Genomic DNA, 115,343 nt, shown 5'->3' with positions numbered 1-115,343 from the left:
GGTCAGCCATCTGTTGGAATAGGTGGTTTAAGCGTGTAGGAGTGTCCCTTAGGCAAATCCGGGGGAATTATCTGAGGCGTGATGACGAGGCACTACGGTGCCGAAGTGATTGATACCAAGCTTCCAGGAAAAGCCACTAAGCTTCAGTCTAGAGTCGACCGTACCGCAAACCGACACAGGTGGGCAGGATGAAAATTCTAAGGCGCTTGAGAGAACTCAGGAGAAGGAACTCGGCAAATTGACACCGTAACTTCGGGAGAAGGTGTGCCCCGGTAGGTTGTAGAGCCTCGCGCTCGAAGGCCGATGGGGTTGCAGTGAAATGGTGGCTGCGACTGTTTAATAAAAACACAGCACTCTGCAAACACGAAAGTGGACGTATAGGGTGTGACGCCTGCCCGGTGCTGGAAGATTAAATGATGGGGTGCAAGCTCTTGATTGAAGTCCCAGTAAACGGCGGCCGTAACTATAACGGTCCTAAGGTAGCGAAATTCCTTGTCGGGTAAGTTCCGACCTGCACGAATGGCGTAACGATGGCCACACTGTCTCCTCCTGAGACTCAGCGAAGTTGAAATGTTTGTGAAGATGCAATCTCCCCGCGGCAAGACGGAAAGACCCCATGAACCTTTACTGCAGCTTTGCATTGGACTTTGAACCGGTTTGTGTAGGATAGGTGGGAGACTGTGAAACCGGGACGCTAGTCTCGGTGGAGTCGTCCTTGAAATACCACCCTGATTTGTTTGAGGTTCTAACCTAGGCCAGTGAATCCTGGCCGGGGACCGTGCATGGTAGGCAGTTTGACTGGGGCGGTCTCCTCCCAAAAGGTAACGGAGGAGTACGAAGGTACGCTTAGGGCGGTCGGACATCGCCCATAAAGTGCAATGGCAAAAGCGTGCTTGACTGCGAGACCCACAAGTCGAGCAGGTGCGAAAGCAGGTCATAGTGATCCGGTGGTTCTGTATGGAAGGGCCATCGCTCAACGGATAAAAGGTACTCTGGGGATAACAGGCTGATACCGCCCAAGAGTTCATATCGACGGCGGTGTTTGGCACCTCGATGTCGGCTCATCTCATCCTGGGGCTGTAGCCGGTCCCAAGGGTATGGCTGTTCGCCATTTAAAGAGGTACGTGAGCTGGGTTTAAAACGTCGTGAGACAGTTTGGTCCCTATCTGCCGTGGGCGCTGGATATTTGAAGGGGGCTGCTCCTAGTACGAGAGGACCGGAGTGGACGAACCTCTGGTGTACCGGTTATGACGCCAGTCGTATCGCCGGGTAGCTATGTTCGGAAGAGATAAACGCTGAAAGCATCTAAGCGTGAAACTCGCCTTAAGATGAGATATCCCGGAGTCTTGAACTCCTTGAAGGGTCGTCGAAGACCACGACGTTGATAGGTCGGGTGTGGAAGCGCAGTAATGCGTTAAGCTAACCGATACTAATTGCCCGTACGGCTTGATCCTATAACCTTGGATCAGCACTACAACAACTCATACATACAATCACAACACCTTCTTCTAGTTTTGCGTTTGACGCGTACCGCGCGGCAAACGTTACAAGTTACGTCTGGCGTCAATAGCCTGCTGGTACCACCCCTTCCCATCCCGAACAGGACCGTGAAACAGCAACGCGCCAATGATAGTGAGCTTCCGCTCGCGAAAGTAGGTCAACGCCAGACTCCCCATTCAAACACCCCCTCCGGATTCCCGGCAGGGGGTGTTGTCGTTTAAAGTGATTATTTCTCAGTAATCAGAATCCTCAGTGATCAGAATGCCGCCTACGAAATCAGGATGCGCATTCCCTAAAGATTCAGGAAGTCTCCGACCTCTACCGAACGATTAAGCGTATCGGCATAACCCAAATCGATCAGCGCATTGGTGTAAGGTTTTTCAAATAGAAGGTAACTGGTAAGGGTTCCGTTGCGGCGATTCATACCGCCAATTCCTCCGAGCATCAATTTCATGGCCCATGGCAAGGCTTTGGCGTGTTCAGCGGCAATACGCTCAAGGCGCTCAGATGGGGAAATGATGAGCGAGCGGATGGGACGAAGTGGTAGGTCGCTGGTCGCAAGAATGTCAGATGGGATGATGCTCAGCGTGCGATTAATGCGCTGCATGCGCTCGATATCGACAGCTAGGCTATCCAGGAAGATAGTCGATAAGGCATGACCAGCAATTTGGGCAAGTGAGGGATGATCATCGACACGTCGGCGTTCCTGATGTTCGTTTTTCCTTCCGGCGCCAACGATGAGCACTCGTTCCGCCCCGAGATGGATAGCAGGTGACAGGGGGGCCAGTTGGCGCATGGATCCATCGCCAAAATACTCGCGATGGATTTTTGTGGCAGGGAAGATGAAAGGAATGGCGCTTGATGCCAGAAGGTGGTCTACGCTGATTTCAGCGCGAATACCGATACGTTGGACACGGTTCCAAGGTTGTGCGCTGGAGTGGCCCTGAAAAAAATTGATATTGTCACCGGACTCATAGCCGGATGCCGAGACACTGACGGCGTGCAGGGCGCCTTTGGCGATTGCCTTTTCAATGCCCTTCAAATCGAGATGCTGGCTTAGCAACTGTCGCAAGGGGGCGTTGTCGAGCAATGAACGGGGTGGGTGCTGAAACAGCCATCCAAGACTCAAGGCTGACAGCCAATGGATGGCTGAATAGCCCACTGACAGTGGGTCGGCGCGATAAATATGGTTTGCGTGCATGTTTCGCCAGAAATTGGCGAGCACCGATACCGCTTTGCTGAAATTGTCGGCGAGACAGGCGATGCTGGTTACGTTGATGGCGCCTGCTGATGTGCCGCAAAGTATCGGAAACGGATTCCGCTTCCGATTAGTCGATAACTTAGCGATAGCCAGCAACACCCCGACTTGATAAGCGGCACGAGCGCCGCCACCGGTTAAGACCAGCGCTGTTCTTGCGGGAGCTGCGGCTTTCGTGCTCATCATGAGCCGAGGGAATTATCCTGAATGCCGAGAAGCGGCGTTGTGATTTAACTTGGCACCGGTTACCTGCGTGTGCAGCGACGGGGATGTGATATGCCCCTAGTATAGGGGCTTTGGCGTGCCGAATTCAATCGCGAGAAGAACGCAACGCGTCTGCCCAGCAATTCGGAGTTTCGTACAGCCGAACTTGTTCTAATCGCAGGTGATTGCCGTAGTTGTCCCGATACACAGCGTTGAGGCGTTCGAATGCCAGTCGGGCCAGGTTCTCCGCGGTCGGAACACGGTCGAGGATGACTGTCTTGTGTTCGGGGAGGCTGCGCAGAAAGTCTACGATCGGTTGATCGCCGGCGTAGGCGAGGAAAGCGTGATCCCATTCATCGACCAGATGTTGCTTGGCGAGGTCCTTGACTTGGGAAAAGTCCATCACCATGCCGTTGGCGGCATCACCAGCCTTGTCAATGATGTTGCCTGATAGTGTGATTTCGATCGCATAGCGATGCCCGTGTAGATGACGGCACTGACTCTTGTGGTCGGGAATGCGGTGCCCGGCATCGAACTCGAGGCGGCGGGTTATCAACATGATCTATTGCTCGACAAGGCGGTCGCGGATTATACAATGCGGCATGCTGACAACAGATGATCATCGCCGCGACAGTGCCGGTTTACTCTATGTGTATCCCGTCATTTCCCGACGGGCGGGTGGGGTGTCGGTCGGAATCAATCTTAATCCGAACAACGCCTGCAATTGGGCGTGCGTGTATTGCCAGGTTGAAAATCTGACACGAGGTGGCCCGCCTCCGATTGACCTGCAGCGACTTGAGCAAGAATTGCATGGCTTTCTCGACCAGGTGCTGCATGGTGATTTCCTGGCCCGCCATGTACCGCTGGAGACACGGCAGCTGGTGGATATCGCGTTTTCCGGGAACGGTGAGCCGACAAGTGCTACCGAGTTTGCCGAGGCTGTCGCCTGTGTTGGCAAAGTCATTGAGCGATTCGACCTGAAAGGAAAAATACCGATTCGTCTCATAACAAACGGCAGTCTGTTTCACCGCAATGCAGTCCAGTTAGGGGTGAGGTACCTCGCTGAACTGGGAGGCGAAGTCTGGTTCAAAATTGACCGTGCGACTGATGCAGAAGTTGTCGAGGTGAACGGCGTACGGGGAAACCAAGATCGCGTATTAAAAAATTTACAAATTTCTGCAAAATTGGCGCCGACTTGGGTGCAAACTTGTTGGTTCAGAATAGATGGCGAGGCACCTACTGCTCAGTCACGGCAGGCCTACTGCACGTTGTTGCGCCAAGTAAACGACAAGCTGGCTGGCGTTCATCTTTACGGTCTGGCCCGTCCCTCGAAACAAGAGGCTGCCCCTCGCCTGAGTTCCGTGACGGAAGATGAATTGATGCTGTTTTCTTGCCAGATTGAAGAAGAAACGGGCATCCGGGTTGTTGTCTCCCCGTGATGCCCGCTGTAACGCGTGCTGCCCGTTAGTGTTGGATCAGGCGGCCTTCTTCGCGTGGCTGCGTGCCGATTTCTTTAACGACTTGAACAGTTCCGGTTCCTGGCTCTTCAGGTATTCGATCACTTCCCAGTCTTCACGCTTGATGTTCTTGATGTCGACTTGCTCGACGTGAACCAGGCGCAGTAGTTCGCGCACCGGCTTGGGCATGTTACGCCCACTTTCATAGCGGGAGCCGCCACTCTGCGTTACGCCCAGGGTGGACCAGAATTGCTGCTGGTTCATGCCCAATTTACGACGAATCTCGCGGGCGTCGATTTTCTCGATAGTCTTGACCGTGCTCATACTCATTCTCCATAGGCTGATGTATTAGAGTTACCCACGTCGCGTACCCATCTATGACTTAGGTAATATGGCGAAGTATATATATGCCTATGACGTTATGCAACTGGAAAATTGATTAAATTTATTAAATACGGTGATAGTGTTTTTGATGCTTCGCCCATTCGTGGGCTTGCACACCAAGCCTTCATTCTTTTCTGATCGACGGGGATGCACTAAGATCGCCAGCATCGGTTACTCATGAGCAGGGGAGAGCGCTATGCAGGTTAGAGAAATCCTTCGGGTCAAGGGCGGCGCATTATTTACTGTGACGCCACAAAAGCCCTTGTCGGTCGCTATCGATTCGATGGCCGATCTTGATGCCGGATCGCTGGTCGTCATGGATGAGGGAAAGATGGTTGGTATGCTGACCTTTCGCGAGGTTTTACAGGCGCTTCGGAAGCATGCGACGAGCCCGGCCGAACTGACGGTCGGTGATGTCATGGTCAGGAATCCGGTGACAGCCTATCCCGACATGGAGGTGAACGAGCTGCGCGGCCTGATGATCGAAAAACACTCGCGCTATCTGCCGATTCTCGACGGCGAGGTGTTGATGGGGGTTATCTCCTTCCTGGATGTGGCCAAGGCGGTCCTTGAAGAGCAAAGTTTCGAGAATAAGATGTTGAAGAGCTACATCAAGAACTGGCCGAGCGAAGCGCCGTCTGCTTGAAGCGTTTTGCTACGGGAGGGTGCGGCCACCTTTTTTCTATTGCGACTGGGAAAAATTGAAGCTTGCTGTGGCGTGCTAAACTCCCTCGTCCATTCCCTACTCGCGTTTTCCCATGTCCGGCAACACTTTTGGCACCCTGTTCACCGTTACCTCCTTTGGCGAGTCGCATGGTCCGGCGATCGGCTGTGTCATTGATGGCTGCCCTCCCGGGTTGATCCTGTGCGAAGCAGATATTCAGGCTGAACTGGATCGGCGGAAGCCCGGAACATCGCGCCATGTCACGCAGCGTCGGGAGCCGGATACCGTGGAAATTCTATCTGGTGTCTTTGACGGTAAAACGACGGGGACGCCGATTGCCTTGCTGATTCGCAACCAGGACCAGCGGAGTAAGGATTACGGCAATATTGCTGAAACCTTCCGTCCTGGGCATGCCGATTACACCTACACACAGAAATACGGTTTTCGTGACTATCGCGGCGGAGGTCGTTCGTCAGCGCGTGAAACAGCGGTTCGCGTAGCAGCCGGGGCGATTGCCAGGAAGTGGCTGCTGGAACGCCACGGGGTAAGGATTCGGGGCTGGATGAGTGCCCTGGGGCCGATCGAGATTCCCTTCGTGACGGCTGAAGATATCGACGGCAATGCCTTCTTCGCGCCGAACGCCGCCATTGTGCCGCAGCTCGAAACCTACATGGATGATCTGCGCAAGTCGCTAGATTCCGTCGGGGCGAGGATTACGGTGAGTGCAACGGGGGTGCCCCCAGGCTGGGGCGAGCCGGTGTATGACCGCCTGGATGCCGAGATCGCGTATGCGATGATGGGCATCAATGCCGTGAAGGGGGTCGAGATTGGCGCGGGTTTTGCCTCTGTGGCCCAGCGGGGGAGTGAGCATGGCGATGAAATGACGCCGCAAGGCTTCGTCAGTAACCATGCGGGCGGCATTCTTGGTGGGATTTCGACGGGCCAGGATATCCTGGTTAACATGGCGATCAAGCCTACCTCCTCCATCGCGCAGCCCAGGCGTTCGATCGATTGCCAGGGCAATGCGATTAGTGTCGCGACGCAGGGCAGGCACGATCCCTGTGTCGGCATTCGGGCAACCCCCATTGCTGAAGCCATGCTGGCTCTGGTTCTGATGGATCATGCGTTGCGGCATCGCGCGCAGTGCGGTGATGTGGTGTGTTCGACGCCGCGCATCCCCGGGGAAATTGCGTAGAATATTTCGTCGTTCTGCCATTTTGGCGGAATTTGCATCAGGGAGAGCATCATGCAGATCGAACATCACGACCTTCATCAAGAGTTTCCGGATTTCAAGGACGCCATCGACACACTGAAGGCCGGAAACGCCCTTTTTGCGAAGCTGTATGCGAGTTATAACCGCCTCACCGGGAAGGTCGAGGATCTGGAAGAGCATGACATGCCGGTGGCCGATTTCACCATCGAAGACATGAAGAAGCAGCGCGTCAAGCTGAAGGACGATCTGTATCACATGCTGCTGGCCTATCGGGCCGGGCAGCAGGCCGCCAGGTAAAGCCTGTCTGGCGTGGGAGGGCATCCGGTAAAATTACCGGATGCATCCTCTGCCCTATTGGCGCCTATCGGGCTACTACTTTTTCTATTTCGCCTTTATTGGCGCATTCTCGCCCTATTTTGGGCTCTATCTCCAGTCGCTCGCCTTCTCTGCCTGGGATATCGGTCTGTTGATGTCCCAGATGCAGTTGATGCGACTGGTTGGCCCCAACCTCTGGGGCTGGCTGACTGATCGATTCGGTTGGCGACTGGCTATCGTCCGGCTGGCCGGCGGCATCGGATTAGCCGGGTTTACGGCATTCTTCTGGCTCGATCGCCTGGCTGGCATGTTGCTGGCGATGGCGGTGCTCGCCTTTTTCTGGAGCGCGGCGCTGCCCCTGGTGGAAACGCTGACCTTCGACCATTTGCGTGAAGAGCGTGGCCGATACAGCCGAATCCGGCTCTGGGGGTCGATTGGTTTCATCGTCGCCGTGATGGCAACTGGGGCACTGATCGACGCCACATCGCCGCTCAGTGTTTTGTGGATGTGCTGGTCGATTTTGCTAGGCATTCTGCTCAACGCCATGGTTCTGACGGAGGCGACGCCGCTGGCACACGATCGTGCGGAAATGCCGATCGGCAACATCTTGCGACAGGGGAAAGTGAAGGCCCTGATGGCCGCTTGTTTTGCCATGTCGGCGGCGCACGGGGCTTTCTACGTTTTCTACTCGATTCATCTTGATGCACATGGCTATTCCAAGACCGAAATCGGCTTGCTATGGTCCCTGGGAGTCGTGGCCGAAATTGTCGTCTTCATGTTGATGGCCAGCTTGGCGCGGCGTTTTTCCTTGCGCGACATCTTGCTCGCCAGTTTTGTTGCGGCCGTCGTTCGCTTTGTATTGATGGGCTGGGGTGTCGAATCGGCGATGCTCATGATCTTCGTGCAACTGTTGCATGGCCTTACCTTTGGCGCTTACCACGCGTCGGCGATCGCCGCCGTCAATCAATGGTTTCCCGGCAAGACGCAGGGAAGGGGGCAGGCGCTTTATTCCAGCCTCTCCTTTGGTGCCGGTGGCCTGCTCGGTGCGCTGATCAGCGGCCGGACCTGGGATTGGCTGGGTTCCGGCTGGACGTTCACGCTCAGCGCAGCCTTTGCTCTGGTTGGTGTGCTGCTCATCTGGCATTGGGTTCCGTCTGAGGCCCCGGGCCCGGTTTCCGGAAGGCAAAAAGTTGGCGATCCTGTGCAATAATTCAACGTTTTACGGCTCACTTTAGGTTCCATGTCGAAGACCCTTTACGACAAGCTCTGGGAGAACCATGTCGTCCGTCAGGAAGCGGATGGCACGGCCCTTCTCTATATCGATCGTCATCTGGTGCATGAAGTGACCAGCCCGCAGGCTTTCGAGGGCCTGAAGCTGGCCGGACGCAAGCCGTGGCGAGTTTCTTCCATTGTGGCGACGCCGGATCACAATACGCCGACCGACCATTGGGAAGAGGGGATCAAGGATCCGATTTCCCGGCAGCAGGTCGAGACACTCGATGCCAATATCCGCGAAGTTGGGGCTCTGGCCTATTTTCCGTTCAAGGATCAGCGCATGGGTATTCTGCATGTCGTCGGTCCGGAAAATGGCGCCACCCTGCCGGGTATGACCGTCGTTTGCGGCGATTCGCATACCTCAACGCATGGTGCATTTGCCTGCATGGCGCATGGCATCGGCACTTCCGAGGTCGAGCATGTGCTGGCTACGCAGTGTCTGCTCCAGAAAAAATCGAAGACCATGTTGATTGCCGTTGAAGGCAAGCTGGGCAAGGGCGTGACCGCCAAGGATGTCGCCTTGGCCATTATTGGTGCCATTGGTACGGCGGGGGGCACGGGCTATGCCATCGAATACGGCGGTAGCGCCATTCGCAGCCTGAGCATGGAGGGGCGGATGACGCTGTGCAATATGGCGATCGAAGGTGGTGCCCGCCTTGGTTTTGTGGCGGTTGATGACACGACGATCAATTACCTGAAGGGCCGTCCCTTCTCGCCGACTGGCGAAAACTGGGACAAGGCGGTGGCTTATTGGCGCACGCTGCATTCCGATCCGGGGGCACAATTCGATCGCGTCGTCACGTTGAAGGCGGAGGATATCCGTCCACAGGTGACCTGGGGTACGTCGCCTGAAATGGTCGTGCCGGTGGATGCCGTAGTGCCCGATCCGGCCCGGGAAGCTGACCCGGTCAAGCGGGAAGGGATGGAGCGCGCCTTGCAGTACATGGGCCTCAATCCGAATACACCGATCAAGGATATCGCGATCGACAAGGTGTTCATTGGTTCTTGCACCAATTCGCGTATCGAGGATTTGCGCGAGGCGGCTGCCGTGTTGAAGGGGCGTCGTATTGCCGCCAACGTCAAGCTGGCCCTGGCTGTTCCGGGGTCCGGACTGGTCAAGCGCCAGGCCGAGGCCGAGGGGCTGGACAAGATCTTCGTCGCAGCCGGTTTCGAATGGCGCGAGCCGGGGTGCTCGATGTGCTTGGCGATGAATGCTGACCGCCTGGAACCGGGCGAGCGCTGTGCCTCGACCTCGAACCGCAATTTTGAAGGTCGCCAAGGCCCGGGCGGAAGGACACATCTGGTCAGTCCGGCAATGGCGGCTGCAGCGGCAGTGGCCGGGCATTTTGCGGACGTGCGCGAGGTTCTCTGAGCGGTGATGGGCGTGCGCAAGACCTTGCTCCTGATGTCGATTCTGGCGCTGGCTGCCTGCAATACGGCGCAGGGCGTCAAGAAGGATGTCACGATCGGTGCCGAGAAGGCTGGCGAAGCGCTGCACAAGGGTGGCGAAGCAGTCGGCGAGGCATTGAACAAGACTGGTGAAGTGGTCGGCGGTGCCATCAAGAAGGGTGGCGAAGCCGTACAGAAGGTGGTGGATTAATGGAAAAATTCGTTCGTCTGGAAGGTCTGGTCGCTCCGCTCGATCGCAGCAATGTCGATACCGATGCGATCATCCCGAAGCAATTCCTGAAGTCGATCAAGCGCTCTGGCTTCGGTCCGAATGCCTTCGATGAGTGGCGTTACATGGATGTCGGCCAGCCCGGGCAGGATTGCTCGCAGCGGCCGAAGAACCCGAATTTCGTGCTCAACCAGCCGCGTTACGAGGGGGCCGAGATCCTCCTCACTCGTGCCAATTTTGGTTGTGGCAGTTCGCGTGAGCATGCGCCTTGGGCGCTGCTCGATTTTGGATTCAAAGCGATCATCGCCGAATCCTTCGCTGATATCTTCTTCAACAATTGTTTCAAGAACGGCATCCTGCCCATCGTGCTGCCGGTCGACGAGGTTGAGGCCCTGTTTCAACAGGTCGAGGCGACGCCGGGTTACAAGCTGGTTGTCGATCTGCCGTCGCAGGCGGTCGTCCGGCCGGACGGTCACGGTATTCCATTCCAGATCGATGCCTTCCGCAAGGAATGCCTGCTCAACGGTTGGGACGACATCGGCCTGACCCTGCGCCATGCCGAGAAGATCAAGGAATTCGAGGCGCGACGCCGTATCGAGCAGCCCTGGCTGTTCGCCCAATAAGGAGACACCATGAAGATTTGCGTTTTGCCGGGTGACGGCATTGGTCCCGAAATCACTGCCGAAGCGGTGCGTGTCCTGAAAGCGCTCGACCTCAAGTTCGAGATGGAGGAAGCGCTGCTCGGCGGTTGTGCTGTCGATGCAACCGGCGAACCGTATCCGGAGGCAACCCGCAAGCTGGCTCGTGCGGCGGATGCTGTGCTGCTGGGCGCCGTCGGCGGTCCGCAGTGGGATGCTTTGCCGCGCGAACAGCGTCCGGAGCGTGGTCTGCTCGGCATCCGCAAGGACCTGAACCTGTTTGCCAACCTGCGTCCGGCCATTCTTTACCCCGAGTTGGCCAATGCATCGACGCTGAAGCCGGAGGTCGTGGCTGGTCTCGACATCCTGATAGTTCGAGAGCTGACGGGTGACATCTACTTTGGTCAACCTCGCGGCGTGCGCGAGGAAAACGGTGAGCGCGTTGGTTTCAATACCATGGTGTACAGCGAGTCAGAAATCCGCCGCATTGGCCATGTTGCCTTCCAGGCGGCGCAAAAGCGCAACAAGAAGCTGTGCTCGGTGGACAAGATGAACGTGCTGGAATGCACCCAACTCTGGCGTGATGTGATGATCGAGGTAGCGCACGATTACCCGGATGTTGAATTGAGCCACATGCTGGTCGACAACGCGGCCATGCAACTGGTCAAGGCCCCCAAGCAATTCGATGTGATGGTCACCGGCAACATGTTCGGCGACATCCTGTCCGACGAGGCCTCGATGCTGACCGGTTCAATCGGCATGCTGCCCTCGGCTTCGCTCGATGACAAGAACAAGGGCCTCTACGAGCCGTCGCACGGTTCGGCGCCGGACATCGCCGGCAAGGGCGTGGCGAATCCGCTGGCCACCATTCTCTCGGCGGCGATGATGCTGCGTTATACCTTCGGCCTCGAGGAGCAGGCACTGCGCATCGAAAATGCGGTCAAAAAAGTGTTGGCTCAGGGCTATCGCACGGGGGACATTTACGAGCGCGGGACCAACAAGGTTGGGACCCGGGAAATGGGCGATGCCGTGCTGGCGGCGCTGGCGTAAACCATTCGGCGCTGTGCCGCGTTAAACAAGTTTGTATTGGAGAGTGATGACATGAAGAAGGTTGGTCTGGTCGGTTGGCGTGGCATGGTCGGTTCCGTGCTGATGCAGCGCATGGTCGAGGAAGGTGATTTCGCCCATATTGATCCCGTCTATTTCTCGACTTCCGCTGCAGGCGGCAAGGCACCGGTATTCGGCGGGAAGGAGGCTTCCCTGCCGTTGCAGGACGCTTCCAGCATCGAGGCGCTGAAAGCCTGCGACATCGTCATCACCTGCCAGGGGGGCGACTATACCAAGGACGTCTTCCCCAAGCTGCGTGCCGCCGGCTGGAATGGTCACTGGATCGATGCTGCCTCGGCGTTGCGCATGGCCGATGACGCCGTGATCATCCTCGACCCGGTCAACATGAACGTGATCAAGGACTCGCTCGCCAAGGGCGGCAAGAACTGGATCGGTGGCAACTGCACCGTATCGCTGATGCTGATGGGTCTCGGCGGCCTGTTCCAGAACGATCTCGTCGAGTGGGCTACCTCGATGACCTACCAGGCTGCTTCCGGTGCCGGCGCGCAAAACATGCGTGAACTGATCTCGCAGATGGGTGTCATCCATGATTCCGTCAAGGATTTGTTGGCCGATCCGGCCTCGGCTATCCTCGACATTGACCGCAAGGTCGCTGAGACCATCCGTTCGGACGGCTTTCCGAAAAAGAACTTCCGCAATACCCCGCTCGCCGGCTCGCTGATCCCGTGGATCGATGTCCCGGTCGAGGGCGGCCAATCGAAGGAAGAGTGGAAGGGTGGCGCCGAGTGCAACAAGATTCTGGGGCGTCCGGCCTTCAAGACCGTCGGCTCGATTCCGATCGACGGCCTGTGCGTGCGCATCGGGGCCATGCGCTGTCACTCGCAGGCGCTGACCATCAAGCTGAAGAAAGATGTTCCGCTCGACGAAATCAGCGACATGCTGGCCAAGGCCAATCAATGGGCCAAGGTCGTGCCGAACGAGCGCGAGATCTCCGAGCGCGAACTGACCCCGGCTGCTGTCACCGGTACCCTGACCGTGCCTGTCGGCCGTCTGCACAAGATGGCCATGGGGCCGGAGTATCTGGCTGCTTTCACCTGCGGTGACCAGTTGCTGTGGGGGGCCGCCGAGCCGTTGCGCCGTATGCTGCGCATCCTGCTCGACGCCTGATTCGTCGGAGCGTCACCCAAACAAGCCGGGGCAAGTCCCCGGCTTTTTATTTGTTGGGAATATGCAAAAGGCCATAAATTAGAAGCGGGTTTAGCTTGCATTGCTAAGTCCATGATGTTAATTTGAAAGTCCCAAATTCCACACTCAGGGTTTCGCTGTGATCGAAACTAAACACACCAAGTTCAAGATGCGTGCGGCAGCACTGGCTGTCGCCTCCTGCATGTCGTTTGTGCCTCTCCTGGCCGAGGCTGCCGGTTTGGGCAAGCTGACCGTGCTGTCCGGCCTGGGGCAGCCGTTGCGCGCCGAACTCGATATTGGCGCAACGAAGGATGAACTGGCCGGGATGACGGCCCGTCTGGCGCCGCAGGATGTGTTTCGCCAGGCTGGTGTCGACTTCGCCAGCGTCCTGCTTGATTTGCGGTTTACGGTGGAAAAGCGACCCGGCGGGCTGGCGGTGGTCAAGGTTACGTCAGCCAAGCCGATCAACGAGCCTTTTCTGGATTTTCTCGTCGAATTGAACTGGCCCTCCGGGCGTCTGGTGCGAGAGTACACCTTCCTGCTCGATCCGCCGGAAATTGCCGCAAAGCAGGCTGCACAGCCGGTGGCCGAGGCGCGTGTGGTGGAAACAGTGCGTGGCGGTGGTGCCGTAGCCGAGCGCGCTCCTTCGGCTAGGGGGGCGGCGCGTGCTGCGAAAGTCCCCGCCGAACCGAGAGCGGCTGCTGAGCGTGGCAATTCCCGCGTCGTTCAGCCTGGTGACACGTTGCGCAAGATCGCCGGCGAGACGCAATACGATGGCGTATCGCTTGAGCAGATGCTGGTCGGCCTGTTCCGCAACAACCCGGATGCCTTCATTGGCCAGAATGTCAATCGCCTGAAGGCTGGTGCCATCCTGAACGTGCCTGAGAAATCGGCTGTGGAATCGATTTCCCCGGCCGAAGCCAGCAAGGTTTACGTCGCCCAGACCGGTGACTGGAACAACTATCGCCAGAAGCTCGCGGCGTCGACCGGCAAGATGCCGGCCAAGGCCGATGATGGCGCATCGCAGTCGAGCACAGGCAAGATCACTGCCAAGGTGGAAGAAAAGGCCGCACCTGCCGAACAAGGCAAGGATCAGGTCAAGGTGGCGCGCACCGATGCGACAGCGAAGGGGACCGCTGCCGCCGAGTTGGCCGAGCAGGTGGCACGCGAAAAGGCGCTCAAGGACGCCCAGGAGCGTATGGCGATTCTTGAAAAGAATGTCGCCGAGTTGCAGAAGTTGCTCGAAATGAAGAACCAGAAGCTGGCTGAATTGCAGCAGCCGGTGAAGAAGGAAGAGCCCCAGCCGATTGAGGCGGTTAAACCGGTTGAACCGCCAAAGCCGGCGGCTAAGTCGGAAGAGCCGCCAAAGGTGCCTGAGCCGGCCAAGCCGGCCGAGGCCGCCAAGGCACCGGTGGAAGAAAAATCGGCGGAAGCCCCGAAGATTGAGGCGGCCAAGCCGGTCGAACCGCCGAAGGCTGTTGTGCCGCCGGCGCCGATGCCGGTGGAAGAACCCAGTCTGGTCGATGGCCTGATAGAAGATCCCCTGCCGCTGCTGGGCGGGGGGGGTATTCTGGCTTTGCTGGCCGCCTACTTCATGCTCAAGCGTCGCCGCGGGCAACAAGGTACTTCGCTGGAAACCACGGCGGCGCCCATGCCCTCCAGTCTGGGGCCCAATTCGGTTTTCCGCATGACTGGCGGACAAAGTGTCGACACCGGCAATACCCCGCCGCAGACGGGTGATTTCAGCCAGACCGGGCCGGGAACCATCGATACCGATGAGGTCGATCCGGTGGCCGAGGCCGATGTCTACATGGCCTACGGGCGCGATACGCAGGCCGAGGAGATCCTCCTCGAAGCCTTGCAGAAAGATCCCCAACGGACAGCGATTCACGCCAAACTGCTTGAGATTTACGCCAATCGCCGCAGCCTGAAGCAATTCGAAACCCTGGCCAGCGAACTGTATGCCCAGACCGCGGGTATCGGCCCGGATTGGGAGAAGGCCGCTGCGTTGGGGGCGACACTCGACCCGGGTAATCCGTTGTACGGCAGTTCCGCAACCCAGGGGGGCGTCGCGGCAGCGGCTGCAGTCGCCGCGCTTGAGCTACCGGTTGAAGCCCCGGTATTTGCCGAGCCTGAGGCTGCTCCGCCGCTTGAAGAGCCGGCAACTCCGGCTTGGGAAGCCCCCCCGGTGTCGTCGGAAATCAGCCTCGCCGAGGCTGGCGAACGCGATACCGTGGTGTTGCCGAATGAGCCTGAAGAGGCCGTTTTGTCGGTCGAGCCGGAGCCGACCGATGTCGTCGCGGATGGGATGACCCTCGATTTCGACCTGGGTGAAGCGGTCGTTGCGCCGGAAGAAGTCCGGATGGAATCAGGCGAGACGAATGCGGAAATTGCCGAAACCGTTGTTCAGGACGATGTTGGCGCACTTGATTTCCACATCGCCGATGAAGCGGTGACGCCGGAACCCTTGCCGATCAGCGAGCCGCAACCGGCCGAAGAGGTTGGCATCATTGACTTCGATCTGAATGTCGCGGAAGAGCCCTTGCTGGAACAGGACAGTACCTCGGCTTCGGCACCGGATTTCTCCCCGGAGGGAACCCTGGTCATGCCATCCTCCGCCATGGGCGATGAAATGGATGTCGGACTCGGCACCTGGGTCGGTCCGGATGGCCAGGGGGCTTCTGTCGATACGGCGAGCGCCAATCCGGAACCGGCGGTCGATGTGTCGATGACGCAGACTGTCGTCAATCCGCTGGCTGGAACCGATACCTTCGTCGGCGATGCCGATTTGCTCGATTTCGGCGCCCCGCCGGAAGCGCCGGAGTTGACGAACACGGTGGTGAATACTGCCGTCACTGACACGGACTCCCTTGAATTCGACGTCAAGCTGACCGATTCAGTTTTCCTCGGGCAGCCGATGGCGACCCCCGAGTTCGACATCGGATCGATCAACCTCGATCTCTCGGCGGAACCGGTGCAGCCAGTCCCTGCACCGGCGCTGGAAACGGTGGAGAGTTCGACGGTCGAGCCTGTTCCGGCTCAGGACATCCCGGAAGCAGCCCGTGATGCGCAGTGGGAAGAGGTCAACACCAAACTCGATCTGGCCAAGGCCTACGAGGAAATGGGCGACCTGGAAGGCGCCCGCGAACTGTTGCAGGAAGTCATCGGCGAGGGGCCGGTTGATCTCGTCGAACAGGCCAGGACGATACTCGGTCGTATCGGCGGGTAGAATTCAGCCTTGCGATCGGCGAATGGCCCCGCGAGGGGCCTTTCGCATTTTGAGGGTCTGGTTTGCATCCTTCCTGTGCGTTGATTGTCTGGTTTGCCGCTGTGCTTGGTGCGCAATTTGTCGGCTATGCCGGGCTGGCCGTTCTCATGGTGTTGCCCCTGCTTGGCGCAATGAGCGCCTGGCGGCCCTGGCTGGCCTATGCGTGGCGGGCGCGCTGGCTGTTGCTGGCGCTGTGGTTGATCCTGGCTTACAACACGCCCGGCGAAGCCTGGCTGGATTGGGCGTGGGCGCCGACGCGGGAGGGGATTGATGAGGGAGTTCTGCAGGTTGTGCGGCTGTTGGTCCTGCTGCTCTGGCTGGCTTGGCTGTTCCAGGTTCAGGGACGGCAGGGCCTGGTCTGCGGCTTGTGGGGCCTGCTTCGGCCCTTTGAGCGCCTGGGGTTAGGTGTCGAGCGCCTGGTCGTGCGTTTGTCCCTGGTGCTCGACGCCCTGCAGACGCCACCGGACCCCGGCGCGTGGCGGCGCATGCTGCATGCCGAAGCTCGTGCAGCAACAGGGGTGGAAAATCTGAGTCTGGCCGTCTTGCCGTGGACGGTGCGTGACAGTGGCGTGGTGCTGGCCTGTGCGGCGGGTTTGCTGGGAGTCTGGATAGCATGAGAATTGCCCTGGGTGTGGAGTATTGCGGAACGGCCTTTCGCGGCTGGCAGAGCCAGGCCGGTGGCGGTACCGTGCAGGATGCGCTGGAAGCGGCGCTGGCCCGGATCGCCGGGGGGCGGACCGGGGTGCTGTGCGCCGGTCGCACCGATGCCGGGGTGCATGCCACGCAGCAGGTCGTGCATTTCGACACCGACGCGGAGCGGCCGCTCACGGCCTGGGTGCGCGGTGTCAATTCGCATTTGCCGGATGGCGTGGCGGTGCGCTGGGTGCAGCCGGTTGACGAGGCCTTTCATGCCCGGTTCAGTGCCCGCGGTCGACGCTACCGATACCTTCTGCTCAACCGGCCGCAGCGACCGGCGTTGTGGCAGGGCCGGGTCGGCTGGTTTCACGGTCCGCTGGATCTGGCGGCGATGCAGGCAGCGGCGGCCCGGTTGCTCGGTGAGCACGATTTCTCGGCTTTCCGGGCGGCGGAGTGTCAGGCCAAGTCGCCGATCAAGATCATGACCCAGGCGATGGTCCGGCAGTGCGGCAGCCTGTTCGTCTTTGATTTTGAGGCCAGCGCCTTCCTGCATCACATGGTGCGCAATCTGGTCGGGACGCTGGTGTATGTTGGCAAGGGGGCGCAGCCGGCAGGCTGGGTCGACGCATTGCTGCAGATGAAGGACCGCAAGCTGGCGGCGCCGACTTTCTCGCCGGACGGGCTCTATTTCCGCGGACCGGTTTACGAGCCGCACTGGGGGCTGCCTGAGGGGGGCGACGAATTTCTCGATGGAGTCCTGACATGAAAACCCGCATCAAGATTTGCGGCCTGACACGCGAGGCAGATGTCGAAGCGGCCGTCGAGGCCGGGGCAGACGCCATCGGCTTCGTGCTCTATCCGGCCAGTCCGCGGTACGTGACACCGCGGCGGGCGGCCGAGCTGGCGAAACGGATTCCGCCGTTTGTCGATATCGTCGGACTCTTCGTCAATGAGGCATCTGAGGTCGTGCGGGCAGCCTGCTCCGAATTGCCGATCAACCTGCTGCAGTTCCACGGCGACGAGGATGCGGCGTACTGCCGGCAGTTCGCCAGGCCCTGGCTGCGGGCGGCGCGGGTGAGGCCGGGGCTTGATCTGGTAGAATTCGCCCGCTCGTATCACGACGCTCGTGGATTGCTGCTGGATGCCTTCGTTGAAGGTTATGGTGGCGGCGGCCATGTCTTCGACTGGACGCTGATTCCGCCCGATTTGCCAGGTTATCTGGTGTTGTCTGGCGGTCTGCATGACGCGAATGTCGGCGATGCCATCCGGCGGGTACGGCCGGCGGCGGTCGATGTCTCGTCGGGAGTGGAAGTGAGCAAGGGCATCAAGGATCACGACAAGATGCGCGCTTTTGTTGCTGCCGTACGGGCAGCCGACGCGGCGGGCGGTGAAGGATAAGGATCATGCGGAAATCGGCGGGTGGCATTACCCGGACTTGTTGGCGGCGCCATCTGGCGAATCATCCCTGATTCGGGGCGTTGCCCGTCCATCCATCCTTCCCGTTTTTGCAGAGAGATTGCCATGTCCACTACGCCTTATACTTTTCCTGATGCCAAGGGCCATTTCGGCCCCTATGGCGGTGTTTTCGTCGCTGAGACGCTGTTTGGCGCACTCGACGAATTGAAGGCGGCCTATGCTGCCGCCCAGGCCGACCCGGCCTTCCATGCCGAGTACGAATACGAGCTGAAGCACTTCGTCGGTCGGCCGTCGCCGATCTATCACGCCAAACGCTGGTCCGATCTGCTCGGCGGCGCACAGATCTACCTGAAGCGTGAAGACCTGAACCATACCGGCGCTCACAAGGTGAACAACTGTATCGGCCAGGCCATGCTCGCCAAGCGCATGGGCAAGCCGCGGGTGATCGCCGAAACCGGCGCCGGCCAGCATGGTGTCGCGACGGCGACGGTTGCTGCCCGCTATGGCATGGAATGCGTCGTCTACATGGGCAGCGAGGACGTCAAGCGCCAGGCGGCCAACGTCTATCGCATGAAGCTGCTCGGTGCGAAGGTCGTGCCCGTTGAATCCGGTTCCAAGACGCTGAAGGACGCGCTGAACGAAGCGATGCGCGACTGGGTGACCAACATCCACAACACCTTCTACATCATCGGCACGGTCGCCGGGCCGCACCCCTACCCGATGCTGGTCCGCGACTTCCAGAAGATCATCGGCGAGGAATGCCTGACCCAGATGCCGGAAATGGCCGGCCGCCAGCCGGATGCAGTGATTGCCGCGGTGGGGGGCGGTTCGAACGCGATGGGCATCTTCTACCCCTACATCAACGTCGAAGGCGTTCGCCTGATCGGTGTCGAGGCGGCTGGTTCAGGCATCGAGACTGGCAAGCATGCTGCCTCGCTGACCGCTGGTGTACCGGGTGTCCTGCACGGCAACCGGACCTACCTGCTACAGGACAAGGATGGCCAGATCATCGAGACACATTCGGTTTCGGCCGGCCTCGATTACCCGGGCGTCGGCCCGGAACACGCCTGGCTGAAGGACATTGGCCGCGCCGAATATCAGCCGATCACTGACGCTGAGGCGCTCGAAGCCTTCCACAATCTGTGCCGCTTGGAAGGCATCATCCCGGCGCTGGAGTCCAGCCACGCGCTGGCCTATGCTGCGAAGCTGGCACCGACGCTGGGCAAGGACAAGATTCTGTTGGTCAACCTCTCCGGCCGGGGTGACAAGGACATGCATACCGTGGCCGAAAAGTCGGGGATCCAGTTCTGATGTCGCGCATTCAAAAAGCTTTCGAACGCCTGAACGGCGAGGGCCGCAAGGCGCTGATCCCCTTCATCACCGCCGGCGACCCGAGCGCCGACCTGACCGTGCCCCTGATGCACGCGCTGGTCGAGGCCGGTGCCGACGTGATCGAACTGGGGGTGCCGTTCTCCGATCCGATGGCCGATGGCCCGACCATCCAGCGCGCTTCCGAGCGCGCCCTGGCGCGCGGCATGACGTTGCGCAAGGTGTTGCAGCTGGTCACGACTTTCCGCACCGTCGATGACAAGACGCCGGTCGTCCTGATGGGCTACGCCAACCCGATCGAGGCCATGGGTCTGCAGCGTTTTGCCGAAAAGGCCGCGCAGTCGGGTGTGGACGGTGTGCTGGTGGTCGATTATCCGCCGGAGGAGGCCGAGAGTTTTGGAACAGCCATGAAGGCGCAGGGCATGGATCCGATTTTCTTGATCGCCCCGACCTCCAGTGCCGAGCGGATCGCCCAGGTGGCGCAGATCGCCAGCGGCTATGTCTATTACGTGTCGCTGGCCGGGGTAACCGGTTCCGGCGCACTGAACGTCAATGCTGTGGCCGAGCGCCTGCCGGCCATTCGGCAAAAAACCGGCCTGCCGGTCGGTGTCGGCTTTGGTATCCGCGATGCGGCAACGGCCAAGCGCATCGCTGTCTTTGCCGATGCCGTCGTTGTCGGTAGCCGGATCATCGAGGAAATTGAAAAATCGACCGCGGAAACCGCCTGTGCCAACGTCAAGGCGTTGGTGGCGGATATTCGCCGCGGTGTGGATGAGGTGAAAAAATGAGCTGGCTGACCAAACTGCTGCCCCCGAAAATCAAGCGCGAGCAGGGGCAACGCCGTTCCAACCTGCCGGAAGGCTTGTGGAGCAAGTGCCCTTCCTGCGAAGCGGTGCTCTATGCGACCGACCTGGAAAACAACATGCAGGTGTGCCCGAAGTGCGGCCATCACAACCGCCTGAACGCGCGACAGCGTCTCGACTTGTTACTTGACGCGGAAGGCCGCTTCGAGATCGGAGCTGAAGTCGTGCCGGTCGACAGCCTGAAGTTCAAGGACTCCAAGAAATACCCGGATCGCTTGATGGAGGCTAACGAGGCAACTGGCGAGAGCGATTCGCTGGTGGTCATGCAGGGTGCGATCAAAACCATGCCGGTCGTCGCTGCCGCCTTTGAATTCGACTTCATGGGCGGCTCGATGGGTTCCGTGCTTGGCGAGCGCTTCGTACGGGGTGTGCAGAATGCGGTCGAGCAGAAGATGCCGTTCATCTGCATTACCGCTTCCGGCGGTGCCCGCATGCAGGAAGGCCTGTTCTCGCTGATGCAGATGGCGAAGACGACGGCCGCCCTGACCAAGCTGTCGGAAGCCGGCCAGCCCTTCATATCGATCCTCACCGACCCGACCATGGGGGGCGTCTCCGCTTCCTTCGCCTTTGTCGGCGACGTGGTCATCGCTGAACCGAATGCACTGATCGGCTTTGCCGGTCCGCGCGTCATCGAGCAGACGGTGCGCGAAAAACTGCCGGAAGGCTTTCAGCGTTCCGAATTCCTGCTCGACAAGGGCGCTATCGACATGATCGTCGACCGTCGCGAGCTGCGCGACCAGGTCGCCCGCACCCTGGCGCTCCTGCTCAAACTGCCGGCGGCCGCCTGAGCAAGTTGTCAATTGTTAGTTGCCTGTTGTCAGCGAGCATCGAGCGACTAATCACCCACGACTGACAGCTGATGACTAAAGAAGACTGGCTGCAACATCTGGAAGGCCTGCACCCCAAGGGACAGGCCGGTATTGAGCTGGGGCTGGAGCGCATCCGCCGCGTCAAGGCGGCGCTCGGCCAGACACAGCATTGCCCGGTGATCACGGTCGGCGGCACCAACGGCAAAGGCTCGACCTGCGCTTACCTCGAAAACATCATTGATCGGGCCGGCTACAAGGTTGGCTGCTACACCTCGCCGCATTTGCTGGCCTATAACGAGCGGGTCCGCCTGAACGGGCGACCGGTCGATGACGAAGCCCTGTGCGCGGCATTTGCACGGGTCGAGGCGGCGCGCCGGCAGGCTGGCGATGTCGCGCTGACCTATTTCGAGTTCGGTACGCTGGCCGCCTGGGAGGTCTTCGCCGCCGCCGGCGTCGAGGCCGCGGTCCTTGAAGTCGGCCTGGGCGGGCGGCTCGATGCAGTCAATGCCTACGAGCCCGATGTTTCCATCGTGACTACCGTGGCGCTCGATCATACGGACTGGTTGGGGCCGGACCGCGAGTCGATCGGTTTTGAAAAGGCGGGCATCTATCGCTCGGGCAGGCCGGCTTTGTGCGCCGATCCGCGCCCGCCACAAAGCCTGCTCGACCACGCTGCAGCCATCGGCGCCGATTTGCGCCTGATTGGGCGCGATTTCGGCTTCGAGCGGCCGGCCGCCGAAACCGGCGAAAACCGTCTGCAATGGCGCTGGTGGTGCCGCTCCGGCGGGCAGATCCTGAAACGGGCGCTGGCCTATCCCGGCCTGCGCGGGGCGACGCAACTGGCCAATGCAGCCGTTGCGCTGGCTGCGCTGGAGGCGCTGGCGGACAAGTTGCCGGTCACCATGCAGGCGATTCGGCCCGGCCTGATCGAAACCGAACTGGCCGGGCGTTTCCAGGTGGTGCCCGGCAAGCCGGCCATCGTACTTGACGTCGGACATAACCCGCAGGCCATCAAGGTGCTGGCCGACAACCTGTCGGGCATGGGTTTCTTCAACCGCACGCTGGCTGTCGTCGGCATGCTGAGCGACAAGGATATCGCCGGCGCGCTGGCCCCGCTGCGCGACAAGGTCGATGTCTGGCATGTCGCGACACTGGGCGGTTTGCGCGGTACCCCAGCCGAAACGTTGGCCGGCATCATCAGCGAGAACCGCCTCGGCGGTGAGGTAGTGTGCCACGCTTCGCCACAGGAGGCGATGCGGGCGGCCAAAGGGCAAGCCTCTGAAAGTGATAGAATTCTCGCCTTTGGATCCTTCTACACGGTCGCCGGCGCACTCGAGGCGCTTGGGAAAAAAGCCTAGGCATGGAAGACAACGACGCTCAGTTGCACCTGAAGAAACGCGCCCGCCGCCGCCTGGTCGGAGCGGTCTTCTTCGCGTCCGTGGTGGCTGTGGTGTTGCCGATGGTGATGGATCACGAGCCGCGCCAGACGGTGCAGGACGTCGAGATCCGTATTCCCGGTCAGGATGAAAAGCCCTTTGCCCCGAAGTTTGCCGCCGCACCGGTCGACAAGGCGCTTGAAAAGCCTGCCGAACCACCGGTCGTGGTCGAGAGCAGGCCGCCGGTCGAGGCGCCGGTCAAGCCAACCGCACGCGTGCTGGAAGTGGCCCGGGACGGCAAGGCCGCCGACAAGGTTGCCGAGAAGCCGGCCGGCAAGGCCGACAAGGTACCGGAAAAGGCCGCGGACAAGCCTGCTGCCAAGCCGGTTGAGAAGGTTGTCGAAAAACCGGTCGACAAGCCGAAAACCGATGAGGCCAAGCGCGCTGCCGCCATCCTGGCCGGACAGCAGCCGGCCGAGGCCAAGGCAGGCGATAGCAAGCCGGCAGCGAAGAGCGGCGAGTATCTGGTGCTGATCGGCGCCTTCGCCAACGAGGCCAACGTCAAGATTTTGAAGAGCAAGCTGGCGGAGCAGGGCATCAAGACCTTCAGCGAGCCGCTCGACACGCCGCAGGGCAAGAAGACCCGGGTGCGGGCCGGCCCCTTCCCGAATCGCGAAGCCGCCGAGAAGGCGCTGGAGAAGATGCGGGGTATCGGTGTTTCCGGAGTGGTCGCCGCCAAGCCATGACAGGATTCGACTACGTTGCCCTCGGCATCGTCGGCGTCTCCCTGATTTTTGGTCTGTGGCGCGGCGTGGTGGGCGAGATCATCGCGCTGGTCGCCTGGGTGCTGGCCATTGTCGCCGCTGTCGAGTTCGGCGCGGGGGTGGGCAGTGCGCTGTTCGCCGGCATGTCTGATCCGGCCTTGCGGACGCTGGCGGGTTGTGTGGTGATCTTTGTCGGGGTGCTGGTGGTCATGGCGCTGTTCAGGATGCTGGTCAGGAGCATGGTCAAGGCCCTTGGCCTGTCGGTGTCGGATCGCATTCTCGGCATGCTGTTCGGGCTGGCGCGTGGTGTGCTGGTCTGCATGGTGCTGGTCGGCCTGGGGGGCATGACCTCGGCGCCGCAGCAGGCCTGGTGGCAGCAATCGACGCTGGCGGCACCTCTGGAAACGGCCGTCCTGGCAACCAAGCCCTGGTTGCCGGACGATTTGGCAAAACGAATTCGATTCAGCTAGGCAGGAAAAACTATGTGCGGGATTCTCGGTGTAATGGCGACAACGCCGGTCAACCAGTTGCTTTACGATGGCCTGATGGTGCTGCAGCATCGCGGCCAGGACGCAGCGGGCATCGCCACGGCGGAAGGCAACACCTTCCATCTGCACAAGGGGCCGGGGCTGGTGCGCGATGTTTTCCGTACCCGCAACATGCGAGCCCTGCCCGGGAACTGGGGCATCGGCCACGTGCGCTACCCGACGGCGGGCTCGGCCTACAATTTTGCCGAGGCCCAGCCTTTCTACGTCAATTCCCCCTTTGGCCTGGTGCTCGGCCACAACGGCAACCTGACCAACGCCGAGCAACTCAAGGAAGAGATGTTCCGCATGGATCGCCGGCACATCAACACCAATTCCGATTCGGAAGTACTGCTCAACGTCCTGGCGCACGAACTGCAGTCGGCGGCGCATGGCTATGAACTGGACGTGGAGAGCATTTTCCAGGCGGTGGCCGGCGTGCATCGTCGTTGCCGCGGCGCCTACGCGGTGGTCGTCCTGATTGCCGGCTATGGCCTGCTGGCCTTCCGCGACCCGCACGGTATCCGGCCACTGGTGTACGGCCAGAACGCGACCCCGGCCGGCATGGAATACCTGGTTTCTTCGGAATCGGTCGCCCTCGATACGCTCGGTTTCCAGATGGTGCGCGACATCGAGCCGGGCGAGGCGATCTTCATCGACCTCAACCATCAACTGCATGCCCGGCAGTGCGCGCAGCAGCCGATGTACGCGCCGTGCATTTTCGAATACGTCTATCTCGCCCGTCCGGATACCGTCATTGACGGCGTATCGGTCTACGAGGCCCGTCTGGCCATGGGCGAACTGCTGGCCGAGAAGGTCCAGGCGACCATCCCGGTCGACGAGATCGATGTCGTCATTCCGATTCCGGATTCCAGCCGGCCGTCTGCGATGCAACTGGCGCATGCCCTGGGTATCCCGTTCCGTGAAGGCTTCGTCAAGAACCGCTACGTCGGCCGCACCTTCATCATGCCGGGCCAGGCCATGCGCAAGAAATCGGTGCGCCAGAAGCTGAATACCGTCGGTCAGGAATTCAAGGGCAAGCGCGTGCTGCTGGTTGATGATTCCATCGTGCGTGGCACGACCAGCCGCGAGATCGTCGAAATGGCGCGGGCCGCCGGGGCGACCAAGGTCTATTTCGCATCCGCCGCGCCACCGGTGCGCTTCCCCAACGTGTACGGCATCGACATGCCGACCCGCGCCGAGCTGATCGCCACCGGCCGTACCGATGCGCAGATCGCCGCCGAAATCGGTGCCGATGCGCTGATCTATCAGGACATCGAGGCGCTCAAGCAGTCGATCACCAAGCTGCGTCCCGACCTGACCGTCTTCGATGCGTCCTGTTTCGACGGTTGTTACATCACCGGGGATATCGACGCCTATTATCTTGACGCCGTCGAGGGCAAGCGGGGCGGCAAGCCGGCCAAGGGCGGCGATGAAGATGGCGACAGCCGTTCATCGGAGCAGATGGTTCTCGGCCTGACTAACGGCGGGCAGGAATAATGGCCGAGACGCCGCAATACCGCCCGGAGACCCTGGCCGTTCGTGCCGGGCAGGAGCGCAGCCAGTTCGGCGAGCACGCCGAGGCGCTGTACCTGACTTCCAGCTTCGTCTTCCAGAGTGCGGCGCAGGCCGCCCGCCGCTTCTCCGGCGAGGAGCAAGGCAACGTCTACGCCCGCTTCTCCAACCCGACTGTGAGCATTTTCGAGGAGCGTCTCGCCGCGCTGGAAGGCGCCGAGGATTGCGTCGCCACGGCGAGCGGCATGTCGGCCATCATGGCCCTGTGTCTTGCCCACCTCAAGCAGGGTGACCATATCGTTGCCTCGAACAGCCTGTTCGGTGCCACCGTACAGCTGTTCAACAACATCCTGTCGCGGACCGGCATCACGACGACCTTCGTGTCGCATACCGATCCGTCCGCCTGGGAAGCGGCGATCCGTCCGGAAACGAAACTCTTTTTCCTGGAAACGCCGTCCAATCCGCTGACCGAGATTGCCGACATCCGCCAGTTGGCGGCAATCGCGCACGCCAAGGGCATCTTGGTGGCGGTGGATAACTGCTTCTGTACGCCCATCCTGCAAAAGCCACTGGAAATGGGCGCCGATCTGGTCGTCCATTCGGCGACCAAGTACATCGACGGCCAGGGTCGCGTGCTGGGCGGTGCGGTGTGTGGGCCGAAGAAACTGACCGAGGAGGTTTTCAAGTACCTGCGCACGGCTGGCCCGACGCTTTCGGCCTTCAATGCCTGGGTGTTGCTCAAGGGCCTCGAAACCCTCAAGCTGCGCGTCGATGCGCAGGCAGCCAACGCTGCCCGGCTGGCCGCGTGGCTGGAAGGGCATCCCAAGGTGGCGCGCGTGTTTTACCCCGGCCTGCCGTCGCATCCACAGCACGAACTGGCCAAGACACAGCAGAAGAACGGCGGCGGCATCGTCTCCTTCGAGGTCAAGGGTGGCCGCGAGCAGGCGTGGACGGTGGTCGACAACTGCCAGTTGCTTTCCATCACGGCCAACCTGGGCGACGTCAAGACCACCATCACCCACCCAGCCTCCACCACGCACGGCCGCATTTCCCCGGAAGCCCGGGCCGCCGCCGGCATTAACGAAGGCCTGCTGCGCATCGCAGTCGGCCTTGAAGCGGTGGAAGACCTGCAGGCCGATCTCGAACGCGGCCTCTCCCTCATCTGATATTTAAGCGGCGCCCGGCTTTGGCCGGGTTTTTCGCTTTGGAGTACTCCCCATGCATTTTTCCGACCTCGGCCTGAAGGCCGAAATCCAGCGTGCCGTGGCCGAACAGGGTTACGACACGCCGACGCCGATTCAGCAGCAGGCGATTCCCGCCGTGCTGGCTGGCCATGACCTGATGGCCACGGCGCAGACCGGTACCGGCAAGACGGCTGGTTTCACGCTGCCCATCCTGCATCGCCTGGCTTCCGGGCCGAACGACCGCCTGACCCGCGTGGCCCGCACGCCGCGCGTGCTGGTTCTGACGCCGACCCGCGAACTGGCCATCCAGGTCGAGGAAAGCGTGCGCACTTACGGCAAGCATCTGCCAATCAACTCGCTGGCCGTCTTCGGTGGTGTCGGCATCAATCCGCAGATCGCCAATCTGCGGCGCGGCGTCGATATCCTGGTTGCCACGCCGGGGCGCCTGCTCGACCACGTCCAGCAACGCACGGTTGATCTGTCGGCGATCGAAATCTTTGTGCTTGACGAGGCCGATCGCATGCTCGACATGGGCTTCATTCGCGACATCCGCAAGATCATCGCGCTGCTGCCGAAGGAACGGCAGAACCTGATGTTCTCGGCCACCTTCTCGCCGGAGATCCGCGAGCTGGCAGCCGGCCTGCTGCACAATCCGGTATCGGTCGATGTCGCACCGCGCAACACGGCGGCTGAGACGGTGACGCAGAAGGTCATCGAGACCGACCGCGAACGCAAGAAGGAACTGCTCTGCCACCTGTTCGCGACGCGCGGCTGGCACCAGGTACTCGTTTTCGCCCGCACCAAACACGGCGCCGACGCGCTGGCCCGGACGCTGGACAAGGCCGGCATCAAGTCGGCGGCGATCCATGGCGACAAGTCGCAAGGCGCCCGCACCCGTGCATTGAGCGAATTCAAGGACGGCAAGCTGGTGGCGCTGGTCGCCACCGACATCGCGGCCCGCGGTATCGACATCGATGCCCTGCCTTATGTCATCAACTACGAACTGCCCAACGTGCCGGAAGACTATGTGCATCGCATCGGCCGCACCGGCCGGGCTGGCATGGAAGGCGAGGCGATTTCGCTGGTCTGCCATGACGAGCGGGCCCAGTTGAAGGATATCGAGAAGCTGATCAAGCGCAGCCTGGAGCGGGTGGTGATCGAAGGGTTCGAGCAGTCGGCCGTCGCCAAGCCGCGTCCGGTGCAGCCGCCGCGGGGGGCGCGCAAGCCGCAGGGGCAAGGCAAGGCGCAGCCGAAAACGCAAACGCACAAGTCCGGCAAGAGCACCGGCCGGCCGCCGCACCACCACACCGGTAGCCGCCATCGCTGATTGGCCGGAAATTACGCCAAAGCGTTAAAAAGTCCGCTTGTCGGGGGCGGCAAAAACGTCTACTGTGAAAACTATTTCATTAACTTCATATTGTTAGTGAGTTTTCTTAAGGTGTTTTGGAGGTTGGGATGCCCCCCCCGCAGAAAATCCGGCTTGGCGACCTGCTGATTCAGCAGGGGTTGCTGACTGACGAACAGCTCAAAATCGCGCTCGACGAGCAAAAGCGCACCGGGCGCAAACTGGGCCGCGTTTTCGTCGAAAGCGGCTACGTCACCGAAGCCGGTATTTCACAGGCGCTGGCCCGTCAGCTGCGGATCCCCTTCGTCGAACTCAAAAGCTTCTCGCCCTCCCCGGAACTGATCAAGCTGCTGCCCGAGGCACCGGCTCGTCGTTTCCGTGCCCTGGTCCTGGCCCAGTTGCCGGATGGCCGCCTGCAGATCGGCATGTCCGATCCGACCGACCTCCAGGCCTACGACGAAATCACCCGCCTTGTGCGCCGCGAGATCGACCTCGCCGTGGTGACCGAGAGCGAACTGCTGGCCATGATCGACCGCGTTTACCATCGCGGCGAGCAGATTACCGGCCTGGCCAAGGAGCTGACCGCCGAACTGGGCGATGTGCCGATCGAATTCGGCGACCTGCTCGGCTTGAACCCGGGGGCGGAGGATGCACCGGTCGTCAAGCTGCTGCAGACGGTGTTCGAGGAAGCCATGCGCCTGCGTGCTTCCGACATTCATTTCGAACCGCAGGAAAAGGCGCTGCGCATCCGTTTCCGGATCGATGGCGTGCTGCATATCCAGACCGAGGCGGATGCCAAGATCTCGTCGGCCGTCGCGCTACGCCTGAAGCTGATGTCGGGCCTCGATATTTCCGAAAAGCGCTTGCCGCAGGATGGCCGCTTCAACATCAAGGTGCGCGGCAACCCGGTTGACGTGCGGATTTCCACCTTGCCGACGCAGTTCGGCGAATCGGTCGTGATGCGTCTGCTCAACCAGAACACCGGCCTGCTCGAACTGGACAGGATCGGCATGCCGACGCGCGTGCTGGAGCGCTTCCGGCACGCGCTGAAACGGCCGAGCGGCATGGTGCTGGTCACCGGTCCGACCGGTTCCGGCAAGACGACGACGCTCTATGCCGCACTGAACGAATTGAACAGTCCGGAAAAGAAGGTGATCACTGTCGAAGACCCGGTCGAATACCGGCTCGGTGGCCTCAACCAGGTGCAGGTGCACGAAAAGATCGACCTTTCCTTTTCGCGGGTGCTGCGCACCGTGCTGCGCCAGGATCCGGACATTGTCCTGATCGGCGAAATGCGCGACCAGGAAACCGCCGAAATCGGTATGCGCGCGGCGATGACTGGCCACCTGGTCCTGTCCACCCTGCACACCAACGATGCGGTATCGACCCCGATCCGGCTGCTCGACATGGGCGTGCCGCGCTACATGGTGGCGCTGTCGGTGCACATGGTTGTCGCCCAGCGGCTGGTTCGCGTCATCTGCGGCAACTGCCGCGAGCCGTACGTGCCGACGCCGAGCGAACACGAGTGGTTGCGCTACGAACTGGGCAATCAGATCGACAGCCACGATTTCCAGCATGGCCGCGGCTGCACGCATTGCGGCAATACCGGCTTCCAGGGGCGGACGGGTGTGTACGAGTTCCTGGAAATGAGCGATGCGGTGGTCGAGGCTATCAACCACCAGGACCCCGGCGAATTCATGCGCATCGCCCGCCAGCAGATGGCTGGCGAAACCCTGCGCCGCGATGCGGTGCGCCTGGTGCTGGCCGGGCAGACGACGGTGGCCGAGGCCATGCGTGTCAGCAATCAGTTCGAGGATTAACCCCACGTGGCCTATTTTGCCTACAAGGGGCGCGATGCCGGCGGCAAGCTGATCGAAGGTGTGCTGGAAGGCGCCTCGGCCGGCGGTGTGGCCGACCTGTTGCTTGGCCGTGGCGTCACGCCGGTGTCCATCGAGGAGACCCGGAGTAAGGCGGCCGGGGGCTCGGCATTCAGCCTGTTCAAGCCCCGGGTCGAGCATGTCGACATCCTGCTTTTTTCGCGACAACTGCACACCTTGCTCAAGGCGGGCGTGCCGATCATGCGGGCGCTCAACGGCCTCCAGGAATCGGCCACCAATCCGTCGATGAAGGAGGTCGTCCGGGACGTGCGCGAAAGCCTGGAAGCCGGCCGCGAGTTGTCGGTCTCCCTGGCTCGCCACCCCAAGGTGTTTTCGCCCTTCTATATCTCGATGGTGCGGGTCGGCGAGGCGACCGGCCTGCTCGACGAGATTTTCCTGCGCCTGTTCGAACACATGGAATTTGAACGTTTCATGCGCGAGCAGGTGAAATCGGCGTTGCGCTATCCGATGTTCGTCGTGCTGGCCATGGCGGTCGCCATCGTGGTGGTGAACCTGTTCGTCATTCCGGCCTTTGCCAAGGTTTTTCAGGGCTTTGGCGCCGAGTTGCCGCTGATGACACGCCTGTTGCTTGGTTTTTCGGAATTCATGGTGACCTGGTGGCCGGCCATGCTGGTCGCCGTTATTGCCGGCGTTGTCGCCTTCCGCGCCTGGGTCGGGACGGCGGGTGGACGCATGCAGTGGGAAGCGATCGCCTTGCGTTTTCCGATTGCCGGCAAGATCGTCAGCAAGGCGGCGATGGCCCGCTTCGCCCGCAGCTTCGCGCTCAGCACGCGGAGCGGCGTGCCGGTCATGCAGGCTTTGAGCAATTCGGCGCAAACCGTGGACAACAGCTACATCGCGGCCCGCATCGAGGGCATGCGCGATACGGTCGAGCGGGGCGAGAGCGTGCTGCGGGCCGCCATCGCCTCGGGTTTCTTTACGCCGGTCGTGCTGCAGATGGTGGCGGTCGGCGAAGAGTCCGGCGCCCTCGACGACATGATGGAAGAGGTCGGCCAGATGTACCAGCGCGAGGTCGAATACGAACTGAAGACGCTCGGCCAGCAGATCGAACCGATCCTCATCGTCTGCCTGGGCGTGCTGGTGCTGATCCTGGCGCTGGGCATCTTCCTGCCGATGTGGGACCTCGGCAAAGTGGCCATCAAGCGATGAGCGGCGAACCGTGCGACGCTATTACGAATTCGCCCTCGTCGTCGTTCTGGTCTCGATCATGGCGCTGGTCCTGCTACGGGCTTTGGGCAGTGCCCAGCGCGACATGGAAGAGGCCGGCGTGCAGGCCGAGGCAGCAGCCATTCGCACTCAGTTGCTGGAGGCAGTTGCCCATCGCGAGACCTTCGGCGGACAGTTGCCGGCCAGCGACAATCCGATGGATTGGATCGCGGCGCGCCCTTACAACTACATCGGTGAGCGGCGTTCCATGCCGCAGGAAAGCGGTGTGTGGTATTTCGACATAAATGCCAAAATTCTGGCTTATCGCTTTCGCGATGGTCATCTCGCATGCTTCCGGCTGAGCCGTGAGGCTGGTGCCAGCAGCCTGCGCGGCGTGGTGGCCGGCATCGGGCTGCTGCGGCTGGATGACAAATATGAATAAGGCTTGAGAAGGAGAGGGTATATGACTAAAGTGAGAGACTTGCCTACCGTTAATCGATTCATGACCCGACCCAATGTACCGTTCAGGCCTCGCCAGCGTGGTTTTACACTGATTGAACTGATCGTTGTCGTCATCATTCTTGGCATTCTGGCGGCGGTCGCCTTGCCCCGCTTCATCAACCTGCAGCGCGATGCCCGTATCGCCAAACTGCAGGCGGCGCGCGGCAGCGTTTCCGCTGGCGCCGCCTTGGTGCATGCGACGGCGCTTTCGCGGGGGGGCGTGGCAGACGTCAATAACTGCGCCGGGGGCGGTATTGCCAACAACAGCACCGGCGCCACCGGCACGGTGTGCACCGAGAGCGGCCTGATCAACATGGTCCACGCCTACCCAGCCGTTACCGGTTTTGGCGGTTTGCCGGGCATCCTCGCCATGGCCGGCCTGACGGGTATCTTCAACCCGAGCCAGGCGCAACTGGAAGCCGAGGGCTACACCTACACCGTCAACGGCACCACGGCGACCTTCAGTGTCGTTGGTGCGACAGACCCGCTGACCTGTTTCTTTACTTACACACAACCGGCTACGGCGAACACGGCTGCTTCGATCAGCGGCCTGACCGTGAACGGATGCTGATTTCACTTCAAGGGGATACTGATGAAAACGTTGCAGAAAGGTTTTACGCTGATCGAACTGATCGTTGTGATCGTGATCTTGGGGATTTTGGCGGCGACGGCGTTGCCGAAGTTTGTTGATCTGAGTACCGATGCTTATGACGCCCAAGCTAAATCAATTGGTGGATCGCTCAATTCCTTCTCATCCATGAACTACGCGAAATTCAAGGCAGGTGGTGGCTCGACGACCGTGCTCCCGGCTGGGACAGTCCGAATCGATAACTCGGATGATTGTGCTACCTTTACGGGCAGTGCTTCGTTGGCCACTTATGTCATTCTTTCTGGCGTCACTGCAGCCGATATCACCGTAGCAGCAAAGACAGCAGGGCAGGCCTGTGCTGATGGCGCAGTTGCTACCTGCACCATCCGCCACGCCAAAGGCAATGCGACACCGTTTGATTTCACCATGGTTTGCACCGGTTAATCATCCGAATACGCATGAAATCGCCTGGCTTCGCTTCAAACGGGCGCAGAGAAAAGAACCCGCCACCAGGCGGGTTTTTGATGTTCAGTCGTGGGTTCACCTTGGTGGAACTGATTGTGACGATGATCGTCGTCGGTATCATGGTCGCTGCAGTGTTGCCACGTTTCTCCGGAAATACGGGCTTTGAGGAACGTGAATTCCGAGACCGCCTTGTCGCTGGCCTGCGCTATGCGCAGAAATCGGCTATTGCCGCCCGGCGGACAACATGTGTTGCCTTTTCTGCCGCGCCCGCCACCGCAAGTTTCCGAATTTCGACTGATAATGGCGCTGCCAATTGTTCCGTTGGCACTGATTTGCTGGGGCCTGATGGGAGCCCTCTGGTTCTGGCGGCGCCTGGTAACGTGAGTTTCACAACGTTGCCGCCGGATGTGATTTTTGATGCTGCAGGGCGTCCAGAGAGTGCCGGGACGGTTAACGTTTCCGGTTTGGATTCCAGCCTGACGATCAGAGTGGAGGTCGAAACCGGGTATGTCCACTAGGTTTTCCGTACAGCGCGGAATCACCCTGATTGAGCAGATCATGTTCATGCTGATCGTCAGCGTAGGTGTAGTGGGGTTGATTTCTGCCCTGAGCACGATAACCAAATCCAGTGCCGATCCGATGCGTACCAAGCAGATGGTGGCGATTGCCGAAGGCTTGTTGAACGAAATCCTGCATCAGCCCTTCACTTGGTGCGATCCGGATGATCCGGCAGCGCCGACGGCCCAATCCTATGCTGGATGTGCTGACCCGCAGAACACCGGTACGCATGGCGCAGGTGAGAGTCGGTTGGCGGGAACCTTCGACAATGTTGAAGACTATGGGGGCTATGCCGCGACAGATATCGCGGATGCTGCCGGGAACAATGCAATGAGCGGGTACGATGCCAGGGTCGCCATCACGCCGGTCGGTACAGCATTGGGCCTGGTCGACAACAGGGCAGCGCTGAGCGTGACAGTCACTGTCACGCATGGCAGTGAGTCCTTTGCCCTGACGGGCTATCGTTTCCGCTATGCGCCGCGTTATTGACTTGACAGGCGGCTACGCCCGTCAGCGTGCGTTCACCTTGGTGGAGATGATCGTATCCCTCGTCATCGCTGGGGTCCTTCTGGCGATGATCGGTCTGTTCGGTCGCGACCAGATCAATGCCTATCTCGATGTCGGCAATCGGGCCGATTTGGCTGATGCGGCGGATACAGCCGTACGGCGTATGGCTCGCGACTTGCAGTCTGCCCTGCCCAATAGTGTGCGGCAGTCAGGCAACTTCCTGGAATTTGTCCCGATTCGAGATGCCGGACGCTATCGTACGGACGTCAACGGCACCGGTGGTGGTAACCCTCTCGACTTTGGCAGCAACACGGACGACAGTTTCGATGTACTGGGGCCGCCGGTCACAATACGCACCGGGGATCAATTGGTTATCTACAACCTCGGTCAACCGGGATCAGATGTCTATGCAGGGAGCAGTCGGCGGGCGGCAACGGCGGGAAGCGGATTGTCCACCGTTGCATTCGTCACGGGGGGGGCACAATTTCCACTGGCGTCACCGCAGAATCGTTTTCAGATTGTGGATACTCCCGTGACGTATGAATGTGATTTGGTGCGGGGAGCCATCATCCGACATTCGGGATATGGATTTCAGTCGGCAATTGCCAGCGTCCCCTGGTCCTATGGTGGAACCTCGGCTGTCCTGGTCAACAATGTCAGCGCCTGTACGTTCAGCTATTCCCCGGCTGTATTGCAGCGAAGCGGTCTCGTTGTGGTGCGCCTGACATTGACGCGCAACGGTGAGTCGGTTGAACTCCTGCATCAGGTCGATGTGCTGAATACGCCATGAATAGGAGCTTGATGTCTCGTTGTCCTCTTTTCAGGCAAGGTGGTGTTTCCCTGATCACCGCCATCTTCCTGCTTCTGCTGCTGTCGATTCTCGCGGCGGGAATGCTCAGCATTGTCTCAACTTCCCACATCAACATGGCGGCTGATATCGGTGGATCGCGGGCTTACCAGGCTGCCCGGGCGGGGGCCGAGTGGGGCATGTTTCAACTCGATCCCAATGCTGAGAATGCGGCTCTGCCGAGCTGTGTTTCCGGAACACCGGCCATTCCGGATCACCGGGTTGTCGTGGTCTGCCAGAGTTGGGATGCCAGTGAGGGGGGGCGGCAGATTCGCATTTTTCGTATTACGTCGCGCGCAGTGCCGGAGACGAGCAAGGCGCCCGGCATTGAGCGAATGGTCGAGGTGACCCTTGAAAAATGCCGTGATCCCGGGATTTCCACAGCACCTTACGACTGCTGAAAGGCGACTCCCTGATCAGTAGCTTTCCCGGAAGTAAATGTAGGGGGAGCGGAAGATACCGAAAGTTGCCTTTCCGGTGGGGTTGCTGCCGAACCAAGGCAAGTTGGCAGCGGTGGCGGCAGATGCGGTTGCGGCCAGACAACTGGAGCCGCTGGCAGTAGTGCCGACGTTCTGAGTCAGTTGAACGCTGCCGCGGTTTGGCACATTGCTGGCGTCGATGCCTGGTTTGGTCAATTTCAGGTTCAGCTTGCCGCCGCTCAACGTCTGTGTTCCGGTTGGTGATAATTGTGTCTCGCAGGCCGCCAGGTTGTTTGTGAAATTGGCGAACATGATGCTGGACATGGCGAAGCTGGTGCAATTATCGAACGAGTTGGTCGCGTAATAGCTGCCTGTCCAGTATTGCGCTTCGTAGGGAATGGCAAGGTCGTGTAGTTCCGAGCCATACGCGTTGCCTATTTTCAGCTTGCCATAGCGGATACGTGTGGTGTTGGTTGCTTTCTGGCTGGCTGTTCCAATCAACGAAGACCCATCCGGGTCATTGACCGAGGCAATCAGCCTGAAGGTATCGAAGGGACCATCAGGGCTGGCCAGTTTGGTGAAGGTGTAGGTGTCGCCAATGCTGAATTGACCCGCCGACCACAGGGCTGTATTGGGCATGGCGGGAAAGGCGGGTGAGGCCAGGCGGTTTGTAGGAACTGCCGCCCCCGCATTGTCGCCGGAGAGCGTCACCGCTGCGAGATTGGTATAGCCGGTGGTGTAACGGCTGGTGACCGGGTCGGTGGCTGATGCCGTAGCCCCGGTATTGGCGTGTGCCTTGATGATGACGGTAATTCCCAGGGCATCCTGATCCATGTAAGTGAAATTGCCAACTGGACAGAACGGACTCAAGGCGCCCGCAAACGAATAGTGGCTGGGATACCAGCGTCCGAATTTGCTGGAACCGGCACTGCCGATATTGCAGCCGTATTTGCTGCCCGAAAGCGTATTCGATGTACTGCCGGCGATGCAGTCGTTTGTTTGATCGATGCTGGTGAAGCCACTGTCGATGACGGCATCGGTCGTCAGTTGAATATTCCCGACATCCAGATACCTGAAACCACTCCCCGTGGCAGAGGTGCCGGTTGCCTGGTTGAAGGTGCCGGACAGCACACCGGTGGCAATCGCCGCGGCGTTGTGATCGACGACTTTGCTTGCATCGAGTACCGGTGTCCCATCGTAGCCACTGCTGACACCGGCGGCGGCCGTCAGGGTGAATCCCGAACCGGCAGTTGCCTTGGGGGTTCCCGTCAGGGTGGTATTGGTCATGTTCGATGAAATGACCAGTTGCTGCGGTCGAATTGCAAAGTTGTCGGAGGAGCAGGCGGGGGGGCTGCTGCCGACTCGCATCCGCACGCGAACATTTCTGGCTGCGTTGGGGTAGTTGAACGCGACGTTCTTGCGGCCGCGGTCGCTGGCATTGAAATTGATGCTCTGGGCTGTGGTCAGGCCGCTGCCGGTCGGGCAGGTAGTGGATGAGGCGTCCACCAGGTCGACCGCGACCGTGCCGGAATAGGCGGTGTTTACTATGGTGCTTGAACTCAGGGCCAGGACGTTAAGGTTGAAGGGAGTGTCGCTCAACTTGGTGAAAATGCGTGTTTGCGGGTTGGCGGCAGGCTCGACTGCATCGAAGGCGCAGGAGGCGGTGGTGAAAGTCATGGCACAGGTTTCATTACCGCCATTGAAACAACGTGCCGCATTGGCCGGTGTCGGTGAGGCATTGGCTGTGCCAAGCGTTACTGTGCTGGCGGAGTCCATACTCAACTGCCGCGTCGTGACACCACCCGAGAAGCTGAACGTATTGCCACCTACCCAACCGTTGGGTGATAGGTTCACAGTGACCGTTCCCGGATACAGCGTTGAGCAGTTGCTGTCCAGGCAGGCCTTGATGGTTACCGTTTCAGGGGTGCAGATGGATGCATTGCCGTCGTGCTCGATGCGGATATGGTCGAAAGCTCCGGAACAGAGGCGCCCCATGTTCATGTCAGCCTGAACTTCGGCGGCACTCAGTTCGTAGTTGTAGAGCTTGACTTCATCGATCATGCCGCGGAAATTCCGGGCGTTGATAATGCCGCATGAGCCGGTTGAAACATCGCCTCCGATATAGAAATCGCAAGTGTTGGCTCTCAGGGTGCCTTGCCAGTTGTTGGTTCGGCTGTCCTGAACCCCGTTGATATAGATTCGTTGCCGCCTGACACCGCTCGAGGAATCGAAAGTAATCGCGACATGTGTCCAGGTATTTAAAGGGATCGTTGCATTCGAGGTCAGTGTCGAATAGTTCCACCACCAGTACAGTTTTCCGCTGGGGTTGAGGTGGAACTCGTAGTTCTGGTCGTTGGAGAGAATCGAGTACAGGTCGCTATCGGGATAGTCGGTCGGGTAGATCCACGCGGAAGCCGAGAGCCGGGTGGTGTATTGGAGCAATGGGTTGGAGGCGACTTCAACGTAGGCTCGACCATCGAATCGGGCGGCATTGCAGAAGCTGCCGTTGACCGAACTATGCTGTGCAGCAATGGTTGGCGAGGGAACGACCGTATTCGTGGTGGTGGGGGCCGTCGAGGTGACCCGGCGCCCTTGCAAGCCGGTTCCGCCACTGTCCAGGACTTCTCCCGCGTTGCCTCGCCAGGAACCGGCAGTCTCATCGAGACGGAAATGCGTTGCCGCGTTGGCCAGTACCAGGACGGAAGCGCTAACCGTCTGAGCCCCCGGGGAACTGGCAGAATTCACCCAGGTCCCTTGTTTGGTCATATTGGCCGCGAGCGTCAAGTGTGCTGAGCCATTGGCCGGGATCGAGGGAATCGTCCAGGTGACGGTTTGCCCCGATCTTGTTGCCGTGCCGAGCGTGGTTGCGTGCGTGGCGTAGCTCATTCCAGTCGGCAGCGTATCCGTCACGGTGACGTTGTTGAGCGGCACGGCAAGGGGGTTTGATGCCGTAATGGTGAAGGTGACGACATCGCCAACCACAGCAGATGAAGCGGTGGTCGTCTTGGCCAGGTTGGGGGAAGCGACGGTGACGCTGTTGCTGAGTGAGGTAGTGGTGGTTGTGCCGGTACAACTACTGTTGCTCGATGCGATGAGGTAGGCGTTGTAGGTTCCAGCGCTACTTGGGGCGGTCATGTTGAAGGTTTCCGTGGCACTGCTGCCGCTGCCGTAGTGGTCCGCATGATTGACGCAGTTGGTGGTGCCAGGAGCAGTTGAACTGATGCGCCAGGCAGTCGAACTCCAACTGTTGCTGGCATCGTTCGTGACAGCGATGCTGACCGGGATGCTGCTTCCGGGAGTGGCGGCGATGCTGCTCCCTCCAGCCAGGCTAACTGAATCGATGCTGAGGTCAGCCCAGGCCGAGTTGACGATAAAAAGGAAACATGCGATCGCAAGCCGCAATTTGTGGAGGGCAGGGCAAATCATCGTGTGGGAGGCTGTTGCCGAGACGTTGCGGCGTGGCGATTTTGCGAACATGCGGGAAAAATCATTCCGACAATTTCAACGTCGGACATTATGCCGCCAACTTGCCATGCGTCGGGCTGCCGGATGACAGATTCTGTGCGGTTTCAAGTCTAAGCCAGGATTATTTTTGTTTGGTTAAAAACCATTGAAAAATAATGCGTTGCTCGCTATTCTTCCCAAAAAACTTAAGGTGTCGGATTGATGTGGCCGAATTTGGGGGTGAAGCGTGCGGAGGGGTGGATGTCGGTGGTCCGGTTCGGCGATCGCGTCGATCTTGCACATGTCATGCGCCCCGCCGGGAAACGCCCGGCCATCCGGCTTTGCGAGTCGTTCCGGGTTGAGGGCAGCCCGCGCGAGACACTGCTCCGCTTGGTCCAGGGCAAGGGGTTGAAGCGCTATCGGTGTGCATCCCTGCTTGGCGAAAGCCTGTACCGCATGGCCCAGCTCGAAGCCCCTGCCGTTCCTGCGGAGGAGCGGGTGCAGGCTTTGCGCTGGCGCTTGAAGGACATGGTCGATTTCCCCGTCGAGGGGGCGGCCATTGCGGTAGCCGATATTCCGGCCGAAGGCAGTCGGCAGGCCAATGTGTTCGCGATTGTTGCGCCGCGGGAAGTGATCGCCGAGCGCATGGCGCTGTTCCATGAAGCCCGCGTGCCGCTGGAGGCGATCGATATCCCGGAAATGGCGGTCCGCAACGTGGCCAGCCTGTTCGAGGAGCCGAATCGCGGCCTCGCCTTCCTTGTCCTGAATTCCGGCGAAAGCCTGCTGACCATCACCTATGGCGGCGAACTCTACCTGTCGCGGCGCATCGAGGTTTCGTCGCAGGCGCTGGCCGAGGCGGATGAGGAGCGGCGCCAGCAGATGCTGGAGCGCCTGGCGCTGGAACTTCAACGTACGCTCGACAATTTCGACCGCCAGTACGGCTTCATTTCGGTATCCCGCCTGCTGCTCGCCTCGGAATGTGACTGTGCGGCCACCGTGGCTGCCCTGGCGCAGAACCTCTACCTGCCCGTGCAGGTGGCGGATATGGCGCAGGTGATTGATTTTGAAGGTGTCCCGGAACTGCGTTCGACCGAACGCCAGGCGCAATGCCTGCTGGCCATCGGTGCTGCCTTGCGGAGCGACTTGTGAGTCAGCAGATCAACCTGTTGCTGCCCGAACTGCGACCGCGTTTCGACTGGCTGGGCCTGCCGGTCGTGGCCGCTGCCGGTGTTGCCGGCCTGCTGCTGGTGGCCGGGCTGGCCGGTTTCGGCAGCCTGCGGGTCAAGTCGTTGGCTGAAAACGAGCAAGCGCTGCGTACCCAGCTGGCCAGCGTCCAGCAACAGGTGCAGTCGCTCGGCCAGAAACTCGGGGCACGCCAGGGTGACACGACGCTGGAGGCGCAGCTTGCCGCAGCGCGGACGGCTGTGGCCCAGCGCCAGGAAGTGCTGAATGTCGTGGCCCAGGGCGACCTGTCGGCGGGGCTGGCGTATTCCGGCCTGTTGCTGGGATTCTCCCGTCAGATCGTGCCGGGCGTCTGGCTGACCGGCTTTGGCTTTGCCGAGAAGAACATCGAGATTCGCGGTCGCCTGACCGATCCGGCCTTGTTGCCGGTGTACATCGGCCGCCTCAACAACGAGCCGGCCTTTGCCGGGCGGCGTTTTGCGGCCCTCGACATGCAGGGGATCGATCCAAAGGACGACAAGCCGGAATCTGCCACACCGGGCCAGGCCAGGCGCGTCACGCTGCCGCGCTTTACCGAGTTCGCGTTGCGTACCGAAGCGGAGAAGGCGAAATGAGCCTGCGCCAATCCTGGAACCGCCTCAACCAGCGTTATGCCGCCCTGTCTCGGCGCGAGCGGGCCCTGGTCGCGCTGGCCGTGGTGCTGGCGCCGCTGCTGATCGGGTTCACCCTGTTCGTCGATCCGCAGAGGGCACGCCTGAAGGCCATGGAGAACACGCTGGCGACCGACGGCGCAACGCTGATCCGATTGCAGGCGGAGGCCAGCAATCTCCAGCAGCAACTGGCCATCGACCCCGATGCCGGCCGCAAGGCCGACCTCGCCGCGCTCCAGGCCGAGCGCGACCGGCTGGACGAACAATTGCGCCAGTTCAGTTCGGTACTGGTTCGCCCTGAAGACATGAACGGCCTGCTCGAGCGCCTGCTGACCCGCCATGCCGGTTTGCGCCTGCTCAGCCTCAAAACCCTGGCGCCACGCAGCGTGCTGCCCGCTGCCGAGGGCAAAGAGGGCGGCCAGCCGGCCGAGCGCAGTTTCGATCTCTATCACCACGGCGTGGAGATTCGCCTGGAGGGCAACTACGGGCAGTTGCAGGCCTACCTGGCACAACTTGAACAACTGCAGCAGAAGCTGCTCTGGGGCAAGCTGGACTACCGCGTGGTCGACTACCCGCGGGCCGAACTGACCCTGGTCGTCTATACCCTGAGTCCTGACCGGACATGGCTGGCGCTATGAGACTGATCGCCCTCGCTCTGCTCTTCCTGGCGGCTCCGGCTTTTGCCGAGACCGCCGATCCGACGCGGCCGCCGGCCAACTGGCTGGCAGCGGCCGCCGACGCGGTGCCGGGCGGCGATACCCCGTCCGCCGGGCTGCGCCTGCAATCCGTCCTGGTGCCGCAGGGTGGCCGGCCGGTGGCGGTGATCGGCGGCCAGACCGTGCCGCTGGGTGGCAAGGTGGGCGGGGCCACCCTGGTGCGCCTGAACGAACGTGAAGCGGTATTGCAGGGAGTCGACGGGATGACCCGTCTCTACCTGACTCCCGATGTCCAAAAACAGATGATTGTGACGCCCGGCCCCCGCAAGGCGGGTTCGGCCAGGCCAGTAAAGGGGCTCCCATGAGCAAGCTATTGATCGTCGCGCTGACGGCGCTGGTGCTGGCAGCGTGCAGCAACCAACATTCGCGGCGCGGCGAGGCCTTTGATCGTGCCGGCCAGGAACTCGACGCCGCGGCCAACAGCAAGGCGACGCGGAGCAAGGGCGACGTGCTCGGCCAGGCCATGGTGCCGCCGCTGCAGATCGACCAGCCCGTGCCGGCCAAGCCGGAGCCGCGCTTCAACCTGGCGGTCAACAACGCGCCGGTGGCGCAGGTGCTCAATGCACTGGTTTCCGGGACGCCGTACAGCATGCTCTTCCCGCCCGAACTGTCCGGCTCGGTCAGCCTGAACCTGAAGAACACCACGGTGCGCGAGGCGCTCGATACCCTGCGTGACGTCTATGGCTATGACTACCGCCTGCAAGGTAGCCGCATCTTCGTCCAGCCGAATACCGTGCAGACCCGGATGTTCAAGATCAACTACCTGGCCAATCGCCGGGTGGGCATGAGCGACATGCGGGTGACCGGCAGTTCGCCGACCACCTCGAACCCGGTACCGAACACCACGGGCACGAGCGGTAGCACGATGCCGACCCTGCCGGGGGGGACGACGGGCAATCCCGCACAACGTGCGATCGACAGCGCCCGGGTGCAGACTACCTCCGACTACGATTTCTGGAAGGAGCTGGGCACCGCGCTGAACACCATCGTCGGCAACCAGGAAGGGCGCAACGTCATCATCAACCCGACTTCCGGTGTCGTGCTGGTCAAGGCGGCGCCGGCCGAACTGAAAGGCGTCGAGGACTACCTCAAGGCAACGCAGCTGGTCGTCGAGCGCCAGGTCATGCTGGAAGCCAAGATCATCGAGGTGTCGCTCAACGATTCGTACCAGACCGGCATCAACTGGAGCCAGTTCGGCGGTATCGCCAACCGCTTCTCGCTCGGCATTTCGGCGCCCAACGCGACGCTCTCCGGCAGCGGTGCCATCGGTGCCTCGTCGACCGGCGTCACGACTGGCACCAACGTTGCGGCCAACCCCGGCGCCGGCGGTTCGCTGGTGACCGGCAACACGGGGCGTGGCTTTTTTGGCCTGACCTTCCAGTCCAACAATTTTGCAGCGCTACTCTCCTTCCTCGAAGGGCAGGGCGACGTGCAGGTGCTGTCCAGCCCGCGCATCGCGACTACCAACAACCAGAAGGCCGTGCTCAAGGTCGGTACCGACGACTACTTCGTGACCGGCATCAGCACCAATACGACTACCAGTGCCGCCGGCAACGTGGTCACGCCGAACATCACGCTGCAGCCCTTCTTCTCGGGTATTTCGCTCGATGTCACGCCGCAGATCGACGACGAAGGCAACATCATCCTGCATGTCCATCCGCAGGTCAGCGTGGTTGAAGAAAAGACCAAGAACGTCAATCTTGGCGACCTGGGCACCTTCACGCTGCCGCTCGCTTCCAGCACGATCAACGAAACCGACAGCATCGTCCGCGTCCAGGATGGCAGCATCGTTGCCATCGGCGGCCTGATGAGCCAGGAGCAGAACACCAGCCGCTACGGCCTGCCCGGGGTCAGCGGCGTGCCCGGCCTGGGCCTGCTTTTCGGCCAGAAGAGCGTATCGAACCGCAAGCGCGAACTGGTCATCTTGATGCGCTCCACCATCATCAAGGGCGAGGAGTCCTGGCGCACCGTTGCCGGGGAGACGCAGCAACGCCTGCAGGGCATGGATCCGCGTCAGCAGCGCCATATCGAGTGGCAGTAAGTTTTCAACGGGGCGGCGCACGTTGTATCTCGACCATTTCGGCCTGAGCGAACTGCCCTTCGGCATCACGCCGGATACCAGCTTCACTGTCCTAACGCGCAGCCATCAGGAGGCGCTCAATACGCTGCTCGTCGCGCTGAACAGCGGCGAGGGCTTCATCAAGATCACCGGCGAGGTCGGCACCGGCAAGTCACTGCTCTGCCGCCGCCTGCTCCAGGCCTTGCCGGAGAACGCCGTCTCGGCCTACCTGCCCAATCCCTACCTGGCGCCGCGCACCCTGCTGCTGGCGCTGGCCGAGGAACTGGGCGTCGCGGTCGATAGCGCCAGCGACGATTACCACCTGCTGAAGTGTGTGAACGAGGCGCTGCTGGCCTACGCCGGCGACGAGCGCCCGGTCGTCGTCTGCATCGACGAGGCCCAGGCGATGCCGCTGGAAACGCTGGAATCCCTGCGCCTGCTCTCCAACCTGGAAACCGAGAAGCGCAAGCTATTGCAGATCGTGCTGTTCGGTCAGCCGGAACTCGACCGCAAGCTGGCGGAGCCGTCGGTGCGCCAGTTGCTGCAGCGCATCGCGTTCCATTACCGTCTGGGCAGCCTGGGCCGCGAGGAAGTCGGCAACTACCTGGCGCACCGCCTGCGGGTGGCCGGCTACCGGGGCGACGAACTCTTCGCGCCGCGTGCCGTGCGCAGCCTGCACCGGGCCAGCCGCGGTACGCCGCGCCTGCTCAACATCCTGGCCCACAAGTCCCTGCTCGCTGTCTATGGCGAAGGCAAGCATGCCGTATTGTCCCGCCACGTGCGGCAGGCGGCGGCCGATACCGAGGGGGCGGCTTCGCCCGGCTGGTGGTGAGATGAGCCTGATCAACGACGTACTGCGCAATATCGAGGCCAAGCGGCCGGACGACCTGGCACGTCACAAGCTGCAACGCGAAATCCGCGCTCTGCCGGCTGGCCGATCCGGATTCGGGCGGGCTGCCTGGCTGCTGGGGGGATTGGTGGCCACCTTGGTGCTGGGCGCCGCCGGTTTTTATGCCAGCCGCCACGTCGCCGAGCCGGCCCCGATCCGCCCGCCACCGTCCGTGCCGGCACTGGAGGCGCCGCCGCCCTTGCCGGTTGCGTCGCTGCCTGCTGTCGTCCCGCCGGCCCCGGTGGTTCCAGCCGAGGCCGACGACAACCTGCGCCTGTCGGCGCAACTCGCTGCCGTGCCCCTGCCTGCCGCCCCGGTGCTGGGCGTGCCCGATCCGCTGCCGCCGTCATCGGCACCGTCGGCAAAGGCCGAGTCAGCCGCGCCGGCCGGACCGGTGAAGATCGAGAAGAGCCTGCTCGCCCCGACCGCCCGCGACAAGGCCGACGCCGAGCTGCGCCGGGCCGAGACGGCGTTGGCCTCCGGGCGCAGCGGCGAGGCGCTCGACGCCTTGCGGGCAGCCTTGAAGCTCGATCCGGGCTACGTTGCGGCCCGTCAGGCCCTGCTCCGCCAGTTGCTCGATGCCCGCAAGGTCGACGAAGCGATGGTCGTCTTGCAGGATGGCCTGGAGAACATGCCGATGCAGACCGGCTGGGCTGTTTCCCTGGCTCGCCTGCAGCTGGAGCAGGGCGACTTGGCCGGTGCCGACCGCACCCTGGCGCGCTCGCAGGGCTATGCCGAGGCGAATGCCGATTACGCCGGCTTCCAGGGCCATGTGAAATCCCGGCTCGGCGCCCAGCGCCAGGCCATCGCCCACTACCAGCGGGCAACCCGTCTGGCCCCCGGCGAAGGTCGCTGGTGGCTGGGCCTCGGGCTCACCTTCGAGGCCGACGGCCGCGGGCCGGAAGCGCGGGATGCCCTGCGCCGGGCCATTGCCAGCGGCACGCTCAATCACGACCTGGCGGCGGTGGCCGAACAGCATCTGCGGCCGTAGTTCCTGACCTTGCGATGCCACACGCGGCCTGGGCGGCCCGGGCGTAAAATCTCGCGACAGGCCGCTCGTCCGGCCAGCGACAACAAGTATCCAGGGAGAACCGCCATGCCAGTCAAGCTCGTCCAGTCGACGCCATCCGCCTACCGCTATCCGCTGCTCATCAAGCAACTGCTGCTCACCCCGCTGGCCATCGCGCCGGCGCAGGAGATCACCTACCAGGGCAAGCTGCGCTACACCTACCGTACGCTGAACGAGCGTATCGGCCGGCTGGCCAACGTGCTGACCGGCCTGGGCGTCGAATCCGGCCAGACGGTGGCGATGATGGATTGGGATAGCCATCGTTACCTCGAATGCTTCTTCGCCGTGCCGATGATGGGGGCCATCCTGCAGACAGTGAATGTCCGCCTCAGCCCGGAGCAGATCCTGTACACGCTGAACCACGCCCGGGCCGACGTGCTGCTGGTCAATAGCGAGTTCTTCCCCATCCTGCAGCAGATCGCCGGCGAGCTCGAAACGGTCAAGACCTTCGTGCTGATCAGCGACGAAGCCGAGATGCCCGCGGCGCCGGTTGCGATGGCCGGTGAATACGAGGCCCTGCTGGACGCGGCCGCCCATGAATTCGATTTCCCCGATTTCGATGAAAATGCACAGGCCACGACGTTCTACACCACCGGTACGACCGGCAATCCGAAGGGCGTTTATCCTAAAAACCTCAGTTACCCCACCCGGTTTGCATGATCGGTCAGCAAACGAAGGGGTGCCGGTGGCCCGATGGCCGCGATGGTGCGCTTGAGATGGTCGCAACAGCGCAGCCAGACCGATGGGGCGGTGAACTGCTCCGCAGCTTCGCTCATCCAGGCTTGAAGCTGGCTGGACACGCGCACGAGCACCTGCCGGGCCTTGTCGAAGTAGGCATGCTGGCCAGTGAGCGTGATCGTGGTCTGGCCGGCATGCTCGGTGCGCCGACCGACCGAGGACATCAACCAGGGCCGGCTGGTGATGGCCTCGAGTCGGGCTTCGGGGTTGGCCAGGCGCACGAACAGACTCCACCAGTTGTAGATCAGCGCCACGGCACGCGCGGACAGTTGGCAGCGATGCAGATCGTGCGTGGTGAAGCCACCCCAGCCCCACTGGTTCTTGAGCTCGTCGAAGGCGTTCTCCGCGTCGGCCCGGTCACGGTAGAGCTGGCCGAGCGAGAGGATTTCGTGGTCCAGATTCGTGACCAGCACGGCGTACTCGTAGCCGGTGATGCGCTTTGCGCCCTTGCGGTCGGCCTCGATGAAGCCCAGCAATTGCTGACCGTTGTCCTCCTGGGCGACGAGCATCTCGCCCTTCAAGGCGCGACGCAGCACGACCACGCGGCGCTTGTCCTCCCAGCCGGTGAGTGCCAGCGTGCTGTCGATCCCTTCCCAGCCCTGACCGGCATCGCACCAGCCCGAGACCCGGAACAGACGCTCGATGTGGCGCTTGACGTTCTTCGACAGGCGCAGCTTGAACAGATAGGGCTGCGCGCGCGCTTCGAGCTCGCGCATGATGCCGTCCGACCCGAAACCGCAATCGCCGCGCACGATTTTGGGCCGCTGATGGGCGGGCAGTTCATCGAGGATCCTGAGCAGACCGGGCAAGGTGTGACTGCCCGAGTGCTCGTTGCCCGCCTTGACCTCGACCCCCATCACCAGGCGCAGCCCGGCCATCAGGTAGGTGTGGTAACTGTGCGAAGGCCGCCCCGGCTTCTTCGGGTTGTACGACACGACCGCCCCCTCCTGCTTGCCGTACAGCGGCTTGATCGTTGTGTCGATGTCCAGAATCCAGGGCACATCGAGCAAGGGCGCGGTGCTCTCGCGCAGGTGGTCGTCGAGCCAGCTCACCCCTTTGTCTTCGGGAATCGCCACCAGCGCCCGGCGCAGCGCATCCTCGCTGATCACCTTGTTCATCCCCAGCAGCCCCGGATTGACCCCGTCACAGCGAATCGTCGTGACGTGCGAGTAGCGCCGGTGCCCCGACAGAATCGACAGCATCCAGGTGCCGAGCACATCGGCCCTGGTCGGTGCGTTCGGGCTCGAGTACGACAGCGGGCAGCGATCCTGCCAGCCCGACCACAGCCCCGTCAGGGTCAGGAACTCGATGAAGTACGCCAGTTGCCCCATCGGCGTGGCCGCGCCATCTGCTTCCCAGCGAACACGCACGCGACCGCCCGCCGTCTGCACCCCCGCACACGACAAAAGCATTTCCTCGGCGTCCAGACGCTTCAATTTCGACTCACCCATCGGGTGACTCCCTCGATCAACAGCAAACCCATAGCCTGCCAGCGGTTCGAGCAAGCTGCACATCACCAACTGAGATTTTTAGGTTTATTTCAGCCACCGCCAACTGGTGCTGCATACCCTGGGCTGTGCCGCCGCGCTGGGCGGCGCCCACCGGCAGGGGCACATCCACCGCGAAGACGTGTATATGCCGATGACCCCGATGTTCCACGTCCACGCCTGGGGCTTCCCCTATCTGGCGACGATGCTGGGCCTCAAGCAGGTCTATCCCGGGCGTTACCAGCCGGATGTGATCTGCCGCTTGATCAGTGAGGAGAAGGTCAGCTTCTCGCATTGTGTGCCGACCATCCTGCACATGGTACTCAGCCACCCGCAGGCCAAGACGACCGATTTCAGCGGCCTGAAAATCCTCATTGGCGGCGCCGCCATGCCGGAGGCGATGGCCATCGCCGCCCAGAAGCGCGGCATGGACCTGTTCACCGGCTACGGCATGTCGGAAACCTGCCCGGTCCTCAGCCTGGCCCATCTCGACAGCGCCGATCTCGAGCGCTCGGTCGAGGAGCAGGCGGTGATCCGCGCCAAGACCGGCCGGCCGCTGCCGCTGGTCGACCTGCGCATCGTCGATCCCGACATGAAGGACGTCGCGCACGACGGCAAGGCGACCGGCGAGGTCGTCGTCCGCGCCCCGTGGCTGACGCAGGGCTATGTCGCCGCGCCGGAAGCATCCGAAGGCCTGTGGGCCGGTGGCTACCTGCACACGGCCGATATCGGCAACATCAACCCGGCCGGCTACCTGAAGGTGACCGACCGTATCAAGGACGTCATCAAGACCGGTGGCGAATGGACTTCCTCGCTGCAACTGGAAGACATCATCGCCAAGCACGAGGCGGTGCACGAGGTGGCGGTGATCGGCGTGCCCGACGACAAGTGGGGCGAGCGGCCGCTCGCCCTGGTGCTGCTCAAGCCCGAGCATGTCGGGCAGATCACCGAGCACGCCCTGCGCAACTACGCCGCCCATGCCATCGAGGCGGCCGGCATTTCGCGCTACGGCGTGCTGCTCCAGGTGCGCTTCGTGAAGACCCTGGTCAAGACCAGCGTCGGCAAGATGAACAAGCGCCTGATGCGGGCCGACCCGGACGCCCTCTGCATCTGATTTCCGGGTTCCCGGAAACGCCCGTCAGGCGGGCGTTTTCGGCCGATCGGTCAGCCAGGTCAGGACCAGTGCGTAGAGTGCGCCGGACTTCAGTGGCTTGGCGACGTGGGCATTCATGCCGGCTTGCAGGCAGGCATCCCGATCCTGCGGGAAGGCATAGGCCGTCAGGCCGATGATCGGTGTATCGGCGTAGCCGGGCAGGGCGCGAATTCGGCGGGTGGCCTCGACACCGCTCAGGCGAGGCATCTGCATGTCCATCAGGATCAGGTCGTAGGCCTGTTGGCCGGCCATTTCCACCGCCTCCTGGCCGTCCTCCGCCAGATCGACTGTCAGGCCGATTGCTTCGAGCAGGGCGCGCGTCACTTCCTGATTCACCGGTTCGTCCTCGGCCAGCAGGATGCGGCTGCCGGCAAACTCGGCCCGCAGCCGGGCCTCGGCGCCGTCGGCCATCGCCTGGTCGGCAGTCGGCGTGGCGGCCGGCTTGGCGAGGCGTACCGTGAACCAGAAGGTGCTGCCCTGTCCGGGGGCGCTGTGCAGGCCGAGTTCACCGCCCATCAGGCGGATCAGGCGCTGGCTGATCGATAGCCCGAGGCCGGTGCCGCCATACTTGCGGGTCGTCGAGCCGTCGCCCTGTTCGAACGGGCGGAACAGGCGCCGTTGTACCTCCGGCGCGATGCCGATGCCGGTGTCGCTGATCTCGAACTTGAGCAGCAGGCTGACCGGCGTGTGCTCCAGAACCTGTGCAACGAGGCCGATCCGGCCGTGTTCGGTGAATTTGATCGCATTGTTGATGAAATTGCGCAGCACCTGCTTCAGGCGCTGGGCGTCGCCGATGACGGTCGCCTGCTCGATTTCAGGGGCGAGCGAGAGATCGATCTGCAGCCCCTTCTTCTCGGCCTTGATCCGGGCAGCACCGAGCAGCGCGCCGATGATGTCGCCGACCCGGAATTCACGCAGTTCGAGTTGCATGCGCTCCGACTCGATGCGCGAGATGTCGAGGATGTCGTTGATGACGCTGAGCAGATGGTGCGACGATTCGGAAATGACGGTCAGCTGGCGCAGCAGTTTTTCATCGGTGGCCCGGTGGAGGGCCAGGTCGGTCATGCCGATGATGCCGTTCATCGGTGTCCGCAGTTCGTGGCTGACGTTGGCCAGGAAGGTGGTCTTGGCGCGATTGGCGGCTTCCGCCAGTTCCTTGGCGAGCGACAGGTCCGCCGTGCGGCTGGCGACGAGTTCCTCGAGATGGTCGCGGTGGCGTCTCAATTCGGCCTCGGCCTGCAGGCGCTGGGTGACATCCCGGTCCACGCCGGTGAAGCCCCGCAGTTGGCCGTCGTCGTCCAGCACCGGCGAGGCGTTCGACTCCAGATGCCGGTACTGTCCGTCGGCATGGCGCCAGCGCCACAGCACGTTCTGCCAGCCCCGGCGTTCGGCGATGGCGCGTGCCACGGTCTGCCGGGCCTGGGCGAAATCGTCCGGGTGCAGCAACGACAGGAAGTCGCTCTGGCAGATGCTGGCCGGCGACACGCCGAGCATGTCGCGGCAGCGCTCGTTGCTGTAGGTAAGCTGCCGGTCGACATCCATCGCCCAAATCCAGTCGGCCGAGTTTTCGGCCAGGTTGCGATAGCGGGTCTCGCTGGCCTGGAGCTGGCGGGTCGACCGCTCACGCAACAGCAGATCGGACAGCCGGGTGGCCAGGTGATTGCCGAACAGGCGGATGAACTTGTTATCGAGCTCGGAAAAGTCCTCGTGACGCGAGGCGACGGCGAGCAGCGCGCTGCAGTCGTCGCCGCGCAGGAAGGGCTGGATCTCGATCTGCTGCAGACCGGCCTTCACCAGGTGGGCCGGTGGCGGCGGATTGGCCAGCGCGGCTTCGGCCACCGCCAGCAACTGCGGGCGTTGCCCGGCCCAGTACCGGGCAGCCCAGGCGTCCAGCACCGCAGCAGGGGCGACGGTCGCTTCGCCACGGTCGCCGTCGATGACCAGAAAACCCGGATCGTGGCGGACGTAGAGTCGCCAGCTGGCCACGTTGGCGAAGTATTTCCAGCGGGTGGCCGCTCGCCCGGCGATCTGCCCGATATCGTCGAGCGCCTGAATTTCCTCGAACAACTGGACCAATGCTTCGTAACGCACCAGTTTCTGGTTGATCGGGGCCAGCCAGTTTTGCGAGTCGGGGTTCATGGGGCAGGGTGAATCAGAGAATGGCTGCGTAATCCGGGTCGAGATCGAGGCGCAGGGTACTGGTGTAGACGTTGAACATCGTCGCCAGATCGATCACGGCGATGATTTCGCAAATTTCCTCGCGGCTGAAGCCTTCGTCGAGCAGGGCCTCGAACGCCTCGTCCTCGACGCAGTTGGGGTTGGCGGTCACCTTGAGGGTGAAATCGACGACTGTCCGGTAATAAGCCGGCAATCCGAGCGAGGAACTGGCGCTCGCCAGGTTCTTCAGGTCCTCGAAAGCCAGGCTCTTGTCCAGGCTGAGGACGCTCTGCGCATGGCAGGCCGAGCAGTAGCGCGCCCCGTTCCGGGCCGATACGACGAAGACGATCATTTCCTTGAGCGGCAAAGGCAGTGACCCGGCGAACAGGGTTCCCTTGGCACGCTCCCAATAAGCGCGGGCCAGCGCCGGGTTATGACCGAGGCTCTGCAGCCAGATGGGAACCGAGATGGCGCCGGTCTGCTTCATGAAATCGTCGTAGACCGCCCGGGTTTCCGGGCTGGCGGCGGTGTAGCCGGTGAGGACGTAACGTTGCATGCCGTTGTATTACTGCAAAATTTGGAGAATTTATAATTATTCTCCCACTATTCACCGGCCAAAGCCATCACCTTGCCGGAGGCCGGCCGCTAGCGACGGCGGGTGGCGATTTGCCGGTCGTGCCAGCCGGTCAGCAGGGCCAAGGCGCTGCTGGCACCCATCAGGGCCATGAACATGTCAGATTGCGTATCCCACACGTCGCCCTGCGTGCCGAGGAATTCGTCAGCCCCCTGGCCGAGGGCGATGGCGGCGGCCCATTCGATCAACTCGTAGCAGGCGCTGATCGCCATCGCCACGCAGATGCACAGGAAGGCCAGCATCCTGCGGCCACGCACGAAATCGCCGCGCAGCAGGATTTCGCGGGCAACCATGGCCGGCACGAAGCCCTGCATGAAATGGCCGATCTTGTCGTAGGGGTTGCGCAGCGTGCCGAGGATGTCCTGCAGCCAGAAGCCGAGTGGCACGTGAGCATAGGTATAGGCTCCGCCCAGGATCAGCACCAGGGCATGCAGGGCGATCAGGACGGCGAGCAGGTCGGTCAGCGGAAAGCGCTGGCGGGTGGCGATCAGGATGGGCAGTGCGATCAGCACCGGGGCGACTTCCATCAGCCAGGTCAGTCGCTCGGTGGGGGCGATGCCGGAAACGAGCAGGGCAATGACGACAATGGCCATCAGGCTGGCCTGTAGGGGACGTTGAAGCATGGCGGGGGCGCTCAGCGGAAAAAACGGCGTTCAGCGACAGTGTAGTCGACAACGCCTTGGGCGCAGAGGTGGGCGCTGGCCGGCTGTCCAAGGTGCCTGTCCAGCCATTCCTCGGCATGGTTGTTGGCCGCCAGGCAGGCCTGCCTGGCCTTGCCGCCGCATTTGGCCTGTAGCAGATGCCAACGGCCGTCGGCCTCCAGGTAGTAATCCGGTCCGGCTTGGCGCAGGATGCCGCTGACTGGGATGAGCGGTGCGTTGCTCGCCCGGCAGTCGGCAATCGCCGCCCGGGGGCGTTGCTGGCCGTAGAGCAACAGCAGGCCGATCAGCGTGCCGAGGCCAAGCAGGACGGCGACGGTCAGCATGCCTTTCAGCCAGTCTGTCGATTGGTCAGTGGGCGAGACCATCGGCAAACCCGTTCAACCTTGAACCCTCAGCTGGCCGCGTAGAGCTGGCTCCCAACGGGAGAATTGTCGCGAAGGTACAAAGGCCTGTGCTCGTGCTGCCAACCATCGAAGGATCAGCGGTGAGCTGAGGTTTCAAGGTTCAAACCTCGTTGCGAATCAGTTCCAGCAACTCCGCGCCGTAATGCTCGATCTTGGCGCTGCCCATGCCGGTAATGCCGGCCAGCAGGCCGTGGCTGACCGGGCGGACTTCGGCCAGTTCGCGCAGCGTCTTGTCGTGCAGGATAACGTAGGCCGGGACGCCCTGCTCACGGGCGGTGTCGGCGCGCCATTGGCGCAGCAGCTGGAACAGGGCCTCGTCGGCTACCGAGAGGTCGCTGAGCGGAGCGCGGCTGGTCTTGCTCGGTGCCGATTTGCGCTTGGCCGGGCGGCGCAGTTGCACGCTACGCTGCCCCTTGAGCACTTCGCGTGCCGCCTCGGTCAGTTGCAGGGCACCGTGTTCGGCCATGTCGACATGGACCAGCCCGGCGGCGGCCAGCTGCCGGAAAACGCTTTTCCAGGCATGGTCGTCGAGATCGGCGCCGACGCCGAAGGTCGGTAGCTGATCGTGGTTCCACTGTGTGACCTTGTCGGTCGCCTTGCCGCGCAGCACATCGATCAGATGCGTGACGCCGAAGCGCATGCCGGTACGGAAGATGGCCGACAGCGCCTTCTGGGCCGCCTGCGTGCCGTCCCACAATTCCGGCGGGTTGTCGCACACATCGCAGTTGCCACAGGGCGCGCGTTCTTCGCCGAAGTAGTTGAGCAACACCTGGCGCCGGCAGCGGGGCGCTTCGCAGTAGGCGAGCAGGGCGGTCAGGCGCTGCGATTCGAGAATCTTCTGGCCTTCGGCGGCGCCTGATTCGGCGATGCGTGCGTGTTGCAGCGCCACATCCTGCATGCCGTAGGCCATCCAGGCTTCCGACGGTTCGCCGTCGCGGCCGGCGCGGCCGGTTTCCTGATAGTAGGCCTCGATGCTCTTTGGCAGGTCGAGGTGGGCGACGAAGCGGACATCCGGCTTGTCGATGCCCATGCCGAAGGCGATGGTGGCGCACATGATCAGGCCCTCATCGCGCAGGAAGCGGCGCTGGTTGGCGGCCCGCTCGGCGGCCGGCAGGCCGGCATGGTAGGGCAGCGCCGGATAGCCTTGGGCCGACAGCCACTCGGCCGTTTCCTCGACTTTCTTGCGCGACAGGCAATAGACGATGCCGGCCTGGCCCTGGCGACCGGCCAGGAAGCCGAGCAGCTGCTTCCGGGCGTTGTCCTTCTCGACCACGGTGTAGCGAATGTTCGGGCGGTCGAAACTGGACAGGAAGACGCGGGCGTCGCTCAGGCCGAGGCGTTGCAGCATTTCGTTGCGCGTCGCCTGGTCGGCCGTGGCTGTCAGCGCGATGCGTGGAACATTGGGGTAGCGTTCGTGCAGCGCGGAGAGTTGCAGGTATTCCGGGCGGAAATCGTGGCCCCACTGCGAGACGCAATGCGCTTCGTCGATGGCGAACAGGGCGAGTTTGCCGGCTTCGTACAGGGCATCGAGCAAGGCCAGCGTGCGGTCGAGCAGCAGGCGCTCGGGGGCGATATAGACGAGGTCGATATTGCCGCTGAACATTGCCTGTTCGACGGCCTGGGCTTCGCGCCAGTCGAGTGTCGAGTTCAGGCAGGCAGCCTTGACGCCGAGCTGAGTCAGCGCATCGACCTGATCCTGCATCAGCGCGATGAGCGGCGAGACGACAATGGCGCAGCCCGGACGGAGCAGGGCGGGAATCTGGTAGCACAGGCTCTTGCCGCCGCCGGTCGGCATGAGGACCAGGGCGTCGCCACCGCCGGCAACATGGCCGATGATGTCGGCCTGTTCGCCGCGGAAAGCCGGGTAGCCGAAGACATCGCGCAGGATGCCGAGGGCGCTCGATGGGGTGGGCACGTTAGGGGTCAGCTTTCGGGCAGGATGGCTTCGCGGCGCAGTGTTTCGCCATCCCAGGCCAGTGCTTCGCCGCGATCCTCGTGCCAGTCGGCGAGTACCCAGCGTTCGACATGGATGCCGTCGACAAAATGGTCATGGGTTGCCGGGTGGTGCGTATGGCCGTGGATCATCGTGGCGTAGGCATGATCGCGCAACAGGTCTTCCGTCGCGGCGGCCTGCAGGTCATCGTACCCCCGGTTGGCCTGCTTGCGGCGGGCGCTGCGCCAGCGGATGTAGCGGCCGAGCAGATCGCGCATCCAGCGCGGCTTGGCGCGCATTTTTCGTTGCCATTCCGGATTGCGTACCTTGGCACGGTAGGCCTGATAGGCCTGGTCGTCCAGGCATAGCGCATCGCCGTGCGAGAGGACGAAAGACCATTCCGGCCGGATCAGGTCGTAGGGGTCGGGTAAAAGGCGAACCCCGGCCCTCGCGGCAAATTCCTCGCCCAGGGCGAAATCGCGGTTGCCGTGCATGACGAAAATCTGTAACCCGGCGTCGCTCGCCGCGCGCAGGGCGGCGGTAATCCGGTTGTGATAAGGGTCGTCGATATCGTCGCCGACCCACACTTCAAAGAGGTCACCGAGGATGTACAGGGCCTCGGCCTGGCGGGCGCGGCCCGACAAAAAGCGGAGGAACAAAGCAGTCGCCCCGGGTGACCGGGGCGACAGATGCAGATCGGAGATGAAGAGGATCAAACGATCTCGGCCTTCTCGATCACGACGTCTTCCTTCGGCACGTCCTGATGGAAACCCTTGTTGCCGGTAGCGACGGCACGGATCTTGTCGACCACGTCCAGCCCTTCGGTCACTTCGCCGAAGACGCAGTAGCCCCAGCCCTGGCCGGACGGTGCGCGGAAATCGAGGAAATCGTTATCGACGACGTTGATGAAGAACTGGGCCGTTGCCGAGTGCGGGTCGTTGGTGCGCGCCATGGCGATCGAACCCCGCTTGTTCTTCAGGCCGTTGGCCGCCTCGTTCTCGATCGGTGCCTGCGTCGGCTTCTGGTCCATGCCCTGGACGAAACCGCCACCCTGGATCATGAAGTTCTTGATGACGCGATGGAAGATGGTGCCGTTGTAGTGGCCAGCTTCGACATAGGCCAGAAAGTTGGCGACGGTCTTCGGCGCCTTCTCGGCATCCAGCTTGAGGGTGATGTCACCTTGGTTGGTGGTCAGCTTGACTTGCGACATGAGTGAATCCTTACTTTTCGGAAATGACTTTGACGTCCTGAATGACGACCGGGGTGGTCGGCACGTTTTCGTAATAGCCAAAGTTGCCGGTCGGCACCTTGGCGATCTTGTCGACGACGTCCATGCCCTGAACGACCTTGCCGAATACGGCGTAGCCCCAGGTGCGACCGTCGGCCGGCGAACGGTGGTTGAGGAAGGTGTTGTCCTTCAGGTTGATGAAGAACTGGACACGGGCGGAATGCGGATCCTGGGTGCGGGCCATGGCGACGGTACCGCGATCGTTGGTCAGGCCGTTGTTGGCCTCGTTCGGCAGGGCCGGCGTGCGGGTCTTCTTCTCTTCCATCGACGAGTTGAAACCGCCGCCCTGGATCATGAAGCCGTCAATCACGCGGTGGAAGATGGTCGCTTCATAAAAGCCGTGCTTGGCGTTGTAGAGGAACATCTCGACTGTCTTCGGCGCCTTGTCCGGGAACAGCTCAAGCGTGATCTTGCCCAGGTTGGTGGTCATTTCGACAGTCGGCGCCGCCCAGGCGGCAACGGAAACGAGCAGGCCGGCGGCGAGCAGGGAAATTTTCTTGAACATCAGGCGCTTCCTTCGTAAATGATTTTCCATTGGCCATCCTCGCGTTGCCAGTACTGGCGCTTTTTCATCCGGTTATCCAGATTGTTGCTGCGATAGTCCTGTTCGAACGTGACGACGGCGACCTCATCCTTGCCCGGATTGCGGAATACCGAGAGGTTATCGATCTTCAGCGTGATCCATTCCTTGCTGGCATTGACCTGTTTCTTCTGGGCGGCAAAGACGTCGAAATCCTGGTTGCCGGCCTTGAAACGTTTCGAGTAGTGACTGAGATAGCGGCCGGTGTCGCGGCTTTCCCAGTCGGCACGCCAGCGCTCGATGGCGGTCTTGATTTCCTTGCGCTCCCGGGCCCAGTCGTCGACCGACAGCCATTCGATCGTCGGGCTGATGATCACCGGCGTCAGGCCGACCTGCAGGTTGGGGGCGACCAGGTTGAGGTCCTGATTAGTCAGTACGACGCAGCCGTCGGAAGCGCGTGGCGGCCGGGCGAACGTGTCAGACGGCGTGCCATGCAGCCAGATGCCGCTGCCGCCGCGTCCCTGGCGCTTGTCCCATTCGTTCGGGTAGTTGAGCGGGAAAGCGCCGCTGCCGTAGAGGTCGGCCAGCTTCTGCCTGGGCAGGTTGGCGGTGACGTGATAGACGCCGATCGGTGTCTTCTTGTCGCCTTCGACGAACTTGTCGGCGCCGAGCTTGCCGTGCGTGACGTAGTAATCGGCGACCAGGCGCGGGCGGCCGTCCTGACTGCGGTCGTTCTCATACAGGTAGAGGCGCGAGCGCTGGGTGTCGACGACGATGGCATGGTGCTGTTCCGGCTGCATCTGCAGCAGGTAGCGCGGCACGAATTCGGTGGACGGTTTCTCGCGATAGGCTTTCAGGCGGACCAGGGCTTCGGCGCGCAGATCGGCCACCTTGTCGGCCGGTGCCTGGCCGAGGGCGCCGAAGGTCTGGATCGGCTTGGTTTTGGCGAGCAGCAGGTCGCCCTTGATCAGGTTGGCCAGGCGATAGTTCGGGTACTGGCGGAGCAGCGCCTCGGTCAGGTGTAGTGCATTGTCGAGGCGATTGGCTTCGATTTCGGCGAAGATGCGGGCCAGCGTTCCCTCGGCCCCGGCCTCGGCGACAACCGAGGCGAAGGGCGCCTGGGCAGCCAGCACATCGGCGGCTGTCCGCGCGACCGGCGCGGAGAGCGCCGAGGCGGCGCTACCCGGTTGCGATTCATGCGGCTTGTCGGACAACTTGGCGATGGCCCCCGCCGTGACGGTCGCCGCCAGCACCAGCAGGAGGTGGCGAATCTTCAACCTCACCGGGCGTTTTCTTCCTTGATCAACCACTTGCTACCGGAGCGGACGAGCACCAGTGTCTTCGAGGTCGTGCTCGACAGGCCGGTCGCCTTGTAGTGCTGGCGGAACTTGGCGGTCGCCTTGTCGCCGTTGATGGTGACCACCGGATTGTCGACGGTGACGGCGATCTTGCCGCCCTTGCCGGCAATGCGCTGTTCGCGCTCCTGTTCCCAGGCCTTGCGGCTCATGCCCTTGGGTGTGTCGAAATCGCTGGCATAGGCGCCGAGATAGGCTTTCATATCCTTGCGCGACCAGGCGTCGGCCCAGGCCTTGACGGCCCTGACGACATCCTCGCTGGCCGGGTTGGTGGCTTCCTTGACCGGGGTCGGTGCGGCTGCGACCGGTGCCGGCGTGGGCGCCGGAGCAGCGGCCGGTGCCGGCTTGGCCGGTTGTGCCGCGACGGCGGCAGCACCCTGGGTGGCGGCGACGACCGTTGCCGTGGCGGGGGCGGCTGGTTTGGCGGTGACCGGAGCGGCCGGCGCAGGCGCGGCCGCGGGGGCCGGTATTGCGGCAGCCGGTGCGGCAGCCTGCGGCTTGACGTTGGCCTTGCCGGAGGTGGTGATCAGGTCGCGGATCAGGGCCAGCTTGTTCTGCGTCGCCGCGTTGGAGTTGTCCAGTTGCAGGGCCTTGTCGTAGGCCTGGCTGGCCAGCTTGGCATAGACATCACCGAGGTTTTCGTAGGCAATGGCGTAGGACGGGTGCGTCCGGATGGCCATTTCCAGCGCCGTGCGCGCCTTGTCGTACTGCTTCTGCTGGGCGTACAGGACGGCCAGGTTGTTGTACGGCTCGGGCAGCTCGGGGTAATCCTCGGACAGCTTGGTGAACACGGCGATGGCCTCGGCCGGCTTGTTCATCTCGGTATAGATCAGGCCCTTCAGGAAGCGGCCTTGGGCATCCTTCGGACGGCTGCTCAGGTAGGCGTCCACCTTCTCCATGGCCTGCGGATACTGCCCCTGCTTGATCAGGCGTTGCACCTCAGGCAGGTTGTCCGCGAAGGCGGGGGCGGCAAAGCCGATGGCCAGTCCGATCGCCAGTGCGCGCAACGTCTTGAGTTGCTTGAAACGGGGCCGGGGCAGGGGGATCGAGGTCATCGCTATGCTATACTTTTCGAGGTTATACGATCCTTCGATTCTATCAAAAACGCCGGTGAATCCATAGTTTTGAGCGTCCCGGCGCTGTCCAGAAAACCTCCCGGCATGCTAAAGATCTACAACTCGCTGAAGCGCGAAAAACAGGTATTCACCCCCATCGAAGCGAACAAGGTTCGCATGTACGTCTGCGGCATGACCGTCTATGACTACTGCCACCTCGGCCATGCCCGCGTGATGGTGGTTTTCGACATGGTTTACCGCTGGCTGAAGGCTTCCGGCTACGACGTCACCTACGTCCGCAATATCACCGACATTGACGACAAGATCATCAAGCGCGCCATCGAGAACGGTGAAACGATCCAGCAGCTGACTGACCGTTTCATCGCCGCCATGCACGAGGATGCCGACGCGCTCGGCGTCCTGCGCCCGGACCACGAACCGCGCGCCACTGAATACGTGGTCGAGATGCAGGACATCATTCGCAAGCTGGAAAACAACGGCCTGGCCTATCAGGCGGCCGATGGCGACGTGAATTACGCAGTGCGCAAGTTCCCCGGCTACGGCAAATTGTCCGGCAAGTCGCTCGATGACCTGCGCGCCGGCGAGCGGGTCGAGGTCGATTCCGCCAAGCAGGATCCGCTTGATTTCGTACTCTGGAAGCACGCCAAACCGGGCGAACCGGCCTGGCAGTCGCCTTGGGGCGAGGGCCGGCCGGGCTGGCATATCGAATGCTCGGCGATGAGTTCGACCCTGCTCGGCAATCATTTCGATATCCACGGCGGCGGCCAGGACTTGCAGTTCCCGCACCACGAGAACGAGATCGCCCAGTCGGAGGGGGCCAACTGCTGCTCCTACGTCAATTACTGGATGCACAACGGGTTCGTGCGCGTCGATAACGAGAAGATGTCGAAGTCGCTCGGTAATTTCTTCACCATCCGTACCGTGCTCGAACAGTTCGACGCCGAGGTCGTGCGCTTCTTCATCCTGCGTGCCCACTACCGCAGTCCGCTGAATTATTCCGATGCCCACCTGGAGGACGCCAAGCGCAGCCTGGACAGCCTGTATTTCACGCTGCGCGACGTGCCGCCGGCAGCTGTCGCCATCGACTGGAGCAGCGACTTTGCCGCTCGTTTCGCCGCGGCGCTGAACGAGGATTTCGATTCGCATGGCGCCATCGCCGTGCTGTTCGAACTGGCCGCCGAAGCCAATCGCCAGAAGAGCGCCGAGTTGTCCGGTCTGCTCAAGGCCCTGGGGGGCGTCATCGGCCTGCTCGAACGCGAGCCGATGGCTTACCTGCAGGGGGGCGCCACTGCTGGCGGGCTTGACGAGGCAGCCATTGCGCAGATGATCGAAGATCGTGCAGCGGCCAAGAAAGCGCGTAATTTCGCCGAGGCCGACCGTATCCGCGATGAATTGAAGGCGGCCGGCATCGTCCTCGATGACAGTCCGCAAGGCACCACTTGGCGGCGTGCCTGAATGACAAAAGCCCGACGATGTCGTCGGGCTTTTGCTGGGTGGCGACGGAAATGCTTACTTGATGACCTTGCCGCCGGCGCCGACGACCGTCAATTCGACATAGCGTGAGCCGAGGCGGCTGTTCGGGCCGTAGTTCACCTTGAAGCCGCCCAGATCGAAATTCTGCATGCCTTCCATGGTGCTGACCAGCTTTTCGCGGGTCAGGTCCTTGCCGGTCTTCTTCAGCGCCTCGGTGACCAGGCGGGCGGTGATGTAACCCTCCAGGCCGTAATAGGAGAACTTGTCCTTCTGCTTGTCGAGCAGCTTCTGGTATTCGCGGACGACGCCGATGGTGTCGTTCCATGGATAGGGCACGACCTGCGAGATGCCGATGCCGCGTGCGTCGTTACCCAGTTCCTGGGCCAGCACCTCGCCGCCGACCGGCGACAGGGTGAGGAACATCGGGAACTGGCCGATCTGTTTCATGGCCTTGACGAAGGCAGCAGTCGGTTTGTACAGGGTGACCATGACCACGGCCTGCGGCGTCGATTTGCTGATCGCTTCGACGGCCTTGGTGACATCGACCGAGTTGCGCTCGACAGTTCCGACGGCGACCGGCGCCAGGTTGGCCCGTTTCAGTGCGTTGGTGACGCCGTCGAGGCCGGATTTGCCGAAGCCGTCGTTCTGGTAGAAGACCGCGATGTTCTTCAGGCCCAGCGCGATGATCTGGCTGACGATGGCCTCGGCTTCGTCGGCATAGCTGGCACGGATGTTGAACATGTAGCGGTTGTTCGGGTTGGCGGAGGGCTGCTCGCGCAGGCTGCCGGCGCCCGAGATGGTGCCGATCAGCGGCACCTTGGCCGGGCCGAAGACCTTGTTCATTGCCTCGGTGGTCGGCGTTGAGCCGTAATAGCCGGTTAGCGCGAAGACCTTCTTGTCCTGGATCAGTGCCTTGGTGTTGGCCAGGGTGCGATCGGTTTCATAGCCATCGTCGATGGTGATCAGTTCGACCTTACGGCCGTTGATGCCGCCGGCCTTGTTGACCTGGTCGAAATAGGCGGTCATCGCCTCCCGCATCTGCATGCCGTACAGCCCGTTCGGGCCGGTGAAGGGGGCGGACATGCCGAGGGTGATGCTGGTGTCGGTCACGCCGTCGTCGGCGTGGGCCTGGCTCAGGCCCAACGCCAGCAAACTGGCGAAAAGTGCGTTACGAAATGATCTCATTGTCTCCGGTGCCTTATGTTGGAAGTGGATTGGGGCACGGTGAACAATGGTGTGCTTTCCTGACGACTGGCTTACAGTAAAAAACCGCCGTTGCACAAAAAATGGGCTGGCCCCCATGGCGCCAGCCCGTTTTCCGTTCAGCCGGAAAAGCTATTTCATCAGCTTGCCACCAGCGCCGATCACCGTCAGTTGGACGAACTGCGAGCCGGCATGGTTATTCGGCCCGAAGCTGACGCGATAGCCGCCAAAATCCTGATTCATCCCCTCCAGCGTCGATACGAGCTTTTCGCGGCTCAGTTCCTTGCCACCGGCCTTGCGCAAGGCTTCGACGGCCAGCTTGGCGATGATGAAACCTTCCATGCCTGTGTAGGAGTACGTCCCCTGCTTGCCGACGAAATGCTGGTATTCCTTGGCGATCGGCAGGGTGTCGTTCCACGGGTAGGGCATGACCTGCGAGATGCCGATGCCACGGGCATCGTTACCCAGTTCCTGGGTCAGTTGCTCGGCGCCGACCGGCGACAGGGTCATGAACATCGGGTTCTGGTTGAGCTTGTGCAGGGCCTTGACCATCGCCGCCGTCGGTTTGTACAGGGTAACCATGACCACTGCCTGCGGGGCGGCCTTGGCGATGGCTTCGACGGCCTTGCCGATATCCTCGGAATTGCGCTCGACACTGGCGGTTGCCGAGGGGGTCAGGTTGTGTTTCTTCAGCGCATGGGTCAGGCCTTCGAGACCGGCCTTGCCGAAACCGTCGTTCTGGTAGAAGACTGCAATGTTCTTCAGGCCGAGGGTGGCCAGCTGCGTGCCGATCGCCTCGGCCTCATCGGCATAGCTGGCACGCTGGACGAACAGGTAGCGGTTGTTCGGGTTGCCGGCCGGCGGCTGGCGTAGCGACATGGCGCCGGAAATGCCGCCGATCAGCGGCACCTTGGCCGGGCCGAAGACCTTGTTCATGGCATCGGTCATCGCCGTCGAACCGTAGTAGCCGATCAGCGCGAAAACCTTGTTCGTTTCGATCAGTGTCTTGGTATTGGCAACCGTTTTTTCCGGATCGTAAGCATCGTCGAGAACGGTCAGTTGCAACTTGCGGCCGTTCACCCCGCCGTTCTTGTTGACCTGTTCGAAGTAGGCGTTGATGACATTCTTCAGCTCCTGACCGTGAGCGCTGGCCGGGCCGGACAAGGGGACGGACATGCCAAGGCTGATCGAGGTGTCGGTGACGCCGGTTTCGGCAAAGGCGGCAGGCAAGGCCGCGATGCCGATCAGACAGGCGGACAGGATGTGGCGAATCGCTTTCATGAGTTTCTCGCTATCGAGGCCGGAAGAATCCACCCATTATATGGGCGGAAATGCTTGCTGTTGTCACGAAAAGGCGCTGAAAAGCCGCTTGCTGTGCCGGAATGCGAGGGGCAGCCGTCGTCTCGGCCATAAAAAGCGCCCCGGGATTGCTCGCGGGGCGCCTGGTGTGTTGCCTGGCTGATCAGGTACTGCTGCTGGCTCAGTCGCCGAAGAATTCCTTGACCTTGTCCATCCACGATTTGGAGCGCGGATTGTGCTTGGCCGAGTTGTCCTTGCTGCTTTCTTCCAGTTCGCGCAGCAGTTCCTTCTGGCGATCGGTCAGGTTGACCGGTGTTTCGACCACGACATGGCACATCAGATCGCCGTGCGCATGGCTACGCACGCCCTTGATGCCCTTGCCGCGCAGGCGGAAAACACGCCCGGACTGGGTTTCCGGCGGAATCTTGATATTCGCTGCACCATCCAGGGTCGGGATTTCGATTTCACCACCCAGAGCAGCGGTGGTGAAGGAAATCGGCATTTCGCAATGCAGGTCGTTGTGGTCGCGCTGGAACACGGCGTGCTGCTTCAGGTGAATCTGCACGTAGAGGTCGCCCGGCGGACCGCCGTTCACGCCATGCTCGCCTTCGCCGGCCAGCCGGATGCGATCGCCTTCGTCCACACCGGCCGGAATCTTCACTGCCAGGGTCTTGTGCTGCTTGATACGACCGGCGCCGCCACAGGACTTGCACGGGTCGGCGATGAAGCGGCCGGTGCCGTGGCACTTGTGGCAGGTCTGCTGGATCGAGAAGAAACCTTGTTGCAGACGAACCTGACCGGAGCCGTTACAGGTCGGACAGGTCTTGGGCTGGGTCCCGGCCTTGGCGCCGGAGCCGTGACAGACCTCGCATTCCTCCATGGTCGGGATGCGGATCTTGGTCTCGGTGCCGTGAGCAGCCTGTTCCAGCGTGATTTCCAGGTTGTAGCGCAGGTCGGCGCCGCGGTAGATGTTGGAACGTCCGCCACCACCGCCGCCGCGACCGCCGAAGATTTCGTCGAAGATGCCGCCGAAGGCATCGGCAAAACCGCCGCCTGCGCCGAAGCCGCCGGCGCCCATCCCGGCCTGCGGGTCGACGCCCGCATGACCATACTGGTCGTAGGCCGCACGCTTCTGGCCGTCCGACAGGATTTCATAAGCTTCCTTGGCTTCCTTGAACTTTTCTTCAGCCGACGGATTGTCCGGATTGCGATCCGGGTGGTACTTCATGGCCAGCTTGCGGTAGGCCTTCTTGATCTCGTCGTCCGACGCGTCGCGGTTGACGCCGAGAATCTCGTAAAAATCGCGTTTAGACATGTTCAGTCCCGTCTAAGTGACAAAGGCGCCGAGCGCCGCCGGAGGTTCCGGAAGGCTCGGCGCCGGGCTATTGCGTCAGGCTTACTTCTTGTCCTTGTTCACTTCCGTGAATTCGGCATCGACGACGTCGCCTTCGACGGTCTTCTCGCCTTGCGGCTGGGCGCCGGCACCGGCCGCACCAGCAGCAGCGCCTTCGGCCTGTTGCTGGGCGTACATCTTCTCACCCAGCTTCTGGGCCGCAGCCGACAGGGCTTCGGTCTTGGCGGTGATGACATCCTTGTCGCCGTCGCGCAGGACTTCTTCAACATCCTTGATGGCGGCTTCGATGGCTTCCTTCTCGCCAGCGTCGAGCTTGTCGCCATATTCGGTCAGCGACTTCTTGACCATGTGCACCATGCCGTCGGCCTGGTTGCGGGCGTCGGCCAGTTCGTGCGCCTTCTTGTCTTCCTCGGCGTGCAGCTCGGCGTCCTTGACCATGCGTTGAATTTCTTCTTCGCTCAGGCCGGAGTTGGCCTTGATGGTGATCTTGTTTTCCTTGCCGGTGGCCTTGTCCTTGGCGGTGACGTGCATGATGCCGTTGGCGTCGATGTCGAAGATGACTTCGATCTGCGGCGTGCCGCGCGGGGCCGGCGGGATGCCTTCCAGGTTGAACTGGCCCAGGCTCTTGTTGCCGGAAGCGACTTCACGCTCGCCTTGCAGCACGTGGATGGTCACGGCGGACTGGTTATCGTCGGCGGTCGAGAACACTTGCGAAGCCTTGGTCGGGATCGTGGTGTTCTTCTGGATCAGCTTGGTCATGATGCCGCCCAGGGTTTCGATACCCAGCGACAGCGGGGTGACGTCGAGCAGCAGCACGTCCTTGACTTCGCCCTGCAGCACGCCGCCCTGGATGGCGGCGCCGACGGCGACAGCTTCATCCGGGTTCACGTCCTTGCGCGGCTCCTTGCCGAACACTTCCTTGACCTTTTCCTGCACCTTCGGCATGCGCGACTGGCCGCCGACCAGGATGACGTCGTCGATGTCGCCGATCTTGCAGCCAGCGTCCTTCAGCGCGGTCAGGCAGGGAGCGACGGTACGCTCGATCAGCTCGTCGACCAGCGACTCGAACTTGGCGCGGGTGATCTTCAGCGCCAGGTGCTTCGGGCCGGAGGCGTCGGCGGTGATGTAGGGCAGGTTGACTTCGGTCTGCTGGCTGGAGGACAGCTCGATCTTGGCCTTTTCGGCGGCTTCCTTCAGGCGTTGCAGGGCCAGCACGTCCTTCTTCAGGTCGACGCCGGATTCCTTCTTGAATTCGTCGATGATGTAGTCGATCAGACGCTGGTCGAAGTCTTCACCGCCGAGGAAGGTGTCGCCGTTGGTGGCCAGCACTTCGAACTGCTTTTCGCCATCGACATCGGCGATTTCGATGATGGAGATGTCGAAGGTGCCGCCGCCCAAGTCATAAACAGCGATCTTCTTGTCCTTGCCGGCAACCTTGTCCATGCCGAAGGCGAGGGCGGCAGCGGTCGGCTCGTTGATGATGCGCTTGACTTCCAGACCGGCGATGCGGCCGGCGTCCTTGGTGGCTTGGCGCTGGCTGTCGTTGAAGTAGGCCGGCACGGTGATGACAGCTTCGGTAACCTCCTCGCCGAGGTAGTCTTCGGCGGTCTTCTTCATCTTGCGCAGCACTTCAGCAGAAACCTGCGGCGGGGCGATTTTCTTGTCGCGCGCTTCAACCCAGGCGTCGCCGTTGTCGGCCTTGACGATCTTGAAGGGCATCAGGGCGATGTCCTTCTGCACTTCCTTCTCTTCGAAGCGGCGGCCGATCAGGCGCTTGACGGCGTACAGCGTGTTCTTCGGGTTGGTCACGGCCTGGCGCTTGGCCGGGGCGCCGCACAGAATTTCGCCGTCTTCGGTGTAGCCGATGATGGACGGGGTGGTACGTGCGCCTTCCGCGTTTTCGATAACCTTCGGCTGGCCGCCTTCCATGATGGCGACGCAGGAGTTGGTGGTGCCGAGGTCGATACCGATGATCTTGCCCATGTTTGTTTCCTTAAGATGAATGGCTGATGTTCGTGAATTGGGGATTCACCCCAACGATTTCAAGTGTTTATTTGCCCTTGGCGACCATGACCAGGGCCGGGCGCAGCACGCGGTCGGCGATCAGGTAGCCCTTCTGCAGCACGGTGACCACGGTGTTGGCTTCCTGCTCGGAATCGACCATGCCGATGGCCTGGTGCTTGTGCGGGTCGAACTTCTCGCCGGCCGGATTGACTTCGTGCAGGGCGTTTTTCTCGAAGGCGGAAACCAGTTGCTTCAGGGTCAGCTCGACGCCGGACTTGAAGCTTTCGACGGTCTGCTCCGGCACGGCCAGGGCGGCTTCCAGGCTGTCCTTGACGGCCAGCAGTTCGCCAGCGAACTTCTCGACGGCGAATTTGTGGGCCTTGGAAATGTCTTCCTGGGCGCGGCGGCGGATGTTTTCGCCTTCGGCCTTGGCACGCAGCCAGGCGTCGTAATGCTCGGCTGCCTTCAGTTCGAGGGCCTTGAACTGCTCCTCGAGGCTTGGAATGGTGTCGACGTTGTCGGTCTGTGCAGTCTCGGCAGCTGCCGGTTGCTCGGTGACAGGTTCGTTGCCCAGCATGGCTTCCTGGGTGTTTTCGGGGTTGGACATACGCGTTTCTCCAAAAAATCTTTTCGGTATTTGGGGGCGGGTTTTGTACTTTCAAGCCCCTGCCAAGTAATTTCTTTGCACAGGAAACTGCCGCGGCCTCCAAAGCGGCGTGCTACGATAAATCCCTGCATTTTTCTCAAATATCGCCAATGGAAACGATCGGCAAATACCGCGTGATTCGAGAGCTCGGCAAGGGAGCGACCGCGACGGTCTACCTTTGCGATGATCCGGATTCAGGCCGCCAAGTTGCCGTCAAGGTGATCCAGTTCGGGAAGGATGGCGGGGCGATGTCGCGCCGCATGCGCAAGCTGTTCCAGAACGAGGGGATGGTTGCCAAGCGACTGAATCACCCGAACATCGTGCAGGTCTATGAGGCGGTGGTCGAGCAGGATTTCGCCTATCTGGCGATGGAGTACGTCAAGGGTTTCTCGCTCGAGGACCATACGCGGATCGACAAGCTGCTACCGATGCACCGCGTCATCGGCATTATCTTCAAGTGCTGCATGGCGCTCGACGCAGCGTATCGGCAGGGCATCATCCATCGCGACATCAAGCCGGCCAACATCATGGTCGCCGCCAACGACGAGGCCAAGATCGCCGACTTCGGGCTGGCGCTGAACATGAACAAGGATCTCGACCGGGATTCGACCTTCATCATGGGCGTTGGCTCGCCGGCCTACATGTCACCCGAGCAGATCAAGAATTATCCGCTCAACCAGAAGACCGACCTCTACTCGCTGGGCGTCGTGCTCTTTCAGTTACTGACCGGCCGCCTGCCGTTCCGCGCCAACAACCAGGCGACGCTGATCTATCGTATCGTCAATACCGAGGCGCCTTCGGTGACCTCGTTGCGCCCCGATCTGCCGGAGGGGCTGAACGCCATCCTGAAGCGGGCGCTGGAAAAGGATCTCTACAACCGCTACCGGAATGGCGCCGAAATGGCCAAGGACCTGTCGGCCGTGCGCTACCAGTTGGTCGACGAGGACTCGACGGTCGAGGATACCAGGCACTTCGAAACCCTGCGTAAGCTGGAATTTTTCACCGAGTTCGAGAACATCGAAATCTGGGAGGTCCTGCGCGTTGCGGTCTGGCGGGAGGTCTCGCCGAATGTCGCACTGATCCGCGAGGGGGAGCGCAGCAAGTTCTTCGGCGTCATTGTTTCCGGTTCGGTCGAAGTGTCGATCGAGGGCAAGGCGCTGTGCCGGCTGGGTCCCAGCGAGCCGGTCGGCGAAGTCGCCTTCCTCCACCCCTCCAGCGATTTGCGCTGCTCGACGGCCGTAACGCTGGAGCCAACCCTTTTCCTTGAAATCAACGCAGCAGCGCTAGCCCTGTCGTCGGAAGAGTTGATGGAACGCATGCGTAACGTCCTGCTCAGCCGGATGATCAAGCGCATGCGCGAGGTCAACCGGATCGCCGCGGCACAGGGGCTGCCGGCGGTGCAGAGCCTGTCGGCATCCCAGGTCGGCGGGTCGAACAAGCCGGGTGGCGGCCTGGACCTTGAATTGGCGCCGATGTGAGGCGAGTCGTCCGATATGGGTTGCTGGCAACCCATGACGGACGACTACCCGCTGGTTAAACCTTGAAACGTCCGACCAGGCCGGCCAGGCTATCGGCCAGCCGCTTCAGGTCATGGGCGGCGCTGGCGGTCTGTTCAACCGTGCCGGAGTTCTCGCGGGCCATGCCGGCAATCGCCTCGATGCTGGATTCGACTTCACCGGAGAAGCGACGCTGCTGATCAGTGGCGGCGGCGATGGCGTCGAGCCCGTGTCCGACTTCACTGACTGAACCGTTGGTCGCCTGCAATACGCTCGAGACGGAAGCGACGGCCGTCTGGCTGGCGTCGAGGTGCTCCAGTCCGGCCTCGATGCTGCGCCGGACAGAAACGGATTGAGCGCTCAGGCTGGCGGTGATGGTGTCGATTTCGCTGGCTGAGCGGGAGGATTTTTCAGCCAGCTTGCGCACTTCGTCTGCCACAACCGCAAAACCACGCCCCTGCTCACCGGCGCGGGCGGCCTCGATGGCCGCATTGAGGGCGAGCAGGTTGGTTTGTTCGGCGATGTCCTTTACCTCGCGGGTCATCTGCGTGATGGCTTCGGTGTTGTGCACGAAGTTGTTCACCGAGTCGGCCATCTCGCGGACGGCACGCTCGACGACATTCATCTCGCCGAGCAGGGTTTCCAGGTTGCGGCTGCCTTCGTTCGCGCGGGCCAGGCTTTCCTGCGACTGGTGCTGGACATGCTCGGCGCTCTGCGCGATGGACGAAATGCTCGATACCAGTTGCTCGACGGCAGCCGCAGCATGGCTGGATTTTTCGTTCTGCTGGTGCGAACTCTGCGTCACCCGGTCGGCGCTGTCGGAAAGCGCACCGACCCGCGTCGACACCTGGCTGGCGGCATCGCGCACCTGGCGGACGAGCTGGTTGAAGTTGTCCATCATCTCGTTGAAGACCTGGGCCGACTGGCCAACTTCATCCTTGCCCTTGATCGGCAGGCGGCGGGTCAGGTCGCCCTCGCCGCGGGCAATGTCGGAGAGACCCTTGCGCAGTTCGTCGAGCGGCCGGGTGACGAAATGGTGGGTGATCAGGTAGATGATGACGAGCAGGGCGCCGAGCGCGATCAGCGCGACGCCCGCGATTTTCAGGCGGAAGGCGGCAACCTCGGACTCGACCGAGTCGAGCGATACCTTCATGCTGACCACGCCGAGCACCGTGCCTTCCGGCACCTGGTGACAGACGATGCAGTCCTTGCCAAGGTAGTTCTTGGCGGCCTTGGTCGGGTTGATGACGTGCAGGAAGGAATTACCCTCGGCCGTTTGTACCGCCATGTACGGGGTGCCGGTCGCCATGACCTGCTTTTCGAGGGCGTCAAGCTCGCGCGCGCTCTTGGTATCCGGGCCGTAGAGCTTGGTCACCGCTTCGCCACGGGCGACGTGCAGATCCTTGATGATCGACAGCTGCTTGATCTGGTCGAGGAAAACCTCGCGCTGACCGACCGTGCCGGTGATCATCATGCCGGTCAGGCCGGCCATGGTCATTTCGTGAATGCTCTGTGAAAAGTCCTGTGCCTGGCGAATTGCCGTGTCACGATTGACTTGTGTCGTCCAGACGATGGCGCCGGCCCAGATGATGGCCAGGACGACCCAGATGGCGGCAGTGATGCGAACCCAAATCTTCAAATCGGCGATGCGTGGCATCGGAATCCCCCTGCACAATGCTGCCCCTGTGTGTCAGGCAGTCAGATCAATTTGCTGAATTGTGCCAGCCGTGCCGTTTTCCTGCAAAAATATCCCGGAATTGCGAATTTGGCCGAGTAGTTGATTGTCATTGTTCTTGATGTCGAACGGCGTTGCGATCCGGGCCAGGGCGATGGCACCCACGCTGGCATCGGCCAGCGATTGCAGGCGGTCCTTCCCTTCGCCGTCGCGTGTCCATACCTGCAACTGCTCATACGCTGCGTCGTTCTCGTCGATCCAGCCGTTCCGGTCGTCGTCCAGCGCCGCCAGTTCCTGGAAACCGTCATTGGTGCTCGGACCGAACAGTTCGCGCCCGTCGTTTACCTTGCCGTCCCGGTTGCGGTCGAAAACCAGGAAACCACTACCTGGTGCGACGAAGTTGATCTGCTCCGTCCTGCCGTCGGCATTCAGATCGAAAGCAAAGCGCTGGTCGGTCAATTGGGCTGCCGTGCCGGAGAAATTGAGGACCAGCGGGTCGGTCTTGCGGGCCGCATCGCCCAGGCGCAGGCTGATGTCGGATTCTTCATGGTAGGCGCGCGCCATGCTTAACTGGAGGTCGAAGGCGATTTCCCGGCCATCCGCCGTACGCACCTGGCCGCTGGCCGAGAAGCTGGTCTGCTCGATTTCCGTATAGGACTCGTGGCGGTCGTACGCCATACCCCAGCCGACCGGTCCGCCTTCCCCTGCTGGCTGGACGGTGGAAGTGCCCGGGGTGGGCACGTCTGCCGGGGGAGCCTGCAAATCGGTCGCATCGAAAATCTCGATCGAGCGCCCGGTCAGCATTTCGATCAGCGAGCGAATGAGGCTCAGGCGAGGATCGTTGTCGGTTGCCTCGTCGCTCGTGACGCCGCCGCTGGCCTCGGCTTCCGCCGCGGCCTTGCCGGCGTCGGACAGGCGAACCTCGTCACGCCCGGCCGGCGGCGTGGTGTTTTGCTGCCCGGGGCGTTGGCCGACCCACATCGTCAGACGCTCCCGGATTTCGTGCTGCTGCAGGCTGGCGTGCGACGAGGCCATTTGCAGGCTGGAACTGGCGATTTTCATGGTGGCCTCCGGGCAGGTTTAGCTTCTACCTGACGGTTAACGGCCCCGGGGCGGCGAAGTTAAGGGCGCCGGAGATGCGGCTCTATCCAGCGTTTCAGCGTGTTGAGGTCGAGCACCCCGCTCTGGCGGGCGATTTCACGGCCTCCCGAAAAAATGGCGAGCGTCGGAATGCTACGGATGTTGAAGCGGGCGGCGAGTTGTGGCTCGGCCTCGGTGTTGACCTTGGCGAGGCGGGCGTAGGGTTCAAGGTCAATGGCCGCCTGGTGGAAGGTCGGCGCCATCATGCGGCACGGCCCGCACCATGGCGCCCAGAAATCGACGACGACCGGCAGGTCGTTCCGTGTCAGATGGCGGTCAAAACTGGCGCTGCCCAGTTCCAGCGGTTCCCCGGTGAACAGCGGCTGCTTGCATTGGCCGCAATGCGGCGCGTCGCCCAGCTTGGTGGATGGGATGCGGTTGACTGCCGCACAATGCGGGCAGACGACGTGCAGGCTTTCAGACATGGCAGGCTCCGACAATCAGGTTTTCCTGATATAGGGGCGCCCGCCGGATATTCAAGACGGCGCGCCGAATTGGCTCGCCTGGCGGGCGCTGATCGCCAGGGCCTGCGGGTCGGCCGCCGTTCGCGTCGGCCAGCCGGCCAGGTGCTGTTCGGCCAGATCGGCCAGCGCCTCGATCCAGGCATCGTCCTCGTTCAGCGCCGGGATGTAGTGGTATTCCCGGCCACCGGCCTTGAGGAAATCGTCGCGGCCCTCCTGGGCGATTTCTTCCAGGGTTTCCAGGCAGTCGGCGACGAAGCCGGGGCAGATCACATCGACCCGCCGCACGCCCTGGGCACCCCATTCCTCCAGTGTCGGTGCGGTGTACGGCTGCAGCCATTCCGCCTTGCCAAAACGTGACTGGAAGCAGATCTGGTATTGCTCGGGGCGCAAGTTCAGGCGCTCGGCCAGCAGGCGGCCGGTCTTGTGGCATTCGCAGAAGTAAGGGTCGCCAAGGTCGAGGCTGCGCTTCGGCAGGCCATGGAAGCTGATGAGCAGGCGATCCTGCTCGCCTAGCGAGCCATTCGCCTGCCAGTGACGGCGGACCGATTTTTCCAGGGCCGAGAGATAGGCTTCCTGGTCGTGGAAGTTGCGCACGAAACGCATTTCCGGCTGGTTGCGCGTTTGCAGCAGCCAGCGCGCCGCCTCGTCCACGACGGTCGCCGTCGTGCTCGCGGCGTACTGCGGATACATCGGCACGATCAGGATACGGCGGGTGCCCTCGGCCTTCAGCCGGGTGAGCACCTCGGCCAGCGACGGCGTGCCGTAGCGCATGGCATAGAAGGCACTGAGCTGATGGCCGCGCTGGCCGAGCAGGCCCTTGAGCAGCCTGGCCTGACGCTCGGTATGGACGCGTAGCGGTGAACCGTCCTCCATCCAGACGGTGGCGTACTTGGCAGCCGATTTCTTCGGGCGGACATTGAGGATGATGCCGTTCAGGATCAGCCACCAGAGCGCCTTGGGAATCTCGACGACACGCGGATCGGAGAGGAACTGGCGCAGATAGCGTTTCAGCGCGGGAGCGGTCGGTGCCTCCGGTGTGCCGAGGTTGACGAGGACGACCGCAGTGGTCGCCGGGGTGCCGTGACGGTACGGCGGTTCCGGTAAATAGCGGGGCATCAGGAATCCGATTTGGAGGAAAGGGCGCTGGACAGCAGGCGGGCGGTGATGTCGACGATCGGGATGACGCGCTCGTAGGCCATGCGGGTCGGTCCGATGACGCCGAGCGAGCCGACGACCTGGCCATCGACGGTGTAGGGGGCCGCAATGACGCTGCATTCGTCGAGCGGGGCGATGCCCGATTCGCCACCGATGAAAATCTGAACACCCTCGGCCCGGTTCGAGACATCGAGCAGGCGCATCAGGCTGGAACGCTGTTCGAAGAGGTCGAACAACTCACGCAGGCGTTTCATGTTGGACGACAGCTCCTCGACGTCGAGCAGGTTCTTCTCGCCCGAAATAACGTAGGGTGTCGCGCTCTCCGTCATCGCGGCATCGCCGGCTTCGAGCGCAAGGCTCATCAGCGGCTTGATGTCGTCGCGTAGCTGCCGAATCTCCGCCGACAGGCGCTGGCGCATCTGCTCGAAATCGAGGCCGGCGAAATGCTGGGTCAGGTAGTTGGCCGCGGTGGTCAATTCGCTGGTCGAATACGCGCGGTCGGTCGTCACAATGCGGTTCTGCACGTCGCCATCGGCCGTGACAATGATGAGGAGTACCCTTTTTTCGGCCAGGCTGAGAAACTCGATCTGCCGGATGCGACTGCTCGGCCGGCGGGGAGCGACCACGACACCGGCGAAATGGGTCAGGCTGGAGAGCAGTTGCGAGGCGCTGGCGATGATCTGGCTCGAGGGGCGGCCTTGCAGGGCCTCCTCCAGTTGCCCGATCTGCCGGGCTTCCATTGGCTGCACGGTGAGCAGGCTGTCGACGAACAGGCGATAGCCGCGTGCCGTCGGGATCCGGCCGGCCGAGGTGTGCGGGCTGGCGACGAAGCCGGCTTCCTCGAGGTCGGCCATCACGTTGCGGATCGTGGCCGGCGACAGGTCGAGGCCGGAAAACTTCGACAAGGCGCGCGAGCCGACCGGCTGTCCGTCGGCGATGTAGTGTTCGACCAGGGTCTTCAGCAGGGTGCGGGCGCGTTCATCGAGCATGGCCCGATTGTACAAAAAAGCGCGGCGCGCGCTGCAAGCTGTTTTTATGCAAGAATTCGGCCCCATGAACCGAGGCTTCGCATCCTACCGCTCCCCACGGACCATCGCGCTGGTCGGCAAATACCATAGCCAGGAAATTGCCGAATCCCTGCGCCGTTTGGCTGAATATCTCTACGAGCGCGGCGTCTCGGTCTTCATCGAACGCGAGACGGCCGAGAACATCGGCAAGAAGGTCGACCTGTCGCGCTGGGTGACGTGCGGGTTCAACGATATCGGTGCCCATGCCGATCTCGCCATCGTACTCGGCGGTGACGGCACCATGCTCAACGCGGCCCGCCGCCTGGCCCGTTACTGCGTGCCGCTGGTCGGTGTGAACCAGGGGCGGCTCGGTTTCATGACCGATATCGCCCGCGACGATATGCTGACCTGCATGGATGACCTACTCGACGGCCGCTTCGACCCCGAGAACCGCATGCTGCTCGCTGCCGAAGTGACGCGCGACGGCAAAGAGATCGCCTCCAACATGGCGCTCAACGACGTGGTGGTCGACAAGGGCGCCATTGGCCGGATGATCGAGTTCGAACTGTTCATCGACGGTGAGTTCATCTACAACCTGCGCTCGGATGGTCTGATCGTCTCGACGCCGACCGGCTCGACGGCCTATTCGATGTCGGCTGGTGGCCCCATCCTGAATCCGACGCTGACCGGCATCGCGCTCGTGCCGCTGTGCCCGCATGCCCTGACCAACCGGCCGATCATCGTCAACGACAACACCGACATCGAGTTGCGCATCGTCTCCGCAGACGATCCGCGCGTGCACTTCGACGGCCAGGTGACGCTCGACCTGCTGCCGGGCGATTCGGTTCGCCTGCGCCGTTCCGAACACAAGATCTGCTTCCTGCACCCGCCGGGCTACAGCTATTTCGCCATGCTGCGCCAGAAACTGCAGTGGAGCGAACGGCCGAAGGGGCCCTGATGCTGCGCCAACTGACCATCAAAGATTTCGTCATCGTCGACCGGCTGGAGCTCGAATTCGCCGGCGGTTTTGGTGCCCTGACCGGCGAGACCGGTGCCGGCAAATCCATTCTGATCGACGCCCTGGCCCTGGCCCTGGGGGAACGGGCCGATGCCGGCGTCGTGCGATCGGGTTGCGACAAGGCCGACGTGGCGGCCAGTTTCGATATCGGCGGACTGCCCGAGGTTACCGCGTGGCTGACTGCCAACGATTTCGACGCTGACGGCGAATTGATCCTCCGCCGCGTGGTCGATGCCGGCGGCCGGTCGCGGGCCTACATCAACGGCTCGTCGGCGACCGTGCAGCAGTTGCGTGAAGTGGGTGAATGGCTAGTCGACATCCACGGCCAGCACGCCCATCAGTCCCTGTTGCGCGGCGATGCCCAGCGGACCTTGCTCGACACTCATGCCGGCCTCATTACCCAGGCCAAGGCGGTGGCCGGGGCCTGGAAGACCTGGCGCGAGGCCGAGCAGCAACTGCGCACGGCCAGCGAAGGGGTCGATGCCTTGCAGCGAGAACGCGAGCAACTGCAATGGCAGATCGGCGAACTCGATGCGCTGGCCTTCGCTGACGACGAATGGGCGACGCTCGATGTCGAACATCGCCGGCTTGGCCATGCCGCCAGCCTGATCGAAGGGGCCCAGTTCGCCCTCGGCGTACTGGCCGAGGACGACGCTGCCTGCGAGCGGCAGATCGACAGCGTGACCACCCGTCTCTCCGGGCTGGCCGAGTACGACCCGGCACTGGCCGAGGTGGCCGAACTGCTCGGTTCCGTGCAGGCAGAGTTGTCGGAGGCCGTATCGACCCTGCGTCGTTACGCCGACCGGGTCGACCTCGATCCATCCCGTCTCGCCGAGGTCGAGCGCCGGATGGATGCGGTCATGGCCCACGCCCGCAAATACCGTGTGCAGCCGGCCGAGTTGCCCGGGCTGCTAACTGCCTGGCGGCAGCGCCTGGCGGAGCTCGACGAATCGGCCGATCTGGCTGCCTTGGAAACCAAGGTTGCCACGACGCGGGCGGAATACCTGAAACTGGCCGAAAAGCTCTCTACCGGGCGCCAGAAGGCGGCCAAGGAAATGGGCCGGGCCGTCAGCGATGTCATGCGCCAGCTCGCCTTGTCGGCCGGGCGTTTCGAAGTGGCATTGCCGGCTGTCGAAGGCGGTTCGGCGCAGGGACTGGAGCTGGTCGAGTTCCGCATCGGCGGCTTGGCCGGCAACGAAGCCCGGCCGCTGGCCAAGGTTGCTTCGGGGGGGGAATTGTCGCGTATCAGCCTGGCGATCCAGGTGCTGACGTCGCGCTCGGCCAGCGTGCCGACCCTGATCTTCGATGAAGTCGACGTCGGTATCGGTGGCGGTGTTGCCGAGATTGTCGGCCGCCTGCTGCACGAACTGGGTCGCGAGCGCCAGGTGCTGTGCGTAACCCATCTTCCTCAGGTTGCCGCGCAGGCCGACTGGCAGTGGCAGGTCAGCAAGGCGACACGCGATGGCGTAACCTTGAGCGCCATCCAGCCGCTCGATCCGGCGGGTCGGGTGCAGGAAATCGCCCGCATGCTGGGTGGAGTCGAAATCACCGAGATCACCCGGCAGCACGCCAGCGAGCTGTTGCGTCGGCCGGCCTGATTCAGAAAGCGCCGACCAAACGCAGTACGGCGAGCAGGGCGAGAAGCAGGAAAAAGATGCCGCTGACGCGGTGAATCCAGTGCAGCGGCAGCTTGTTGAGCAGGCGACGCCCGGCATACACACCGAGCAGCGAGGTCGTGGCCAGCGCTAGCGTGCCGCCCACCCAGGTTGCCGCCGTATCGGCCGTGCTGCCCAGGCCGGCGACGGCGATCTGTGTCTTGTCACCGAACTCGGCCAGGAAAATCATCAGGAAGGTAGTGGCGAAAACGCCGTGCCCCTGCTTTTCCTCGATCTCCTCATCGTCATCCTCCTCGAAGCGCAGGGCTGCGATGCCGAACCAGGCAAAGAGCAGGGCAACGGCAGCGGTCACCACCCATTCCGGCAGCCAGGCGGCAACCGCCGCGCCGAACAGCACGGCGAGCAGGTTGAGCACGGCAAACGCGGCGATCGCTCCGAGCACGACCGGCAGGCCGCGATGGCGGGCGGCCAGCGTCATGCAGACGAGCTGGCTCTTGTCGCCGAACTCGGCAAGCGCGATCAGCAGATAGGTGGCGCCGGCCGAAGACAGCCAGGCCGCCGCGTCGGCGGTCAGCAAAATGGGCATTGCACGAGGAAGATCAGGCCTTTTTCTTGGTGCCGCACTCGGCGCAATTGCCGTAGATGTACAGGGCGTGGTCCTGGATGGTGAAGCCGCGCTCCTCGGCGACAGCGTTCTGGCGTTTCTCGATTTCCGGATCGAAAAATTCCTCGACCTTGCCGCATTCGACGCAGACCAGATGGTCGTGGTGCTTGCCGCGATTGACCTCGAAAACGGCCTTGCCGGATTCGAAGAAGTGGCGTTCGAGCAAGCCGGCCTGCTCGAACTGGGTGAGGACGCGATAGACGGTGGCCAGGCCGATATCCATGTTTTCGGCCAGCAACATGCGATAGACGTCCTCAGCCGTCATGTGGCGCTGGGTGCTTTTCTCGAACAGTTCGAGAATCTTCAGTCGGGGGAATGTGGCTTTCAGCCCCATATTCTTGAGGCTTTGCGGATCGCTCATTGCAGGAGTTCCGGAAGTTGTTCTGTCAGGGCGAGGTGCCGATTTCAGGTATGATATACCGCTTCAAAGCCGATTCAAAAACCGGATTTCCGAATGCGTCGTTCCCGTCTCACGCTCCTTGCCTTTTCCTGCGCGCTGCTTGCCGCCTGCTCCTGGAAACCGGGCTTCATCAACGAATACAAGATCGATATCCAGCAGGGCAATGTGCTGACCCAGGACATGGTTGCTCAGCTGAAGCCGGGGCAGACCAGGGATCAAGTGCGCTTCCTGCTTGGTACGCCGATGGTTGCCGATATCTTCCACCAGCAGCGCTGGGACTACGTTTACAGCTATCGGAACGGCCAGACCGGCCAGGTCGAATCGCGCAAGTTCGTCGTCTTTTTCGATGCCGACAACCGCCTGGAGCGGGTCGGTGGCGATGTCGACGTGGCATCGACAGAAGAACTGACGACACCGGTCAACAAGAGCCGTCTGGTTGATCTCGGCTCGCTGTCCGGCGAGGCCGCCGACAAACCCTTGCCGCCGCGCGAGGAGCCGGGCTGGTTCCGGCGTTTCATGAACATGTTTGGATTCTAGGAATGAGCGAAACACGTATTGGTATCGTGGGAGGCGGCGGCCGTATGGGCCGCATGCTCATCGAGGCTACCCTGAAGGGCGAGGGCGTCGCGCTCGGCGCCGCCTTTGATGTGCCGGGCAGCCCGGCAATCGGCAAGAACGCCGGAGAACTGGTGGGCCTGGTATCCGATGTCGTCGTCGGTGACGATGTGGCAGCCGGTTTAAAAGACATCGATGTCCTGATCGATTTCACCCGCCCGCAAGGCACGCTGGTTCATCTCGAACTCTGCCGGCAGGCCGGTGTCGGCATGGTCATTGGCACCACCGGCTTCGAGGCCGACGGCAAGGCCGCCATTGCCGAGGCGGCGAAGGATATTCCCGTCGTTTTTGCCCCGAATATGGCGGTCGGCGTCAATGTCGTCTTCAAGCTGCTCGACATGGCGGCACGCATCATGGATCAGGGCTACGACATCGAAGTGGTCGAAGCCCATCACCGCATGAAGATCGACGCCCCGTCGGGCACCGCCTTGCGTATGGGCGAGGTCGTCGCCAACGCGCTTGGTCGTGACCTGGAAGCATGTGCTGTCTATGGTCGCGAAGGCGTCACTGGCGAACGCGATCCGTCGACCATCGGCTTCGCCACGGTGCGTGGCGGCGACATCGTCGGCGACCATACCGTGATGTTCTGCGGCATTGGCGAGCGCGTCGAAATCACCCACAAGGCGAGCAGCCGCATGCCCTACGCCCTGGGCAGCCTGCGTGCTGCGCGCTTCATGGCCGGTCGTCGGAACGGTCTGTTCGACATGCAGGACGTGCTCGGCTTGCGCTGATCCTCGATGAAATCCCGGCTGCTGGCCAAACAGCTTCAGGAAATCTTTGGCGGTGAAGGCGAGCCGCAGCTCCGGCAGTTGATTGAGCAGGCGCGGGCCGCGCACCAGGGGGCTCTCGCCGATGGCCTGGAAAAGCTGCTCGGTACGGTCGATTCGGCTTATCGCGCCTATGCCGGGATGAACCTGAGCGGCTGGTACGCCAAGCTTTCCGGGGATGCGCTGACCGACTGGAACCTGGTGAGCGGCAACATCGATTCCGGTCGCCAGTGGAAGCAGATGCTTGGCTATGCCGAGGAAGATCTCGATAACTCCATCGTCCAGTGGCAACGCCTGGTGCATCCCGAGGATCTACGCGCCTTGCAGGCCCGGATCGATGCCCACCTGAAGAACCAGGAGGGCAGCTTTCAGGCGGAGTGCCGCATGAAGGCGCGCGATGGTCAATGGCGCTGGTTCCTGTTGCGCGGTGCGGTAGCGGCGCGCGACGCCGACGGGCGGCCGAGTCGGGTGCTCATGCTGCAGCGCGACATCAGCGAGGTGAAGGCAGCCGAGGCGGCGCTGATTTCGGCCAAGGAGGCCGCCGAGTCGGCCAACCGGGCGCGTGGCGCCTTCCTGGCCAACATGAGCCACGAAATTCGCACACCGATGAACGGCATCATCGGCATGACGGAATTGGCGCTCGATACCCAGCTGGATGCCGAGCAAAAGCACTACCTGAAGACGGTCAAGTCCTCGGCCGAGGCGCTACTCACCATCGTTAACGACATCCTCGATTTTTCGAAGATCGAGGCCGGCAAGGTTGAGTTCGAGTCACTGCCCTTCTCGGTCCATGATGTCGTTCTTGAGGCGGTGCGTGTCCTCGCCGTGGGGGCGCACAAGAAGGGGTTGGAATTGATCGCCGACGTGCGGCCCGACGTGCCGGCCCGCATTGTGGGAGATCCGACGCGCCTGCGGCAGGTGGTCATCAACCTGGTTGGCAACGCGATCAAGTTCACCGAAGCCGGGGAGGTGCTGGTCAAGGTCGAAGTCGACCAGCGAACGGAGCGCTCGGTCTTTCTCCGTTTCTCGATTCGCGACACCGGCATCGGTGTGCCGGCCGACAAGCAGCAAGCCATCTTCGAAGCCTTTTCTCAGGCCGACGTATCGACTACCCGGCGTTTCGGCGGCACGGGTCTCGGTCTGGCCATCTGCGCCCGTTTGGTACAGTTGATGGATGGTCGAATCTGGCTGGAAAGCCAGTCCGGCCAGGGGGCGCTCTTTTCGTTCACCGGGCGTTTTGGCGTTGAAGCCGTGGTACAAGGGGGGGCGGCGCCCGTGTGCTATGAGGGGCGGCGTGCTCTGGTCATCGATGACAACGCCAACAGCGGCCGCTATCTGGTTGAACTGCTCGAGCGTCATGGCATCCAGGCTTCGTTGTCGGCTGATGGCGCTGCAGCCGTCGCGGCAATTGAGCGCAGCCGGCTGGTCGATTTTCCGTACGACTACATCGTGGCCGATGCCAACATGGATGCGCCGGCTGGTTTCACACTGGCCGAGACCTGGGGGCGCTCCGGGCACAAGGAACGGCTGCTTGTCATGCTGACAACCGAGAACCAGCGTCATGATCTGGCCCGGTTGCGCGAGATCGGTGTCTCGGCCCATCTGGTCAAGCCGGTCGGAGCGCCTGATCTGGCCGATGCGCTGGCCCTGGCTGAAGGGCAGGGCACGGTCGGCCTCGATAGTTTCATCCTGTCCGAGGTTGATTTCGACGAGCGGCTGGTCGACGAGGCGCCGGGTGGACTGAAAATTCTTCTCGTCGAGGATAACCCGGTCAATCAGGAGCTGGCCAAGCGCCTGCTCGAGAAGGAGTCGCATCGGGTGACCATCGCCAACAACGGCGCCGAGGCGGTTGATCTGTTCGATGATGCGCATTTCGACGTGATCCTGATGGACATGCAGATGCCGGTCATGGGCGGTATCGAGGCTACCGAGGCGATCCGCTCGCGCGAGATGCGGCGGAGCTGGGTCGTCTCCCAGGAGTTCAAGCCGGTTTACATCATTGCCATGACGGCCAACGTGATGGCTTCCGATCGCGAGCGTTGCATCGAGGCCGGAATGAATGACTATGTCGCCAAGCCACTCCGCCCGGAAGAACTCCATGCCGCGCTGGTCAGGGCGCGTGGTGTTGGCGAGGGGGGGCAGGAAGTGGCCGGGGGCGATGCTGTCTTGTTCGAGACATTGACCCGCCTCGATCTCGATGCGGCCTTGCGGGATATTGGCGAACCCGAACTGCTCGCCACGATGGCCGGAATGCTGCTCTCCGAGTGGGAGGCCCACCTTGGCCGCCTGCGTGGGGCGATCGATGTGACCGATGCGCACGAAACGCGCATGCATGCCCACACGCTGAAGAGCCTGCTGGCGATGTTCCACGCCGAGCATGCCCGGCGTCGGGCGATGGATATCGAGCAGGCGACACTGGACGTCGAGCGTGTCGATTGGGCTGCTTGCCGGCGTCTCTACGGTGCCCTGGTGGACGAAATGGGCCTGATCAAACCGGCCTTCGAGCGCTACGTTGAGACGCGTGTAATCCCTTGAATTTGCCTGAAAAGCCCTTTTTCGGCTAGAATAGAAAGGTTAAAAAGCACAAGCGGGGAGGCGCAAGCCTTCCCGCTTGGCACATGAACAAGCAGAAAATAATTGGAGAGCCGACGTGTCGCTGCTGCCCTCATTCACCCCCGCCATTCTCGCCCTCGCCGACGGAACGGTTTTCAAGGGCCAATCCATCGGCGCCGATGGCGTTACCAGTGGCGAAGTGGTGTTCAACACCGCGATGTCCGGCTATCAGGAAATCCTAACCGATCCTTCCTACTGCCGTCAGATCGTCACCCTGACCTATCCGCATATCGGTAATACCGGCTGCAATGACGAGGATTTCGAATCCGCCGCCAATTTTGCTGCCGGCCTGATCATTCGCGACCTGCCGCGTCGCGCATCCAACTGGCGTAGCGAGGAAGACCTCGGCGCCTATCTGAAGAAGCACGGGATCGTCGCCATCGCCGGCATCGATACCCGCAAGCTGACCCGCATCCTGCGCGAAAAGGGTGCCCAGGCCGGCTGTATCCTGGCTGGCGAGATCGACGAAGCCAAGGCGCTGGCCATGGCCAAGGCCTTCCCGGGCCTGGCTGGCATGGACCTGGCCAAGGTCGTTTCGGCCAAGGCCGGTTACGAGTGGGCCGAAGCCGAATGGACGCTGGAAGGCTACAGGCAGCGTGCCGAAGAGCGTTTCCATGTCGTGGCCTACGATTTCGGCGTCAAGCGCAACATCCTACGCATGCTGGCCGAGCGGGGCGTGCGACTGACCGTCGTGCCGGCGCAAACGCCGGCGGCCGACGTGCTGGCCATGAAGCCGGATGGTGTTTTCCTGTCCAACGGCCCGGGGGACCCGGAACCTTGCGACTACGCCATCGCGGCCATTCGTGAATTCCTCGAGCGCGGTGTGCCGACCTTTGGTATCTGCCTGGGCCACCAGTTGCTGGCCCTGGCCTCCGGTGCCCGGACGATGAAAATGAAGTTCGGCCACCATGGCGCCAACCACCCGGTCAAGGATCTCGATTCCGGCCAGGTGTTGATCACCAGCCAGAACCACGGCTTTGCCGTCGATGGCGATTCGCTGCCGGCCAACCTGCGTGCGACTCATGTCTCGCTATTCGATAGTTCCCTGCAAGGTATCGCCCGCACCGATGTGCCGGCCTTCTCCTTCCAGGGCCATCCGGAAGCGAGCCCCGGTCCGCACGACGTGGCCTACCTGTTCGACCGCTTCCTCGACTGCATGACGCGTGGCGTCGCAGCGCTGAACCCCGCGCAATAAGGCGAGAGTAAAGAAATGCCGAAACGTACAGACATCAAGAGTGTTTTGATTATTGGCGCCGGCCCGATCATCATCGGTCAGGCCTGCGAATTCGATTACTCCGGCGCCCAGGCCTGCAAGGCCCTGCGCGAAGAGGGTTACAAGGTCATCCTGGTCAATTCCAACCCGGCGACCATCATGACCGATCCGGAAATGGCCGATGTGACCTACATCGAGCCGATCACCTGGCAAGTCGTTGCCAAGATCATCGAGAAGGAACGTCCGGACGCACTGCTGCCGACCATGGGCGGCCAGACCGCGCTGAACTGCGCGCTGGATCTCGACCGGGAAGGCGTGCTCGCCAAGTTCAACGTCGAACTGATCGGCGCCTCCAAGGAAGCCATCGACAAGGCCGAGGACCGCCAGAAGTTCAAGGACGCGATGACCAAGATCGGTCTCGGCTCCGCCAAGTCGGCCACCGCGCACAGCATGGAAGAGGCCTACCAGGTCCAGGCGATGATCGGCTTCCCGACCATCATCCGCCCGTCCTTCACGCTGGGTGGTACCGGCGGCGGTATCGCCTACAACATGGAAGAGTTCGAGACCATCTGCAAGCGCGGTCTCGAAGCCTCGCCGACCAACGAGCTGCTGATCGAAGAATCGCTGCTCGGCTGGAAGGAATACGAGATGGAAGTGGTCCGCGACAAGGCGGACAACTGCATCATCATCTGCTCGATCGAGAACCTCGACCCGATGGGTGTGCACACCGGCGACTCGATCACCGTCGCGCCGGCCCAGACGCTGACCGACAAGGAATACCAGCTGCTGCGTAATGCCTCGATCGCCGTGTTGCGCGAGATCGGCGTCGATACCGGTGGCTCCAACGTGCAGTTCTCGATCAATCCGAAGGATGGTCGCTGCATCGTCATCGAAATGAACCCGCGCGTCTCGCGTTCGTCCGCGCTGGCTTCCAAAGCCACCGGCTTCCCGATCGCCAAGATTGCCGCCAAGCTGGCTGTCGGCTACACGCTGGACGAGCTGGCCAACGACATTACCGGCGGCAAGACCCCGGCATCGTTCGAGCCGTCGATCGACTATGTCGTCACCAAGGTGCCGCGTTTCGCTTTCGAGAAGTTCCCGCAGGCCGATTCCACCCTGACGACTCAGATGAAGTCGGTCGGCGAAGTGATGGCCATCGGCCGCACCTTCCAGGAGTCGCTGCAAAAGGCCCTGCGCGGCCTCGAAGTCGGCGTGGATGGCTTCAACCTGAAGTCGGTCGATCCGGAAACCATCGACGAACAACTGGCCCGGCCGTCGCCGGATCGCCTGTGGTACGTCGCCGATGCCTTCGGTATTGGCATGTCGGTCGAAAAGGTTTTCGAGTTGACCAAGATCGACCCGTGGTTCCTGGTTCAGATCAAGGAGATCGTCGATCTCGAACTGGCCGTCGAGAAGCGTGATTTCGCCTCGCTGACCGCCGAGGAAATCCGCTTCCTGAAGCGTAAGGGCTTCGCCGATCGCCGCCTGGCCTATCTGCTGAAGACGACCGAGTCGGAATTCCGTCAGCGCCGCCAGGAAATGGGGGTACGCCCGGTCTACAAGCGCGTCGACACCTGCGCTGCCGAATTCGCCACCGGCACCGCTTACATGTACTCGACCTATGAGGACGAGTGCGAAGCACAGCCGACCGACAAGAAGAAGATCATGGTGCTGGGCGGCGGTCCGAACCGCATCGGCCAGGGCATCGAGTTCGACTACTGCTGCGTGCATGCCGCGATGGCGATGCGCGAGGATGGTTACGAGACCATCATGGTCAACTGCAACCCGGAAACCGTGTCGACTGACTACGACACTTCCGACCGCCTTTATTTCGAGCCGCTGACCCTGGAAGACGTGCTGGAAATCTGCGCCATTGAAAAGCCGGTTGGCGTCATCGTCCAGTACGGCGGCCAGACCCCGCTCAAGTTGGCCTTGGCGCTGGAAGCCAACGGTGTGCCCATCATCGGCACCACCCCGGAGTCGATCGACATCGCCGAAGACCGCGAGCGCTTCCAGAAACTGCTGCATGAACTCGGTCTCAAGCAGCCGCCCAACCGCACGGCGCGTACCGAAGAAGAGGCCCTGCGTCTGGCGCAGGAAATCGGCTATCCGCTGGTCGTTCGTCCGTCCTATGTGCTCGGCGGCCGGGCCATGGAAATCGTCCATGAGCAGAAGGATCTCGAGCGCTACATGCGCGAGGCGGTGAAGGTTTCCAACGATTCGCCGGTGCTGCTTGACCGCTTCCTGAACGATGCCGTCGAGTGCGACGTCGATGCCCTGTCCGATGGCGAGGAAGTGATCATCGGTGGCGTCATGGAGCATATCGAACAGGCTGGCGTGCATTCCGGCGATTCGGCGTGCTCGCTGCCGCCTTACTCGCTGTCGGCCGCCATCCAGGACGAACTGCGCCGCCAGACCAAGTTGATGGCCAAGGCGCTCAATGTTTGCGGCCTGATGAACGTGCAGTTCGCGATCAAGGACAACGACGTCTACGTGCTGGAAGTGAACCCGCGTGCCTCACGTACCGTCCCCTACGTGTCCAAGGCTACCGGCCTGCAACTGGCCAAAATCGCGGCCCGCTGCATGTCCGGCCGCAGCCTGAAGGATCAGGGCGTGACCAAGGAAGTCATCCCGCCGTATTTCTCGGTGAAGGAGGCCGTCTTCCCCTTCGTGAAGTTCCCGGGTGTCGATACCATCCTCGGGCCGGAAATGAAGTCCACCGGCGAAGTGATGGGCGTCGGCACTACGTTCGCGGAAGCCTTCGTCAAGTCGCAGTTGGCTGCCGGTGTGAAGCTGCCGAAGTCGGGCAAGGTTTTTCTGTCGGTCAAGGACAGCGACAAGGCCAAGGCCATCGAGATCGCCAAGCATTTGCACCAAGCGGGGTTCCAGCTGGTCGCGACGCGCGGTACGGCGCATGCCATCGAGGCGGCCGGCTTGCCGGTGCAGCCGGTCAATAAGGTGACCGAAGGGCGTCCGCACATCGTCGATATGATCAAGAACAACGAAATTGCGTTGATCATCAATACGGTGGAAGAGAAGCGCGGTGCGATCAACGACTCCCGTTCGATCCGGACCTCCGGCCTGCAGGCGCGTGTGACGATGTACACGACGATCTGGGGTGCCGAGGCGGCAGCCGAGGGTATCCGTCACCTGGGCGAACTCGTGGTTTATCCGATCCAGACGCTGCATTCGCAGCTTCACTAAGACCAACCCGAACCGCCGGATTGCCCCGTTTCGGGCGCCGGCGGTTTTGCTTTTGCTGGAAGAAGAGATGAGCAAAATTCCGCTGACCGTTACCGGCGCCGAAAAGCTGCGTGAAGAACTGCATCGCCTGAAGACGGTTGATCGCCCGAATGTCGTGGCGGCAATCGCCGAAGCGCGTTCGCACGGCGATCTTTCCGAAAATGCCGAATACGATGCGGCCAAGGAGCGCCAGGGTTTTATCGAAGGGCGCATCGCCGAAGTCGAGGGCAAGTTGTCGAATGCCCAGATCATCGACCCCAAGTTGCTCGATGCCGACGGTCGCTGCGTCTTCGGTGCGACAGTCGAGATGGAAGATCAGGATACCGGCGATACGGTGACTTACCAGATCGTTGGCGAGGACGAGGCTGACATCAAGAACGGCAAGATATCGGTCAATTCCCCGGTGGCGCGTGCCCTGATCGGCAAGTACGCCGGTGACATCGCCCAGGTTCAGGCGCCGGGCGGCATTCGCGAATACGAGATCATCGACGTCCGCTACGAGTAAGCAGCCGATCGATGCGGCGATTTTCCGAAGCGCTCTATCTGCTGGCCATTGCCCTGTGGGTGGGGGGCTTGTGGGCGATCGGTTATATTGCAGCGCCGGTGCTCTTCGCCAGCCTCGCCGACCGGCAACAGGCTGGCATGGTGGCGGGGCGGCTGTTTGCCTTGATCGGGTGGGTCGGGCTTGGCTGTGCTACCTATCTGGCAGCATTCACCCTGGTTCGCTCAGGCAGCCGGTTTTTCAGGAATCCGATTTTCTGGCTGGTGCTGGTGATGGGCGCACTGACCCTGGCCAGCCAGTTCGGCATCCAGCCGCTGATGGCCCGGATGAAGGCCGAGGCCTTGCCACGCGAAGTGATGGAGAGCGTCTTGCGTGACCGCTTTGCCACCTGGCATGGCATTTCCAGCATACTCTACCTGGTACAGAGTCTGCTGGGGCTATGGCTGGTGGTTGGGAGCGGTCGCGGGCTGAAGTGATCAGCCCTGGAAGCTGCGTTTCGTGCGGCGCGGTGCGGAGGAGCGGCTCGGCGCATTTTTTTTGGCTTCCGCTGCCGCCTTTTCCGGATTGTGGCGATAGACGACGAGCAGCTTGCCAATGTGCTGGACGGGCGCGGCACCCAGTTCGCTGCAGATTTGTTCATAGTAGGCGATACGATCGTCACGGCTGTCGCCATAGACGCGGATTTTGATCAGTTCATGTGCCTTGAGGCAGTTGTCGATTTCCTTGAGGACCGCGTCGGTCAGGCCGTTTTCCGAAATCGAAACGACCGGATGCAGGGCGTGAGCCTGGGCGCGCAGTTCGCGGCGCTGGGCCGAAGTGAGTTGTTGCATAGTTATAAAACCTTTCAAAAACGGCATTTTACCGAATGAAGAGAACCAGAACCAGCAAGGCGTGGATGATGGAGCATGTCAATGATCCCTACGTTCAGCTCGCCAAGAAAGAAGGCTGGCGTTCGCGCGCAGCATTCAAGCTGATGGAGATCGATGACAAGGACAAGCTGCTCAAGCGTGGCGAGGTGGTTGTCGACCTCGGGGCGACCCCGGGCGGCTGGTCGCAAGTCGCCGTCAAGCGGGTAGGGGACGCAGGTCTGGTCTTCGCGCTCGACTTGCTGGAAATGGAGCCGATTCACGGCGTGCACTTCATCCAAGGCGATTTTCGCGAAGACGACGTGCTGGAAAAGCTCGAAACGCTTCTCGGCGAGCGGCGAGTCGGGCTTGTTATGTCTGACATGGCGCCCAATATGTCAGGTGTGCCGCTGGTCGATCAGGCACGGGTAATGCATCTGGCCGAGCTTGGCCTGGAGTTTTCGAGAGCCCACTTGAAACCGGAAGGCGCATTTCTGGTCAAAGTTTTCCAGGGAACGGATTACGAAGCGTTTTTGAAATTGATGCGTGAAACCTTCAAGACCGTCGTGGTCCGGAAACCGGATGCCTCGCGCGACCGTAGCGCCGAGCTTTATTTGCTTGGACGCACATTGCGATGAGACTTTTGATTAGAATTCCATTTTTATCGCTCGACGCTGTAGAAGGAGAGCAAGCTTGAACAACATGTTCAAAAACCTCGCAATCTGGCTGGTCATCGGCCTGGTGCTGATGACGGTCTTCAACCAGTTCAACAACCGTCAGGTTGCGACCGGTGCTGTCGAATATTCCCAGTTCATCGAAGAGGTGAAGGCTGGCCGTATCGCCAAGGTGGTCATGGAAGGCCGTACGCTGAAGGCGACCACTTCGGAGGGCAAGCGCATCACCTCGTATGCGCCACCCGATCTCTGGCTGGTTTCTGACCTGCTGAAGAATGGCGTCAAGATTGAGGCGCGTCCGGAGGAAGAGCCGTCCTTCCTGATGAACATCTTCGTCAGCTGGTTCCCGATGCTGTTGCTGATTGGCGTCTGGGTCTTCTTCATGCGCCAGATGCAGGGTGGCGGCAAGGGTGGTGCCTTCTCCTTCGGCAAGTCGCGGGCCCGGATGACCGACGAGGCGCAGAACACCATCACCTTTGCAGATGTGGCCGGTTGCGACGAGGCCAAGGAAGAGGTGCAGGAATTGGTTGATTTCCTGCGCGATCCCTCGAAGTTCCAGAAACTGGGTGGTCGCATTCCGAAAGGGGTGCTGATGGTAGGCAACCCGGGTACCGGCAAGACGCTGCTCGCCAAGGCCATTGCCGGTGAGGCGAAGGTGCCGTTCTTCAGCATTTCGGGTTCGGATTTCGTTGAAATGTTCGTCGGTGTCGGTGCCGCCCGTGTCCGCGACATGTTCGAAAATGCCAAGAAGCACGCGCCGTGCATCATCTTCATCGATGAAATCGACGCCGTCGGTCGTCATCGTGGTGCAGGTCTCGGCGGTGGTAACGATGAGCGCGAACAGACGTTGAACCAGTTGCTGGTCGAAATGGATGGCTTCGAGGGGCATTCCGGCATCATCGTCATTGCGGCCACCAACCGGCCCGACATTCTCGACCCTGCGCTGCTGCGCCCTGGGCGCTTCGATCGGCAGGTCGTCGTGCCGCTGCCCGATATTCGGGGGCGTGAGGAAATTCTCAAGGTGCACATGCGCAAAGTACCCATTGCCGGGGACGTCAAGGCTGACGTGATTGCCCGCGGTACGCCCGGCTTTTCCGGTGCCGACCTGGCCAACCTCGTCAATGAGGCTGCGCTGTTTGCCGCCCGCCGCAACAAGCGCCTGGTCGATATGGATGACTTCGAGATGGCCAAGGACAAGATCATGATGGGCGCCGAGCGCCGCAGCATGGTCATGACCGAGGAAGAGAAGATGAACACCGCCTACCACGAGTCGGGCCATGCGGTTGTCGCCAAGCTGGTACCCAAATCCGACCCGGTGCACAAGGTCACCATCATCCCGCGTGGCCGAGCCCTTGGCCTGACCATGCAGTTGCCGGAGCAGGATCGCTATGCTTACGACCGGGAATACCTGATGAGCCGTATCGCCGTGCTGTTCGGCGGCCGTATCGCAGAAGAGTTGTTCATGAACCAGATGACGACCGGTGCTTCGAACGATTTCGAGCGGGCAACGTCGATGGCACGCGACATGGTTACCCGTTATGGCATGTCCGATCTGGGTGTCATGGTCTATGGCGAGAACGATGGCGAGGTTTTCCTCGGGCGTTCCGTCACCCAGCACAAAAATGTTTCGGAAGCCACCATGCAGAAGGTTGATGCGGAAATTCGCCGCATCATCGACCAGCAGTACGCCTTGGCGCGCAAGCTGCTCGAAGAAAACCGCGACAAGGTGGAAGCGATGACCAAGGCCCTGCTCGAATGGGAAACTATCGATGCGGAGCAAATCGACGACATCATGGCCGGCAAGCCGCCGCGTCCGCCGAAACCGACACAGGGCTCTTCCCGTTCTTCAGCGTCCAACGATTCGTCGGGTGCCGAGCCGAGTGCCACTGCTCCTGCCTGATTTTGCTCGATTCAAACCTGGCCGGGACGAGTTCCCGGCTTTTTGTTTTTTGCCATGACCAACTTGCATTGTGGTTCCTATTCCCTATCCCTTGATCGTCCTTTGATCATGGGCATTGTCAATTTGACGCCTGACTCATTTTCTGGCGATGGCCTGGTTGGTGACGTGGATCGCGCCATCCGGCATGCGCGCGAGCAGTTCGAGGCGGGTTCGGATATTCTCGACATTGGCGCCGAATCCTCTCGTCCGGGTGCCATTCCCACGCCAGAAGACGAGGAACTTCGCCGTCTGATACCCGTGTTGCGCGAAATTACCCCCTGGGGCGTCCCTGTCTCGGTCGATACCTACAAGCCAGTTGTCATGCGTGCTGCGCTCGAGGCTGGTGCGAGCATGATCAATGATATTGCGGGCTTGTCGCGTCCGGGGGCGATCGAGGCGGTCGCCGGAAGTGATTGCGGTATCTGTCTGATGCACATGCGAGGTGAGCCAGGTACCATGCAACAGGCTCCCTGCTACGACGATGTCGTCTCCGAGGTCCGGTCTTTTCTCGCCGATGCAGTAGCCCGTTGCCAAGCGGCCGGAATATCGGCAGAACGACTCGTTTTGGATCCGGGTTTTGGTTTCGGCAAGACGCTGGAGCACAATCTGGCAATGTTTCGACGCTTGTCCGAGCTGTCGGTGGAGGACCTGCCGCTGCTTGTCGGTGTTTCGCGGAAAACCATGCTCGGGGCGATAACGGGTCGGCCGGTGGGGCAACGGCAGACGGCCAGTGTTGCGGCAGCACTCGTTGCGGCACAGAAGGGTGCGAAAATACTACGTGTGCATGATGTTGCCGCGACCCGGGATGCCCTGGCCGTCTGGTCGGCGATTGAAAATGGGGAAAGCAAATGAGCAGAAAATATTTTGGCACTGATGGTGTCCGTGGTCGGGTCGGTCAGGCGCCGATTACTCCGGATTTTGTCATGCGGCTGGGCTACGCCGCAGGCAAGGTGTTGCTTGGGCAAAGCGAAATGCCGGTCGGGGAGCGGCCAGCCGTCCTGATCGGCAAGGACACCCGTCTGTCAGGCTACATGCTCGAGTCAGCGCTGGAGGCGGGGTTTTCCGCGGCTGGCGTCGATGTTTGCCTGGTGGGGCCGTTGCCGACTCCGGCGGTTGCTTACCTGACCCGTGCGTTACGTTTGCAGGCAGGGATCGTGATCTCCGCCTCCCATAACCCGTATTACGATAATGGGATTAAATTCTTTTCGTCGCAGGGTACGAAGCTGCCGGATGATGTCGAAAAAGCGATCGAGTCGGGGATCGACGAGCCGATGGTTTGTGCCCCTCCTGCTGGGTTGGGTCGGGTCAGGCGGATCGACGATGCGCGTGGCCGGTACATCGAGTTCTGCAAGAGTACCTTCCCGAACGATCTGGATTTGCGCGGTCTTAAGATTGTCACCGACTGTGCCCACGGTGCGGCCTATCACATCGCACCGAGCGTATTTCACGAGCTGGGTGCGGAAGTGGTCAGCATAGGTGTTCAGCCGAACGGTCTGAATATCAATGATGCGGTCGGTGCTACGGCACCGAGGGCCTTGTGTGAGGCGGTGCTGGCCAATCGGGCCGATCTGGGCATAGCGCTCGATGGCGATGCGGATCGTCTGCAAATGGTTGATGCCGAGGGTAATCTCTACGATGGCGATCAGTTGCTTTATGCCATTGTACGAAGTCGTCTTCGTCTCTCTCCGGTCAAGGGGGTGGTGGGCACCCTGATGAGCAACCTGGCCTTGGAGCATGCCCTAACAAAATTGGAGGTGCCTTTCGCACGCGCTGCAGTGGGTGACCGCTATGTGGTTGAAATGCTGCACGACAAGGGCTGGCTCTACGGCGGCGAAAATTCAGGCCACATCCTGGCGCTTGACCGTCACACCACGGGCGATGGCATCGTTGCTGCGCTACAGGTTCTGGCTGCCTTGAAAGAGGCGGGCGGGGATTTGAAGGCCTTGTTGGGCGATCTGGTTCTCTACCCGCAAAAATTGATCAATGTACCGGTCGCCCGGGGATTCTCCTGGCGTGATCATCCTTCGATTGGTGCGGCCGTGATGGACGCCGAAACCCGCTTGGCGGGCCGGGGGCGTGTGTTGCTGCGTGCATCCGGGACCGAACCGCTGCTGCGTGTGATGGTAGAGGGGGAGGATGCGGCAGAAGTCCTTGATGCCGCGGAGAAACTGGCGGCTGTCGTGCGGGAAAGCGCCCAGTAAGTCACCTCGGTTCCCAGTTTATATTGACCGCAAAATCGCCAAGTCGCTATAATCCAAAGGTTTTTCGCCACCCGAATCCCCGCTCCTATGCGCAAAAAGCTTGTTGCTGGTAACTGGAAGATGCACGGCAGCCTTGCGCAGAATGCGATGTTGCTCGATGCCATCAAGGCGGGCGTGGATGGTCTGGGTTGCGATGTTGCTGTATGCCCGCCTTATCCGTATCTCGCTCAGGCCCAGTCCACTCTGTCTGGTACGGCTGTGGCCTGGGGTGCGCAGTCGGTCAGTGAGCATGTTGATGGTGCCTTCACGGCCGAGGTTTCGGCAACGATGCTGGCGGACTTTGGCTGCCGCTATGTGTTGGTGGGGCACTCTGAGCGACGTGCAATGTATGGTGAAACCGATGTGCTGGTGGCGGCCAAGTTTGCTGCGGCGCAGCGTGCTGGTCTGCTTCCCATTTTGTGTGTAGGGGAGACGCTTGCCGAACGTGAGGCGGGAATGACTGACTTGGTGGTTTTTCGCCAGTTGGATGCAGTTGTTGAGGCATGTGGTATTCAGGCTCTCCGGGAGGCTGTGGTTGCCTATGAGCCAGTTTGGGCAATTGGTACTGGTGTGACGGCTTCGCCCGCGCAGGCTCAGGAAGTGCATGCTGCTATTCGCTCCAGGGTGGCTGCTGTCGATGGTGGTGTAGCGGGTGTGTTACGCATTCTTTATGGCGGCAGCGTCAAGCCGCAGAATGCGGAAGAATTGTTCGGGCAGTGCGATGTCGATGGTGGCTTGATCGGCGGTGCAGCTCTGGTTGCAGAAGATTTCCTGGCAATTTGCCGGGTGGCAAATTAATAGGTTGATACATGAACTGGTTATTCTCAGTCATTCTGGCTGTTCATATTCTTGTGGCGATTGCCATTATTGGTCTTGTCTTGATGCAGCATGGCAAAGGGGCTGACATGGGGGCTGCGTTCGGGAGTGGGGCGTCTGGCAGTCTCTTTGGCGCTACTGGTTCCGCAAATTTCCTGAGTCGTACGACAGGTATTCTGGCGGCTGTGTTTTTTGCAACCAGCCTTGCCTTGGCTTACATTGGCTCGAATAAGCCAAAAACGACTGGCAGTGTGATGCAAGAAGCGGTACAATCTGAGTCTGTTTCGCAGCCGGCAAAGGTTGGTGGCGAGGCGCCGGTAGGTGCGGCGGATGCGGCATCGAAGGCAAAGGAAATACCGAAGTAACGCAAGTGGTTCTGCCTGGTCCAAGTCCTCGCCAGGTGGACAAAAATATAAGCCGACGTGGTGAAATTGGTAGACACGCTATCTTGAGGGGGTAGTGGCGCAAGCTGTGCGAGTTCGAGTCTCGCCGTCGGCACCAAAAACTGGGGCAGTGCACCGTTCAATTGTGTGTGCTGTTTCGAACAAGAAACTGAATATGGCGGGCGGATCATGGAAAACTACTTTCCAATCCTGATGTTCGTTCTGGTTGGGGTCGCAATTGGTGTGTTGCCGGTTGCCATGGGATTCATGCTTGCCCCCAGTCGTCCGGATCCGGAAAAGCTATCTCCTTACGAGTGTGGCTTTGAGGCATTCGAGGATGCGCGTATGAAGTTTGATGTGCGCTACTACTTGATTGCCATTCTCTTCATTCTGTTCGATCTTGAGGTTGCCTTCCTCTTCCCTTGGGCAACGATCTTCAAAGACATTGTGGCGACTGAATCGATCAAGTTGTTCGGTTTTGTCGAGATGCTGGTATTCGTTGCCATTCTGGTCGTGGGCTATATCTATGCCTGGGCCAAGGGTGCGCTGGAATGGGAATAAGGCTCGAACATGGCTATTGAAGGCATCCTCCAGGAAGGATTTGTCACCACGACGGCTGACAAATTGATCAATTACATGCGTACCGGGTCGATGTGGCCGATGACCTTCGGTTTGGCGTGCTGTGCGGTCGAGATGATTCATGCGGGGGTTTCCCGTTATGACCTGGATCGCTTTGGTGTGGTGTTTCGCCCGAGTCCGCGTCAGTCCGATGTGATGATTGTGGCGGGTACCCTGACCAACAAGATGGCACCGGCGCTGCGCAAAGTCTACGACCAGATGGCGGAGCCGCGATGGGTTATTTCCATGGGTTCCTGCGCCAACGGTGGTGGTTATTACCACTACTCCTATTCTGTGGTGCGTGGCTGTGATCGAATTGTTCCAGTGGATATTTATGTCCCGGGTTGTCCTCCGACGGCTGAGGCGCTCATCTATGGAATCATTCAGTTGCAGAACAAGATTCGTCGCACCAATACCATTGCTCGTTAATTGCCGAGGCTGATCGAATATGTCTGCCAAGCTGGAAACGCTAAGTGAAAACCTGCAGAAGCATTTCGGCGACAAGATAAAGTCCCTGAAGCTGGCGCTCGGTGAAGTGACCATTGAAGTCGGTGCGCCTGACTACCTTGGTTTGATGATCGCGCTGCGCGATGAGCCCGATTTTCGCTTTGAAGAGTTGATTGATCTTTGTGGTGTCGATTATTCGACCTATGGGGATGGTGCTTGGGTGGGAGGGCGTTACGCAGTTGTCGTTCATCTTCTCTCGGTCTCGCAGAATATTCGCCTGCGGGTGCGTGTGTTTGCAGAAGACGAAAGCTTCCCGGCGGTGGAGTCGGTCTCGGCCGTCTGGTCGACCGCCAACTGGTTCGAGCGCGAAGCCTTCGATTTGTACGGAATTGCATTCCTTGGTCATGACGATTTGCGTCGTATCCTGACGGATTACGGGTTCATCGGGCATCCTTTCCGCAAGGATTTCCCGATTTCCGGTTACGTCGAGATGCGCTATGACCCAGACCAGGCTCGTGTGATTTACCAGCCCGTCACAATCGAGCCTCGTGAGAATACCCCGCGCATCGTGCGCGAAGATACCTACGGGGGTCCGGTACATGGCTGATATCCGTAATTTCACGCTCAACTTCGGTCCGCAGCACCCTGCAGCGCACGGGGTTCTGCGGCTGGTGCTCGAGTTGGATGGTGAGGTCGTCCAGCGGGCCGACCCGCACATTGGTCTCCTGCATCGCGCGACGGAGAAACTGGCTGAAACCCGAACCTGGGTTCAGTCAGTGCCCTACATGGATCGTCTTGACTACGTTTCCATGATGTGTAACGAACACGCCTACTGTCTGGCAACCGAGAAATTGCTCGGTATCGAGGTGCCGGAGCGTGGGAAGTACATTCGCACGATGTTCGACGAGGTTACCCGTATCCTCAATCACCTTTTGTGGATTGGCTGCCATGCCCTTGACGTAGGGGCAATGACGATGGCGCTTTATACCTTCCGCGAGCGTGAGGATTTGATGGATGTATATGAGGCCGTGTCTGGTGCTCGTATGCACGCAGCGTATTATCGTCCAGGTGGTGTTTATCGCGACCTGCCTGATCGCATGCCGCAGTATCAGGAGTCAACGTGGACCAGCGCGCAAAAGGCCAAGGCGCGGAATGAAAACCGGCAAGGTTCTCTGCTTGATTTCCTTGAGGATTTCACCAACCGTTTTCCGACTTACCATTCGGAGTACCACACGCTACTGACAGATAACCGTATCTGGAAACAGCGCTTGGTCAATATCGGTGTGGTGAGTCCGGAGCGCGCTTTGCAGATGGGGTTCACCGGCGCGATGCTGCGCGGATCCGGTATTGCGTGGGATTTGCGTAAAAAGCAGCCGTATGCAGCTTACGATAAGGTCGACTTCGATGTGCCGGTCGGCGTGAATGGCGACAGCTATGACCGTTACCTGGTTCGGATGGAGGAGATGCTGCAGTCCAACCGAATCATCAAGCAGTGTATTGATTGGCTACGCAAGAATCCGGGGCCTGTCATTACCGATAATCACAAGGTTGCACCGCCGCCGCGTGAAAACATGAAAACCAACATGGAAGAGTTGATTCATCACTTCAAACTCTTCACGGAAGGTATCCATGTCCCGCCCGGTGAGGCCTATGCTGCAGTCGAACATCCGAAGGGCGAGTTCGGTATCTACTTCGTCTCGGACGGTGCCAACAAGCCTTACCGCATGAAAATCCGCGCTCCGGGTTTTGTTCACCTTTCCGGCCTGGACGAAATGTCCCGTGGCCACATGATTGCCGACGTCGTTACGATCATCGGCTCCCAAGATATCGTTTTTGGCGAGATCGACCGCTGATGTTTTCCGCTGAAACCCTCCAAAAATTTGCTCGCGAGGTTGGCAAGTATCCCGCCGACCAAAAGCAGTCCGCCGTTATGGCCTGTCTTGCACATGCCCAGGAAGAAAAGGGGTGGCTGCCGCCCGAGGCTATCGAGGCCGTTGCCGATTATCTCGGCATGCCGGCGATGGCAGCTTACGAAGTGGCTTCCTTTTACAACATGTATGACCTGAAGCCGGTAGGGAAGTACAAGATTACGGTCTGCACCAATCTGCCCTGCGCCTTATCCGGTGGATACCACGCCGGAGAATATCTACAGAAGAAACTGGGGATTGGCTATAACGAAACCACCCAGGATGGCAAGTTCACCTTGAAGGAAGGCGAATGTATGGGGGCCTGTGGCGATGCTCCGGTTTTCATCGTGAATAACCGGTCGATGTGCAGCCATATGCATCCCGAACAGATCGACAAGCTGCTTGAGGAGTGCAAATAATGGCATTGCTTGGTGCGATCAATCCGGTTCTGACCGCGGGTTTGAAAGGCGACGACGGGTGGAGTCTTAAGGACTACGTTGCGCGGGGCGGTTACCAGCAACTGAAGCGTATCCTGGAAACGAAGATGACCCAGGAAGACCTGATCAGTGAAGTCAAGAAGTCGGTTCTGCGGGGGCGCGGTGGTGCGGGCTTTCCGACCGGTTTGAAGTGGTCCTTCATGCCGCGTTCTTTCCCGGGTGACAAATATGTCGTGTGCAACACCGACGAAGGCGAGCCGGGTACCTTCAAGGATCGGGATATCATGCGCTACAACCCGCATGCTGTCATCGAGGGCATGATCATCGCGGGCTATGCGATGGGCGCGAACCGTGGTTACAACTATGTCCATGGTGAAATCTGGGAGATTTACCAGCGCTTTGAAGCGGCACTCGACGAGGCGCGTGGCGCTGGATTTCTCGGGCAGAACATTCTTGGCTCCGGTTTCAGCTTCGAGTTGTTTGCCCATCATGGCTACGGCGCATATATCTGCGGTGAAGAAACTGCTTTGCTGGAGTCGATCGAGGGCAAGAAGGGGCAGCCGCGATTCAAGCCGCCGTTCCCGGCATCGTTCGGTTTGTACGGAAAACCGACCACCATCAACAACACCGAAACGTTCGCATCCATCCCCTTCATTCTGAAGATGGGAGGTGAGGAGTTTCTGAACCTGGGTAAGCCGAACAACGGTGGCACCAAATTGTTCTCCGTTTCCGGGCATGTCAATCGACCGGGGAACTACGAGATACCCTTGGGTACCCCGTTCTCCACGCTGCTGGAGATGTGTGGGGGCATGCGAGGCGGGCGCAAGCTGAAGGCCGTGATTCCGGGAGGATCGTCCGCCCCGGTCATGCCGGCAGAGGTGATCATGGATTGCACCATGGATTACGACTCGATCAGCAAAGCGGGCTCCATGCTGGGGTCCGGTGCCGTCATCGTGATGGACGAGACCGTTTGTATGGTGAAGGCCCTGGAGCGCCTCTCCTTCTTCTATCACGAAGAGTCTTGCGGCCAATGCACGCCTTGTCGCGAAGGTACCGCCTGGATGTACAAGGTGGTTCATCGAATCGAGAACGGACTCGGCAAGCCTGATGATCTTGACTTGCTGAATAGTGTTCTGGGCAACATTGCGGGGCGCACGATTTGCGCCCTCGGTGACGCAGCAGCCTTCCCCGTGCAGAGTTTTATCAAGCACTTCGGCAAGGAATTCGAATACCACATCGAAAATAAGGCCTGTCTGGTTCCCAAGGATGTGCAATGGGCCGGTAGCGGCTTCCACAAGATCCCGGCCTGACAGGTGCGGCTTAGTAACGAAAGAACTGGCTACAAGGTAGCGACATGCTAGAAATCGAAATCGACGGCAAAAAGGCGCAAGTGCCCGACGGCAGCACGGTGATGGATGCCGCGCAGCAGGTTGGCGTGTATATCCCGCATTTCTGCTACCACAAGAAACTTTCGATCGCCGCCAACTGCCGTATGTGTCTCGTGCAGGTGGAGAAGGCCCCCAAGCCATTGCCGGCTTGTGCGACGCCGGTGACGAATGGCATGAAGGTGTTCACACACTCCGAGCTGGCGGTCAAGGCACAGAAGGGCGTGATGGAGTTCCTGCTGATCAATCATCCGCTCGATTGCCCGATTTGCGATCAGGGGGGCGAGTGCCAGTTGCAGGACATGGCTGTCGGCTACGGTCCGATGAAGAGTCGCTACACGGAAGAGAAGCACGTCGTTTTCCACAAGAGTGTCGGGCCGTTGATCTCCATGGAGGAGATGAGCCGGTGTATTCATTGCACCCGCTGTGTTCGCTTTGGCCAGGAAATCGCCGGCATCATGGAACTCGGCATGGCGAATCGCAACATGCACTCGGAGATTATGACCTTTGTCGGCCGGTCGGTCGATTCCGAGTTGTCGGGCAACATGATCGACCTATGTCCGGTTGGCGCCTTGACGTCCAAGCCGTTCCGCTACACGGCACGCTCTTGGGAACTGCAGCGCCGCAAGTCGATCAGTGCCCAGGACTCGGTCGGGGCCAATCTGGTCGTGCAGGTCAAGCACGACAACGTGATGCGCGTGCTACCGCGTGAAAACGAGGCGGTCAACGAGTGCTGGATTTCCGACAAGGAGCGTTTCTCGTATCTGTCGCTGTCCTCCGATGAGCGGCTTACCAAGCCGATGGTCAAGCAGGGGGGAGAGTGGAAGGAAGTCGACTGGAACGTCGCCCTTGATTACGTTGCCCACGGGTTGAAGGACGTTTCCCGCGAACATGGTGGTGACGCCTTGGCAGCGTTGGCCGCTCAAAATTCGACGGTTGAGGAGTTGTATCTTCTTGCCAAAGTTATGAATGGGCTTGGTAGTGGAAATGTCGATTTCCGTCCCCGCCAGCTTGATTTCACGTCGGATGCGACGCGTACAGGAGCGCCTTGGCTCGGAATGCGCCTTGCCGACATCAAGGAACTGGATGGGGTATTGGTTGTGGGTTCCTTCCTGCGCAAGGACCATCCACTGATAGCCCAGCGTTTGCGGCAGGCCGCAAAGAAATTTACCAAGGTCAGCCTGCTGAGCGTGGCTGGCGACGACCCGCTGATCAACCTTCATGCTCGCATGACGGTCGGACCTTCTGATCTCGTGACGAGCTTGGCCGCCGTGGTGAAGTCGGCAGCGGAAATCAAGCATGTAGCGCTTCCGGCTGGCTTGGAAAATGTTGTAGCGTGTGAAAACAGCCGGAAAATTGCGCAGAGCTTGATCGATGGTGATAAGTCTGCGGTTTTCCTCGGTAACGTCGCGACGCAGTCGGCGGACGCAACGCAACTCCACCTCTTGGCACTTGAGCTGGGTAGATTGACCGGTGCAACGGTTGGTTTCCTCGGCGAAGGCGCTAATACGGTTGGTGCACATTTGGCTGTCAGTACGAAATTCGGTGCCAACGCTCGTGAAATATTCGAGAAACCGCGCAAGGCGTACGTGCTGATGGGAGTGGAACCCGAGTTCGATTGCGGCAATCCGCAATTGGCTGTTGCCGCGCTGAAGCAGGCCAGTTTGGTGGTTTTCATGTCTGCCTTCAAGCATGCACCAGCATTGGAATACGCTGATGTGATGTTGCCGGTTTCGCCCTTTACTGAAACCTCCGGTACGTTCGTGAACACGGAAGGCCGTGCGCAGAGTTTCAACGGTGTCGTCAAGCCTCGCGGTGACGCTCGCCCGGCTTGGAAATTACTTCGCGTATTGGGCAATGTGCTTAATCTCGAGGGTTTTGACTACATGTCGAGCGAACAGGTTCGGGATGAGGTACTGGGTTCGGATGTCGAGTTCGTTTCTGGCCTCGACAATGATCTTGACGGCCTTTCTATTGTGCTCCCCTCGTCTTCAGCGAACGGGCTCCTGCGCATTGCCGACGTACCTATTAACTTTGCCGATCCGATGGCGCGCCGGTCTCCGGCACTTCAGCAAACTGCCGATTCCACCGCGCCCACGGCTCGGATGAACGAGGCAACGTTGAACATGCTGAACCTGTCCGACAAAGATCGGGTACGGGTCAAGCAGGGAACTGGCGAGGCGGTGTTGGTCGCCAAGTTGGACAATGGCGTGCCCGCCGGTTGTGTCCGGATTGCCGCGGCTCATCCAAGCACCTGCTCGCTGGGTGATATGTTCGGAACGATTTCTGTGGAGCGTGCATAAATGGACGCACTGATGAACTTCGGACAAGGTGTTTTTGGTGGCGCCTGGCCTGCTGTCTGGGCGCTGTTGAAAATTGTCCTGATCGTGGCGCCGTTGATGCTCGGTGTTGCCTATCTGACCTACTTCGAGCGCAAGGTAATCGGTTACATGCAGGTGCGTATCGGCCCGAACCGTGTCGGTCCATTGGGCTTGATCCAGCCGATCGCGGACGGTTTGAAGCTGCTGCTGAAGGAAATTATCGTTCCGGCGACTGCCAGCAAGGGCATTTTCATTATTGCTCCCATGCTTGCAATTGCTCCGGCCTTGGCAGCCTGGGCGGTGGTTCCCTTTACTGATACGCTGGTGCTCGCCAATATCGACGCCAGCCTCCTGTACATCATGGCGATCACCTCGATGGGCGTGTACGGGATCATTTTGTCTGGCTGGGCTTCCAATTCGAAATACGCCTTCCTCGGTGCGATGCGCTCCGCGGCTCAGATGGTGTCGTATGAAATCTCGATGGGTTTCTCGCTGATCTGCGTCCTGATGGTCTCCAACAGTCTCAATCTGGTTGAAATCGTTGCTGTGCAAAATCAGGGACGTTTCGCCGATTGGGGCATGAGCTTCATGTCGTGGAACTGGCTTCCGCTCTTCCCGATGTTCCTGGTCTATCTGATTTCCGGCGTGGCTGAAACCAATCGCGCACCTTTCGACGTCTCCGAAGGGGAGTCGGAAATTGTTGCGGGTTTCCATGTTGAATATTCGGGCATGGCATTTGCCGTGTTCTTCTTGGCAGAGTACGCCAACATGATTTTGGTCGCCGCGCTGACCTCTCTCATGTTCCTCGGTGGCTGGCTGTCTCCTGTCGGATTCTTGCCGGATGGCATCTTCTGGCTGTTTGCCAAGATGTCTGCGATTCTCTTCCTGTTCCTGTGGTTCCGGGCTACCTTCCCGCGCTACCGTTATGACCAGCTGATGCGTCTGGGTTGGAAGGTCTTTTTGCCGATCTGTCTGATTTGGCTGGTTGTCGTTGGCGTCTGGATGATGTCGCCACTCAATATCTGGAAGTGAGGAGAGACTAATGGGTTCGATGAAGGAAATCTTCAACAGCCTCTTCCTCCGGGAGTTGTTGAAGGGGATGTCGGTCACGGGCAAATATTTCTTCGCCCGAAAGATTACCGTCCAGTATCCGGAGGAAAAAACTCCGCAGAGCTTCCGCTTCCGTGGGTTGCATGCCCTGCGCCGTTATGAGAATGGTGAGGAGCGTTGTATTGCCTGCAAATTGTGCGAAGCAATTTGCCCCGCTCTGGCGATCACGATCGAAGCCGAACCGCGTGATGATGGCTCTCGCCGTACTACTCGCTACGACATCGATCTAACAAAGTGCATTTTCTGCGGTTTCTGTGAAGAAGCCTGCCCGGTCGATGCGATTGTCGAGACCCGCATTTTCGAATACCACGGCGAAAAACGCGGCGATCTGTATTACACCAAGCAAATGTTGCTGGCTAACGGCGACCGTTACGAGGATCAGATCGCGAAAGACCGCGAGCTTGATTCGGCTTACCGATAACAGGTGCGAGCGATGGATTTTCAAACCCTGGTTTTCTTCTTCCTGTCGGCTATTCTGATTTTTGCCGCCTTGCGCGTGATTACCGCGCGGAACCCTGTGCATGCCGCCTTGCACCTGATTCTGGCTTTCTTCACCTGCGGTGGCATCTGGGCTTTGATGCAGGCCGAATTTTTGGCCATTGCCATTATTTTGGTTTATGTCGGCGCTGTCATGGTGCTATTCCTGTTCGTCGTGATGATGCTTGACATCAACATGGACCGAATTCGCCAAGGGTTCTGGAATTATCTGCCGCTTGGTGCTCTGCTCGGCTTGTTGATGATCTTGGAAATGGGCTTGGTTCTGGGCAGTAAATATTTTCAGGTACCTGCTGCCGAAGCAGCCGTGCCGGCGGGTATTTCGAATACCAAGGCGATTGGCGCCCTGATGTTCAGTGAGTATGTCTACCCCTTCGAACTGGCTTCCTTGATCCTGCTGGTCGGCATGATCGCGGCGATCGTTCTGACCTATCGCGGTTCCAAGAATTCCAAGTACACCAACCCAAATCAGCAGGTCTTCGTCAAGGCGAAGGATCGCGTACGCGTTCTGCAGATGCCGGTTGAAAAAGACTGAACCCAGGGAAGATTATGCTCACTTTGACTCTCTCGCACTTCCTGATTCTGGGCGCGATGCTCTTCGCGATCAGTGTGGTTGGGATTTTCCTGAACCGCAAGAATCTGCTTGTTTTGCTGATGGCCATCGAATTGATGTTGCTCGCGGTGAACATGAATTTCGTCGCGTTTTCGCATTACTTGCAGGATTTGTCCGGACAGATTTTCGTCTTCTTCATTCTGACCGTCGCGGCTGCCGAATCTGCAATCGGCCTGGCCATCCTGATCGTGCTGTTCCGTAATCTCAAGAGCATCCATGTGGATGACCTGGGCAGCTTGAAGGGTTAAACATGGAAATGCAAAAGCTCTATCTGCTCGTTCCGTTAGCGCCGTTGTTCGGCGCCATGATCGCCGGCCTTTTCTGCCGTCTCATTCCGCGTTGGGTGGCCCATACGGCAACCATTGCCGGCGTGCTGGTCGCATTCATCGCATCGCTGATCATCTTCAAGGATGTTCAGGCCGGAAACACGTTCAACGGGGCTGTTTACACCTGGCTGACAAGTGGTGACTACAAATTCGAGGTTGGATTCCTGATCGACTCACTGACCACGACGATGATGATCGTGGTCACTTTCGTGTCGCTGATGGTTCACCTCTACACCATTGGCTATATGCAGGAAGATCCGGGCTACAACCGTTTCTTCAGCTACATTTCGTTGTTCACTTTCTCCATGCTGATGCTGGTGATGAGTAACAATTTCATGCAGCTGTTCTTCGGATGGGAAGCTGTTGGCCTGGTTTCCTACCTCTTGATCGGTTTCTGGTACACCCGTCCGACGGCGATTTTCGCCAACATGAAGGCTTTCCTGGTAAACCGTGTCGGCGACTTCGGTTTCATTCTCGGGATCGGCTTGGTCCTCGCGCATTTTGGGTCGCTGGATTACGCTACGGTATTCCAGAAGGCTCCCGAATTTGCGAACACCAAGATCAGCCTGTTCGCCGACCGTGATTGGGCAACGGTATCGCTGATGACCGTTACCTGTGTCTGCCTGTTCATCGGTGCGATGGGTAAATCTGCTCAGGTTCCGCTTCACGTCTGGCTGCCGGATTCGATGGAAGGCCCGACCCCGATTTCGGCACTTATTCACGCTGCCACGATGGTCACGGCCGGCATCTTCATGGTTTCACGCATGTCGCCGCTGTTCGAACTGTCCACTGCAGCGCTTTCCTTCGTTATCGTGATTGGCGCTATTACAGCGCTGTTCATGGGTTTCCTCGGCATCATCCAGAACGACATCAAGCGTGTTGTTGCCTATTCGACCTTGTCTCAGTTGGGTTACATGACGGTCGCCCTCGGCGCCTCGGCTTACTCGGTGGCGATCTTCCATTTGATGACCCACGCCTTCTTCAAGGCATTGCTGTTCCTTGCGGCCGGTTCTGTGATCATCGGTATGCATCACGATCAGGACATCCGGAATATGGGGGGGCTGCGCAAATACATGCCGATCACCTGGATTACTTCCCTGGTTGGCTCGCTTGCCTTGATCGGTACTCCGTTCCTGTCGGGTTTCTACTCGAAGGATTCGATTATCGAAGCGGTTGCCATGTCTCACATCCCGGGGGCTGGTTTCGCCTACTTCGCCGTGCTGGCCGGTGTCTTCGTGACCGCGTTCTACTCCTTCCGGATGTATTTCCTTGTCTTCCACGGCGAGGAACGCTTCGGCAAGGCGGATGATGCCCATCATCACGAGCACCACGGTGACCATGACGACGAGGAGGTTGCCCATGATCATCATCACGGTTTGGCCCCGGGGCAGAAGCCGCACGAAACACCGTGGGTGGTTACCTTGCCACTGGTCCTGCTGGCTATCCCCTCGCTGCTGATCGGTTATTTCGCAATCGAACCGATGGTATTTGGTGACTTTTTCAAGGGTGTGATCTTCATTGATAGCCAGGCGCATCCGGCCATGGCTCATCTGGCCGAGCATTTCCATGGCGCGGGCGCTATGGGGGTTCATGCCTTCACCACCCTGCCGTTCGTCCTGGCTCTTGCCGGTGTTGTTGTGTCGTGGTTCTTCTATATGAAGCGCCCCGACATTCCGGCGGCCATCCAGCGTCGTTTCTCTGCGATTCATACCCTGTTCGAAAACAAGTATTACTTCGACAAATTCAACGAAGTGGTATTTGCCGGGGGGGCACGCGTTCTGGGCAAAGCTCTGTGGCGTGGCGGTGACGTTGCTGTCATCGACGGATTGATTGTCAATGGGTCGGCCAAGGTCGTCGGCTGGATTTCCTCCCTGACCCGCCTGTTCCAAACCGGTTACGTTTATCACTACGCTTTCACCATGATCATCGGCGTATTCGTGCTGATGACCCTGTGGATCAACCGCGCATAGCGTGAATAGTTCGCAGAAGAGCAAGGAATAACATGTCGACTTACCCGCTGCTATCTCTCGCAATCTGGATTCCGATTTTCGCCGGCCTGGTGGTGTTGACCACTGGCGGTGACCGGAATGCTCCACTGGCACGGATGCTTTCCCTGATCGGTGCAGTTGTTGCTTTCCTGGTCACCATTCCTTTGTGGATCAACTTCGACATCGCCAATGGGGGCATGCAATTTGTCGAGTTGAAAACCTGGATTCCGCGCTTCAACATCAATTACCACCTCGGGGTTGATGGCATCTCGATGCTGTTCGTCATCCTGAATGCTTTCATCACCATCATTGTGGTCGCAGCAGGTTGGGAAGTCATTCAGCAGAAGGTCGCTCAGTACAATGCTGCATTCCTGATCATGTCGGGCCTGATGAACGGCATTTTCACCTCCTTGGATGGCGTGTTGTTCTATGTCTTCTTTGAGGCGTCCCTCATTCCGTTGTACCTCATCATTGGTGTCTGGGGGGGGCCGAACCGGGTTTACGCTGCTTTCAAATTCTTCCTCTATACCTTGTTCGGTTCGCTGCTCTTCCTGCTCGCCCTGATGTATCTGTTTATCCAGTCCGGTGGCAGTTTTTCGATTCTTGAGTGGCACAAACTGCCGATTCCGCTTGGACCGCAGGTCTGGTTGTTCCTGGCCTTCATGATTGCCTTCGCTGTCAAGGTCCCCATGTGGCCGGTGCATACCTGGTTGCCGGATGCTCACGTTGAAGCGCCGACCGGTGGTTCTATCGTGCTGGCAGCTATCGCACTGAAACTGGGGGCTTATGGTTTCTTGCGTTTCTCGCTGCCGATTGCTCCGGACGCATCGCATGAATTGTCCGGCCTGGTTGTGGCCTTGTCGCTAATCGCCGTCGTTTATATCGGTTTTGTCGCGCTGGTTCAGGCCGACATGAAGAAGCTGGTGGCCTATTCGTCGATCGCACACATGGGCTTCGTTACCCTGGGTTTCTTCATGTTCAGCTCCATGGGGATCGAGGGGGCGCTCGTCCAGATGGTTTCGCACGGCTTCGTTTCGGGGGCCATGTTCTTCTGTATCGGCGTCATGTACGACCGTGTGCATAGTCGTCAAATTGCGGATTACGGTGGCGTGGTGAATACCATGCCGAAGTTTGCGGCCCTGTTCATGTTGTTCACCATGGCCAATGCCGGATTGCCGGCAACCTCGGGCTTCGTAGGCGAGTTCATGGTCATTCTGGGGGCTGTCAAGTACAACTTCTGGGTTGCCTTCGCTGCCGCCAGCTCCATGGTCATCGGCGCCGCCTATTCCCTGTGGATGTATAAGCGGGTAATTTTCGGGGATGTCGCCAACCATCATGTGGCCGAACTGACCGACATCAACAAGCGCGAATTCGCCATCCTCGCCGTTCTGGCCATCGCCACCCTGTGGATGGGCGTATATCCGCAACCCTTCACCGAAGTCATGCACGCCTCGGTCAACGACCTGCTGCATCACGTTGCCATCAGCAAGATTCAATAAACGGTAGCCGACATGTTTGACAATTTCGTTGTCCCTAATCTTCTGCCTGCTGCACCAGAAATTTTTCTGGTGATCATGGCACTCGCCATCCTGCTGATCGATCTTACGGTCAAGGACAGCCGGCGGACTGTCACGTTCGTGTTGACCCAATTGACCCTGATCGGCTGTGCGGCAATTCAGTTTGCAACGAGTACCGGCGAGATTGGTTACACCTTCAGCAACATGTTCGTCGACGACTTGATGTCCGACCTGCTGAAGCTCTTCCTTTACATGACGGTCATCATCGTTTTGTTCTATTCCCGAGGCTATGTCATCGATCGGGCTGCGATGAACAAGGGCGAGTATTACGTGCTGGCGTTGTTTGCAACGCTGGGCATGATGGTGATGATCTCGGCCAATCACTTCGTGACCATCTATATCGGCTTGGAACTGCTCTCCCTGTCGCTATACGCCATGGTGGCCATGAACCGCGATTCCGTGGTTTCCACCGAGGCTGCGATGAAGTATTTCGTGCTGGGGGCACTGGCTTCCGGCTTGTTGCTGTACGGCATGTCGATGATCTACGGCGCAACCGGGACGCTGGAAATCACCGCGATTGCCGAACGCCTTTACAGCGGCGGCGTGAATCGGACGGTGATGGTGTTCGGTCTGGTTTTCCTGGTCGCTGGCTTGGCCTTCAAGCTGGGCGTCGTTCCCTTCCACATGTGGATTCCGGACGTCTATCATGGCGCCCCGACGTCGGTCACGTTGTTCATTGGCTCGGCGCCCAAGCTTGCCGCCTTTGCCATCGTGATGCGCTTGCTGGTTAACGGCCTGATTACGCTGGCGCAGGACTGGCAGTCGATGCTCATCATCCTGTCCGTGCTGTCGATGGCCATCGGTAATCTGGCTGCCATCGCCCAGACCAACTTCAAGCGCATGCTGGCCTACTCAGCGATCTCGCACATGGGTTTCATGCTTCTCGGCATCGTGACCGGCGTGGTGGGCGGGGATGCCCGTTATGCCTTGAATGCCTACAGTTCGGCAATGTTCTACGTCATCGCCTACGTGCTGATGTCCGCCGGCACCTTTGGCATGATCCTGATGATGTCCCGTGCCGGTTTCGAGGCCGATGAACTGGAGGATCTCAAGGGGCTGAACAAGCGCAGCCCCTGGTTTGCCGGCGTCATGCTGATGTTGATGTTCTCGATGGCGGGCGTTCCCTTCTTCATCGGCTTCTTTGCCAAATTCTCCGTGTTGCAAGCTGTCGTTGCCGCGGGTTATATCTGGCTGGCGATTGTCGCAGTCCTGTTCTCGTTGATTGGCGCCTTCTACTACCTGCGTGTCGTCAAGCTCATGTATTTTGATGCGCCGGCCGATGAAACGCCGCTGTCCGCTGGCATGGACATGCGCATCCTGATTTCCGCCAACGGTCTCGCGGTCGCATTCCTCGGGCTATTCCCGCAAGTGATCATGTCCCTCTGCGCCTACGCCCTGCTGCGCTCGCTCTGATCGAAGGACAGTATTGCGCGATAACGCCCCGCTTGCCGGGGCGTTTTCTTTTGGAGTTCTGAATGTCACATGATCTACACCTGATCGAGTCCGAGCTATCCAGCGAGACGATTTATCGCGGTACCTTGCTGCATGTACGGAAGGATCGTGTCCAATTGCCGAATGGCAACGAATCGGTGCGGGAATACATCATCCATCCTGGAGCGGTGGTGATTCTCGCGTTTCTTGATAACGGCAATTTGTTGTTCGAACGGCAGTACCGCTATCCGTTACGTCAGGTGTTTTTGGAATTGCCCGCTGGCAAGATCGATCAGGGAGAGGCGATCATTGATACCGCACGCCGCGAACTGCGTGAAGAGACCGGCTACGTGGCGGCAGCTTGGGAGCATCTTGGTGTAATGCACCCGTGTATCGGCTACTCGGACGAGCGGATCGAGATTTTCGCGGCCCATGGACTTCAATTCTCAGGCGAGAAGCAGCTGGACCATAACGAGTTTCTCGATGTGGTGGAGATTTCGCCCGACGAGGCGAGGCAGGCCGTGTGGGATGGCCGAATCACCGATGCGAAGACGATCACTGCGTTATTCTGGCTGGGCAGGCCGTGATATTTCGAGTTTGCAAATGAAAATGCCCCGGGACTAGCCGGGGCATTTTTGTATCCAGGCTACAGAGATCAGCCGCAGGTTCCCACCGCGCCGCAGGCGGTACAGAAGTCACAGCCATCCTTGCGGATCATCGTGTGATTGCCGCACTCGCCGCACAGCTTGCCCTGAGTCGGCAGCACCTTGTTGCTGGTGGTGTCCTCCGGCGCTTCCAGGATGCCCATTTGTTGAAGCGGGAAGCCGGCCTCGTCGAGGATGCCGAGCATGGCATAGCGGTGAATGATCAGCTGTGCGATGTAGGCCACGGTAGACGGATAGGTCTGCTGCTTGCGGGAGCCTGGGACGAAGGCCATGAAATCGCCAAGCGGCTCGGAGTAATCGAGCAGTTTGCGCAGCTTCATGCCGATCCAGGCGGGATCGAGGACGCGCATGTCGAGCGACAGCAGCTTGCACAGGCCGTCGAGGGCACGCGGGTAGTTGCCCGACAGCCACATCGAGTAGGGGCGGGTCACGCCGTCCGGCAACATGATTTCCTTCAGGCCAAGGACGAAATCCTCTCCGGTCGAAGGGTTGTTGACATCGACCGTCCAGGACAGCGTGCCGTCGGTGCCGGTCTTCGGTTCCTTGGCGCTGAACAGGGCGTCCTTGACTGGCGTCGGGCCGTCGTTGTTGAAGGCGCCGAGCTGTTCGCAGCGCCAGGCGATAACCTGGGCCATGGCGGATACGACGGACGGCATGCGCTTGCGCTCGCCATGCGGCGGCATCGGCATTTCGAAGGAGTCGCCCGGCGTCTTGGCCAGCGCGTCGAGCTTCATCTGCAGCCAGCCGTGGTCGTTGGCGCGCATGTCCATCGACAGGGTCTTGGCGACGGCGCCGAGGCCGCGCGGTTCGGCCGGGCCGTTCGCCCATACTTCAAATGGCCAGGCGCGGCCTTCCGGTTCGACGTGACCGACGAACAGGGCGAACTTGCCGATCGGCGAATCGACCATGTAGGTCCAGCACAGGTTGCCTTCGGGCAGGTTCGGGCGGCCGGGCCAGCGCAGCGACGAGAGAACCGGGGCGGGCAGGTTCTTGATGGACAGGCGGCGGTTGGTATCGGGCAGAAAATCCTGCGGCGACTTGGCATCCGCTGCCGGCGCGTCGGTCTTGGCCGGTTCGACAGAGAGCACAGAGCCAAGGACGCTGTTCGGGCGATAGGTGGCCAGACCCTTCAGGCCGGCCTTCCAGGCCTGCATGTAGAGGTCCTGGAAGTCGGCGTACGGGTAGTCGGCTGGTACATTGACCGTCTTCGAAATGGAGGTATCGACGAAGGGGGCGACCGCGGCAACCATGTCGGCATGGGCCTTGGCCGAAATTTCCAGGGCAGTGACGAAAAAGTCCGGCAGATTGGAGACGTCGCCGCCCCGATGCTTGTACAGACGCCAGGCGTAGTCTTCGACGGCGTATTCTTTAATCGTACCATCCGGCATGCGCTTCTTACGGTTGTAGGTCCAGGAGAAGGGCGGTTCGATACCGTTCGAGGCGTTGTCGGCGAAGGCCAGCGAGATGGTGCCGGTCGGGGCGATGGACAGCAGGTGTGAGTTGCGCAGGCCGTGCTTGCGGATCTCGGCCTTGAGGTCGTTCGGCAGGCGGGAGGCGAAATTGCCGCCGGACAGATACAGCTCGGCGTTGAACAGCGGGAAGGCACCGCGCTCCTTGGCCATTTCGACCGAGTACAGATAGGCCGTGTCGCGCATGAATTCGCTGATGCGGGCAGCCATGGCGCGGGCTTCTGGTTTGTCGTAACGCAGGCGCAGCATGGCCAGCGCATCGCCGAGGCCGGTGAAGCCGAGGCCGACGCGGCGCTTGTTGGCGGCTTCCTGCTGCTGGCGCTCGAGCGGCCAGTGGGTGGCGTCGAGCACGTTGTCGAGCATGCGGGTCGAGATGCGGACGACTTCGGCGAAGCTATCGAAATCGAACTCGGCCTGCTCGGTGAACGGGTTCCTGACGTACAGAGTCAGGTTGATCGAGCCCAGGCAGCAGCAGCCGTACGGCGGCAGCGGCTGTTCGGCGCAGGGGTTGGTGGCCTCGATGACTTCGCAGTAATTGAGGTTGTTGTCCTTGTTCATGCGATCGAGGAACAGGATGCCCGGTTCGGCGTGATCGTAGGTGGACTTCATGACCTGGTCCCACAGGTCGCGGGCGCGGACCTTGCGGTAGACCCACAGGCCGTCTTCGCGCTGGTAGGCGCCGGCGGCGCGCATGTCGCCATTCGGCTCGGCGCGGTGTACCAGCTCGACATAGGTGTCGGCATCGACCGCTTCCATGAAGCCGTCGGTCACGCCGATCGAGATGTTGAAATTGGTCAGGTCGCCGTGGTCCTTGGCGTGGATGAAGTCCTCGATATCCGGATGGTCGCAGCGCAGCACGCCCATCTGGGCACCGCGGCGAGCGCCGGCCGATTCGACGGTCTCGCAGGAGCGGTCGAAAACGCGCATGTAGGAGACCGGGCCGGAGGCACGGGACTGGGTGCCCTTGACGCGGGCGCCTTGCGGACGGATGGACGAGAAATCGTAGCCGACGCCGCCGCCGCGACGCATGGTTTCAGCGGCCTGGGCGAGGGCGGTGTAGATGCCGGGACGGCCATCGACGTTCTCGACGATGGAATCGCCGACGGGTTGTACGAAGCAGTTGATCAGCGTTGCTTGCAGGTCGGTGCCGGCGGCGGAATTGATGCGGCCGGCCGGGATGAAGCCGTTTTCCTGGGCCCACAGGAACTTGCCTTCCCAGTGGGCGCGATCGGCTTCCTGCTCGATCTGGGCGAGGGCCCAGGCGACGCGCTTGCGCACGTCGTGCACGTTGGTTTCCTTGCCCTTGGCGTACTTCTCGATCAGCACTTCGCCCGAGATTTCCTGCTCGGGCAGGGGGGCGAATTCCGGTGGGGCGGGAATGTCGGTCAGCGACAGCTGCTCGGCGACTTTGCTCATTGATGGCTCCTCTCGGCAGATTGGGTTCTGGTCTTGGAATGCCGAGAATCTACTATATCTAGTGGGTCGATACAATATCTTGACTAGATACAGTGGTTCTGCCTGCCGGGGTATGTGACACCGTCATGGTGTGAAAAAGCCCGAAAAAACAATGCCCCAGGAAGCAAAACGGTGGGTTGGTGGCGGGCTGAAAAAATATTTATCCCCCATTTCCCCTGCCCGAAAAACAGGGGCGGCGGCAGCCGTTGCGAGGCGCTGGCTGGGCCGCCTAATTGTCGTCAATCGGGGAACTGCGGCAGCCGCTTTTCCATTTGCGCCGCCATGCATTCCTCCAGGTCAGCAGAAAGCAGGGCAGTCGAATTCCAGGTGGCGACGAAGTTGAGGCCCTCGGCGACGGAGTGGTCGCGGCTGTAGTTGAGGACCTCCTTGGTACCGCGGATGGCGAGCGGCGATTTGGCGGCGATGGCCTGCGCTATCTGGCGGACGCCGTCCGCCAGTTTGTCCGGCGTGGTGAACTGGCGGTTGATCAGGCCGAGACGTTCGGCCTCTTGGCTGTCGACGTTGCGGCCGGTATAGGCCAGTTCGCGCGTCATGCCTTCGCCGATCAGGCGGGGCAGGCGTTGCAGGGTGCCGACGTCGGCCACCATGCCGATGTCGATTTCCTTGATCGAAAACACCGCGTCGGTCGAAGCGTAGCGCATGTCGCAGCAGGCGACGAGATCGAGGCCGCCGCCCACACAGGCTCCGTGGATGGCGGCAATGATCGGCTTGCAGCAGCGTTCGAGGCTGTTCAGGCAGTCCTGCAGGTCGAGGATCAGGCGGCGCAAGGCCTCGCGGCTGCGCGCCCCGTCTGGGTGGGCAATGCGTTGCTGGATACTGGCCAGCATGCCGAGGTCGATGCCGGCGCAGAAATTCCGGCCGGCGCCGCACAGGATGGCGACACGGGCCTGTGGTGTGGCATCCAGCCAGTCGCAGGCCTGGCGGATTTCCTGCCACATGGCATCGTTGAGGGCGTTCGATTTGTCAGGCCGGTTGAGGCGGATTTCGGCGACGTGGTCGGCGAGGCTGACTTGGAGCGTGCTGAAGGCGGGTAGGTTCATCGGGCTGTCTCCTGTTATGGTGTTTTGCCCGGCGATGATAAGCGATCCAACTACTCCGCGTAGTCGTGCGATGGCTCAGGCCATGCTGGCGAGCGCGGACGCAAGGTCGGAATTGTCTTCCTTCATGGCACTGCCCTGGCTCTCGATTTCAACCACGTAGCCCGACAGGCGCAGTTGCTCGGCCCAGTACTCCGTATGCTGGCGCGACGGATGCCACGGCCCCTTTTCGATGACCGGGCGCTCCGTTCCATTGCGATAGGTGGTGATGACGCGATACACGGTTCACCTCGCAGGCGCGATCAGGTGGCGTTCTTGCCTTTCTGCCACAGCACGTCGCCCCGTCCGCCGGTGCGGTTGAGCAGGCGACCGAGAATGAAGAGCAGGTCGGACAGGCGATTGATGTAGCGGCGGGCGGCATCGGGCAGCGCCTCGGCATGGTGCAGGCGGACCATGGAACGTTCCGCACGCCGGCAGATCGTGCGACACAGGTGGGCGACGGCGGCCGGACGGGTGCCGCCGGGCAGGATGAATTCCTTGAGCATTGGCAGGTCGCGGTTGAATTCCTCTGCCAGTTCTTCGAGGCGGGCAACCTGGGCATCCTGCATGATGGCCATGCCGGGCAGGCACAGTTCGCCACCGAGGTCGAACAGGTCGTGCTGGATGTCGAGTAGCGCGGCGCGCACACGGGCCGGCAGATCCTCGCAGAGCAGCAGGCCGAGACTGGAATTCAGTTCGTCGACTTCGCCGATGGCATCGATACGCAGGCTATCCTTGGTCGTCCGGCTGCCATCGCCGAGGCCGGTGGTGCCGGCGTCTCCGGTGCGGGTGACGATCTTGGACAGGCGGTTGCCCTTGCGTTCGGTAGTGCTGGCGGCGTTCTCTTGGTCGCTCACAATGGTTCTCCTTGAATAGCCACGATTATACTGACAGGCTGCCTAACAGACTGTCGCACCCATGCCAAAGTTCGCTGCCAACCTGAGTTTTCTGTTCACCGATCACGCCTTCCGCGAGCGCTTCCGGCTGGCGGCTGCGGCCGGTTTCCAGGGGGTCGAGTACCTGTTTCCCTACGACTGGCCGGCCCACGATGTGGCTGAGTGGTTGCAGGCGGCGGATGTCGAGCAAGTGCTGTTCAACCTGCCGCCCGGCGACTGGGCGGCCGGCGAGCGCGGCCTGGCCTGTTTGCCTGACCGGCACAGCGAGTTTGCCGAAGGGGTCGAGCAGGCGCTGAACTACGCGATGCTGCTCGACTGCGAACGGGTGCATTGCATGGCCGGCCTGCGCCCGTGGGGAATCTCCGAGGAAGCCCTGGAGGCCAATTACGTCGCCAACCTGCGCTTTGCGGCTGACCGCTTTGCCACCGTGGGGGCGACGGTGATGATCGAGCCGATCAACAGCCGCATCGACATGCCCGGTTACTGGCTGGATAGCATAGACAAGGCGCTGCGCCTGATCGAAACCATCGACCGCAGCAACGTCAGATTGCAGCTCGACATTTACCACGCCCAGATTATCCAGGGCGATCTGGCGCGCACCATCGAGGAAAACATCGCCCAGATCGGCCACGTGCAAATCGCCGACAACCCTGGACGCCATGAGCCGGGGACCGGCGAGATCAACTATCCCTTCCTGTTCTCCGTGCTGGAGAAGGTGGGTTACGCCGGCTGGATCGGTTGCGAGTACAAGCCCCTGACGACCACCGAGGCCGGCCTGGGCTGGCGGCCGAAATGACCGCCCGGGAGACGTCGTACCGGCTGTGTGAAACAGCCACCCGAGGCATGGTCGCTGGCCGACGAAGGGGCGATTATCCCGGCTTTGCTCGAATCCGGCGCGGCGACCGGAGCGCCTTGCCTTTCACTCCACCCCGATGCTGCAGGGCCTGAAAATTCGCGGTCTGACCGGAGAATTCCCGCCCGCAGCCGGCTACAATCTGACGCCGGTTGCCGACAGTCACCTGTGTTGCGGCCTGGTTGGGGTGCCCGCCGCCCCGGCCGCCTGACGTATCTGCAGGCTGGCCGCGCGTTGCCGGTAGAGTACTGGATCGAATTGATAGACGAGGCTTTGGCATGACCCGTAGTGGCAGCACTGTTGAAGGCAGTTCCGTGTTTGAAATCACGCAGTCGCTTGATGAGGAGAGCGCTTTTCGGATCAAGCGCCTGCTCGAAGGCGGCGTCCGGATTCCCGCCCAGCCGCGCGTTCTCGATGAATTGCGCAAGCTGATGCAGCGCAAGGAGATGGATGTCCGACCGCTGGCCAAGGTCATCAACCAGGATCCGGGGCTGACGGCGATCCTGTTCAAGGTGGTCGGCAACTCCGCCTACCGGCAACACCCGCCGCTGACCACGGTGGAGGAAATCCTGCACGCGGTCGGGGTGCGCCAGACCTTCAACATCGTCCAGGCCATTTCGCTGGCCGGGCTGGGCGATATCAGGAAGAACCGCCAGGTCTACGAAGCCTTCTGGGCCCGTTCGCATACCATCGCCCAACTCGCCATGCTGATCGCCGACGAGCGCATCGCGGTGTGCAATATTTTTCCGGATCTGGCCTATCTCGCTGGCATCTTCCACGATTGCGGCGTGCCGCTGTTGATGCAGCGTTTTCCGACCTACTGCAACGAAATGCGCCTCGGTACACCGGGGGTCTGGACCGACCTGGCCGAAGAAGACCGCAAGTTCAATGCCGACCATTGCGTCGTCGGCTATCTGGTCGCCCGCCACTGGTGCCTGCCGGATTTCATCTGCGATGCCATCCGCTACCACCATGCGATTGCCGAACTGGGTGACCACGAGGCGCGCAGCATCGTCGCCATCCTGCAACTGGCCATCGAGATCTATTGCGTTGACCAGCACACATCGAATCCGGAGTGGGAAGCGGTGCGTGGCGAGGTCCTGCCCGAACTGGGGCTGAGCGACGAAACGCTGCCCGAATTCATCGATGTCGTGCTCGAACGCTTCCATGGTGCCGGCGCCTGATTTCGCCTGGCCTCCCGCCGTCGGCGACAATCGCTTTCGTGCTAATCTTCCGGCCCACAAGGAGGAAGGATGGCGATAGCAATCGATGCCTGCGCCGCGCAGCATCAGGGGGACCGCAAGGAACAGCAGGATCGTGTCGTGATCCTGCCGCACGCCCGCCGTCGTGGTGTGGCGCTGGCCGTGGTGGCCGACGGCATGGGGGGACACACGGGCGGGGCGCTCGCTGCCGAGCAGGTCATCCATACGGCCAAGACCAACCTGGACCATTTCGCCGGTCCTGACGAATGTCCCAAGCGCATGCTCGAGAACAGCATGCGGGAAGCGCATACCATGATCAAGGCGTCGCGCTTCATGAATGAACCTAAAAACCTCAGTTACCCCACCCGGTTTGCATGATCGGTCAGCAAACGAAGGGGTGCCGGTGGCCCGATGGCCGCGATGGTGCGCTTGA

Annotated in this window: 108 protein-coding genes, 1 tRNA gene, 2 rRNA genes and 1 pseudogene (1 of these 112 running past the window's edge); 80 read left to right on the top strand and 32 right to left on the bottom strand. The window is 60.9% G+C overall.

Annotation, left to right across the window (positions count from 1 at the left end):
- A 23S ribosomal RNA gene (locus tag K420_RS0100570) occupies positions 1–1,454 on the top strand (it extends 1,425 nt beyond the left edge of the window).
- A 102-nt stretch (positions 1,455–1,556) separates the two neighbouring features.
- Positions 1,557–1,669, top strand: a 5S ribosomal RNA gene (gene rrf / locus K420_RS0100565).
- A 123-nt stretch (positions 1,670–1,792) separates the two neighbouring features.
- Here rrf and K420_RS0100560 read toward each other — a convergent pair.
- Together K420_RS0100560 and queD are read right to left on the bottom strand one after the other, a co-directional pair.
- Positions 1,793–2,944, bottom strand: coding sequence for a patatin-like phospholipase family protein (locus tag K420_RS0100560; RefSeq protein WP_232422712.1), 1,152 nt, complete (start codon positions 2,942–2,944; stop codon positions 1,793–1,795).
- 124 nt (positions 2,945–3,068) lie between these two features.
- Complete coding sequence (queD, locus tag K420_RS0100555; RefSeq protein ID WP_027456331.1) at positions 3,069–3,521, bottom strand: 6-carboxytetrahydropterin synthase QueD; 453 nt, start codon at positions 3,519–3,521, stop codon at positions 3,069–3,071.
- 43 nt (positions 3,522–3,564) lie between these two features.
- On the opposite strand from queD, the gene K420_RS19930 reads away from it, so the two are divergent.
- On the top strand, positions 3,565–4,401 hold the full coding sequence (locus K420_RS19930) for a radical SAM protein (protein ID WP_084019725.1): 837 nt from the start codon (positions 3,565–3,567) through the stop codon (positions 4,399–4,401).
- A gap of 36 nt (positions 4,402–4,437) precedes the next feature.
- Here the strand turns inward: K420_RS19930 and K420_RS0100545 are convergent, their stop codons facing one another.
- Positions 4,438–4,743, bottom strand: a complete 306-nt coding sequence (locus K420_RS0100545; RefSeq protein ID WP_027456329.1) for a helix-turn-helix domain-containing protein — start codon at positions 4,741–4,743, stop codon at positions 4,438–4,440.
- 256 nt (positions 4,744–4,999) lie between these two features.
- Between K420_RS0100545 and K420_RS0100540 the strand changes: the two genes are divergently transcribed.
- The 31 genes from K420_RS0100540 to K420_RS0100390 all read left to right on the top strand — a co-directional run bounded on the left by K420_RS0100540 (position 5,000) and on the right by K420_RS0100390 (position 34,720).
- Positions 5,000–5,449 carry a CBS domain-containing protein gene (locus K420_RS0100540; RefSeq protein WP_027456328.1) on the top strand — a complete coding sequence of 150 codons (450 nt, stop codon included), beginning with the start codon at positions 5,000–5,002 and terminating at the stop codon, positions 5,447–5,449.
- 112 nt (positions 5,450–5,561) lie between these two features.
- Entirely contained in the window at positions 5,562–6,662 is a 1,101-nt protein-coding gene (gene aroC / locus K420_RS0100535) for a chorismate synthase (protein ID WP_027456327.1), read from the top strand.
- A 51-nt stretch (positions 6,663–6,713) separates the two neighbouring features.
- Complete coding sequence (locus K420_RS0100530) at positions 6,714–6,977, top strand: YdcH family protein (RefSeq protein ID WP_027456326.1); 264 nt, start codon at positions 6,714–6,716, stop codon at positions 6,975–6,977.
- A 40-nt stretch (positions 6,978–7,017) separates the two neighbouring features.
- The gene (locus K420_RS0100525) at positions 7,018–8,205 is read left to right on the top strand and encodes an MFS transporter (RefSeq protein WP_027456325.1); all 1,188 of its coding nucleotides are present in this window, start codon (positions 7,018–7,020) and stop codon (positions 8,203–8,205) included.
- A gap of 30 nt (positions 8,206–8,235) precedes the next feature.
- Positions 8,236–9,642 (top strand): 3-isopropylmalate dehydratase large subunit, encoded by a 1,407-nt coding sequence (gene leuC / locus K420_RS0100520; RefSeq protein ID WP_027456324.1) that lies wholly within the window; start codon positions 8,236–8,238, stop codon positions 9,640–9,642.
- 12 nt (positions 9,643–9,654) lie between these two features.
- The gene (locus K420_RS0100515) at positions 9,655–9,870 is read left to right on the top strand and encodes a hypothetical protein (RefSeq protein WP_027456323.1); all 216 of its coding nucleotides are present in this window, start codon (positions 9,655–9,657) and stop codon (positions 9,868–9,870) included.
- Complete coding sequence (gene leuD, locus K420_RS0100510) at positions 9,870–10,511, top strand: 3-isopropylmalate dehydratase small subunit (RefSeq protein WP_027456322.1); 642 nt, start codon at positions 9,870–9,872, stop codon at positions 10,509–10,511. The genes K420_RS0100515 and leuD overlap by 1 nt, the downstream gene beginning before the upstream one ends.
- 9 nt (positions 10,512–10,520) lie before the next feature.
- A complete protein-coding gene (gene leuB / locus K420_RS0100505; protein ID WP_027456321.1) occupies positions 10,521–11,576 on the top strand; it encodes a 3-isopropylmalate dehydrogenase in 1,056 nt (351 codons plus the stop codon).
- A gap of 51 nt (positions 11,577–11,627) precedes the next feature.
- Complete coding sequence (gene asd / locus K420_RS0100500; protein ID WP_027456320.1) at positions 11,628–12,761, top strand: aspartate-semialdehyde dehydrogenase; 1,134 nt, start codon at positions 11,628–11,630, stop codon at positions 12,759–12,761.
- Positions 12,762–12,918: 157 nt separating this feature from the next.
- Positions 12,919–16,008, top strand: a complete 3,090-nt coding sequence (locus tag K420_RS0100495; RefSeq protein ID WP_051452891.1) for a FimV/HubP family polar landmark protein — start codon at positions 12,919–12,921, stop codon at positions 16,006–16,008.
- Between the two features lie 62 nt (positions 16,009–16,070).
- Positions 16,071–16,664 (top strand): hypothetical protein, encoded by a 594-nt coding sequence (locus tag K420_RS17740; RefSeq protein ID WP_157274953.1) that lies wholly within the window; start codon positions 16,071–16,073, stop codon positions 16,662–16,664.
- A complete protein-coding gene (truA, locus tag K420_RS0100485) occupies positions 16,661–17,449 on the top strand; it encodes a tRNA pseudouridine(38-40) synthase TruA (protein ID WP_027456318.1) in 789 nt (262 codons plus the stop codon). Before K420_RS17740 ends, truA begins: the two co-directional genes overlap by 4 nt.
- Complete coding sequence (locus K420_RS0100480; RefSeq protein ID WP_027456317.1) at positions 17,446–18,081, top strand: phosphoribosylanthranilate isomerase; 636 nt, start codon at positions 17,446–17,448, stop codon at positions 18,079–18,081. The genes truA and K420_RS0100480 overlap by 4 nt, the downstream gene beginning before the upstream one ends.
- Before the next feature lie 117 nt (positions 18,082–18,198).
- Positions 18,199–19,410, top strand: a complete 1,212-nt coding sequence (gene trpB, locus K420_RS0100475) for a tryptophan synthase subunit beta (protein WP_027456316.1) — start codon at positions 18,199–18,201, stop codon at positions 19,408–19,410.
- Positions 19,410–20,216, top strand: a complete 807-nt coding sequence (trpA, locus tag K420_RS0100470; protein WP_027456315.1) for a tryptophan synthase subunit alpha — start codon at positions 19,410–19,412, stop codon at positions 20,214–20,216. The genes trpB and trpA overlap by 1 nt, the downstream gene beginning before the upstream one ends.
- Positions 20,213–21,079, top strand: a complete 867-nt coding sequence (gene accD / locus K420_RS0100465) for an acetyl-CoA carboxylase, carboxyltransferase subunit beta (protein WP_027456314.1) — start codon at positions 20,213–20,215, stop codon at positions 21,077–21,079. The genes trpA and accD overlap by 4 nt, the downstream gene beginning before the upstream one ends.
- Positions 21,080–21,150: 71 nt before the next feature.
- On the top strand, positions 21,151–22,458 hold the full coding sequence (gene folC / locus K420_RS0100460) for a bifunctional tetrahydrofolate synthase/dihydrofolate synthase (protein WP_027456313.1): 1,308 nt from the start codon (positions 21,151–21,153) through the stop codon (positions 22,456–22,458).
- A 2-nt stretch (positions 22,459–22,460) separates the two neighbouring features.
- Positions 22,461–23,222, top strand: coding sequence for an SPOR domain-containing protein (locus tag K420_RS0100455; protein WP_027456312.1), 762 nt, complete (start codon positions 22,461–22,463; stop codon positions 23,220–23,222).
- On the top strand, positions 23,219–23,710 hold the full coding sequence (locus K420_RS0100450) for a CvpA family protein (RefSeq protein ID WP_027456311.1): 492 nt from the start codon (positions 23,219–23,221) through the stop codon (positions 23,708–23,710). Before K420_RS0100455 ends, K420_RS0100450 begins: the two co-directional genes overlap by 4 nt.
- Positions 23,711–23,722: 12 nt before the next feature.
- Positions 23,723–25,264 carry an amidophosphoribosyltransferase gene (gene purF, locus K420_RS0100445; protein WP_035854335.1) on the top strand — a complete coding sequence of 514 codons (1,542 nt, stop codon included), beginning with the start codon at positions 23,723–23,725 and terminating at the stop codon, positions 25,262–25,264.
- Positions 25,264–26,445: an O-succinylhomoserine sulfhydrylase gene (locus K420_RS0100440; protein WP_027456309.1), complete on the top strand. Its 1,182-nt coding sequence runs from the start codon at positions 25,264–25,266 to the stop codon at positions 26,443–26,445. Before purF ends, K420_RS0100440 begins: the two co-directional genes overlap by 1 nt.
- A 52-nt stretch (positions 26,446–26,497) precedes the next feature.
- Positions 26,498–27,790, top strand: coding sequence for a DEAD/DEAH box helicase (locus tag K420_RS17735; protein WP_084019508.1), 1,293 nt, complete (start codon positions 26,498–26,500; stop codon positions 27,788–27,790).
- Positions 27,791–27,918: 128 nt separating this feature from the next.
- Positions 27,919–29,628, top strand: coding sequence for a GspE/PulE family protein (locus K420_RS0100430; protein WP_027456308.1), 1,710 nt, complete (start codon positions 27,919–27,921; stop codon positions 29,626–29,628).
- 6 nt (positions 29,629–29,634) lie between these two features.
- A complete protein-coding gene (locus K420_RS0100425; RefSeq protein ID WP_027456307.1) occupies positions 29,635–30,855 on the top strand; it encodes a type II secretion system F family protein in 1,221 nt (406 codons plus the stop codon).
- 10 nt (positions 30,856–30,865) lie between these two features.
- On the top strand, positions 30,866–31,294 hold the full coding sequence (locus tag K420_RS0100420; protein ID WP_027456306.1) for a hypothetical protein: 429 nt from the start codon (positions 30,866–30,868) through the stop codon (positions 31,292–31,294).
- Between the two features lie 60 nt (positions 31,295–31,354).
- The gene (locus tag K420_RS21010) at positions 31,355–31,924 is read left to right on the top strand and encodes a prepilin-type N-terminal cleavage/methylation domain-containing protein (protein WP_035854334.1); all 570 of its coding nucleotides are present in this window, start codon (positions 31,355–31,357) and stop codon (positions 31,922–31,924) included.
- Between the two features lie 21 nt (positions 31,925–31,945).
- Entirely contained in the window at positions 31,946–32,386 is a 441-nt protein-coding gene (locus tag K420_RS21005) for a type IV pilin protein (RefSeq protein ID WP_027456304.1), read from the top strand.
- Positions 32,387–32,400: 14 nt separating this feature from the next.
- Positions 32,401–32,925 carry a GspH/FimT family pseudopilin gene (locus K420_RS0100405; protein WP_084019507.1) on the top strand — a complete coding sequence of 175 codons (525 nt, stop codon included), beginning with the start codon at positions 32,401–32,403 and terminating at the stop codon, positions 32,923–32,925.
- A 40-nt stretch (positions 32,926–32,965) separates the two neighbouring features.
- The gene (locus K420_RS0100400; RefSeq protein WP_232422710.1) at positions 32,966–33,454 is read left to right on the top strand and encodes a type IV pilus modification PilV family protein; all 489 of its coding nucleotides are present in this window, start codon (positions 32,966–32,968) and stop codon (positions 33,452–33,454) included.
- Entirely contained in the window at positions 33,438–34,262 is an 825-nt protein-coding gene (locus tag K420_RS0100395) for a type II secretion system protein (protein WP_035854333.1), read from the top strand. Before K420_RS0100400 ends, K420_RS0100395 begins: the two co-directional genes overlap by 17 nt.
- A complete protein-coding gene (locus K420_RS0100390; protein ID WP_027456300.1) occupies positions 34,259–34,720 on the top strand; it encodes a hypothetical protein in 462 nt (153 codons plus the stop codon). Before K420_RS0100395 ends, K420_RS0100390 begins: the two co-directional genes overlap by 4 nt.
- A 15-nt stretch (positions 34,721–34,735) precedes the next feature.
- Here the strand turns inward: K420_RS0100390 and K420_RS19925 are convergent, their stop codons facing one another.
- On the bottom strand, positions 34,736–38,215 hold the full coding sequence (locus tag K420_RS19925; RefSeq protein ID WP_084019506.1) for a DUF6701 domain-containing protein: 3,480 nt from the start codon (positions 38,213–38,215) through the stop codon (positions 34,736–34,738).
- 228 nt (positions 38,216–38,443) lie between these two features.
- Between K420_RS19925 and K420_RS0100370 the strand changes: the two genes are divergently transcribed.
- The 8 genes from K420_RS0100370 (at position 38,444) to K420_RS0100335 (ending at position 45,407) form a co-directional block, all read left to right on the top strand.
- The gene (locus K420_RS0100370) at positions 38,444–39,331 is read left to right on the top strand and encodes a type IV pilus biogenesis protein PilM (protein WP_084019505.1); all 888 of its coding nucleotides are present in this window, start codon (positions 38,444–38,446) and stop codon (positions 39,329–39,331) included.
- Positions 39,328–39,978, top strand: coding sequence for a hypothetical protein (locus tag K420_RS19495; protein ID WP_051452889.1), 651 nt, complete (start codon positions 39,328–39,330; stop codon positions 39,976–39,978). Before K420_RS0100370 ends, K420_RS19495 begins: the two co-directional genes overlap by 4 nt.
- Complete coding sequence (gene gspM / locus K420_RS0100360; protein WP_027456295.1) at positions 39,975–40,652, top strand: type II secretion system protein GspM; 678 nt, start codon at positions 39,975–39,977, stop codon at positions 40,650–40,652. Before K420_RS19495 ends, gspM begins: the two co-directional genes overlap by 4 nt.
- A complete protein-coding gene (locus K420_RS17725) occupies positions 40,649–41,035 on the top strand; it encodes a hypothetical protein (RefSeq protein ID WP_051452888.1) in 387 nt (128 codons plus the stop codon). The genes gspM and K420_RS17725 overlap by 4 nt, the downstream gene beginning before the upstream one ends.
- Positions 41,032–42,771 (top strand): pilus (MSHA type) biogenesis protein MshL, encoded by a 1,740-nt coding sequence (gene mshL / locus K420_RS0100350; protein ID WP_027456294.1) that lies wholly within the window; start codon positions 41,032–41,034, stop codon positions 42,769–42,771. The genes K420_RS17725 and mshL overlap by 4 nt, the downstream gene beginning before the upstream one ends.
- Before the next feature lie 22 nt (positions 42,772–42,793).
- Positions 42,794–43,621, top strand: a complete 828-nt coding sequence (locus K420_RS0100345) for an ExeA family protein (RefSeq protein ID WP_027456293.1) — start codon at positions 42,794–42,796, stop codon at positions 43,619–43,621.
- A gap of 1 nt (position 43,622) precedes the next feature.
- A complete protein-coding gene (locus K420_RS0100340; RefSeq protein WP_027456292.1) occupies positions 43,623–44,669 on the top strand; it encodes a tetratricopeptide repeat protein in 1,047 nt (348 codons plus the stop codon).
- Positions 44,670–44,774: 105 nt separating this feature from the next.
- On the top strand, positions 44,775–45,407 hold the full coding sequence (locus K420_RS0100335; RefSeq protein WP_027456291.1) for an AMP-binding protein: 633 nt from the start codon (positions 44,775–44,777) through the stop codon (positions 45,405–45,407).
- Here K420_RS0100335 and K420_RS0100330 read toward each other — a convergent pair.
- Complete coding sequence (locus K420_RS0100330) at positions 45,386–46,936, bottom strand: transposase (protein WP_027456290.1); 1,551 nt, start codon at positions 46,934–46,936, stop codon at positions 45,386–45,388. The genes K420_RS0100335 and K420_RS0100330 overlap by 22 nt on opposite strands.
- Positions 46,937–47,030: 94 nt before the next feature.
- On the opposite strand from K420_RS0100330, the pseudogene K420_RS21115 reads away from it, so the two are divergent.
- Positions 47,031–47,627: pseudogene (locus K420_RS21115) on the top strand (AMP-binding protein); the annotation flags it as partial.
- A 105-nt stretch (positions 47,628–47,732) separates the two neighbouring features.
- Entirely contained in the window at positions 47,733–48,086 is a 354-nt protein-coding gene (locus K420_RS21110; protein WP_332308179.1) for an AMP-binding enzyme, read from the top strand.
- A gap of 24 nt (positions 48,087–48,110) precedes the next feature.
- On the opposite strand, the gene K420_RS17715 is transcribed toward K420_RS21110, so the two are convergent.
- The 10 genes from K420_RS17715 to K420_RS0100275 form a co-directional block, all read right to left on the bottom strand.
- Positions 48,111–50,264 (bottom strand): hybrid sensor histidine kinase/response regulator, encoded by a 2,154-nt coding sequence (locus K420_RS17715; protein ID WP_051452887.1) that lies wholly within the window; start codon positions 50,262–50,264, stop codon positions 48,111–48,113.
- A 13-nt stretch (positions 50,265–50,277) separates the two neighbouring features.
- On the bottom strand, positions 50,278–50,838 hold the full coding sequence (locus K420_RS0100315) for a carboxymuconolactone decarboxylase family protein (RefSeq protein ID WP_027456289.1): 561 nt from the start codon (positions 50,836–50,838) through the stop codon (positions 50,278–50,280).
- Between the two features lie 89 nt (positions 50,839–50,927).
- Positions 50,928–51,539 carry a DUF2238 domain-containing protein gene (locus K420_RS0100310; protein ID WP_027456288.1) on the bottom strand — a complete coding sequence of 204 codons (612 nt, stop codon included), beginning with the start codon at positions 51,537–51,539 and terminating at the stop codon, positions 50,928–50,930.
- Between the two features lie 11 nt (positions 51,540–51,550).
- The gene (locus K420_RS0100305; protein ID WP_157274947.1) at positions 51,551–51,943 is read right to left on the bottom strand and encodes a hypothetical protein; all 393 of its coding nucleotides are present in this window, start codon (positions 51,941–51,943) and stop codon (positions 51,551–51,553) included.
- Between the two features lie 139 nt (positions 51,944–52,082).
- A complete protein-coding gene (recQ, locus tag K420_RS0100300) occupies positions 52,083–53,897 on the bottom strand; it encodes a DNA helicase RecQ (protein WP_232422707.1) in 1,815 nt (604 codons plus the stop codon).
- A gap of 8 nt (positions 53,898–53,905) precedes the next feature.
- On the bottom strand, positions 53,906–54,631 hold the full coding sequence (locus K420_RS17710; RefSeq protein ID WP_035854325.1) for a UDP-2,3-diacylglucosamine diphosphatase: 726 nt from the start codon (positions 54,629–54,631) through the stop codon (positions 53,906–53,908).
- Entirely contained in the window at positions 54,628–55,125 is a 498-nt protein-coding gene (locus K420_RS0100290) for a peptidylprolyl isomerase (RefSeq protein WP_027456285.1), read from the bottom strand. The genes K420_RS17710 and K420_RS0100290 overlap by 4 nt, the downstream gene beginning before the upstream one ends.
- Before the next feature lie 10 nt (positions 55,126–55,135).
- Positions 55,136–55,708 carry a peptidylprolyl isomerase gene (locus K420_RS0100285; protein ID WP_027456284.1) on the bottom strand — a complete coding sequence of 191 codons (573 nt, stop codon included), beginning with the start codon at positions 55,706–55,708 and terminating at the stop codon, positions 55,136–55,138.
- A complete protein-coding gene (locus K420_RS0100280) occupies positions 55,708–57,006 on the bottom strand; it encodes a L,D-transpeptidase family protein (protein WP_232422705.1) in 1,299 nt (432 codons plus the stop codon). Before K420_RS0100280 ends, K420_RS0100285 begins: the two co-directional genes overlap by 1 nt.
- On the bottom strand, positions 57,003–58,133 hold the full coding sequence (locus K420_RS0100275) for a nuclear transport factor 2 family protein (protein WP_027456283.1): 1,131 nt from the start codon (positions 58,131–58,133) through the stop codon (positions 57,003–57,005). The genes K420_RS0100280 and K420_RS0100275 overlap by 4 nt, the downstream gene beginning before the upstream one ends.
- 105 nt (positions 58,134–58,238) lie before the next feature.
- Between K420_RS0100275 and cysS the strand changes: the two genes are divergently transcribed.
- Positions 58,239–59,609, top strand: coding sequence for a cysteine--tRNA ligase (gene cysS, locus K420_RS0100270; protein ID WP_027456282.1), 1,371 nt, complete (start codon positions 58,239–58,241; stop codon positions 59,607–59,609).
- 54 nt (positions 59,610–59,663) lie between these two features.
- On the opposite strand, the gene K420_RS0100265 is transcribed toward cysS, so the two are convergent.
- From K420_RS0100265 to grpE, 5 genes are all read right to left on the bottom strand, one after another.
- Positions 59,664–60,812 (bottom strand): ABC transporter substrate-binding protein, encoded by a 1,149-nt coding sequence (locus K420_RS0100265; protein ID WP_027456281.1) that lies wholly within the window; start codon positions 60,810–60,812, stop codon positions 59,664–59,666.
- A gap of 150 nt (positions 60,813–60,962) precedes the next feature.
- Positions 60,963–62,111: an ABC transporter substrate-binding protein gene (locus K420_RS0100260; RefSeq protein ID WP_027456280.1), complete on the bottom strand. Its 1,149-nt coding sequence runs from the start codon at positions 62,109–62,111 to the stop codon at positions 60,963–60,965.
- A gap of 199 nt (positions 62,112–62,310) precedes the next feature.
- Positions 62,311–63,444, bottom strand: coding sequence for a molecular chaperone DnaJ (gene dnaJ, locus K420_RS0100255; protein WP_027456279.1), 1,134 nt, complete (start codon positions 63,442–63,444; stop codon positions 62,311–62,313).
- Between the two features lie 81 nt (positions 63,445–63,525).
- Positions 63,526–65,466 (bottom strand): molecular chaperone DnaK, encoded by a 1,941-nt coding sequence (dnaK, locus tag K420_RS0100250; protein ID WP_027456278.1) that lies wholly within the window; start codon positions 65,464–65,466, stop codon positions 63,526–63,528.
- 67 nt (positions 65,467–65,533) lie between these two features.
- On the bottom strand, positions 65,534–66,094 hold the full coding sequence (gene grpE, locus K420_RS0100245) for a nucleotide exchange factor GrpE (RefSeq protein WP_035854318.1): 561 nt from the start codon (positions 66,092–66,094) through the stop codon (positions 65,534–65,536).
- 149 nt (positions 66,095–66,243) lie between these two features.
- Here grpE and K420_RS0100240 point away from each other — a divergent pair, with 149 nt between their 5' ends.
- On the top strand, positions 66,244–67,611 hold the full coding sequence (locus tag K420_RS0100240; protein WP_027456276.1) for a protein kinase domain-containing protein: 1,368 nt from the start codon (positions 66,244–66,246) through the stop codon (positions 67,609–67,611).
- A 55-nt stretch (positions 67,612–67,666) separates the two neighbouring features.
- Here K420_RS0100240 and K420_RS0100235 read toward each other — a convergent pair whose 3' ends face one another.
- Genes K420_RS0100235 through hrcA form a run of 5 tightly spaced genes read right to left on the bottom strand, consistent with a single transcriptional unit; the run spans position 67,667 to position 73,052 of the window.
- Positions 67,667–69,286 carry a methyl-accepting chemotaxis protein gene (locus tag K420_RS0100235; RefSeq protein ID WP_027456275.1) on the bottom strand — a complete coding sequence of 540 codons (1,620 nt, stop codon included), beginning with the start codon at positions 69,284–69,286 and terminating at the stop codon, positions 67,667–67,669.
- 33 nt (positions 69,287–69,319) lie between these two features.
- Positions 69,320–70,366 (bottom strand): hypothetical protein, encoded by a 1,047-nt coding sequence (locus K420_RS0100230; RefSeq protein WP_027456274.1) that lies wholly within the window; start codon positions 70,364–70,366, stop codon positions 69,320–69,322.
- A gap of 59 nt (positions 70,367–70,425) precedes the next feature.
- Positions 70,426–70,869 carry a thioredoxin TrxC gene (trxC, locus tag K420_RS0100225; protein ID WP_027456273.1) on the bottom strand — a complete coding sequence of 148 codons (444 nt, stop codon included), beginning with the start codon at positions 70,867–70,869 and terminating at the stop codon, positions 70,426–70,428.
- A gap of 51 nt (positions 70,870–70,920) precedes the next feature.
- Positions 70,921–72,024: a ferrochelatase gene (gene hemH / locus K420_RS0100220; protein ID WP_027456272.1), complete on the bottom strand. Its 1,104-nt coding sequence runs from the start codon at positions 72,022–72,024 to the stop codon at positions 70,921–70,923.
- Complete coding sequence (gene hrcA, locus K420_RS0100215; protein ID WP_027456271.1) at positions 72,024–73,052, bottom strand: heat-inducible transcriptional repressor HrcA; 1,029 nt, start codon at positions 73,050–73,052, stop codon at positions 72,024–72,026. The genes hemH and hrcA overlap by 1 nt, the downstream gene beginning before the upstream one ends.
- A 46-nt stretch (positions 73,053–73,098) precedes the next feature.
- Here hrcA and K420_RS0100210 point away from each other — a divergent pair, with 46 nt between their 5' ends.
- Both K420_RS0100210 and recN read left to right on the top strand, forming a co-directional pair.
- Entirely contained in the window at positions 73,099–74,028 is a 930-nt protein-coding gene (locus K420_RS0100210) for an NAD kinase (RefSeq protein WP_084019504.1), read from the top strand.
- Entirely contained in the window at positions 74,028–75,686 is a 1,659-nt protein-coding gene (gene recN, locus K420_RS0100205; RefSeq protein ID WP_027456269.1) for a DNA repair protein RecN, read from the top strand. Before K420_RS0100210 ends, recN begins: the two co-directional genes overlap by 1 nt.
- A gap of 1 nt (position 75,687) precedes the next feature.
- Here recN and K420_RS0100200 read toward each other — a convergent pair whose 3' ends face one another.
- The gene (locus tag K420_RS0100200; RefSeq protein WP_027456268.1) at positions 75,688–76,290 is read right to left on the bottom strand and encodes a TMEM165/GDT1 family protein; all 603 of its coding nucleotides are present in this window, start codon (positions 76,288–76,290) and stop codon (positions 75,688–75,690) included.
- Positions 76,291–76,303: 13 nt separating this feature from the next.
- On the bottom strand, positions 76,304–76,729 hold the full coding sequence (gene fur, locus K420_RS0100195) for a ferric iron uptake transcriptional regulator (protein WP_027456267.1): 426 nt from the start codon (positions 76,727–76,729) through the stop codon (positions 76,304–76,306).
- Between the two features lie 93 nt (positions 76,730–76,822).
- Between fur and K420_RS0100190 the strand changes: the two genes are divergently transcribed.
- The 7 genes from K420_RS0100190 to K420_RS0100160 all read left to right on the top strand — a co-directional run bounded on the left by K420_RS0100190 (position 76,823) and on the right by K420_RS0100160 (position 86,197).
- Positions 76,823–77,305, top strand: coding sequence for an outer membrane protein assembly factor BamE (locus K420_RS0100190; protein WP_027456266.1), 483 nt, complete (start codon positions 76,823–76,825; stop codon positions 77,303–77,305).
- Between the two features lie 2 nt (positions 77,306–77,307).
- Positions 77,308–78,114 (top strand): 4-hydroxy-tetrahydrodipicolinate reductase, encoded by an 807-nt coding sequence (dapB, locus tag K420_RS0100185; RefSeq protein WP_027456265.1) that lies wholly within the window; start codon positions 77,308–77,310, stop codon positions 78,112–78,114.
- Positions 78,115–78,120: 6 nt separating this feature from the next.
- Positions 78,121–80,685 carry a PAS domain-containing hybrid sensor histidine kinase/response regulator gene (locus K420_RS17705; RefSeq protein ID WP_051452886.1) on the top strand — a complete coding sequence of 855 codons (2,565 nt, stop codon included), beginning with the start codon at positions 78,121–78,123 and terminating at the stop codon, positions 80,683–80,685.
- Positions 80,686–80,809: 124 nt separating this feature from the next.
- The gene (carA, locus tag K420_RS0100175; RefSeq protein ID WP_035855087.1) at positions 80,810–81,958 is read left to right on the top strand and encodes a glutamine-hydrolyzing carbamoyl-phosphate synthase small subunit; all 1,149 of its coding nucleotides are present in this window, start codon (positions 80,810–80,812) and stop codon (positions 81,956–81,958) included.
- A gap of 15 nt (positions 81,959–81,973) precedes the next feature.
- Positions 81,974–85,180: a carbamoyl-phosphate synthase large subunit gene (gene carB / locus K420_RS0100170; RefSeq protein ID WP_027456263.1), complete on the top strand. Its 3,207-nt coding sequence runs from the start codon at positions 81,974–81,976 to the stop codon at positions 85,178–85,180.
- 67 nt (positions 85,181–85,247) lie between these two features.
- On the top strand, positions 85,248–85,724 hold the full coding sequence (gene greA, locus K420_RS0100165) for a transcription elongation factor GreA (protein WP_027456262.1): 477 nt from the start codon (positions 85,248–85,250) through the stop codon (positions 85,722–85,724).
- An 11-nt stretch (positions 85,725–85,735) separates the two neighbouring features.
- Entirely contained in the window at positions 85,736–86,197 is a 462-nt protein-coding gene (locus K420_RS0100160; RefSeq protein ID WP_027456261.1) for a DUF4149 domain-containing protein, read from the top strand.
- Here the strand turns inward: K420_RS0100160 and yhbY are convergent, their stop codons facing one another.
- On the bottom strand, positions 86,198–86,551 hold the full coding sequence (yhbY, locus tag K420_RS17700) for a ribosome assembly RNA-binding protein YhbY (protein ID WP_035854314.1): 354 nt from the start codon (positions 86,549–86,551) through the stop codon (positions 86,198–86,200). It abuts the gene before it with no gap.
- Between the two features lie 35 nt (positions 86,552–86,586).
- On the opposite strand from yhbY, the gene rlmE reads away from it, so the two are divergent.
- The 22 genes from rlmE to K420_RS0100045 all read left to right on the top strand — a co-directional run bounded on the left by rlmE (position 86,587) and on the right by K420_RS0100045 (position 107,860).
- The gene (rlmE, locus tag K420_RS0100150) at positions 86,587–87,204 is read left to right on the top strand and encodes a 23S rRNA (uridine(2552)-2'-O)-methyltransferase RlmE (RefSeq protein ID WP_027456260.1); all 618 of its coding nucleotides are present in this window, start codon (positions 86,587–86,589) and stop codon (positions 87,202–87,204) included.
- A gap of 55 nt (positions 87,205–87,259) precedes the next feature.
- Entirely contained in the window at positions 87,260–89,140 is a 1,881-nt protein-coding gene (gene ftsH / locus K420_RS0100145) for an ATP-dependent zinc metalloprotease FtsH (protein ID WP_027456259.1), read from the top strand.
- A 54-nt stretch (positions 89,141–89,194) separates the two neighbouring features.
- Positions 89,195–90,031 (top strand): dihydropteroate synthase, encoded by an 837-nt coding sequence (folP, locus tag K420_RS0100140; RefSeq protein ID WP_027456258.1) that lies wholly within the window; start codon positions 89,195–89,197, stop codon positions 90,029–90,031.
- On the top strand, positions 90,028–91,380 hold the full coding sequence (gene glmM, locus K420_RS0100135) for a phosphoglucosamine mutase (protein ID WP_027456257.1): 1,353 nt from the start codon (positions 90,028–90,030) through the stop codon (positions 91,378–91,380). The genes folP and glmM overlap by 4 nt, the downstream gene beginning before the upstream one ends.
- An 87-nt stretch (positions 91,381–91,467) precedes the next feature.
- Positions 91,468–92,217: a triose-phosphate isomerase gene (tpiA, locus tag K420_RS0100130; protein ID WP_027456256.1), complete on the top strand. Its 750-nt coding sequence runs from the start codon at positions 91,468–91,470 to the stop codon at positions 92,215–92,217.
- 11 nt (positions 92,218–92,228) lie between these two features.
- Entirely contained in the window at positions 92,229–92,600 is a 372-nt protein-coding gene (gene secG / locus K420_RS0100125; protein ID WP_027456255.1) for a preprotein translocase subunit SecG, read from the top strand.
- Positions 92,601–92,651: 51 nt separating this feature from the next.
- A tRNA-Leu gene (locus K420_RS0100120) sits at positions 92,652–92,736 on the top strand.
- 68 nt (positions 92,737–92,804) lie between these two features.
- Positions 92,805–93,179 carry an NADH-quinone oxidoreductase subunit A gene (locus tag K420_RS0100115; protein ID WP_027456254.1) on the top strand — a complete coding sequence of 125 codons (375 nt, stop codon included), beginning with the start codon at positions 92,805–92,807 and terminating at the stop codon, positions 93,177–93,179.
- Between the two features lie 9 nt (positions 93,180–93,188).
- Positions 93,189–93,665 (top strand): NuoB/complex I 20 kDa subunit family protein, encoded by a 477-nt coding sequence (locus tag K420_RS0100110; RefSeq protein WP_027456253.1) that lies wholly within the window; start codon positions 93,189–93,191, stop codon positions 93,663–93,665.
- A gap of 19 nt (positions 93,666–93,684) precedes the next feature.
- Positions 93,685–94,290, top strand: coding sequence for an NADH-quinone oxidoreductase subunit C (locus tag K420_RS0100105; protein WP_027456252.1), 606 nt, complete (start codon positions 93,685–93,687; stop codon positions 94,288–94,290).
- Positions 94,283–95,536: an NADH-quinone oxidoreductase subunit D gene (locus K420_RS0100100; protein ID WP_027456251.1), complete on the top strand. Its 1,254-nt coding sequence runs from the start codon at positions 94,283–94,285 to the stop codon at positions 95,534–95,536. Before K420_RS0100105 ends, K420_RS0100100 begins: the two co-directional genes overlap by 8 nt.
- Complete coding sequence (gene nuoE / locus K420_RS0100095; protein ID WP_027456250.1) at positions 95,536–96,009, top strand: NADH-quinone oxidoreductase subunit NuoE; 474 nt, start codon at positions 95,536–95,538, stop codon at positions 96,007–96,009. Before K420_RS0100100 ends, nuoE begins: the two co-directional genes overlap by 1 nt.
- Positions 96,009–97,337 carry an NADH-quinone oxidoreductase subunit NuoF gene (nuoF, locus tag K420_RS0100090; protein ID WP_027456249.1) on the top strand — a complete coding sequence of 443 codons (1,329 nt, stop codon included), beginning with the start codon at positions 96,009–96,011 and terminating at the stop codon, positions 97,335–97,337. The genes nuoE and nuoF overlap by 1 nt, the downstream gene beginning before the upstream one ends.
- Before the next feature lie 44 nt (positions 97,338–97,381).
- Positions 97,382–99,715 carry an NADH-quinone oxidoreductase subunit NuoG gene (gene nuoG / locus K420_RS0100085; protein WP_027456248.1) on the top strand — a complete coding sequence of 778 codons (2,334 nt, stop codon included), beginning with the start codon at positions 97,382–97,384 and terminating at the stop codon, positions 99,713–99,715.
- Positions 99,716–100,765 carry an NADH-quinone oxidoreductase subunit NuoH gene (nuoH, locus tag K420_RS0100080; RefSeq protein WP_027456247.1) on the top strand — a complete coding sequence of 350 codons (1,050 nt, stop codon included), beginning with the start codon at positions 99,716–99,718 and terminating at the stop codon, positions 100,763–100,765.
- Between the two features lie 10 nt (positions 100,766–100,775).
- A complete protein-coding gene (gene nuoI / locus K420_RS0100075) occupies positions 100,776–101,264 on the top strand; it encodes an NADH-quinone oxidoreductase subunit NuoI (RefSeq protein WP_027456246.1) in 489 nt (162 codons plus the stop codon).
- Positions 101,265–101,276: 12 nt separating this feature from the next.
- On the top strand, positions 101,277–101,873 hold the full coding sequence (locus tag K420_RS0100070; RefSeq protein WP_027456245.1) for an NADH-quinone oxidoreductase subunit J: 597 nt from the start codon (positions 101,277–101,279) through the stop codon (positions 101,871–101,873).
- A 14-nt stretch (positions 101,874–101,887) separates the two neighbouring features.
- The gene (gene nuoK, locus K420_RS0100065; RefSeq protein ID WP_027456244.1) at positions 101,888–102,199 is read left to right on the top strand and encodes an NADH-quinone oxidoreductase subunit NuoK; all 312 of its coding nucleotides are present in this window, start codon (positions 101,888–101,890) and stop codon (positions 102,197–102,199) included.
- 2 nt (positions 102,200–102,201) lie between these two features.
- The gene (gene nuoL, locus K420_RS0100060; protein ID WP_027456243.1) at positions 102,202–104,247 is read left to right on the top strand and encodes an NADH-quinone oxidoreductase subunit L; all 2,046 of its coding nucleotides are present in this window, start codon (positions 102,202–102,204) and stop codon (positions 104,245–104,247) included.
- A 32-nt stretch (positions 104,248–104,279) separates the two neighbouring features.
- Positions 104,280–105,764, top strand: a complete 1,485-nt coding sequence (locus K420_RS0100055; RefSeq protein ID WP_027456242.1) for an NADH-quinone oxidoreductase subunit M — start codon at positions 104,280–104,282, stop codon at positions 105,762–105,764.
- A 12-nt stretch (positions 105,765–105,776) separates the two neighbouring features.
- Positions 105,777–107,255, top strand: coding sequence for an NADH-quinone oxidoreductase subunit NuoN (nuoN, locus tag K420_RS0100050; protein ID WP_027456241.1), 1,479 nt, complete (start codon positions 105,777–105,779; stop codon positions 107,253–107,255).
- Positions 107,256–107,317: 62 nt separating this feature from the next.
- Positions 107,318–107,860, top strand: coding sequence for an NUDIX domain-containing protein (locus K420_RS0100045; RefSeq protein WP_027456240.1), 543 nt, complete (start codon positions 107,318–107,320; stop codon positions 107,858–107,860).
- Between the two features lie 68 nt (positions 107,861–107,928).
- Here K420_RS0100045 and K420_RS0100040 read toward each other — a convergent pair whose 3' ends face one another.
- The 4 genes from K420_RS0100040 to K420_RS0100025 form a co-directional block, all read right to left on the bottom strand.
- Entirely contained in the window at positions 107,929–110,823 is a 2,895-nt protein-coding gene (locus K420_RS0100040; protein ID WP_027456239.1) for an adenosylcobalamin-dependent ribonucleoside-diphosphate reductase, read from the bottom strand.
- A 278-nt stretch (positions 110,824–111,101) separates the two neighbouring features.
- Positions 111,102–111,923 carry a crotonase/enoyl-CoA hydratase family protein gene (locus tag K420_RS0100035; RefSeq protein ID WP_027456238.1) on the bottom strand — a complete coding sequence of 274 codons (822 nt, stop codon included), beginning with the start codon at positions 111,921–111,923 and terminating at the stop codon, positions 111,102–111,104.
- Positions 111,924–111,998: 75 nt separating this feature from the next.
- Positions 111,999–112,202: a hypothetical protein gene (locus tag K420_RS0100030; protein WP_027456237.1), complete on the bottom strand. Its 204-nt coding sequence runs from the start codon at positions 112,200–112,202 to the stop codon at positions 111,999–112,001.
- A 20-nt stretch (positions 112,203–112,222) separates the two neighbouring features.
- Positions 112,223–112,816: a cob(I)yrinic acid a,c-diamide adenosyltransferase gene (locus K420_RS0100025; protein WP_051452885.1), complete on the bottom strand. Its 594-nt coding sequence runs from the start codon at positions 112,814–112,816 to the stop codon at positions 112,223–112,225.
- 61 nt (positions 112,817–112,877) lie between these two features.
- Here K420_RS0100025 and hyi point away from each other — a divergent pair, with 61 nt between their 5' ends.
- The 3 genes from hyi (at position 112,878) to K420_RS0100005 (ending at position 115,288) form a co-directional block, all read left to right on the top strand.
- Positions 112,878–113,651: a hydroxypyruvate isomerase gene (hyi, locus tag K420_RS0100020; RefSeq protein WP_027456235.1), complete on the top strand. Its 774-nt coding sequence runs from the start codon at positions 112,878–112,880 to the stop codon at positions 113,649–113,651.
- 335 nt (positions 113,652–113,986) lie between these two features.
- Complete coding sequence (locus K420_RS0100010) at positions 113,987–114,892, top strand: HDOD domain-containing protein (RefSeq protein WP_051452884.1); 906 nt, start codon at positions 113,987–113,989, stop codon at positions 114,890–114,892.
- A 69-nt stretch (positions 114,893–114,961) separates the two neighbouring features.
- Positions 114,962–115,288 (top strand): PP2C family protein-serine/threonine phosphatase, encoded by a 327-nt coding sequence (locus tag K420_RS0100005; RefSeq protein WP_027456233.1) that lies wholly within the window; start codon positions 114,962–114,964, stop codon positions 115,286–115,288.
- Positions 115,289–115,343 lie beyond the last annotated feature (55 nt).

The organism is Dechloromonas agitata is5 (assembly GCF_000519045.1).
Classification (GTDB): Bacteria; Pseudomonadota; Gammaproteobacteria; order Burkholderiales; family Rhodocyclaceae; genus Azonexus; species Azonexus agitatus.
This window is presented reverse-complemented; position numbering and strand designations above follow the sequence as displayed.

Coding starts and splice junctions, on each gene's coding strand:
- K420_RS0100560 (WP_232422712.1), bottom strand. CDS start 2,944: ATGATGAGCACGAAAGCCGCAGCTCCCGCAAGAACAGCGCTGGTCTTA.
- queD (WP_027456331.1), bottom strand. CDS start 3,521: ATGTTGATAACCCGCCGCCTCGAGTTCGATGCCGGGCACCGCATTCCC.
- K420_RS19930 (WP_084019725.1), top strand. CDS start 3,565: ATGCTGACAACAGATGATCATCGCCGCGACAGTGCCGGTTTACTCTAT.
- K420_RS0100545 (WP_027456329.1), bottom strand. CDS start 4,743: ATGAGCACGGTCAAGACTATCGAGAAAATCGACGCCCGCGAGATTCGT.
- K420_RS0100540 (WP_027456328.1), top strand. CDS start 5,000: ATGCAGGTTAGAGAAATCCTTCGGGTCAAGGGCGGCGCATTATTTACT.
- aroC (WP_027456327.1), top strand. CDS start 5,562: ATGTCCGGCAACACTTTTGGCACCCTGTTCACCGTTACCTCCTTTGGC.
- K420_RS0100530 (WP_027456326.1), top strand. CDS start 6,714: ATGCAGATCGAACATCACGACCTTCATCAAGAGTTTCCGGATTTCAAG.
- K420_RS0100525 (WP_027456325.1), top strand. CDS start 7,018: ATGCATCCTCTGCCCTATTGGCGCCTATCGGGCTACTACTTTTTCTAT.
- leuC (WP_027456324.1), top strand. CDS start 8,236: ATGTCGAAGACCCTTTACGACAAGCTCTGGGAGAACCATGTCGTCCGT.
- leuD (WP_027456322.1), top strand. CDS start 9,870: ATGGAAAAATTCGTTCGTCTGGAAGGTCTGGTCGCTCCGCTCGATCGC.
- leuB (WP_027456321.1), top strand. CDS start 10,521: ATGAAGATTTGCGTTTTGCCGGGTGACGGCATTGGTCCCGAAATCACT.
- asd (WP_027456320.1), top strand. CDS start 11,628: ATGAAGAAGGTTGGTCTGGTCGGTTGGCGTGGCATGGTCGGTTCCGTG.
- truA (WP_027456318.1), top strand. CDS start 16,661: ATGAGAATTGCCCTGGGTGTGGAGTATTGCGGAACGGCCTTTCGCGGC.
- K420_RS0100480 (WP_027456317.1), top strand. CDS start 17,446: ATGAAAACCCGCATCAAGATTTGCGGCCTGACACGCGAGGCAGATGTC.
- trpA (WP_027456315.1), top strand. CDS start 19,410: ATGTCGCGCATTCAAAAAGCTTTCGAACGCCTGAACGGCGAGGGCCGC.
- accD (WP_027456314.1), top strand. CDS start 20,213: ATGAGCTGGCTGACCAAACTGCTGCCCCCGAAAATCAAGCGCGAGCAG.
- folC (WP_027456313.1), top strand. CDS start 21,151: ATGACTAAAGAAGACTGGCTGCAACATCTGGAAGGCCTGCACCCCAAG.
- K420_RS0100455 (WP_027456312.1), top strand. CDS start 22,461: ATGGAAGACAACGACGCTCAGTTGCACCTGAAGAAACGCGCCCGCCGC.
- K420_RS0100450 (WP_027456311.1), top strand. CDS start 23,219: ATGACAGGATTCGACTACGTTGCCCTCGGCATCGTCGGCGTCTCCCTG.
- purF (WP_035854335.1), top strand. CDS start 23,723: ATGTGCGGGATTCTCGGTGTAATGGCGACAACGCCGGTCAACCAGTTG.
- K420_RS0100440 (WP_027456309.1), top strand. CDS start 25,264: ATGGCCGAGACGCCGCAATACCGCCCGGAGACCCTGGCCGTTCGTGCC.
- K420_RS17735 (WP_084019508.1), top strand. CDS start 26,498: ATGCATTTTTCCGACCTCGGCCTGAAGGCCGAAATCCAGCGTGCCGTG.
- K420_RS0100430 (WP_027456308.1), top strand. CDS start 27,919: ATGCCCCCCCCGCAGAAAATCCGGCTTGGCGACCTGCTGATTCAGCAG.
- K420_RS21010 (WP_035854334.1), top strand. CDS start 31,355: ATGACCCGACCCAATGTACCGTTCAGGCCTCGCCAGCGTGGTTTTACA.
- K420_RS21005 (WP_027456304.1), top strand. CDS start 31,946: ATGAAAACGTTGCAGAAAGGTTTTACGCTGATCGAACTGATCGTTGTG.
- K420_RS0100405 (WP_084019507.1), top strand. CDS start 32,401: ATGAAATCGCCTGGCTTCGCTTCAAACGGGCGCAGAGAAAAGAACCCG.
- K420_RS0100400 (WP_232422710.1), top strand. CDS start 32,966: ATGTTCATGCTGATCGTCAGCGTAGGTGTAGTGGGGTTGATTTCTGCC.
- K420_RS0100395 (WP_035854333.1), top strand. CDS start 33,438: ATGCGCCGCGTTATTGACTTGACAGGCGGCTACGCCCGTCAGCGTGCG.
- K420_RS0100390 (WP_027456300.1), top strand. CDS start 34,259: ATGAATAGGAGCTTGATGTCTCGTTGTCCTCTTTTCAGGCAAGGTGGT.
- K420_RS19925 (WP_084019506.1), bottom strand. CDS start 38,215: ATGTTCGCAAAATCGCCACGCCGCAACGTCTCGGCAACAGCCTCCCAC.
- K420_RS0100370 (WP_084019505.1), top strand. CDS start 38,444: ATGTCGGTGGTCCGGTTCGGCGATCGCGTCGATCTTGCACATGTCATG.
- gspM (WP_027456295.1), top strand. CDS start 39,975: ATGAGCCTGCGCCAATCCTGGAACCGCCTCAACCAGCGTTATGCCGCC.
- K420_RS17725 (WP_051452888.1), top strand. CDS start 40,649: ATGAGACTGATCGCCCTCGCTCTGCTCTTCCTGGCGGCTCCGGCTTTT.
- mshL (WP_027456294.1), top strand. CDS start 41,032: ATGAGCAAGCTATTGATCGTCGCGCTGACGGCGCTGGTGCTGGCAGCG.
- K420_RS0100340 (WP_027456292.1), top strand. CDS start 43,623: ATGAGCCTGATCAACGACGTACTGCGCAATATCGAGGCCAAGCGGCCG.
- K420_RS0100335 (WP_027456291.1), top strand. CDS start 44,775: ATGCCAGTCAAGCTCGTCCAGTCGACGCCATCCGCCTACCGCTATCCG.
- K420_RS0100330 (WP_027456290.1), bottom strand. CDS start 46,936: ATGGGTGAGTCGAAATTGAAGCGTCTGGACGCCGAGGAAATGCTTTTG.
- K420_RS17715 (WP_051452887.1), bottom strand. CDS start 50,264: ATGAACCCCGACTCGCAAAACTGGCTGGCCCCGATCAACCAGAAACTG.
- K420_RS0100315 (WP_027456289.1), bottom strand. CDS start 50,838: ATGCAACGTTACGTCCTCACCGGCTACACCGCCGCCAGCCCGGAAACC.
- K420_RS0100310 (WP_027456288.1), bottom strand. CDS start 51,539: ATGCTTCAACGTCCCCTACAGGCCAGCCTGATGGCCATTGTCGTCATT.
- K420_RS0100305 (WP_157274947.1), bottom strand. CDS start 51,943: ATGGTCTCGCCCACTGACCAATCGACAGACTGGCTGAAAGGCATGCTG.
- K420_RS0100290 (WP_027456285.1), bottom strand. CDS start 55,125: ATGTCGCAAGTCAAGCTGACCACCAACCAAGGTGACATCACCCTCAAG.
- K420_RS0100285 (WP_027456284.1), bottom strand. CDS start 55,708: ATGTTCAAGAAAATTTCCCTGCTCGCCGCCGGCCTGCTCGTTTCCGTT.
- K420_RS0100275 (WP_027456283.1), bottom strand. CDS start 58,133: ATGACCTCGATCCCCCTGCCCCGGCCCCGTTTCAAGCAACTCAAGACG.
- cysS (WP_027456282.1), top strand. CDS start 58,239: ATGCTAAAGATCTACAACTCGCTGAAGCGCGAAAAACAGGTATTCACC.
- K420_RS0100265 (WP_027456281.1), bottom strand. CDS start 60,812: ATGAGATCATTTCGTAACGCACTTTTCGCCAGTTTGCTGGCGTTGGGC.
- K420_RS0100260 (WP_027456280.1), bottom strand. CDS start 62,111: ATGAAAGCGATTCGCCACATCCTGTCCGCCTGTCTGATCGGCATCGCG.
- dnaJ (WP_027456279.1), bottom strand. CDS start 63,444: ATGTCTAAACGCGATTTTTACGAGATTCTCGGCGTCAACCGCGACGCG.
- dnaK (WP_027456278.1), bottom strand. CDS start 65,466: ATGGGCAAGATCATCGGTATCGACCTCGGCACCACCAACTCCTGCGTC.
- grpE (WP_035854318.1), bottom strand. CDS start 66,094: ATGTCCAACCCCGAAAACACCCAGGAAGCCATGCTGGGCAACGAACCT.
- K420_RS0100240 (WP_027456276.1), top strand. CDS start 66,244: ATGGAAACGATCGGCAAATACCGCGTGATTCGAGAGCTCGGCAAGGGA.
- K420_RS0100235 (WP_027456275.1), bottom strand. CDS start 69,286: ATGCCACGCATCGCCGATTTGAAGATTTGGGTTCGCATCACTGCCGCC.
- K420_RS0100230 (WP_027456274.1), bottom strand. CDS start 70,366: ATGAAAATCGCCAGTTCCAGCCTGCAAATGGCCTCGTCGCACGCCAGC.
- trxC (WP_027456273.1), bottom strand. CDS start 70,869: ATGTCTGAAAGCCTGCACGTCGTCTGCCCGCATTGTGCGGCAGTCAAC.
- hemH (WP_027456272.1), bottom strand. CDS start 72,024: ATGCCCCGCTATTTACCGGAACCGCCGTACCGTCACGGCACCCCGGCG.
- hrcA (WP_027456271.1), bottom strand. CDS start 73,052: ATGCTCGATGAACGCGCCCGCACCCTGCTGAAGACCCTGGTCGAACAC.
- K420_RS0100210 (WP_084019504.1), top strand. CDS start 73,099: ATGCAAGAATTCGGCCCCATGAACCGAGGCTTCGCATCCTACCGCTCC.
- recN (WP_027456269.1), top strand. CDS start 74,028: ATGCTGCGCCAACTGACCATCAAAGATTTCGTCATCGTCGACCGGCTG.
- K420_RS0100200 (WP_027456268.1), bottom strand. CDS start 76,290: ATGCCCATTTTGCTGACCGCCGACGCGGCGGCCTGGCTGTCTTCGGCC.
- fur (WP_027456267.1), bottom strand. CDS start 76,729: ATGAGCGATCCGCAAAGCCTCAAGAATATGGGGCTGAAAGCCACATTC.
- K420_RS0100190 (WP_027456266.1), top strand. CDS start 76,823: ATGCGTCGTTCCCGTCTCACGCTCCTTGCCTTTTCCTGCGCGCTGCTT.
- dapB (WP_027456265.1), top strand. CDS start 77,308: ATGAGCGAAACACGTATTGGTATCGTGGGAGGCGGCGGCCGTATGGGC.
- K420_RS17705 (WP_051452886.1), top strand. CDS start 78,121: ATGAAATCCCGGCTGCTGGCCAAACAGCTTCAGGAAATCTTTGGCGGT.
- carB (WP_027456263.1), top strand. CDS start 81,974: ATGCCGAAACGTACAGACATCAAGAGTGTTTTGATTATTGGCGCCGGC.
- greA (WP_027456262.1), top strand. CDS start 85,248: ATGAGCAAAATTCCGCTGACCGTTACCGGCGCCGAAAAGCTGCGTGAA.
- K420_RS0100160 (WP_027456261.1), top strand. CDS start 85,736: ATGCGGCGATTTTCCGAAGCGCTCTATCTGCTGGCCATTGCCCTGTGG.
- yhbY (WP_035854314.1), bottom strand. CDS start 86,551: ATGCAACAACTCACTTCGGCCCAGCGCCGCGAACTGCGCGCCCAGGCT.
- rlmE (WP_027456260.1), top strand. CDS start 86,587: ATGAAGAGAACCAGAACCAGCAAGGCGTGGATGATGGAGCATGTCAAT.
- folP (WP_027456258.1), top strand. CDS start 89,195: ATGACCAACTTGCATTGTGGTTCCTATTCCCTATCCCTTGATCGTCCT.
- glmM (WP_027456257.1), top strand. CDS start 90,028: ATGAGCAGAAAATATTTTGGCACTGATGGTGTCCGTGGTCGGGTCGGT.
- tpiA (WP_027456256.1), top strand. CDS start 91,468: ATGCGCAAAAAGCTTGTTGCTGGTAACTGGAAGATGCACGGCAGCCTT.
- secG (WP_027456255.1), top strand. CDS start 92,229: ATGAACTGGTTATTCTCAGTCATTCTGGCTGTTCATATTCTTGTGGCG.
- K420_RS0100110 (WP_027456253.1), top strand. CDS start 93,189: ATGGCTATTGAAGGCATCCTCCAGGAAGGATTTGTCACCACGACGGCT.
- K420_RS0100105 (WP_027456252.1), top strand. CDS start 93,685: ATGTCTGCCAAGCTGGAAACGCTAAGTGAAAACCTGCAGAAGCATTTC.
- K420_RS0100100 (WP_027456251.1), top strand. CDS start 94,283: ATGGCTGATATCCGTAATTTCACGCTCAACTTCGGTCCGCAGCACCCT.
- nuoE (WP_027456250.1), top strand. CDS start 95,536: ATGTTTTCCGCTGAAACCCTCCAAAAATTTGCTCGCGAGGTTGGCAAG.
- nuoF (WP_027456249.1), top strand. CDS start 96,009: ATGGCATTGCTTGGTGCGATCAATCCGGTTCTGACCGCGGGTTTGAAA.
- nuoG (WP_027456248.1), top strand. CDS start 97,382: ATGCTAGAAATCGAAATCGACGGCAAAAAGGCGCAAGTGCCCGACGGC.
- nuoH (WP_027456247.1), top strand. CDS start 99,716: ATGGACGCACTGATGAACTTCGGACAAGGTGTTTTTGGTGGCGCCTGG.
- nuoI (WP_027456246.1), top strand. CDS start 100,776: ATGGGTTCGATGAAGGAAATCTTCAACAGCCTCTTCCTCCGGGAGTTG.
- K420_RS0100070 (WP_027456245.1), top strand. CDS start 101,277: ATGGATTTTCAAACCCTGGTTTTCTTCTTCCTGTCGGCTATTCTGATT.
- nuoK (WP_027456244.1), top strand. CDS start 101,888: ATGCTCACTTTGACTCTCTCGCACTTCCTGATTCTGGGCGCGATGCTC.
- nuoL (WP_027456243.1), top strand. CDS start 102,202: ATGGAAATGCAAAAGCTCTATCTGCTCGTTCCGTTAGCGCCGTTGTTC.
- K420_RS0100055 (WP_027456242.1), top strand. CDS start 104,280: ATGTCGACTTACCCGCTGCTATCTCTCGCAATCTGGATTCCGATTTTC.
- nuoN (WP_027456241.1), top strand. CDS start 105,777: ATGTTTGACAATTTCGTTGTCCCTAATCTTCTGCCTGCTGCACCAGAA.
- K420_RS0100045 (WP_027456240.1), top strand. CDS start 107,318: ATGTCACATGATCTACACCTGATCGAGTCCGAGCTATCCAGCGAGACG.
- K420_RS0100040 (WP_027456239.1), bottom strand. CDS start 110,823: ATGAGCAAAGTCGCCGAGCAGCTGTCGCTGACCGACATTCCCGCCCCA.
- K420_RS0100035 (WP_027456238.1), bottom strand. CDS start 111,923: ATGAACCTACCCGCCTTCAGCACGCTCCAAGTCAGCCTCGCCGACCAC.
- hyi (WP_027456235.1), top strand. CDS start 112,878: ATGCCAAAGTTCGCTGCCAACCTGAGTTTTCTGTTCACCGATCACGCC.
- K420_RS0100010 (WP_051452884.1), top strand. CDS start 113,987: ATGACCCGTAGTGGCAGCACTGTTGAAGGCAGTTCCGTGTTTGAAATC.
- K420_RS0100005 (WP_027456233.1), top strand. CDS start 114,962: ATGGCGATAGCAATCGATGCCTGCGCCGCGCAGCATCAGGGGGACCGC.